The organism is Luteimonas sp. A537 (assembly GCF_054052065.1).
In genome coordinates this window covers 452,003-562,975 of sequence record NZ_JBSVRH010000002.1, presented here as the reverse complement: position 1 = coordinate 562,975, position 110,973 = coordinate 452,003, and the positions used below count along the sequence as shown (strand labels likewise).

At 70.1% G+C, this 110,973-nt stretch carries 103 protein-coding genes, 6 tRNA genes, 1 other RNA gene and 1 pseudogene (2 of these 111 only partly in view); 65 read left to right on the top strand and 46 right to left on the bottom strand.

What is annotated here, in order from left to right:
* The 4 genes from ACW7GZ_RS06560 to ACW7GZ_RS06545 form a co-directional block, all read left to right on the top strand.
* Positions 1–238 carry the 3' portion of an HU family DNA-binding protein gene (locus ACW7GZ_RS06560; protein ID WP_343255444.1) on the top strand. It extends 35 nt beyond the left edge of the window, so 238 of the gene's 273 nt are visible here — the last part of the coding sequence; the start codon falls outside the window, past its left edge; the stop codon is at positions 236–238.
* A gap of 11 nt (positions 239–249) precedes the next feature.
* Positions 250–324 (top strand) — tRNA-Val (locus ACW7GZ_RS06555).
* A gap of 32 nt (positions 325–356) precedes the next feature.
* Positions 357–433 (top strand) — tRNA-Asp (locus ACW7GZ_RS06550).
* A 156-nt stretch (positions 434–589) separates the two neighbouring features.
* Complete coding sequence (locus ACW7GZ_RS06545) at positions 590–2,572, top strand: SurA N-terminal domain-containing protein (RefSeq protein ID WP_457008459.1); 1,983 nt, start codon at positions 590–592, stop codon at positions 2,570–2,572.
* 174 nt (positions 2,573–2,746) lie between these two features.
* Here ACW7GZ_RS06545 and ACW7GZ_RS06540 read toward each other — a convergent pair whose 3' ends face one another.
* The 3 genes from ACW7GZ_RS06540 to gloB are packed head-to-tail and all read right to left on the bottom strand — an operon-like array spanning position 2,747 to position 5,326.
* Positions 2,747–3,556, bottom strand: coding sequence for an enoyl-ACP reductase FabI (locus ACW7GZ_RS06540; protein ID WP_457003086.1), 810 nt, complete (start codon positions 3,554–3,556; stop codon positions 2,747–2,749).
* Between the two features lie 31 nt (positions 3,557–3,587).
* On the bottom strand, positions 3,588–4,559 hold the full coding sequence (locus tag ACW7GZ_RS06535; RefSeq protein WP_457008457.1) for a lytic transglycosylase domain-containing protein: 972 nt from the start codon (positions 4,557–4,559) through the stop codon (positions 3,588–3,590).
* Complete coding sequence (gene gloB, locus ACW7GZ_RS06530; RefSeq protein ID WP_457008455.1) at positions 4,556–5,326, bottom strand: hydroxyacylglutathione hydrolase; 771 nt, start codon at positions 5,324–5,326, stop codon at positions 4,556–4,558. The genes ACW7GZ_RS06535 and gloB overlap by 4 nt, the downstream gene beginning before the upstream one ends.
* Positions 5,327–5,367: 41 nt before the next feature.
* Between gloB and ACW7GZ_RS06525 the strand changes: the two genes are divergently transcribed.
* Genes ACW7GZ_RS06525 through dnaQ form a run of 3 tightly spaced genes read left to right on the top strand, consistent with a single transcriptional unit; the run spans position 5,368 to position 7,249 of the window.
* Positions 5,368–6,018, top strand: a complete 651-nt coding sequence (locus tag ACW7GZ_RS06525) for a hypothetical protein (RefSeq protein ID WP_457008453.1) — start codon at positions 5,368–5,370, stop codon at positions 6,016–6,018.
* Positions 6,015–6,461: a ribonuclease HI gene (rnhA, locus tag ACW7GZ_RS06520; RefSeq protein WP_457003094.1), complete on the top strand. Its 447-nt coding sequence runs from the start codon at positions 6,015–6,017 to the stop codon at positions 6,459–6,461. The genes ACW7GZ_RS06525 and rnhA overlap by 4 nt, the downstream gene beginning before the upstream one ends.
* A 50-nt stretch (positions 6,462–6,511) precedes the next feature.
* The gene (dnaQ, locus tag ACW7GZ_RS06515; protein ID WP_457003096.1) at positions 6,512–7,249 is read left to right on the top strand and encodes a DNA polymerase III subunit epsilon; all 738 of its coding nucleotides are present in this window, start codon (positions 6,512–6,514) and stop codon (positions 7,247–7,249) included.
* A 31-nt stretch (positions 7,250–7,280) separates the two neighbouring features.
* On the opposite strand, the gene ACW7GZ_RS06510 is transcribed toward dnaQ, so the two are convergent.
* Positions 7,281–7,985 carry a PP2C family protein-serine/threonine phosphatase gene (locus tag ACW7GZ_RS06510; protein WP_457003098.1) on the bottom strand — a complete coding sequence of 235 codons (705 nt, stop codon included), beginning with the start codon at positions 7,983–7,985 and terminating at the stop codon, positions 7,281–7,283.
* 179 nt (positions 7,986–8,164) lie between these two features.
* Entirely contained in the window at positions 8,165–8,572 is a 408-nt protein-coding gene (locus tag ACW7GZ_RS06505) for a DUF6165 family protein (RefSeq protein ID WP_457003100.1), read from the bottom strand.
* A gap of 101 nt (positions 8,573–8,673) precedes the next feature.
* Here ACW7GZ_RS06505 and ACW7GZ_RS06500 point away from each other — a divergent pair.
* Positions 8,674–8,764 (top strand) — tRNA-Ser (locus ACW7GZ_RS06500).
* Between the two features lie 87 nt (positions 8,765–8,851).
* Here the strand turns inward: ACW7GZ_RS06500 and ACW7GZ_RS06495 are convergent.
* Positions 8,852–9,910, bottom strand: coding sequence for a glycosyltransferase family 9 protein (locus tag ACW7GZ_RS06495; protein WP_457008451.1), 1,059 nt, complete (start codon positions 9,908–9,910; stop codon positions 8,852–8,854).
* A 19-nt stretch (positions 9,911–9,929) separates the two neighbouring features.
* On the opposite strand from ACW7GZ_RS06495, the gene ACW7GZ_RS06490 reads away from it, so the two are divergent.
* Both ACW7GZ_RS06490 and ACW7GZ_RS06485 read left to right on the top strand, forming a co-directional pair.
* Entirely contained in the window at positions 9,930–10,688 is a 759-nt protein-coding gene (locus ACW7GZ_RS06490; protein ID WP_457003104.1) for a 3-deoxy-D-manno-octulosonic acid kinase, read from the top strand.
* Between the two features lie 2 nt (positions 10,689–10,690).
* A complete protein-coding gene (locus tag ACW7GZ_RS06485; protein WP_457003105.1) occupies positions 10,691–11,449 on the top strand; it encodes an MBL fold metallo-hydrolase in 759 nt (252 codons plus the stop codon).
* 9 nt (positions 11,450–11,458) lie between these two features.
* Here the strand turns inward: ACW7GZ_RS06485 and ffs are convergent.
* An RNA gene (gene ffs / locus ACW7GZ_RS06480) (signal recognition particle sRNA small type) lies at positions 11,459–11,555 on the bottom strand.
* Positions 11,556–11,607: 52 nt separating this feature from the next.
* A tRNA-Ser gene (locus ACW7GZ_RS06475) sits at positions 11,608–11,700 on the bottom strand.
* A 425-nt stretch (positions 11,701–12,125) separates the two neighbouring features.
* On the opposite strand from ACW7GZ_RS06475, the gene dnaX reads away from it, so the two are divergent.
* Genes dnaX through ACW7GZ_RS06455 form a run of 4 tightly spaced genes read left to right on the top strand, consistent with a single transcriptional unit; the run spans position 12,126 to position 15,398 of the window.
* Entirely contained in the window at positions 12,126–14,108 is a 1,983-nt protein-coding gene (gene dnaX / locus ACW7GZ_RS06470; RefSeq protein WP_457008449.1) for a DNA polymerase III subunit gamma/tau, read from the top strand.
* 1 nt (position 14,109) lies between these two features.
* Positions 14,110–14,430 (top strand): YbaB/EbfC family nucleoid-associated protein, encoded by a 321-nt coding sequence (locus tag ACW7GZ_RS06465; RefSeq protein ID WP_343256127.1) that lies wholly within the window; start codon positions 14,110–14,112, stop codon positions 14,428–14,430.
* A 19-nt stretch (positions 14,431–14,449) separates the two neighbouring features.
* Complete coding sequence (recR, locus tag ACW7GZ_RS06460) at positions 14,450–15,046, top strand: recombination mediator RecR (protein WP_457003109.1); 597 nt, start codon at positions 14,450–14,452, stop codon at positions 15,044–15,046.
* Positions 15,047–15,053: 7 nt separating this feature from the next.
* Positions 15,054–15,398 (top strand): histidine triad nucleotide-binding protein, encoded by a 345-nt coding sequence (locus ACW7GZ_RS06455; protein WP_457003111.1) that lies wholly within the window; start codon positions 15,054–15,056, stop codon positions 15,396–15,398.
* A 212-nt stretch (positions 15,399–15,610) separates the two neighbouring features.
* On the opposite strand, the gene ACW7GZ_RS06450 is transcribed toward ACW7GZ_RS06455, so the two are convergent.
* Genes ACW7GZ_RS06450 through ACW7GZ_RS06435 form a run of 4 tightly spaced genes read right to left on the bottom strand, consistent with a single transcriptional unit; the run spans position 15,611 to position 20,002 of the window.
* A complete protein-coding gene (locus tag ACW7GZ_RS06450) occupies positions 15,611–16,093 on the bottom strand; it encodes a Slp family lipoprotein (protein ID WP_457008447.1) in 483 nt (160 codons plus the stop codon).
* A 33-nt stretch (positions 16,094–16,126) separates the two neighbouring features.
* Positions 16,127–18,076, bottom strand: coding sequence for a transglutaminase TgpA family protein (locus ACW7GZ_RS06445; RefSeq protein ID WP_457003115.1), 1,950 nt, complete (start codon positions 18,074–18,076; stop codon positions 16,127–16,129).
* Positions 18,069–19,031, bottom strand: a complete 963-nt coding sequence (locus tag ACW7GZ_RS06440) for a DUF58 domain-containing protein (RefSeq protein ID WP_457003958.1) — start codon at positions 19,029–19,031, stop codon at positions 18,069–18,071. Before ACW7GZ_RS06440 ends, ACW7GZ_RS06445 begins: the two co-directional genes overlap by 8 nt.
* Before the next feature lie 17 nt (positions 19,032–19,048).
* Positions 19,049–20,002, bottom strand: coding sequence for an AAA family ATPase (locus ACW7GZ_RS06435; protein WP_457003116.1), 954 nt, complete (start codon positions 20,000–20,002; stop codon positions 19,049–19,051).
* Between the two features lie 47 nt (positions 20,003–20,049).
* Here ACW7GZ_RS06435 and ACW7GZ_RS06430 point away from each other — a divergent pair, with 47 nt between their 5' ends.
* Positions 20,050–21,897 (top strand): glycosyltransferase family 39 protein, encoded by a 1,848-nt coding sequence (locus ACW7GZ_RS06430; protein ID WP_457003118.1) that lies wholly within the window; start codon positions 20,050–20,052, stop codon positions 21,895–21,897.
* 3 nt (positions 21,898–21,900) lie between these two features.
* Here the strand turns inward: ACW7GZ_RS06430 and ACW7GZ_RS06425 are convergent, their stop codons facing one another.
* Both ACW7GZ_RS06425 and ACW7GZ_RS06420 read right to left on the bottom strand, forming a co-directional pair.
* A complete protein-coding gene (locus ACW7GZ_RS06425) occupies positions 21,901–22,482 on the bottom strand; it encodes a Maf family protein (RefSeq protein WP_457003120.1) in 582 nt (193 codons plus the stop codon).
* Positions 22,479–22,847, bottom strand: a complete 369-nt coding sequence (locus ACW7GZ_RS06420) for a hypothetical protein (RefSeq protein WP_457003122.1) — start codon at positions 22,845–22,847, stop codon at positions 22,479–22,481. The genes ACW7GZ_RS06425 and ACW7GZ_RS06420 overlap by 4 nt, the downstream gene beginning before the upstream one ends.
* Before the next feature lie 143 nt (positions 22,848–22,990).
* On the opposite strand from ACW7GZ_RS06420, the gene ACW7GZ_RS06415 reads away from it, so the two are divergent.
* The 12 genes from ACW7GZ_RS06415 to ACW7GZ_RS06360 all read left to right on the top strand — a co-directional run bounded on the left by ACW7GZ_RS06415 (position 22,991) and on the right by ACW7GZ_RS06360 (position 33,459).
* The gene (locus ACW7GZ_RS06415; RefSeq protein WP_457003123.1) at positions 22,991–23,515 is read left to right on the top strand and encodes a YceD family protein; all 525 of its coding nucleotides are present in this window, start codon (positions 22,991–22,993) and stop codon (positions 23,513–23,515) included.
* Between the two features lie 75 nt (positions 23,516–23,590).
* Complete coding sequence (gene rpmF / locus ACW7GZ_RS06410; protein WP_343255971.1) at positions 23,591–23,785, top strand: 50S ribosomal protein L32; 195 nt, start codon at positions 23,591–23,593, stop codon at positions 23,783–23,785.
* Between the two features lie 115 nt (positions 23,786–23,900).
* Complete coding sequence (locus ACW7GZ_RS06405; protein WP_457003126.1) at positions 23,901–24,893, top strand: beta-ketoacyl-ACP synthase III; 993 nt, start codon at positions 23,901–23,903, stop codon at positions 24,891–24,893.
* 337 nt (positions 24,894–25,230) lie between these two features.
* Positions 25,231–26,175 (top strand): ACP S-malonyltransferase, encoded by a 945-nt coding sequence (fabD, locus tag ACW7GZ_RS06400; protein ID WP_457008445.1) that lies wholly within the window; start codon positions 25,231–25,233, stop codon positions 26,173–26,175.
* A gap of 173 nt (positions 26,176–26,348) precedes the next feature.
* On the top strand, positions 26,349–27,092 hold the full coding sequence (gene fabG, locus ACW7GZ_RS06395; protein ID WP_457003130.1) for a 3-oxoacyl-ACP reductase FabG: 744 nt from the start codon (positions 26,349–26,351) through the stop codon (positions 27,090–27,092).
* 112 nt (positions 27,093–27,204) lie between these two features.
* Positions 27,205–27,444, top strand: a complete 240-nt coding sequence (gene acpP, locus ACW7GZ_RS06390; protein WP_343255975.1) for an acyl carrier protein — start codon at positions 27,205–27,207, stop codon at positions 27,442–27,444.
* Positions 27,445–27,557: 113 nt separating this feature from the next.
* Positions 27,558–28,796 (top strand): beta-ketoacyl-ACP synthase II, encoded by a 1,239-nt coding sequence (gene fabF, locus ACW7GZ_RS06385; RefSeq protein WP_457003132.1) that lies wholly within the window; start codon positions 27,558–27,560, stop codon positions 28,794–28,796.
* Between the two features lie 34 nt (positions 28,797–28,830).
* The gene (locus ACW7GZ_RS06380) at positions 28,831–30,288 is read left to right on the top strand and encodes a chorismate-binding protein (protein ID WP_457003134.1); all 1,458 of its coding nucleotides are present in this window, start codon (positions 28,831–28,833) and stop codon (positions 30,286–30,288) included.
* Positions 30,289–30,363: 75 nt separating this feature from the next.
* A complete protein-coding gene (gene mltG / locus ACW7GZ_RS06375; protein WP_457003136.1) occupies positions 30,364–31,410 on the top strand; it encodes an endolytic transglycosylase MltG in 1,047 nt (348 codons plus the stop codon).
* Positions 31,407–32,063 carry a dTMP kinase gene (gene tmk / locus ACW7GZ_RS06370; protein WP_457008443.1) on the top strand — a complete coding sequence of 219 codons (657 nt, stop codon included), beginning with the start codon at positions 31,407–31,409 and terminating at the stop codon, positions 32,061–32,063. The genes mltG and tmk overlap by 4 nt, the downstream gene beginning before the upstream one ends.
* Entirely contained in the window at positions 32,060–33,103 is a 1,044-nt protein-coding gene (locus ACW7GZ_RS06365; RefSeq protein WP_457003139.1) for a DNA polymerase III subunit delta', read from the top strand. The genes tmk and ACW7GZ_RS06365 overlap by 4 nt, the downstream gene beginning before the upstream one ends.
* Positions 33,100–33,459, top strand: coding sequence for a PilZ domain-containing protein (locus ACW7GZ_RS06360; RefSeq protein WP_457003141.1), 360 nt, complete (start codon positions 33,100–33,102; stop codon positions 33,457–33,459). Before ACW7GZ_RS06365 ends, ACW7GZ_RS06360 begins: the two co-directional genes overlap by 4 nt.
* Positions 33,460–33,544: 85 nt before the next feature.
* Here ACW7GZ_RS06360 and ACW7GZ_RS06355 read toward each other — a convergent pair whose 3' ends face one another.
* Complete coding sequence (locus tag ACW7GZ_RS06355; RefSeq protein ID WP_457008441.1) at positions 33,545–35,599, bottom strand: 3-hydroxyacyl-CoA dehydrogenase NAD-binding domain-containing protein; 2,055 nt, start codon at positions 35,597–35,599, stop codon at positions 33,545–33,547.
* 197 nt (positions 35,600–35,796) lie between these two features.
* Between ACW7GZ_RS06355 and rpoE the strand changes: the two genes are divergently transcribed.
* From rpoE to recO, 9 genes are all read left to right on the top strand, one after another.
* Entirely contained in the window at positions 35,797–36,411 is a 615-nt protein-coding gene (rpoE, locus tag ACW7GZ_RS06350; RefSeq protein WP_457008439.1) for an RNA polymerase sigma factor RpoE, read from the top strand.
* Complete coding sequence (locus ACW7GZ_RS06345) at positions 36,408–37,463, top strand: RseA family anti-sigma factor (protein WP_457008437.1); 1,056 nt, start codon at positions 36,408–36,410, stop codon at positions 37,461–37,463. The genes rpoE and ACW7GZ_RS06345 overlap by 4 nt, the downstream gene beginning before the upstream one ends.
* A complete protein-coding gene (locus ACW7GZ_RS06340; protein WP_457008435.1) occupies positions 37,460–38,977 on the top strand; it encodes a Do family serine endopeptidase in 1,518 nt (505 codons plus the stop codon). Before ACW7GZ_RS06345 ends, ACW7GZ_RS06340 begins: the two co-directional genes overlap by 4 nt.
* Positions 38,978–39,197: 220 nt before the next feature.
* Positions 39,198–40,991, top strand: coding sequence for a translation elongation factor 4 (gene lepA, locus ACW7GZ_RS06335; RefSeq protein WP_457003960.1), 1,794 nt, complete (start codon positions 39,198–39,200; stop codon positions 40,989–40,991).
* Positions 40,992–41,031: 40 nt separating this feature from the next.
* Complete coding sequence (gene lepB, locus ACW7GZ_RS06330) at positions 41,032–41,823, top strand: signal peptidase I (protein ID WP_457008625.1); 792 nt, start codon at positions 41,032–41,034, stop codon at positions 41,821–41,823.
* Between the two features lie 59 nt (positions 41,824–41,882).
* Positions 41,883–42,263, top strand: coding sequence for a DUF4845 domain-containing protein (locus tag ACW7GZ_RS06325; RefSeq protein ID WP_457003150.1), 381 nt, complete (start codon positions 41,883–41,885; stop codon positions 42,261–42,263).
* Positions 42,250–42,930 (top strand): ribonuclease III, encoded by a 681-nt coding sequence (gene rnc, locus ACW7GZ_RS06320; protein WP_457003152.1) that lies wholly within the window; start codon positions 42,250–42,252, stop codon positions 42,928–42,930. Before ACW7GZ_RS06325 ends, rnc begins: the two co-directional genes overlap by 14 nt.
* Positions 42,927–43,850 (top strand): GTPase Era, encoded by a 924-nt coding sequence (gene era, locus ACW7GZ_RS06315; RefSeq protein ID WP_457003154.1) that lies wholly within the window; start codon positions 42,927–42,929, stop codon positions 43,848–43,850. Before rnc ends, era begins: the two co-directional genes overlap by 4 nt.
* 91 nt (positions 43,851–43,941) lie before the next feature.
* Positions 43,942–44,700 (top strand): DNA repair protein RecO, encoded by a 759-nt coding sequence (gene recO / locus ACW7GZ_RS06310; RefSeq protein ID WP_457003156.1) that lies wholly within the window; start codon positions 43,942–43,944, stop codon positions 44,698–44,700.
* On the opposite strand, the gene ACW7GZ_RS06305 is transcribed toward recO, so the two are convergent.
* Positions 44,676–45,407, bottom strand: coding sequence for a response regulator transcription factor (locus tag ACW7GZ_RS06305; protein ID WP_457008433.1), 732 nt, complete (start codon positions 45,405–45,407; stop codon positions 44,676–44,678). The two genes, recO and ACW7GZ_RS06305, sit on opposite strands and share 25 nt — an antisense overlap.
* A 34-nt stretch (positions 45,408–45,441) precedes the next feature.
* Between ACW7GZ_RS06305 and ACW7GZ_RS06300 the strand changes: the two genes are divergently transcribed.
* The 9 genes from ACW7GZ_RS06300 (at position 45,442) to ACW7GZ_RS06260 (ending at position 54,307) form a co-directional block, all read left to right on the top strand.
* Positions 45,442–47,457, top strand: a complete 2,016-nt coding sequence (locus ACW7GZ_RS06300; RefSeq protein WP_457008431.1) for a hypothetical protein — start codon at positions 45,442–45,444, stop codon at positions 47,455–47,457.
* Positions 47,458–47,476: 19 nt separating this feature from the next.
* Positions 47,477–48,190: a YdbL family protein gene (locus ACW7GZ_RS06295; RefSeq protein ID WP_457008429.1), complete on the top strand. Its 714-nt coding sequence runs from the start codon at positions 47,477–47,479 to the stop codon at positions 48,188–48,190.
* Between the two features lie 160 nt (positions 48,191–48,350).
* On the top strand, positions 48,351–49,700 hold the full coding sequence (gene rlmD, locus ACW7GZ_RS06290) for a 23S rRNA (uracil(1939)-C(5))-methyltransferase RlmD (protein WP_457008427.1): 1,350 nt from the start codon (positions 48,351–48,353) through the stop codon (positions 49,698–49,700).
* Between the two features lie 116 nt (positions 49,701–49,816).
* The gene (locus ACW7GZ_RS06285; protein WP_457003166.1) at positions 49,817–50,332 is read left to right on the top strand and encodes a CYTH domain-containing protein; all 516 of its coding nucleotides are present in this window, start codon (positions 49,817–49,819) and stop codon (positions 50,330–50,332) included.
* Positions 50,333–50,343: 11 nt separating this feature from the next.
* The gene (nagZ, locus tag ACW7GZ_RS06280; RefSeq protein WP_457003168.1) at positions 50,344–51,345 is read left to right on the top strand and encodes a beta-N-acetylhexosaminidase; all 1,002 of its coding nucleotides are present in this window, start codon (positions 50,344–50,346) and stop codon (positions 51,343–51,345) included.
* Complete coding sequence (locus ACW7GZ_RS06275) at positions 51,342–51,902, top strand: hypoxanthine-guanine phosphoribosyltransferase (protein WP_457003169.1); 561 nt, start codon at positions 51,342–51,344, stop codon at positions 51,900–51,902. The genes nagZ and ACW7GZ_RS06275 overlap by 4 nt, the downstream gene beginning before the upstream one ends.
* Before the next feature lie 24 nt (positions 51,903–51,926).
* On the top strand, positions 51,927–52,712 hold the full coding sequence (locus ACW7GZ_RS06270; protein ID WP_457003171.1) for an S-methyl-5'-thioinosine phosphorylase: 786 nt from the start codon (positions 51,927–51,929) through the stop codon (positions 52,710–52,712).
* Positions 52,713–52,811: 99 nt separating this feature from the next.
* Positions 52,812–53,018 (top strand): cold-shock protein, encoded by a 207-nt coding sequence (locus ACW7GZ_RS06265; RefSeq protein ID WP_343255997.1) that lies wholly within the window; start codon positions 52,812–52,814, stop codon positions 53,016–53,018.
* A gap of 143 nt (positions 53,019–53,161) precedes the next feature.
* On the top strand, positions 53,162–54,307 hold the full coding sequence (locus ACW7GZ_RS06260) for a glycerophosphodiester phosphodiesterase (RefSeq protein WP_457003174.1): 1,146 nt from the start codon (positions 53,162–53,164) through the stop codon (positions 54,305–54,307).
* Between the two features lie 51 nt (positions 54,308–54,358).
* Here the strand turns inward: ACW7GZ_RS06260 and ACW7GZ_RS06255 are convergent.
* The 3 genes and pseudogenes from ACW7GZ_RS06255 to ACW7GZ_RS06245 form a co-directional block, all read right to left on the bottom strand.
* Positions 54,359–54,823, bottom strand: a pseudogene (locus ACW7GZ_RS06255) (NAD(P)H-binding protein); the annotation flags it as partial.
* A 28-nt stretch (positions 54,824–54,851) separates the two neighbouring features.
* Positions 54,852–55,871: a zinc-dependent alcohol dehydrogenase family protein gene (locus ACW7GZ_RS06250; protein ID WP_457008425.1), complete on the bottom strand. Its 1,020-nt coding sequence runs from the start codon at positions 55,869–55,871 to the stop codon at positions 54,852–54,854.
* 167 nt (positions 55,872–56,038) lie between these two features.
* Positions 56,039–56,596 carry a DUF6630 family protein gene (locus ACW7GZ_RS06245; RefSeq protein WP_457003177.1) on the bottom strand — a complete coding sequence of 186 codons (558 nt, stop codon included), beginning with the start codon at positions 56,594–56,596 and terminating at the stop codon, positions 56,039–56,041.
* Between the two features lie 125 nt (positions 56,597–56,721).
* On the opposite strand from ACW7GZ_RS06245, the gene ACW7GZ_RS06240 reads away from it, so the two are divergent.
* Positions 56,722–58,323: an SDR family NAD(P)-dependent oxidoreductase gene (locus ACW7GZ_RS06240; protein WP_457008424.1), complete on the top strand. Its 1,602-nt coding sequence runs from the start codon at positions 56,722–56,724 to the stop codon at positions 58,321–58,323.
* A 135-nt stretch (positions 58,324–58,458) separates the two neighbouring features.
* Positions 58,459–60,084, top strand: coding sequence for an acyl-CoA dehydrogenase family protein (locus tag ACW7GZ_RS06235; protein ID WP_457008422.1), 1,626 nt, complete (start codon positions 58,459–58,461; stop codon positions 60,082–60,084).
* Positions 60,085–60,308: 224 nt separating this feature from the next.
* Here the strand turns inward: ACW7GZ_RS06235 and ACW7GZ_RS06230 are convergent, their stop codons facing one another.
* Genes ACW7GZ_RS06230 through ACW7GZ_RS06215 form a run of 4 tightly spaced genes read right to left on the bottom strand, consistent with a single transcriptional unit; the run spans position 60,309 to position 64,458 of the window.
* Positions 60,309–62,138: an ABC transporter transmembrane domain-containing protein gene (locus tag ACW7GZ_RS06230; protein WP_457008420.1), complete on the bottom strand. Its 1,830-nt coding sequence runs from the start codon at positions 62,136–62,138 to the stop codon at positions 60,309–60,311.
* Positions 62,139–62,165: 27 nt separating this feature from the next.
* The gene (locus ACW7GZ_RS06225) at positions 62,166–62,750 is read right to left on the bottom strand and encodes an IMPACT family protein (RefSeq protein WP_457008418.1); all 585 of its coding nucleotides are present in this window, start codon (positions 62,748–62,750) and stop codon (positions 62,166–62,168) included.
* Entirely contained in the window at positions 62,747–63,841 is a 1,095-nt protein-coding gene (locus ACW7GZ_RS06220; protein ID WP_457008416.1) for a hypothetical protein, read from the bottom strand. Before ACW7GZ_RS06220 ends, ACW7GZ_RS06225 begins: the two co-directional genes overlap by 4 nt.
* On the bottom strand, positions 63,838–64,458 hold the full coding sequence (locus ACW7GZ_RS06215; RefSeq protein WP_457003188.1) for an RNA polymerase sigma factor: 621 nt from the start codon (positions 64,456–64,458) through the stop codon (positions 63,838–63,840). The genes ACW7GZ_RS06220 and ACW7GZ_RS06215 overlap by 4 nt, the downstream gene beginning before the upstream one ends.
* A gap of 171 nt (positions 64,459–64,629) precedes the next feature.
* Here ACW7GZ_RS06215 and ACW7GZ_RS06210 point away from each other — a divergent pair, with 171 nt between their 5' ends.
* A complete protein-coding gene (locus tag ACW7GZ_RS06210; RefSeq protein ID WP_457003189.1) occupies positions 64,630–67,521 on the top strand; it encodes an EAL domain-containing protein in 2,892 nt (963 codons plus the stop codon).
* Between the two features lie 24 nt (positions 67,522–67,545).
* Here ACW7GZ_RS06210 and ACW7GZ_RS06205 read toward each other — a convergent pair whose 3' ends face one another.
* From ACW7GZ_RS06205 to ACW7GZ_RS06185, 5 genes are all read right to left on the bottom strand, one after another.
* Positions 67,546–69,339: a vWA domain-containing protein gene (locus ACW7GZ_RS06205; RefSeq protein ID WP_457008414.1), complete on the bottom strand. Its 1,794-nt coding sequence runs from the start codon at positions 69,337–69,339 to the stop codon at positions 67,546–67,548.
* Between the two features lie 268 nt (positions 69,340–69,607).
* Positions 69,608–71,212: an aldehyde dehydrogenase family protein gene (locus ACW7GZ_RS06200; protein WP_457003193.1), complete on the bottom strand. Its 1,605-nt coding sequence runs from the start codon at positions 71,210–71,212 to the stop codon at positions 69,608–69,610.
* 35 nt (positions 71,213–71,247) lie between these two features.
* Positions 71,248–72,894, bottom strand: coding sequence for an acetolactate synthase large subunit (locus tag ACW7GZ_RS06195; RefSeq protein ID WP_457003195.1), 1,647 nt, complete (start codon positions 72,892–72,894; stop codon positions 71,248–71,250).
* Between the two features lie 241 nt (positions 72,895–73,135).
* Positions 73,136–74,473 carry an exodeoxyribonuclease VII large subunit gene (gene xseA / locus ACW7GZ_RS06190; RefSeq protein WP_457008623.1) on the bottom strand — a complete coding sequence of 446 codons (1,338 nt, stop codon included), beginning with the start codon at positions 74,471–74,473 and terminating at the stop codon, positions 73,136–73,138.
* Between the two features lie 163 nt (positions 74,474–74,636).
* A complete protein-coding gene (locus ACW7GZ_RS06185; RefSeq protein WP_457008412.1) occupies positions 74,637–74,936 on the bottom strand; it encodes a DUF2218 domain-containing protein in 300 nt (99 codons plus the stop codon).
* A gap of 83 nt (positions 74,937–75,019) precedes the next feature.
* Here ACW7GZ_RS06185 and ispG point away from each other — a divergent pair, with 83 nt between their 5' ends.
* Together ispG and ACW7GZ_RS06175 are read left to right on the top strand one after the other, a co-directional pair.
* A complete protein-coding gene (gene ispG, locus ACW7GZ_RS06180) occupies positions 75,020–76,312 on the top strand; it encodes a flavodoxin-dependent (E)-4-hydroxy-3-methylbut-2-enyl-diphosphate synthase (RefSeq protein ID WP_457008410.1) in 1,293 nt (430 codons plus the stop codon).
* Positions 76,313–76,328: 16 nt separating this feature from the next.
* Complete coding sequence (locus tag ACW7GZ_RS06175) at positions 76,329–76,994, top strand: phosphatase PAP2 family protein (protein ID WP_456965927.1); 666 nt, start codon at positions 76,329–76,331, stop codon at positions 76,992–76,994.
* A 36-nt stretch (positions 76,995–77,030) separates the two neighbouring features.
* On the opposite strand, the gene ACW7GZ_RS06170 is transcribed toward ACW7GZ_RS06175, so the two are convergent.
* On the bottom strand, positions 77,031–77,573 hold the full coding sequence (locus tag ACW7GZ_RS06170) for a hypothetical protein (RefSeq protein ID WP_457008408.1): 543 nt from the start codon (positions 77,571–77,573) through the stop codon (positions 77,031–77,033).
* A gap of 46 nt (positions 77,574–77,619) precedes the next feature.
* Positions 77,620–78,474 carry a diguanylate cyclase gene (locus ACW7GZ_RS06165; protein ID WP_456965929.1) on the bottom strand — a complete coding sequence of 285 codons (855 nt, stop codon included), beginning with the start codon at positions 78,472–78,474 and terminating at the stop codon, positions 77,620–77,622.
* 117 nt (positions 78,475–78,591) lie between these two features.
* Between ACW7GZ_RS06165 and ACW7GZ_RS06160 the strand changes: the two genes are divergently transcribed.
* On the top strand, positions 78,592–81,303 hold the full coding sequence (locus ACW7GZ_RS06160) for a protein kinase domain-containing protein (RefSeq protein ID WP_457008406.1): 2,712 nt from the start codon (positions 78,592–78,594) through the stop codon (positions 81,301–81,303).
* Positions 81,304–81,316: 13 nt separating this feature from the next.
* Here ACW7GZ_RS06160 and ACW7GZ_RS06155 read toward each other — a convergent pair whose 3' ends face one another.
* From ACW7GZ_RS06155 to rnd, 7 genes are all read right to left on the bottom strand, one after another.
* Positions 81,317–82,186, bottom strand: a complete 870-nt coding sequence (locus ACW7GZ_RS06155; protein ID WP_457003966.1) for a DMT family transporter — start codon at positions 82,184–82,186, stop codon at positions 81,317–81,319.
* A gap of 41 nt (positions 82,187–82,227) precedes the next feature.
* Positions 82,228–83,337, bottom strand: a complete 1,110-nt coding sequence (gene murB / locus ACW7GZ_RS06150; RefSeq protein WP_457008404.1) for a UDP-N-acetylmuramate dehydrogenase — start codon at positions 83,335–83,337, stop codon at positions 82,228–82,230.
* On the bottom strand, positions 83,334–84,392 hold the full coding sequence (locus ACW7GZ_RS06145; protein WP_457008402.1) for a quinone-dependent dihydroorotate dehydrogenase: 1,059 nt from the start codon (positions 84,390–84,392) through the stop codon (positions 83,334–83,336). Before ACW7GZ_RS06145 ends, murB begins: the two co-directional genes overlap by 4 nt.
* Positions 84,393–84,399: 7 nt before the next feature.
* Positions 84,400–85,935, bottom strand: coding sequence for an L-piperidine-6-carboxylate dehydrogenase (gene amaB, locus ACW7GZ_RS06140; protein ID WP_457003206.1), 1,536 nt, complete (start codon positions 85,933–85,935; stop codon positions 84,400–84,402).
* A gap of 25 nt (positions 85,936–85,960) precedes the next feature.
* Positions 85,961–86,037, bottom strand: a tRNA-Arg gene (locus tag ACW7GZ_RS06135).
* 706 nt (positions 86,038–86,743) lie between these two features.
* A tRNA-Ala gene (locus ACW7GZ_RS06130) sits at positions 86,744–86,819 on the bottom strand.
* Between the two features lie 15 nt (positions 86,820–86,834).
* Positions 86,835–87,953 (bottom strand): ribonuclease D, encoded by a 1,119-nt coding sequence (gene rnd / locus ACW7GZ_RS06125; protein ID WP_457003208.1) that lies wholly within the window; start codon positions 87,951–87,953, stop codon positions 86,835–86,837.
* Positions 87,954–88,122: 169 nt separating this feature from the next.
* Here rnd and ACW7GZ_RS06120 point away from each other — a divergent pair, with 169 nt between their 5' ends.
* Both ACW7GZ_RS06120 and ACW7GZ_RS06115 read left to right on the top strand, forming a co-directional pair.
* Positions 88,123–89,934, top strand: a complete 1,812-nt coding sequence (locus ACW7GZ_RS06120; protein ID WP_457003968.1) for an SUMF1/EgtB/PvdO family nonheme iron enzyme — start codon at positions 88,123–88,125, stop codon at positions 89,932–89,934.
* Positions 89,935–89,954: 20 nt separating this feature from the next.
* Positions 89,955–90,872, top strand: coding sequence for a M48 family metallopeptidase (locus ACW7GZ_RS06115; RefSeq protein ID WP_457003210.1), 918 nt, complete (start codon positions 89,955–89,957; stop codon positions 90,870–90,872).
* Between the two features lie 94 nt (positions 90,873–90,966).
* Here the strand turns inward: ACW7GZ_RS06115 and phaR are convergent, their stop codons facing one another.
* The 3 genes from phaR to gluQRS all read right to left on the bottom strand — a co-directional run bounded on the left by phaR (position 90,967) and on the right by gluQRS (position 93,278).
* Complete coding sequence (gene phaR / locus ACW7GZ_RS06110; protein ID WP_457008400.1) at positions 90,967–91,452, bottom strand: polyhydroxyalkanoate synthesis repressor PhaR; 486 nt, start codon at positions 91,450–91,452, stop codon at positions 90,967–90,969.
* An 86-nt stretch (positions 91,453–91,538) separates the two neighbouring features.
* Positions 91,539–92,279, bottom strand: coding sequence for an acetoacetyl-CoA reductase (gene phbB / locus ACW7GZ_RS06105; RefSeq protein WP_457003213.1), 741 nt, complete (start codon positions 92,277–92,279; stop codon positions 91,539–91,541).
* A 48-nt stretch (positions 92,280–92,327) separates the two neighbouring features.
* Complete coding sequence (gene gluQRS, locus ACW7GZ_RS06100; RefSeq protein ID WP_457008398.1) at positions 92,328–93,278, bottom strand: tRNA glutamyl-Q(34) synthetase GluQRS; 951 nt, start codon at positions 93,276–93,278, stop codon at positions 92,328–92,330.
* Between the two features lie 87 nt (positions 93,279–93,365).
* Between gluQRS and htpX the strand changes: the two genes are divergently transcribed.
* Positions 93,366–94,274: a protease HtpX gene (gene htpX / locus ACW7GZ_RS06095; protein ID WP_457003217.1), complete on the top strand. Its 909-nt coding sequence runs from the start codon at positions 93,366–93,368 to the stop codon at positions 94,272–94,274.
* Between the two features lie 39 nt (positions 94,275–94,313).
* Here the strand turns inward: htpX and ACW7GZ_RS06090 are convergent, their stop codons facing one another.
* Together ACW7GZ_RS06090 and epmB are read right to left on the bottom strand one after the other, a co-directional pair.
* Positions 94,314–96,395: an EAL domain-containing protein gene (locus ACW7GZ_RS06090; RefSeq protein WP_457003218.1), complete on the bottom strand. Its 2,082-nt coding sequence runs from the start codon at positions 96,393–96,395 to the stop codon at positions 94,314–94,316.
* Between the two features lie 101 nt (positions 96,396–96,496).
* Positions 96,497–97,501: an EF-P beta-lysylation protein EpmB gene (epmB, locus tag ACW7GZ_RS06085; protein ID WP_457008396.1), complete on the bottom strand. Its 1,005-nt coding sequence runs from the start codon at positions 97,499–97,501 to the stop codon at positions 96,497–96,499.
* Positions 97,502–97,561: 60 nt separating this feature from the next.
* Between epmB and efp the strand changes: the two genes are divergently transcribed.
* From efp to ACW7GZ_RS06040, 9 genes are all read left to right on the top strand, one after another.
* Positions 97,562–98,128 (top strand): elongation factor P, encoded by a 567-nt coding sequence (efp, locus tag ACW7GZ_RS06080; RefSeq protein WP_457003222.1) that lies wholly within the window; start codon positions 97,562–97,564, stop codon positions 98,126–98,128.
* Between the two features lie 136 nt (positions 98,129–98,264).
* Entirely contained in the window at positions 98,265–98,981 is a 717-nt protein-coding gene (locus ACW7GZ_RS06075) for a PA3715 family protein (protein ID WP_457008394.1), read from the top strand.
* Positions 98,978–100,324, top strand: coding sequence for a TRZ/ATZ family hydrolase (locus ACW7GZ_RS06070; protein ID WP_457008392.1), 1,347 nt, complete (start codon positions 98,978–98,980; stop codon positions 100,322–100,324). The genes ACW7GZ_RS06075 and ACW7GZ_RS06070 overlap by 4 nt, the downstream gene beginning before the upstream one ends.
* 44 nt (positions 100,325–100,368) lie before the next feature.
* The gene (ubiG, locus tag ACW7GZ_RS06065) at positions 100,369–101,094 is read left to right on the top strand and encodes a bifunctional 2-polyprenyl-6-hydroxyphenol methylase/3-demethylubiquinol 3-O-methyltransferase UbiG (protein ID WP_457008390.1); all 726 of its coding nucleotides are present in this window, start codon (positions 100,369–100,371) and stop codon (positions 101,092–101,094) included.
* Positions 101,091–101,771 (top strand): phosphoglycolate phosphatase, encoded by a 681-nt coding sequence (gene gph / locus ACW7GZ_RS06060; RefSeq protein ID WP_457003230.1) that lies wholly within the window; start codon positions 101,091–101,093, stop codon positions 101,769–101,771. Before ubiG ends, gph begins: the two co-directional genes overlap by 4 nt.
* A complete protein-coding gene (locus ACW7GZ_RS06055) occupies positions 101,768–102,490 on the top strand; it encodes a phytoene/squalene synthase family protein (RefSeq protein WP_457008388.1) in 723 nt (240 codons plus the stop codon). Before gph ends, ACW7GZ_RS06055 begins: the two co-directional genes overlap by 4 nt.
* 99 nt (positions 102,491–102,589) lie before the next feature.
* The gene (gene folE2, locus ACW7GZ_RS06050; protein ID WP_457008386.1) at positions 102,590–103,513 is read left to right on the top strand and encodes a GTP cyclohydrolase FolE2; all 924 of its coding nucleotides are present in this window, start codon (positions 102,590–102,592) and stop codon (positions 103,511–103,513) included.
* Positions 103,514–103,578: 65 nt separating this feature from the next.
* A complete protein-coding gene (locus tag ACW7GZ_RS06045) occupies positions 103,579–105,273 on the top strand; it encodes a diguanylate cyclase (protein ID WP_457008384.1) in 1,695 nt (564 codons plus the stop codon).
* The gene (locus tag ACW7GZ_RS06040; protein WP_457003237.1) at positions 105,270–106,178 is read left to right on the top strand and encodes a hypothetical protein; all 909 of its coding nucleotides are present in this window, start codon (positions 105,270–105,272) and stop codon (positions 106,176–106,178) included. The genes ACW7GZ_RS06045 and ACW7GZ_RS06040 overlap by 4 nt, the downstream gene beginning before the upstream one ends.
* 31 nt (positions 106,179–106,209) lie before the next feature.
* Here the strand turns inward: ACW7GZ_RS06040 and ACW7GZ_RS06035 are convergent, their stop codons facing one another.
* The 3 genes from ACW7GZ_RS06035 to yidD are packed head-to-tail and all read right to left on the bottom strand — an operon-like array spanning position 106,210 to position 108,631.
* On the bottom strand, positions 106,210–107,007 hold the full coding sequence (locus ACW7GZ_RS06035; protein ID WP_457003970.1) for a M23 family metallopeptidase: 798 nt from the start codon (positions 107,005–107,007) through the stop codon (positions 106,210–106,212).
* Between the two features lie 56 nt (positions 107,008–107,063).
* Positions 107,064–108,410: a dihydroorotase gene (locus ACW7GZ_RS06030; protein ID WP_457003239.1), complete on the bottom strand. Its 1,347-nt coding sequence runs from the start codon at positions 108,408–108,410 to the stop codon at positions 107,064–107,066.
* Entirely contained in the window at positions 108,407–108,631 is a 225-nt protein-coding gene (gene yidD / locus ACW7GZ_RS06025) for a membrane protein insertion efficiency factor YidD (RefSeq protein ID WP_457008382.1), read from the bottom strand. Before yidD ends, ACW7GZ_RS06030 begins: the two co-directional genes overlap by 4 nt.
* 281 nt (positions 108,632–108,912) lie before the next feature.
* Here yidD and dksA point away from each other — a divergent pair, with 281 nt between their 5' ends.
* Both dksA and ACW7GZ_RS06015 read left to right on the top strand, forming a co-directional pair.
* Entirely contained in the window at positions 108,913–110,061 is a 1,149-nt protein-coding gene (gene dksA, locus ACW7GZ_RS06020; protein WP_457008380.1) for an RNA polymerase-binding protein DksA, read from the top strand.
* A 192-nt stretch (positions 110,062–110,253) separates the two neighbouring features.
* Positions 110,254–110,775: a hypothetical protein gene (locus tag ACW7GZ_RS06015; protein WP_457003244.1), complete on the top strand. Its 522-nt coding sequence runs from the start codon at positions 110,254–110,256 to the stop codon at positions 110,773–110,775.
* Between the two features lie 81 nt (positions 110,776–110,856).
* Here ACW7GZ_RS06015 and ACW7GZ_RS06010 read toward each other — a convergent pair whose 3' ends face one another.
* Positions 110,857–110,973, bottom strand: the 3' end of a protein-coding gene (locus tag ACW7GZ_RS06010) for a SufE family protein (RefSeq protein WP_457003246.1). The gene runs 327 nt beyond the window's last position; 117 of the gene's 444 nt are visible here — the last part of the coding sequence; its start codon lies off the right edge, out of view; the stop codon is at positions 110,857–110,859.

The window sequence follows — 110,973 nt, the reverse complement described above, 5'->3', positions numbered from 1 at the left end:
CGAGGCCAACCTGTCCAAGGCCGATGCCGCGCGTGCTGTCGACGCCGTGCTGTCCTCGGTGGGCGAGGCCCTGAAGCAGGGTGACACCGTTGCCCTGATCGGCTTTGGCACCTTCCAGGTCAAGGATCGCGCCGCCCGTACCGGCCGCAATCCGCGCACGGGCGAAGAGATCGCGATCGCCGCGTCGAAAAATCCGGTCTTCAAGGCTGGCAAGGCGCTGAAGGATGCTGTAAACTAAGCGACCCGCTTGGGTGCTTAGCTCAGCGGTAGAGCGTCTCCTTTACACGGAGAGGGTCGGGGGTTCGATCCCCTCAGCACCCACCAGGGTCTGACGTTCGCAACAGGTTCGACAACGCGGAGTGGTAGTTCAGTTGGTTAGAATGCTGGCCTGTCACGCCGGAGGTCGCGGGTTCGAGTCCCGTCCACTCCGCCAGTCACACCAGGAAGGCGCCCGCAAGGGCGCCTTTCTTTTTTCCGACGACGCGGGACCTGCAGTTGCCGGCGCTTCAAGGTCGTCCGGCCCCGCGGAGCCGCTGCGGCAAGCCATGCGCTAAACTGCGCGGCTACGTCCAACGCGCGACCCCCCGACATGCTGCAAGCACTTCGAGAAAAAACCTCCGGCTGGATCGCTCTCGTGATCGTGATGCTGCTCGCGATCCCGTTCGCGTTCTTCGGCATGGAGCAATACCTGTTCCAGAACTCCGCGAACTACGCGGCGAAGGTCGAGGCACCGCCGTCCTGGTGGCGTTCGGCGCCGGATATCTGGCCCGTGCGCAAGGCGTTCTGGGTGTCGCGCGAGGTTTCGCCGGACGAGTTCCGCAACGAATTCGAGGCCGCGCGCCAGCAGGCGCGCGCCACCGGGGGCGAAGCCTACGATGCGCGCGCCTTCGAGCAGATGGACAACAAGCTGCGCGTCCTCGACCAGCTGGTCGACCGCACCGTGCTGGCGCTGGCAGCGCAAAACGCAGGGGTCGCGGTCGGCAATGCCCGCGTCGCCGAAGTCGTGTCGACGATGCCCGAGTTCCAGGTGGAAGGCCGCTTCGATCCGCAGCGCTACCAGATGCTGCTGCAGGCGCGCGTGCCCGCGCAGACGCCGCGCCAGCATCAGGAAGAGATCCGGGAGCGCCTGCAGATGGTGCTGCTGCCTGGTGGAGTCGCCAGCACGGCTTTCGCGAGCCCGGGGCAGGTCGAGCGCACGATGCAGCTGCTCGGCCAACAGCGCGATGTCGCCATGGCCGTGATTCCGGCACCTGCGCCGGACACCGGTGCGATCGGCGCCACCGACATCCAGGCCTGGTATGACGGCCACCGCGACGAGTACCGTGCGCCGGAAGAAGTCTCGATCGAATACGTCGAGATCATCGCCGACACCGTGCCCGAGCCCGAGCCGGCCGACGAGGCCACGCTGCGGTCGCGCTACGAACTCGAGAAGGGGCGCTTCGTCGAGCCCGAACAGCGCCTTGTGTCGCACATCCTGGTGCGCGTGCCCGAGGGCGCCGACGCTGCGGCGCGCGACGCCGCCCAGGCGGAGGCGAACGATATCGCCGCCAAGGCGCGGACCGAAGGCGCCGACTTCGCCGCCATCGCGCGCGCGGAGTCCGATGACGAGGGCTCGAAGGGCGCAGGCGGCGACCTCGGCTGGCTCGAGCGTGGAATCATGGGCGAGAGTTTCGACAATGCCGTGCATGCGGCCGCGCCGGGCGTCGCCACCGAGCCGGTGCTGACCGACTTCGGCTGGCACGTGCTGCTGGTGCGCGAGGTGCGTGAAGGCAAGGAAGTGCCGTTCGAGGTCGCGCGTGTCGAGCTCGCCGCGGCGCAGGCCATCTCCGACCGGGAGCGTGCGTTCAACGACCTGATCGGCCGTCTGGTGGACCAGGTCTATCGCAACCCGAGCTCGCTGGCCCCGGCCGCGCGGGAGGCCGGCCTGCCGGTGCTCAAGGCCGGGCCGTTCGTCCGCGGCGGCGGCGAAGGCATCGCCGCCGATCCGGCCGTGCAGCGGGCTGCATTCTCCGAAGCCCTGGTCCAGGACGGCACCGTCAGCGATCCGATCGAACTCGGCACCAGCCACAGCGTGCTGATCCGGGTGACCGGGCACGAGCCCGAGCGCGAGCGTGCGCTGGCCGAGGTTCGGGACCAGGTGGTGGCGGCCATCCGCGCCGATCGCGCGCGCCTGGCCGTGCTTGCCCAGGCCGATGCCGCAGTGGCCGAAGTCACGGCAGGCAAGGCGCTGGCCGAAGTCGCCGAGGCCAAGGGCTGGCAGCATCTGGCGCTGCCGGACATGCGTCGCGGCATGCCGATGCCGTCGGCCGAGGCCAACAAGGCCATCTTTGCCGCTCCGCAGCCGGTCGAAGGCGGGGTGTCCGCTGGGCGGGTGCTGCAGGACGATGGCAGCATCGTGGTCTATGCGGTCAACAAGGTCGTGCCCGGCGATGCCGGATCAGCCGCCAATGCCGAGGAGCGCGCGATGATCGCGACCCAGCTCACGCGCCTGGCTGGCGATGAAGACGCCATGGCGCTGCTGCGTGCCCTGCGCGAAGGGGTGCGGGTGACCACGGTCGAGGCGCGCCTCTAGGGAGCACCTGGATGATCGTCGGGTAGAGGCCATGGCCGCGATCGGGGCGCTGGCATCGCGGCTGTAGCCGCTGCCACGGAGTCCCGCCATCGCCCGTCCACGAAAAAGCCCGGCAATGCCGGGCTTTTTCCATTGCGCCTTGCGTCCGGCCTTGCCGTCGCGCTGGCGGATCGCTCAGCTGGCGTCCGTCGCGGGCTCTTCCAGGCCGGTCATGCTGACGATGTTGTAGCCGGCGTCGACATAGGTCACTTCGCCGGTGATGCCGGCGGCCAGGTCCGAACACAGGAACGCCGCCACGTTGCCGACATCATCGATGCTCACCGTGCGCCGCAGCGGCGCATGTGACTCGACGTGGCCGAGGATCTTGCGGAAGCCACCAATGCCCGCCGCCGCCAGGGTCTTGATGGGGCCGGCCGAGATCGCGTTGACGCGCGTGCCTTCGGGCCCGAGGTTGTAGGCCAGGTAGCGCATCGTGGCTTCCAGGCTGGCCTTGGCCACGCCCATCACGTTATAGCTGGGCAGGGTGCGCACGGCGCCCAGGTAGCTCAGCGTCAGCACCGCGCCGTTGCGGCCCTTCATCAGCGGGCGCGCGCCCTTGGCCAGCGCCGCCAGCGAATAGGCGGAGATGTCCTGCGCCACCGAAAAGGCGTCGCGGGTCAGGCCATCCAGGAACTGGCCGGCGATCGCTTCGCGCGGGGCGAAGGCGATGGCGTGGATGAGGATGTCGAAACCGTCGTCCCAGTGCTTGCCAAGGTCGGCGAACAGGGCCTCGATCTGCGCGTCGTCGCTGACGTCGAGCGGGAACACGGGCCCGCCGCCCAGGCGCGAGGCTACGTCCTCGACCCGCGACTTGAGCTTTTCGTTCTGATAGGTGAAAGCCAGTTCCGCGCCTTCGCGGTGCATCGCCTCGGCGATGCCGTTGGCGATGGAGCGCTGGCTGGCGATGCCGGTGATCAACGCGCGCTTGCCTTGCAGGAATCCCATGGTGGTGTTCGACTCGATGGACGGGAGCTGGCTAGTTTGCCATGGGCGCCGCCGCCGGGGTCGCCGCGGCGCCGGTCGCGGGCACGAGGATCTGGCGGCCGGCGGGCCGTGCACCCGCCTGCGCCGGATTGAGGCGACGGAGACGGGCGGCGTCCAGGCCGTTGCGCCGCGCGTAGCCGTCCAGTCCCCCGGGCTCGCCCGCCAGGTCGATCGCGACCAGCCGCGGCACCGGCCGCTCCAGGGATTCACGCCACGCCTGGTCGGCACCTGCTTCGACCATCAGGCACGACAGCGCGTGCAGCTTGCGCACGTATGCACGGGTGATTCCGGAGAGACTGTCCAGGGCCTGGGGTTCGGCGGCGGCGGCGCGCTGGTCATGGCGCCGCAGCGCGCCGAGCACGCGGTATTCGCCGGCGTTGAAGGCCATCACTGCCAGTCGCCAGTCGCCGGCGAACATGCCGTGCAGGGTCTTGAGGTAGCGGACCGCCGCGCGGGTGGCGTCGACCGGCGAGAGGCGGCCGTCGTAGCCGCCGCGGATCGGGATGCCGTGGTTGCGCGCAGTGACCGCGATGAATTGCCACAGGCCGGCTGGGCCGCTGCTGCTGCGTGTGCCGGGGCGGTAGCCGCTTTCGACGAACGGGATCAGCGCGTATTCGGTGGGCAGGTGCGCGCTGCGCAATGCGTCGACCACGTAGCCGAACAGCGGCAGGACCTCGTCTTCGGCAGATGCCAGCTGCCCGGGCACGTGCGCGAAGTGCGCGCGCCAGCGCGGGCTGGCGTCGTCGCAGCCGGGCTGCGCCAGGCCATCGACGAAGCGCTGGTAGATGCCTGCGCCATTCGCCATCCGGTCCTGCCCGGCGGGCGCGAGTGCCGGCGAGGCGGGCTCAGCCGCGAGCATGTCCCCGGCTGGTGGCGCGATCTCGTTGCTTCCCCCGGCGGCATGCGCCGGCCCCGCAGCGAATGCCAGCAGCAGCGCCAGCGTCGCGCCTGCGCCGACCGTCATGCGCGGAACCCGTCCTTCCAGCGCCGCATTGCGGCGAACGTGTCGACGCGCGACAGGCTGTCGGTGCCGGACCATGCGGCCACCGACGCGCGCACGCCGGGCGCGTCCACGCGCAGGAACGGATTGCAGGCGCGCTCATCGGCCAGCGTGGATGGAAGCGTGGGCAGGGAGTTTTCGCGCATGGCGGTCACCTCTTCGCTGCGGCGGGCGAGCGCCGGATTGTCAGGGTCGACCACGCGCGCAAAGGCGGCATTCGACTGCGTGTACTCGTGCCCGCAGCACACCAGGGTGTCTCCGGGCAGGGCCGCCAGCCGCTCCAGGGAGGCCAGCATCCGCGCCGGCGTATCTTCGAACATGCGACCGCAGCCGAGACTGAACAGCGTGTCGCCACAAAACAAGAGGCCGTGGCCGTGGAATGCGATGTGGCTCACGGTATGGCCCGGTACGGCGATCACGTCGAAGGCGTAGCCGGCAGCTTCGACCCTTGCGCCGCCGTCGACCCGCCGGGTAGCGACCGGGATCCGGCGGTCGGCGGGCGCGAGCACCTCAAGGTCCGGCCAGTGCGCAACAAGCGCGCCGACGCCGCCGATATGGTCGTCGTGGTGGTGCGTGAGCAACACGGCGTCGGGGCGCCAGCCACCGGCCGCGGCGGCGGCCAGCACCGGTGCGGCGTCGCCCGGATCGACCAGCAGCGTGCCGCGGCCGTCGCCGGCCGGCAGCATCCAGATGTAGTTGTCGGCGAATGCCGGGAGCGCAACCGGTTGCATGGGCAGGGACGTGGCGGGGCAGGGCGTCTAGAATGGCGACCATGCCCCTCCGTTCCCGCCCCGGTCAACCCGACGCAGTCCAGGCCTGGTTCGCATCCAGCGAGGGCGCAGCGCTGCTCGCCAGCGAACACGATGTGATCGAAGACGCCCTTGCGGAGCGACCGGCGCAGCCTTGGCTGTGGCTGGCGCCGTTGCCGCAGCCCCGCCTCGCCGATGGTCGCGGCCTGGCCCTGTACTCGCGCGGCAGCCGGTTCGCCGGCGACGTGACCTGCGGGCTGCCGCTGCCGCTGCCCAGCGAGACCTGCGGCACCGTGGTACTGCAGCACGTGGTGGTGTCCGATGCGCGCGGCGTCGCACTGCTGGACGAAGTCGTGCGCCTGCTGGTGCCCGGAGGGCGCGTGCTGCTGTTCGGGCTCAACCCGCTTTCGCCCTACCGCTGGCGCTGGCGCGGGCAGGGGCTGCGCGCGGTCGAGCCGCTGTCCTGCCGCCGGATGCTGCGCAGGGCGGGGCTTGAGCCCGATGTCGTCTCCGAAGGGCTGGGTCCGCGCTGGGAGCCCGAGGTCAATGCGCGCCGCCAGCGTGGCGTGGGTTTGCGCGCGGCCTACCTGGTGCGTGCGGACCGGCGCAGCCTGCCGATGACGCCGGTACGCCCGCGCCGCCTGCTGGTGCCGCAAGGGGCCGCCACGGCATGAAGGCGGTCGAAGTGCATACCGACGGGGCCTGTCTCGGCAACCCCGGTCCCGGCGGCTGGGCCGCACTGCTGCGCTACGGCGCACAGGAGCGCGAACTGGTCGGTGGCGAGCTGCTTTCGACCAACAACCGCATGGAACTGATGGCGGCCATCGTTGCCCTGGAAACGCTGACCGAAGCCTGCAAGGTGACCCTGCACACCGACTCGCAATACGTCCGCCAGGGCATCACCCAGTGGATGGCCAACTGGGTCCGCCGGGGCTGGAAGACCTCCGGTGGCGACCCGGTCAAGAACCGCGACCTCTGGGAGCGCCTGCACGCCGCCGCTGGCCGCCACACCATTGACTGGCGCTGGGTGAAGGGCCACTCCGGCGACCCCGGCAACGAGCGCGTCGATGACCTGGCGCGCAACGAGGCCATCCGGTTCAAGGCCGCCGCGCGCTGAGCGCACCGTCCGGTCCATCCATCCCTCCAAGCCAGGCCCGACCCCCGCATATGCGCCAGATCGTCCTCGACACCGAAACCACCGGCCTGGAATGGCGCAAGGGCAACCGCGTCGTCGAGATCGGTTGCGTCGAGCTGGTCGAACGACGCCCCACCGGCCGCACCTGGCAGCGCTACATCCATCCCGAGCGCGAGTTCGAGCCAGGCGCGCAGGAGGTCACCGGCCTTACGCTGGACTTCCTTGCCGACAAGCCGAAGTTCGCCGCGATCGCCGACGAGTTCCTGGAATTCATCGACGGCGCCGAGCTGGTGATCCACAACGCCGCCTTCGACGTCGGCTTCCTCGACTACGAGTTGTCGCTCCTGGATGGTGGCGGCCGCGGCCGGATCGCCGAGCGCGCCGCCGTGCTCGACTCGCTGGAGCTGGCGCGCCAGCGCTTCCCGGGGCAGCGGAATTCGCTCGACGCGCTCTGCCGCCGGCTGGGCGTGGACAACACGCACCGCCAGCTGCACGGCGCGCTGCTCGACGCCCAGCTGCTGGTCGAGGTCTACCTCGCGCTGACCTCGGGCCAGACCGAGCTGGGCCTGGCCGGTCCGTCGCTGACCGAAGCCGAAGCGCTCGCCGTCCACCTGCCGCGCGCCGTGGCCCTGGCGCCGCGACCGCTGGTGGTGGTGGACGCCGCCGACATGGAGGCGCACCGCACGCGCGTGGACGCGATCAGGGCGCGCGCGGGGCAGGCGCTGTGGGAAGCGGTGGGCGAGGGCGCCGGAGTCGCCGAGCCGGCCTGATCGCCGGCTGCGGCAGGGCGGGGCGTTGCCGTCAGTGGCGGCGCACCAGCAGCACGGTGACGTTGTCGGAACCGCCGCCATCCAGCGCCGCGGCGACCAGTCCATCCACGCACTCCTGCGCGCTGCATTCGCCGTGGGCCAGCACGCGGGCGATGTCCTTGTCGTCGACTTCTTCGGTCAGCCCGTCGCTGCACAGCAGCAGCTGCATGCCGGGCGCGAGCTCGCCGGACATGGTCTCGACGTTGAGCGTCTGCGGATCGGTCACGCCCAGCGCCTGGGTCACGACGTTGCGGTGCGGATGGCTGCGCGCCTGGTCGATGCTGATCGCACCCTGGGTGATCAGCTCCTGCACGTAGCTGTGGTCCTGGGACAGCTGGGCCAACTTGCCGTCGCGCCACAGGTAGACGCGACTGTCGCCCACCCAGGCCACCTCGAAACGATTGCCGTTGATCCGCGCCGCGACCACGGTGGTGCCCATGGGCAGGGCGTCCTGGCGCTTGCGCGAGGCGCCGATGATCTCTTCGTCGGCGATGCGGATGGCCTGCGCCAGCGACGTGCCCTGGCGCGTCTCGCGCACGATCGCTTCGCGCGCCAGCGCGCTGGCGACCTCGCCGTACTCATGGCCGCCCATGCCGTCGGCAACCAGCCACAGCCCGAGGTCGCTGTCGCCGTAATAGGTGTCTTCGTTCAGCTCGCGCCGCAAGCCGACATGGGTGAGGTGGCCGAATTCGATCATGCGAGGGCCGCGGCGGTTCCCGGAGAGGCTGAATGGGATAACGGCGACGGCCGGTCGGAGAGGTCAGCAGGCATGCAATTGCGGCGAATGTTGATGTGACGGAATGATGGCATACGTGCCTGTGAGCGGCGCGCGTATGGCGCCGCTCCGGCAGAGAGACACAGCGTCCGGTTGCGGCATCAGCCCACCGGGTCGGCACCATAGTCCTGGTAGGACTTCTCTTCGACATAGCTCGAGCCGAGCGCGAGGTTGATCTCCTTCTTGATCCGCGCGCGCTCGTCGTTCTGCACGTAGACGCTGCGCGCCAGGCGCACGAACTCCTCGTCGAAGGCCTGCGCTTTCTCCTTCAGCCGGACGTCGTCCTCGATCACCCACAGCCGCTCGTTGACGGCCTTGAGATCGGCGCGCAGGCGGACGATGTCCGTGCCGGCCACGGGATGCGCCATCCAGGTCTTCTCCAGCGCCGAGAGCTCGTTGCGGACGTTGGCCAGCTTGGCGGCGTCGGTCATGCGCTCGGACTTGATCTGCAGGATGGCGATCTTGTCGAGCAGCTCGCCGAAGGACACGGGGACGGTGATCTCGGACATCGCTTCAACCGGGCACGGGGGCCGGCCAGTGTAGCGCCTCGTCTTGTCGGCCCTGCCGGCGACCCGTATCATTGCGCCCCCGGCCCCTGTGGCCGGGCACCGGAGAGGTGGCAGAGCGGTTGAATGTACCTGACTCGAAATCAGGCAGGCGTTTATAGCGCCTCGGGGGTTCGAATCCCCCCCTCTCCGCCATATTGAGTTGCAAGTGATTGAAGCAAAAAGGCCACTCTTCGGGGTGGCCTTTTTGTTGGGCGCAACAACGCCCCACCTGTCACGTCATTACTTCGGATAATCGCCGCGGTAGCGCTCGAAGGCCGCGATCGCGTCGTCCACGCTGATCAGGTCCATCACCCCGTCTCGCTCGATCTTCGTCCCCCAGCGCAGCGCCGTGGCCGGCTTGCCGAGGAAGCGCCGCGCCGCATCGTCATACCTGTCCACGCAATAGCGGCGGTCCGACCAGGGCCCGCTGCGGGAAGGATCGGTCGCCGCATGCAGGCCCAGGACCTTCGTGCCCATGGCGTTGGCGATGTGGGTCGGGCCGGAATCGGGCGTCATCACAAGGTCGGCGCGCTCCAGCAGCGCCGGAAGCTGCTTGAGGGTGTCCTTGCCGACGAGGTCCAGCAGCGGGACGCCGGCATTGGCGATGATGGCGTCGGCAGTGGCGCGTTCCAGCTCGCTGCGGCCGCCGCAGAGCACCACCCGCCAGCCCTGGGCCACGGCGTGCGCGGCCACGGCCGCGTTGCGCCCGGCGCTCCAGTTGCGCAGCACGTGGCTGGAACAGGGCGAGACCACCAGTGTCGGCCGGCCGTCCTCGGGCCACTGCGCCTGCGCCCAGGCGCGGGCGTCGTCGGGCACCGGCAGGGCCCATTCGACGCGGTCCTGGCGCAGGCCGAGCGGGCGCGCGAACGCGCCAAGCACGTCCAGCACGTGCGGGCCCGCATCGGCCGGGATGCGTTCGTTCACGAACATCCCGTGCAGCTCCTTCGAGCGCGCGCGGTCATAGCCGATCCGTCGCCGCGCCCGCACCGCCCGCGACAGCAGGTTGGCGCGCAGCGCGAGCTGCATCAGCAGCAGCGCATCGAATTCGCGGCCGGCCAGCTCGCGGCGCAGCGTGCGCATGCCCTCGCGCCCGGTCTTCTTGTCGTAGACCACGAACTCCACGCCCGGCAGGCCTTCCAGCAGCCGCTGCTCGCCCTTGCCGATGATCCAGGTCAGCGCGACGTCGGGCCAGGCCCGCTGCAGCGTGTGCACCAGGGGCAGGACATGGGTCACGTCGCCCAGCGCCGACAGGCGCAGCAGGCAAATCGAACGCGGTGGAGCGGTATCAGGCTGCGACAAGCTTGTTAGACTCGGAAGGATGGCAATTTTCGACGCCGCAGAGAGCCTGACGCCGTTCCGCGCCGGACCCGAGGGCGGGTTCGGCTCGATTCTGTTCGACCAGACGCAGTTGCGGCAAGCGGATCCGCGCTGGTTCGATCCCGAGGCCTGGGGGCCGCGTGCCATCGCGGTGTCGGGCAGCGGCCGCGGCGGAGCCTGGTTCATCGAGGACACCAGCAACGGACCCTGCGTGCTGCGCCACTACCTGCGCGGCGGACTCGTTGCCGGCTTCAACCGTGATCGCCACCTGTGGCGCGGCGTCGACCGCGTCCGCAGCTTCGCCGAGTTCCGGCTGCTGCGCGAACTGCGCAAGCGCGGCCTGCCGGTGCCGGAGCCGATCGCGGCTTCGTACGTGCGCAACGGCGCCACCTATCGCGCGGCGATCCTGATGCAGCGCCTGCTGGACGTGCGTTCGCTGGCGGACTGGGCGGGCGGCGATCCGGCAACGACGCCCTGGGAGGAGACCGGTCGCCTGCTGGCGCGCTTCCACCGCGAAGGCTTCGACCACGCCGACCTCAACGCCCACAACATCCTCTATGACGCCACCGGCCAGGGCTGGCTCATCGACCTGGACCGCGGCCGCATGCACATCCCGGCGACCGGCTGGCGCATGGGCAACCTGGCGCGGCTGGAGCGCTCGCTGATCAAGCTCCGCGGCGCGCGCAGCGAGGCCGAGGTCCGCGAGGACTTCGCGCGCCTGCGCCGCAGCTACGACAAGCGCTGGGAACGGGGCACCTGAGCATGGCCTGGACACTGAGGTTCCAGGGCGTGGGCAGCGCTTCGGCGGTGGCCCTGGGCTCGCCGATGGCGACCATCGAACGCGATGGCGCGCCGTGGCTCGCCATCGACTGCGGCGCCGAAGGCCTGACCAGCTACCTTGCGCACTACGGGGCACCGCCGCCGGCGCTGTTCGTCACCCACGTGCACCTGGATCATGTCGCCGGCTTCGAGCGCCTGTTCGTGGCCAATTATTTCGATCCCGCGCGCCGTGGGCGCACGCCGCTGTACGTGCCGGTGGACGTGCTTCCGCTGCTGCACCGGCGCGTCGCCGACTACCCCAACGCGCTGGCCGAAGGTGGTGCCAACTTCTGGGACGCGTTCAGGGTGGTCCCGGTGGGCGATGCCTTCTGGCACGACGGCGTGCGCCTGGAAGTATTCGAATCCCGCCACCACTGGCCGCGCACCGCCTTCGGACTGCGCCTGCGTGGCAGCCTGGTATGGAGCGGCGACACGCGGCCGATCCCCGGGGTGCTGGCCGCGGTCGCCAGCGCCGGCGAACTCATCGCCCATGACTGCGGTCTGCTCGGCAATCCCTCGCACAGCGGCATCGACGACCTGGAGCGCGAGTACGCACCCGGGCTCCTGGAGCGTTGCGTGCTTTATCACTACGCAAGCGAGGCCGACGGTGATGCCATCCGCGCTCGCGGCCATCGCGTGGCGCGCCCTGGCGAGGCGATCGCGCTGGCCGATCCGGTGCCGCATCCGGCGTTGGCGCCCTGAATGGAGGCGGCCCCGCCAACTTGCCTCGGCACCCGCGTCGATCAATACCGTTGCTGCCTTCCGGCCCTGGCGGAGTTTTCGATCTAGCGTCGCGAGGGGCCGACGGGGCCACCATGGAAACCTGCGAACGCGGCCGATGCGCGGCGCGCGCTTGGAACTGGCGGAGAGAGGGGGATTCGAACCCCCGAAGCGCGGTTTAGACGCTTACACACTTTCCAGGCGTGCTCCTTCAACCACTCGGACACCTCTCCGCACCTGCCCTTGCGTCTTGCCTGCCTTGGCGCGGCCGCACGGGACCCGCAATTCTAGCCTTCCTCGGGTTGTGACGACAAGGAACATCGGCGGGTTGGTGGAGTTCGGGATCGGCGTGGCAGGGACGTGGCATGGCCCGCCGTACGGCGGGTTGGTGGGTACTCCGTGGGTGTCCCGCTGCGCGGGCCTTTATGCCCACTGCGCACCCCCCAACCCGCCTCGCAGCGCCTTCCCGCGGCCCGGAAAGATCAAAAGCGCGACGCCCCTGCCTTTCCCACCACCCCGCCGCGCCGGTGGCAGCGGAGGGTGGGCAGGTACTCCGCCGGCAATAAGGAGCAGCTCCACCGCGACGCCGGCGGAGTACCTGCCCATCCTCCGCCTCCTCGACCATCGACCGCCTCCGCTCGCATGGCAGAATGGCGCCATGTCCTACCTCGTCCTCGCCCGCAAGTGGCGCCCGAAGCGTTTCGCCGAACTCGTGGGCCAGGAGCACGTGGTCCGCGCCCTGGTCAACGCGCTCGATTCCGGCCGCGTCCACCACGCCTTCCTGTTCACCGGTACCCGGGGCGTGGGCAAGACCACGATTGCGCGCATCTTCGCCAAGAGCCTCAACTGCGAGCGTGGCGCCTCCAGCGACCCCTGCGGCGAGTGCGAGACCTGCCAGGCGATCGACGCCGGCCGCTACATCGACCTGCTGGAGATCGACGCCGCGTCGAACACCGGCGTCGACAACATCCGCGACCTGATCGAAAACGCGCAGTACATGCCCTCGCGCGGGCGCTACAAGGTGTACCTGATCGACGAGGTGCACATGCTCTCCAAGCCGGCGTTCAACGCGCTCTTGAAGACGCTCGAGGAGCCGCCGGAGCACGTCAAGTTCCTGTTCGCGACCACCGATCCGCAGAAGCTGCTGGTGACGGTGCTGTCGCGCTGCCTGCAGTTCAACCTCAAGCGCCTGGACGAGGAGCAGATCGGCGGGCAGATCACGAAGATCCTTGCCGCCGAAGGCATCGGCGCCGAGCCCGGCGCGGTGCGCCAGATGGCGAAGGCGGCCGATGGCAGCCTGCGAGACGGCCTGTCGCTGCTCGACCAGGCCATCGCCTACTGCGGCGCCGGCGAAGGCGTTGCGCTGACCGACCAGGCCGTGGCGACCATGCTCGGTTCGGTCGACCGCACCCAGGTGGCAGGGCTGCTCGCGTCGCTTGCCGACGATGATGGTGCGGCGCTGATGGCAACGATCGAGGTGTTGGCCGGCTTCTCGCCCGACTGGGCGGGCGTGCTCGACGCGATGGCCGAGGCCCTGCATCGCATCCAGGTCAGGCAGCTGGTGCCGGGGAGCGTGGGCGAGGCCGACGGTGTCGACCTCGGCGCGCTGGCCTCGACGCTGCGCCCGGAGCTGGTGCAGCTCTGGTACCAGATGGCGGTCGGTGGCCGCCGCGACATCAACCTCGCGCCGAGTGCGCGCGTGGGCTTTGAAATGAGCCTGCTGCGCATGCTGGCGTTCCGGCCCGGCGAAGGCGGCGCAGCCTCTGGCGGTGGCGCGGGTGGCCAGGCCGCGGCGCCAGGCACCGGGCGCTCGGCCGCGGCTGCGGCGCGCGCGGCGCTGCAGGGGGCTGCCGCGGTGCCGGCCGTCAGTGCCGCCAGGGCGACACCGGAAGTGGCGCCGGTGGCACCCGCAGCGGCACCGACATCGGCACCGACATCCGCATCGACGCCTGCATCGACCACGCCGACCCTCGCTCCGGCTCCGGCTCCGGCTCCGGCTCTGGCTCCGGCTCCGGCTCCGGCTCCGGCTCCGGCTCCGGCTCCGGCTCCGCGGCCGGCTAAGGCGCCGGTGCCTGTTGACGCACCGCCGTGGCCCGAAGCGCCGCCCGTGCGCGCCGCATCGTCGGCTCGGCCTTCGACGTCGCCATCGGTGGCTCCGTCCGTGGCGCCAGCCGCCGCTCCGACAGTGCTGCCTCCGGCCACTCCGGCGGCTGCGCCACGTACAAGCGCGTCGCCGGCCGCGATCGACGCTGCGTCCTGGCCCGACTTCGTCGCCGGCCTCGGACTTCGCGGCCCGGCGCGCGAACTTGCGGCCAGCTCCGCCTTCGTGGCCGTGGGCGACGGCGTGCTGCGCCTGTCGCTGCCCGAGGCCGACGACCACCTTCGCGCGCCGCTCCTGGTGCAGCAGCTCGCCAATGCCTTGGCTCCCACCTGGGGCGCTGCGCCGCAGATCCGCTTCGAGTCCGGCGCTGCCACCACCGGCGAAACCCTGCACGCGCGCAACGAACGCGCGCGCGACGAGCGCCAGGGCGCCGCGGAATCGACCTTCCTCAATGATCCGGACGTGCAGCGCCTGATGGAGCGCCAGGGCGCACGCGTGGTCCCGGACTCCATCCGTCCCATACAAGAACAGGAGCACTGACATGCGCGGGAACATCGCACAGCTGATGCAGCAGGCACAGAAGATGCAGGAGAACCTGCAGAAGGCGCAGGCCGAACTGGCCAACATCGAAGTCACCGGCAGCGCCGGTGGCGGCATGGTCACGGTCACGCTGACCGGCCGCAAGGAGTGCCGGAAGGTGCGCATCGATCCCAGCGTGCTGGCCGATCCGGAGATGGCCGAGGACCTGGTGGCCGCCGCGTTCAACGACGCCAGCAACAAGGTGGACAGCGAATCGCAGGCGAAGATGGGTGCCGCCACCGCCGGCATGCCGCTGCCCCCCGGCATGCAGATGCCGTTCTGAACCGGCACGCCGCCACATCGTGAGCGTGCCCCTGCTCGAGCAGCTGGTCGAGGCCTTCCGCGTGTTGCCCGGCGTGGGCCAGAAGACCGCGCAGCGCATGGCCTACCACGTGCTTGAACGCGGGCGCGACGGTGGCAAGCGCTTGGCCGAAGTATTGGGCGAAGCGGTGGAGAAGATCGGCCACTGCGAGCGCTGCCGCGACTTCAGCGAGACGCCGCTGTGCGCGACTTGCGCCAGCGCGTCGCGCGATGCCCAGCTGCTGTGCGCGGTGGAATCGCCCGCCGACCGCCTGGCGATCGAACAGGCGACGGGTTATCGCGGCCTGTACTTCGTGCTCCAGGGCCGGCTGAGTCCGCTCGACGGAATTGGCCCGCGCGAACTCGGCCTGCACGTGCTTGGTGAACGCCTGGCCGAAGGCGAGGTGCAGGAGCTGATCATCGCCACCAACCCCACCGTCGAGGGCGAGGCCACCGCGCACTACCTGGCGCAGCTCGCGCGCAAGCACGGTGTGCGCCCCAGCCGCCCCGCGCACGGCCTGCCGCTGGGCGGCGAACTCGAGTACGTCGACCGCGGCACGCTGTCCCACGCCTTCGGCAGCCGCGGCGAGATGGCCTAGGAGCCCCATGACCATTTTCCACAAGATCATCAAGCGCGAGATTCCCGCCGACATCGTCTACGAAGACGAACACCTCATCGCCTTCCGCGACATCGCGCCGCAGGCGCCGGTGCACGTGCTGTTCGTGCCCAAGGTCGACGTCGCCACGCTCAACGACCTGCAGGCCGACCAGGCCGCGGTCGTAGGCCGGCTGGCGCTGGCCGCGGCGGCGTATGCCAAGCAGGAGGGGTTCGACGGGGACGGCTATCGCATCGTCATGAACTGCAACGAAGACGGCGGGCAGACCGTGTTCCAGATCCACCTGCACCTGCTGGCCGGCGCGCCCCTCGGCCGTTTCGGTACGCCCGAATAGGGTTCTTCTCCCGATTGCCGGGGTTCGGTTGATTGCTCCGGGAGGAGGCGCGCTGCCCGCCGTGGATGCAGGGGGATGCCCAGCCGGATTATGCGCGTCCTGCTCCCAGATCCGGCCGCCGGCCATCCATGGCCGGCTCTGGGCATCCCCCCTGGATCCACGGCGTGGCCGTACCTCTCTCCCTCAGTCGGGATAGAAGCCCCGAATAAGCCCTACCAGTAACCCCACCACGGCCACGGCGCAGGACGCGTGACCAGGTTGCGCGGCCGCTCGGGCCAGAGGTAGACCACGTTGGCATCCACCAGCGGGAAGCGGTAGCTGTAACCGCCGATGTCGCGGCTCTCGTGCCCGGCCAAGCGCCCGGTGAACGTCACCTCGCGGTTGCGTTCGAACACCGCCGGGTCGTAGAAGCCGGAGCGGCAGGCGATGAAGCGGCCGCCGGTGTCGTCGTCGGCCCAGTACGGACGGCCGTAGTGGTCAAGGCGGGTCGAGACCATTTCAAAGCAGGTGCTGTCGGCGCGCGGCTCGACCTGGACGATGCGTCCGCCCCAACGCACCAGGCTGCCGCTGGCGTCGGATTCGGCCGCCACCCGCGGCGTGAGCGGGGCGTACTCGCCCTGCAGCGGCTTGGGCTGCGAGGCACATGCGGCCAGCAGCGCCGCGGAAGCCAGTGCGAGAAGGATGTGGTTGCGCATGGATGTCTCCGGAATGTCGGCGTGCGCCGGGCGTCAGGGGCGGTGCGCGCGCAGGTCGCGCAACAGGGCGCGGTGCTCGCCCTCCTGCCCGGGAGCGTAGCGCCAATTGTCGAAACGCGTGCCGAGGGTGAGGAGTGCGGCGGACTGCGGGCGGGTCGCCACCACGCGCGCCGCCCAGGCATTCGCGGTCTCATGCCGGTGCCGTCCCAGGCCCATCCGCGCGTAGCGCGCGGCCAGTCGGTGCCAGGCGCGCAGGACCGGGTCGCGTTCGCGTTCGCCGCGCGCCACCAGCCAGAGCATCGCCGCCAGCGCCAGCCCCGCCATCAGCGCGAACAGCAGCGCCAGCTGGCCGCCGCCAAGGTCGCGTCCGCCAAACGCGTGCAGGATGCGCTGCTGGCGATCGGCGTCGAAGCCGAGCACCAGGTCGTTCCAGCCGCGCCGCATCCAGTCGCCCACGCCCAGCATCGGGCCCAGCGCCTGCAGGCCGCCGGGGCTGCGCGAGGCGCGGTCGGCGATGGTGTCGTAGATGCGTTCGGGCGCGACGGCCGCGGTCGGGTCGACGCGCACCCAGCCGCGCCCGGGCAGCCAGGCTTCGACCCAGGCGTGGGCATCGGAGTTGCGCACGATCCAGTAGCCGCCCACGGGATTGCGGTAGCCGCCGACATAGCCGGTCACCACCCGCGCCGGGATGCCGGACGCGCGCATCAGCACCACGAAGGCCTGGCTGAAGTGCTCGCAGAAGCCCTCCTTCTGCTCGAAGAGGAATTCATCGACGGCATGGCGGCCGGGCAGGGGCGTGCCCAGGGTGTAGCCGAACTCGGCGCGGATCCATGACAACGCACGGTCGACGATGGCCGCGTCGGCGGCGGCGCCTTCGCCGGCATCCAGGCGCCACTGCCGGGCCAGGGCAAGCGTGCGCGGATTGAAGCCCTCGGGCAGCCGCAGCGCGGCGCTGCGCAGGAGTTGCCGGAGCTCGGGTTCGAACGTGGTGGGCGCGGCCGATGTCATCCGCCAGCGCGTCACCGAGGTCAGCGGCCGGCGCGTGGTCAGCGTGTGGTCGTACGCGCGCTGCGCGCCGTCGGGCGTCGCCACCGGAAGCTCCAGCGCGACCAGCATCCGGCGCTCCGTGGGCTCGACGTCGACCTGGTAGCTGTAGCGCGTCGCGCCGTGCTCGATGGCGGCCGGAGGCAGCGCGCTGAACCAGCGCGAGGCCGTCCACTCGCGGCCGTCGTAGTTCCACAGCACCGGGCCGCGCCAGTACATCTCCGAGGTCGGCGGCGTGGCGCCGTCGAAGGTGACGCGCAGCGCGGGGCTGTCGTCGACCAGCATGTCGATCCACTCGCCGGGCGACATGCTGTCCGACAGCCCGGTGCGGGTGATCGCACGCTCCGGCACGCCCCACAGCGGCGTGGCCATGCGCGGGAACAGCCAGAAGGCGGCCAGCGCCAGCGGCAGGCCGATGGCGACCATCGCGCCGACACGTCGCAGGCGTTCGCGCGGCGGCATGCCGGCGTCATCCCCGCTCTCGAACTCGGCCAGGCGCAGCATGGACGCAAGCGCCAGCAGCGCGGCGCCGAGCCCGAGCAACAGGCTCAGCGGCCCCTGGTCGAGGAGGAAGGTCGCGAACGGCGCGAACAGGGCGAAGCCGAGCAGGCTGCGCGCATCGCGCAGGGTCACCAGCTCCATCGGCTTGAGCGCGAGCATGGCGGCCAGAAGTGCGCAGCCGGTATCGCGGCCGAAGTGGAAGCCGGAGTTGGCAAGCACAAGGGCGACCAGCGCCACCGACAGCACCAGGCGCAGCACGGCAGGCAGCCGGCGGCGCCAGGACAGCGCGCCGACCGCGGCGGCGACCGCGGCCAGTCCGGCGGCGAGCGGCCCCGGCAGCTGCAGCAGCAGCGGCAGCAGGCACGCGCCTGCCGCGGCCAGGGTCCAGGCCCGCGCCTGCGGATCCAGCGTCGGACTGCGGCGGCGCGCCTCAGCCACGGCGGCCACCGGATTCCACGGCCAACGCGGGCATCAGTGCCAGTGCGCGCAGGCAGGCATGCCGGTGCACGGCGCCGCGGCCCGGACCGATCGCCTGCTGCGGCAGCTGCAGCCGGTAGCGACGGCCTTCGCGTTCGGCCTGGTCCACCCAGCGTGCCAGGCGGTGGATGCGGTCCTCGTACGCAAGCGGCACCAGCGACCAGTCCAGCACCACGTCCGCGCCTTGCGCCTGCTCGTACTCGCGCACCAGCAGCGAGCCGCGTCGCGCCGAGGGCTTCCAGGCGATCGCCCGCCGCGAATCGCCGCGGCGGTAGGCACGCAGGTGGTGCACGTCGTCACCCGACGGATGCAGCCGCGCCTGCGGCGCATCACCGGCACCGTGCGGCAGCGGCGGCCCGTCGGCTTCCGGGCGCGGATAGACCAGCAGCGGTTCGGCTGGCCAGGCATGGCCCCAGGCGCGGGCGATGCCGAGCGGCCGCGTCGTCGATATCGTGATGCGCTCCGGATGCAGCCAGCCCCGGCGCTGCGTGGGCAGCACCAGGCGCGCCTCGCCGGCGCCGTCGACCAGCGAGCTGGTGGCTTCGACGTCGCCCACGCGCAGGCGCAGGCCGCGCCGCGGGCGTGCTGTGTCGGCACGCAGGTGCACGCGCAGCGTGATCGGCGCGCCGGCCGGCACGGGCTCGGCATCGACCGCGACCACGCGCAGCCCGGACAGCTGCAGGTGCGCTGCAAACAGGCTGGCATTGCCGGCGCCGGCCAGCAGCAGGGCCAGCAGCAGGGCCGGGTTGTTGTTGTAGTTCAGGGCCCCGAGCAGCATCACCGCCAGCAGCGTGGCGAAGAAGGCGCCGAAGGCGGTCGGCAGGACGTAGATGCGGCGGCGGTTGAAGATGACCGGCAAGGGTTCGGGCCGCCGCGGCCGCGCGAGCGATCCAAGGCGTGCGCGCAGGCTGGCCAGGCGCCCGCCCGCCACGCTCAGTCGACCGCGACGGCGTGCAGGATCGCCTGCGCCAGCGCGGCCTCGTCGCCGGCGTCGGCGTCGGCCACCAGTCGATGCGCGGCCACAGCGGCGAACAGTGCCTGGATGTCGTCGGGCAGGACGTGTCCACGCCCGAGCAGCAGCGCGTGCGCGCGTGCCGCACGCAGCAGGGCGATGCCGGCGCGCGGCGACAGCCCCACGCGGACCCCGGCGTGGTGGCGGCTGCGTTCAAGCAGCGCCTGAACGTAGCGGACCAGGGCGTCACTGGCGTGCACCGAAAGCACCGCCTCGCGCAGGCGCAGCACATCATCGCCGCCGAGCATCGGCATGGCCTGGGCAATCAGGTGGCGCCGGTCGCTGCCGGCCAGCAGCGCGCGCTCGGCCTCGGCGTCCGGGTAGCCCAACTGCAGGCGGAGCAGGAAGCGGTCCAGCTGCGAGTCCGGCAGGGGATAGGTGCCGGCGAGGTCGACCGGGTTCTGGGTGGCGATCACGAAGAACGGGTCGGGCAGCAGGTGCGTGCTGCCGTCGACGGTGACCTGGTGCTCGGCCATGGCTTCGAGCAGGGCGCTCTGCGTACGCGGTGGCGCGCGGTTGATCTCATCGGCCAGCAGCACGTGCGCGAACACCGGCCCGGGATGGAAGGTGAAGCTCGCGGCCTGCGCGTCGTACACCGACACGCCGACGATGTCCGAGGGCAGCAGGTCGGAGGTGAACTGCACCCGCTGGAAGCCGAGGCCCAGCGTTGCCGCCAGCGCATGCGCCAGCGTGGTCTTGCCGAGGCCGGGCAGGTCCTCGATCAACAGGTGGCCATCGGAGAGCAGGGCGGTGAAGGCGAAGCGGACTGCCTGCGCCTTGCCCAGTACCAGTGAGTTCACCTGCGCTTCGGCATGATGCAGGGACTTGCGCAGGGCGTCGGGTAGCATGTCCTGTTTTGCGGACTGGGCAGTCATGCCGGGCTCCGTAAGAGTCCACCGAAGTGTAACGAGGTCGCTGCCGGATGCGGGAAAAGATCGACGCACGTGCGACCTTCGTCGCCCTCTGGTGTGCGCTGCTGCTGCTCAAGGCGGTGGTGGCTGCACGCCTGCCGCTGTTCGTGGACGAGGCTTTCTATTGGCAGGAGAGCCGGCACCTGGCGTGGGCCTACTCGGACCTGCCGGGGCTGACCGCGTGGCTGATCCGCATCGGGACCGCGGTGTTCGGCGAAGGCACGCTGGCGCTGCGCATGCCATTCCTGCTGCTGGCATCGCTGGTGCCCTGGCTGGTGGTGCGGATCACCGCGCGAGAGTTCGGTGAGAGGCAGGGTTGGGTGGCCGGTATCGCCGCGCTGCTGCTTCCACTGTCGGGCACCCTGGGCCTGATGGCGCTGCCGGACGCGGCGATGGTCGTGGCCACGCTGCTGTGCCTGGATGCAGGCACGCGCCTGCTGCGCGAGGTCGGGTACGGCGCCGCGCTGCAGCTGGCCGTCGGCCTGGCGATCGGAGCGCTGAGCCACTACCGCTTCGCGGCGGTGATCGGCGTCGGCGTGATGGCGCTGTTTGCACTGCCGCAGGGCCGCCAGGCGCTGCGCGACCCGCGCCTGTGGATCGCGATTGCCTTCGGCGCGGCGGCCTGGACACCGCTCCTGGCCTGGAACTTCGAGAACGCCGAGGCCGGCCTGCGTTTCCAGCTGGTCGATCGCCACCCGTGGGCCTGGCATCCGGAAGGCACCTGGTTCATCGCCATCCAGACGCTGTTGGCAACGCCGCTGCTGTTCGCGGCGCTGCTGTGGGCGGGCTGGCGCGGCGCACGCGCGCCCAGCGAGCCCGTGCGCTTCATCGCGCTGTCGGGCGGCCTGGTCGTGCTCGGCTTCTTCGTGCTCGGCTTTTTCGCCGATACCGAGCGGGTGAGCTTCCACTGGCCGCTGCCTGGCCTGGTGGCGCTGCTGCCGCTGCTGCCGGCGCTGCTCGTGCGATGGCCGCGCTGGTTGCGCGTGCTGACATGGGCCACCGCGGGCGTAGGCCTGGCCGCGGTGCTGGGCTACCACGCACTGGTCTCGGTGCCGGAGCTGCGCGCGCGGACCGCTTCGCTGAAATGGTATCCGTCCAACTTCGCCGGATGGGACGTGCTTGCCGATGCCGTGCGCGAGCTGCGCGAAGACATGCCGGAAGGCACGCGGCTCGTGGCGGACAACTTCAAGATCGGCGCCGAACTCGGCTTTGCGCTCGGCGATGCTTCGATCGAGGTGCTGGAGCATCCGGCCAACCGCCAGCATGGGCGCGCGCCGCAGCTGCGCCTGTGGGGCCTGGAGGCGGCCGGCGCGACCGACCCCGGCGGGCCCGTACTGCTGGTGATCGCGGCCAGCGAGGTCGAATACAAGCACCTGCTGCTGCGCTACCACGCACTGTGCGGGCGCTTCGGCGCGTTGCCGCCGCCACGCGTGCTCAACGTCGACCACGGGCGCACGCGCTTCCTGCTGTTTGCGATCGAAGAGCGCGCCGCGGACGCGGCCTGCACGCTTCCAGCCATGGCCTGGATCGACACGCCCGCCGCCAATGCGCGGGTCGGCACTGCGTTCGATGTCGGCGGCTGGGCGTTCAAGGATGGCGTCGGCATCGAGCGGGTCGAGGTACTGCTCGACGGCACCCTGGTGGCGGAGGCCGATTACGGCATCGAGAGTCCGGGCGTGGCGACGTATTGGGGCATCTCGACCGATGCCGGCCACCCCGAAGTCGGCTTCTCCGCCCGCGTCGAGCTGCCGGCCGGCAGCGCCGGCGAGCATTGGCTGGGCCTGCGGCTCCATGGCCGGGACGGCAGCGTCGAGGACTGGTCGGAGCAGCGCATCATCGTGGATGCGGCCGCGCGCTGAACCTCAGGGCAGGACCAGGCCCGACTCGCGCAGCAGGCGCACGGTGTCCAGCAGCGACAGGCCGACCAGAGCCGTCGGGTCGCGGGTTTCGATGGCTTCGAACAGGGTGATGCCCAGGCCTTCGGACTTGAAGCTGCCGGCGCAGTCGAAGGGCTGCTCGCAGTCGACGTAGCGCTCGATCTCGCCGCGGCCAAGCTGGCGGAACCGCACCAGCGTGGTGTCGAGCGCTGTGGCCATCGTGCCGCTGCCGACGACTGCCACGGCGGTGCGGAAGGCTACTGCGCGTCCCGACATCGCCTGCAGCTGCGCGATCGCCGCCTCGCGGCTGCCGGGCTTGCCCAGGGCAACGCCGTCGAAGTCCGCGACCTGGTCCGAACCGATCACGCGCGCGCCGGGATGCAGCGTGGCCACGGCCCGGGCCTTGGCTTCGGCCAGGCGCAGGGCCAGTGCGGACGGGGTCTCGCCCGCAAGTGGCGCTTCGTCGACTTCGGGGCGGGCGGTGTCGAACGGCAGCCGCAGCCTGGCAAGCAGCTCGCGGCGGTAGGGCGAGGTCGAGGCCAGCACCAGATTGGCGTCGCTGCTCACGGCTGCGGCGCCCTGGCGCGCTCGATGTGCAGGAGCTGCTGGTCGATGCGCGCACGCGCGTCGTCGATCGAGGTGCGGACGGCATCGAGCTGGCTGGGCGAAGCCGCGGAACCATGCTGCTGCAGCCACAGGCGCTGGCGCAGCATTTCCTGCAGAGCCGCGCGCACCGGATCGTCGCCTTCGCCCGCCACGGCCTCGATTTCACCGCGTGCGGTGCGCAACCTCGTCTCCAGGGCATCGGCGGCATCCAGGACTCCGGCCATCGCCCGCCGGTGCCGGCCCTGGCCGGCGCGACGGCGCAGCAACAGCCCGGCCACCAGGGCGACCAGCGCCAGGAACGCGCTCCACAGCAGTGTTGGCGTCAAGTCGGGGACCTCGCGTGCGGGGCCGCAGTCTGCCGGGGAACCGGAGCCGGTGGCAAACTGTCGCCGCGCGGGCCGCGGCATGGAATTCCCGGGCGGGGCCGGGTTTGACACGGGCGGGTCCGAGGCCTAACATTTTGCGGCTTATGTCCGTAGACGTGCCCGAGGTAGTGGACGCTTGGCGCATGGTTGCGGCCCGGCGGGAGTTCGTGGGCCGCCTGCCGCTGTCCGCGCTCCCGCGCCTGCGCGAGGCGCTGGCAGACGACGAGGGCGAGGTGGCGTACACCGTCTCCTTCGACCGCGACTCGCTGCAGGTGCCCTATGTCGAGCTGGGTATCGAAGCACGCCTGCCGCTGCTGTGCCAACGCACGCTGCAGCGCTTCGTGTTCCCGGTGTCGCTGGTGCAGCGGCTGGGGCTGCTGCGATCGGGGGATGATGAAGGCGAGGCCGCCGAAGCCGCGCTGCCACCAGGGTATGAAGCCCTGGTCGTGGCCGACGACGGCGCCATCCGCCCCATCGACCTCGTCGAGGATGAGCTGATCCTGGCGGTGCCGGTGGTACCGGTGTCGCCCGGGTCGGAAAGCGTCGAACGCGACTGGCCGGTCGCCGCCGACGAAGAGGCGCAGATCAACCCGTTTGCGGCGTTGTCGGCGCTGAAGAAAAAAGATTGATCAAGCTGATCCGATCGACCCTGGTCCGATCAGCCCTGGTTCCTGATTGACTATTCCTGCTGCTGGAGCACTCCCATGGCTGTACAGAAATCCCGTGTTTCCCCCTCGCGCCGCGGCATGCGCCGCGCCCATGACGCGCTGAGCGCCAAGCAGCTGGCGACCGACCCGGTGTCGGGCGAGACCCACCTGCGCCACCACATGACCGCCGACGGCTTCTACCGCGGCCGCCAGGTGATCGTGCCCAAGACCCGCGTGGCCGAAGAAGACTGATCCTCAGCGCGCCCGCTTCCATCGCGGGCGATGCCCTGGCCGTGGCGCCCCCGTGCGCCACGCAGCCGTCGGCGCCATGCGTGGCGCCCAGCAACACGCGAGGTCCGTCTTCGTAATGAGTGAGTCCGCCGCACCGCGCACGTACGCGCGCATTGCAGGGACCGGCAGCTACCTGCCGGCCAAGGTCCTGACCAACGACGACCTCGCGAAGTTCGTCGACACCTCGGACGAATGGATCGCGGCGCGCACCGGCATCCGCCAGCGCCACATCGCCGCCGAGGGCGAGACCACGGGTGACCTGGCTTTCCATGCCGCAGTGCGCGCGCTGGAAGCAGCGGGCATCGAGGCCTCCGAGGTCGAGCTGATCATCGTCGGCACGACCACGCCCGACCTGATCTTCCCGTCCACCGCCTGCCTGGTGCAGGCGCGCCTGGGCGTGGCCGGCTGCCCGGCGTTCGACGTCAACGCCGCCTGTTCGGGCTTCATCTTCGCGCTCAGCGTGGCCGAGAAATTCATCATTTCGGGCTCGGTCAAGACCGCGCTGGTGATCGGCTCGGAAACCTTGACCCGCATGGTCGACTGGGGCGACCGCACCACCAGCGTGCTGTTCGGCGACGGTGCCGGCGCGGTGGTGCTCAAGGCCGATACCGAGACCGGCATCCTCAGCACCCATCTGCACGCCGACGGCGCCAAGAAGGAACTGCTGTGGAACCCGGTCGGGGTCTCGGTCGGGTTCAAGGAAAACGAGAAGAACGCCGGCGTGCGCATCCAGATGGCCGGCAGCGATGTCTTCAAGCACGCCGTCAAGGCGCTCGACAGCATCGTCGAGGAGACGCTCGAGGCCAACGGCATCGACCGCAGCGAGATCGACTGGCTGATCCCGCACCAGGCGAACCTGCGCATCATCGAAGCCACGGCCAAGCGCCTCGACCTGCCGATGGACCGCGTGATCGTTACCGTCGACAAGCACGGCAACACCTCGTCGGGCTCGGTGCCGCTGGCGCTCGACGAAGCGGTGCGCTCGGGCAAGGTCGAACGCGGCCAGCTGCTGCTGCTCGAAGCCTTCGGCGGCGGCTTCACCTGGGGCTCGGCGCTGCTGCGCTACTGAGCAACTGCACGCTGCATGGCGAAAGGGCCGCGGGAAACCGCGGCCCTTTTGCGTTTCCCGGGGATTCTGGAAGAGCTTTTTTGCCACGGATACACGCGGATAAAGCGAGAGCATCGAGTGGCCGCGCTGCACTCCTGATTTTGCTCTATCCGTGTAAATCCGCGTAAATCCGTGGCAGAAAGCTTTTGTTCGACCTTTCCCGGCTGCGTTGAGGGTCATCGGGGAGCGGGCAGGATGGGTCGCTGTCGCTCGGCGGCCAAGCTCAATACGGGCGGGTACAGACGGAGCGGGTGGTTCGGGCTTATCATCGCCCGGCTTTTTTGATCTGGACCATCACTTGACCGCTTCGCAGCTCGCATTCGTTTTCCCAGGCCAGGGCTCGCAGTCGTCGGGCATGCTTGCCGACCTCGCCGCGCGCGGAGAGGTGGTGCGAAATACCTTCGCCGAAGCGTCCGAAGGTGCAGGGGTCGATCTCTGGGCGCTGTCGCAGGATGTCGACGACGCGCAGCTCAACAGCACCGAGTTCACCCAGCCGGCGCTGCTGGCGGCGGGCGTGGCCGTGTGGCGCGCCTGGCAGGCCGCGGGCGGGCCGGCGCCGTCGCTGCTGGCCGGCCACAGCCTGGGCGAGTATTCGGCGCTGGTCGCGGCCGGTGCGCTGCCGCTGGCGGATGCCGCACGCCTGGTGCGCCTGCGCGGCCAGCTGATGCAGGCCGCGTCCCCGGCCGGTACGGGCGCCATGGCCGCCGTCATCGGCGCCGAGGACGCCCTCGTTCGTGAGACCTGCACCGAGGCGTCGGGTGACGAGGTAGTGGTGCCCGCCAATTTCAATTCGCCGGGCCAGGTGGTGATCGGCGGCCATGCGGCTGCGGTCGACCGTGCGCTGGAACTGCTTGCCGCCAAGGGCGTGCGCAAGACGGTGAAGCTCGCCGTCAGCGTGCCCTCGCACACGCCGCTGATGCGCGAGGCCGCCAACCGCCTGTCCGAGGCGATGGCAGGGCTGGCGTGGAGCGAGCCTTCGCTGCCGGTGGTGCAGAACGTCGACGCCGAAGTCCACGACGGCGTGCAGGCCATCCGCGACGCCCTGGTGCGCCAGCTCTACCTCCCCGTGCAGTGGACCGGTTGCGTGCAGGCCCTCGCCACCCGTGGCGCCACCCGCATCGGCGAATGCGGCCCCGGCAAGGTCCTCACCGGCCTGGCCCGCCGCATCGACAAGTCCCTCGAAGCCCGCGCCCTTGGTACCGTCGCAGACTTCGACGCCGCCGTGGCGGAATGGAAAAGCTGATTCTTGCCACGGATTTACGCGGATAAGGGCGGATCTACGCGGATAGGGCAAGTGCAGATGAAAAGGCACAAGCGAGGTTCCGCTGCGGCCCATTCCTGTTTTATTCGTGTAAATCCGTGAACAATCCGCGTAAATCCGCGGCAAAAGCTCTTACTGATACAGGCAGAAGCAGAATGACCCAGGAACTGAAAGGCGAGATCGTGCTGGTGACCGGCGCAAGCCGTGGCATCGGGGCGGCGATCGCGGACGAACTGGCTGCGCGTGGCGCGACGGTCGTCGGCACCGCCACCAGCGAGGGCGGGGCGAAGGCGATCGGTGAGCGGCTCGCCGCGCAGGGCGGCCATGGCCGCGTGCTTGACGTCACCACGCCTGGTGCGATCGAGGCCCTGGTCGATTCGATCGCGAAGGACATCGGCCCGATCTCGATCCTGGTCAACAACGCCGGCATCACCCGCGACAACCTGCTGATGCGCATGAAAGATGAAGACTGGCAGGCTGTCATCGACACCAACCTGAGCAGCGTCTTCCGCAGCTCGAAGGCAGTGATGCGAGGCATGATGAAGGCGCGCAAGGGCCGCATCGTCAACATTGCTTCGGTGATCGGCGTGATGGGCAACGCCGGCCAGGCCAACTACGCCGCCGCCAAGGCCGGCATCATCGCCTTCTCGAAGTCGCTGGCGAAGGAGATCGGCAGCCGCGGGGTGACCGTGAACGTGGTCGCCCCGGGCTTCATCAGCACCGACATGACCCGCGACCTGCCCGAGGACGCCAAGGCCGCGATGGCGGCGCAGATCGCACTGGGCCGCCTCGGCGAGCCCGCCGACATCGCCCGCGCCGTCGCCTTCCTGGCCGGCCCGGACGCCGGCTACATCACCGGCGAAACCCTGCACGTCAACGGCGGCATGTACATGCCGTGACGGAAGCGGCCGCCAGGTCCCTGAACGGAAAGGGGCCGAACCGGCCGGTACCACCTCCACCCGAATCCCTTACACTACCCACCGCAACAGCCTCCACCGGAGCCGGATACCTATGAGCAGCATCGAAGAGCGCGTCAAGAAGATCGTCGTCGAACAACTGGGCGTCAAGGAAGACGAGGTCAGCGCCAGCGCCTCCTTCGTCGACGACCTGGGTGCGGATTCCCTCGACACCGTCGAGCTGGTGATGGCGCTCGAAGAAGAGTTCGAGTGCGAGATCCCCGACGAAGAAGCCGAAAAGATCACTTCGGTGCAGCAGGCGATCGACTACGTCAAGACGCACGTCAAGGCCTGACTCGCCAGGCGGCGCAGCGCGCCGCACCGAGTAAAAAACCCGGGGCCGCTCATGCGGCCTCGGGCGTTTCCGGCGCGCCGCGCGGCGGCGTGCACAACCGTCCAGGAGTCCACATGTCCAAGCGTCGCGTCGTCATCTCCGGCCTCGGCATCCTGTCGCCGCTTGGCAATGACCTGGCCTCGTCATGGCAGGGCATCGTGGACGGCCGTTCGGGCATCGGCCCGATCACCAATTTCGACGCCTCGGCCTTCGCCACCCGCATCTCGGGTGAGGTGAAGGGCTTCGATCCCACGCTGTGGATCGCGCCGAAGGACGTCAAGAAGATGGACCCCTTCGTCCACTACGGCGTGGCAGCGGCGATGATGGCCCTGGCCGACGCCGGCCTGGACGTCGCGGCGGATGATCCCGAGCGCATCGGCGTCGCCATCGGCGCCGGCATCGGTGGCCTGAAGGGCATCGAGGAAACCACGGTCAAGTTCCACGAGGGCGGCCCGCGCAAGATCTCGCCGTTCTACGTGCCCAGCACGATCATCAACATGATCGCCGGCCAGGTGTCGATGATGACCGGCGCCAAGGGCCCGAACATCGCCGCGGTCACCGCCTGCACCACGGCCACCCACAACATCGGCCTGGCGATGCGCATGATCCAGTACGGCGACGCCGACGCGATGATCGCCGGTGGCGCCGAGTTCGCCACCACGCCGACCTCGCTCGGCGGGTTCTGCGCGATGAAGGCACTGTCGACCCGCAACGACGACCCGCAGCGCGCCTCGCGTCCCTGGGACGAGGGCCGCGACGGCTTCGTCATGGGCGATGGCGCCGGCGTGCTGGTAATCGAGGAGTACGAGCGCGCGAAGGCGCGTGGCGCGCGCATCTACGCCGAGCTCGCCGGCTTCGGCATGAGCGGCGACGCGTACCACATGACCGCGCCCAGCGAGAACGGCGAGGGCGGCGCGCGCTGCATGGTGGCCGCGATCCGCGACGCCGGCATCGACCCGTCCGCGGTCGGCTACATCAACGCCCACGGCACCTCCACCCCGGCCGGCGACCTGGCTGAAACCATGGGCATCAAGAGCGTGCTCGGCGAGCATGCGCGCAAGGTCATGGTCAGCTCGACCAAGTCGATGACCGGCCACCTGCTGGGCGCGGCCGGTGGCGTCGAAGCGGTGTTTTCGGCGATGGCGCTGCACACCGGCGTGATCCCGCCGACCATCAACCTCGACAATCCTTCCGAAGGCTGCGACCTCGACTACGTGCCGCACACCGCGCGCGAGCAGCAGGTCGACGTGGCGATGTCGAACTCGTTCGGCTTCGGCGGCACCAACGGCAGCCTGGTCTTCCGCCGCATCTGAGCACGGTGCCGCCGCAGGGCGGCGGAACCCGCATATGACCCACGTCCGCGAGCTGGCGCCCGGCCTGGACCTGCTCGCGCTGCAGCAGCGTGCGTCCGCGCGCTATCCACTGCTGCTTGAATCGGTGGCCTCGGGCACTGCGCTCGGGCGCTGGGACATGCTGCTCATCGCTGACGGTGCACGCATCACGCTCGACCGCGACGGCATCACACGGCGCAGCGACTGCTTGCCTGCTGAGGGCGCGTCCGCGGGCGATGACTTCCTGCGTACCCTCGACGCCGACTGGGGCGCCTTGCGCCGGCCGCGCGCGCCTTCGCCGTGGCCCTTCCAGGGCGGTTGGGCGCTGCTGTTGGGCTATGAGCTTGGCGCGCAGGTGGAGCCGGTGCTGCGCCTGCCGCCCGCCCCGGGTGTGCTGCCCGTGGCCGTGGCCTGCCGCTGCCCGGCTGCGGTGCTGCGCGACCGCACCAGCGGCGAAACGGTGGTGCTGGCGGAAGAGGGCACCGAGGCGTTGTTGGAGCAGGTGCTGGCGGATATCGCAGCGATCCCTGTCGCGACATTTCCGGGTCCGGTATCGTCTGCTGCCTTCGTATCGACGGAGCCGATGGCGACATCACGGCCGTACGTGAAGCCAATGGCCGCCTCGATCGCCGCGCCGCACTGGCCGACGCTGCTCGATTGTCGCGAAGACCCGGACGGCGACTACCTCGCCGCCGTCGCCCGCGCGCTCGAGTACATCCGCGCCGGCGACGTGTTCCAGGTCAACCTGTCGCGGGCCTGGGAAGCGCGCTTCGATGCACCGGTCGCACCCGCCGCGCTGTACGAACGCCTGCGCCGCGCCAACCCGGCCCCGTTCGCCGGCCTGTTCGATCTCGGCGATGACGGCGCGGTGGTCAGCGCCTCGCCCGAACGCCTGGTCTCGGTGCGCGGCGACCTGGTCGAGACCCGGCCCATCGCCGGCACCCGGCCGCGCCTGCCCGGTGACGACGACATCGAGCGTATCCGCGAGATGGTCGGCCATGCCAAGGAGCGCGCCGAGCACGTGATGCTGGTCGACCTGGAGCGCAACGACCTCGGCCGCGTCAGCCGCGCCGGCAGCGTCGAGGTCGACGAGCTGATGGTGGTGGAAAGCTATGCGCACGTGCACCACATCGTGAGCAACGTGCGTGGCCGCCTGCGCGCCGATGCGACGCCGGGCGAGGTGCTGCGCGCGGTGTTCCCCGGCGGCACGATCACCGGCGCGCCGAAGGTGCGCTGCATGGAGATCATTGCCGGGCTGGAAGGCGTCGGCCGCGGCGCGTACACCGGCGCCATGGGCTGGCTCGACCGCAGCGGCGACATGGACCTCAACATCCTGATCCGCAGCGCCGAGGTCGGCGGCGACGTGCTGCGCTTCCGCACCGGCGCCGGGATCGTGGCCGATTCCGATCCCGCGCACGAACTCGACGAGACCCGCGCCAAGGCCCGCGGCATGCTGCAGGCCATCGGTGCCTGACCGGCGCCGCGGCGGGCACGGTATCCTTCGACGCATGCATCCCGACCACCATCGCCAGATCGGCGGGCGCGCGCCATGAAGGCGTTCAAGCGCATCGTCCTCGTCCTGTTCCTGCTCTCGGCCGTCGTCGCCGGCGCGGCCGGCTACCAGGCCTGGACCAGCTACCAGCGCTTCGCGACCGGGCCGCTGCCGGGCGTCGAGGCCGGCGACAACCTGATGGTCGAGCGCGGCGACACGCTGCGCAGGGTGGTCGCGCGCCTGCGCGGGCAGGGCATCGACGCCGGCCGCGACCTTGAGTGGCGCCTGCTGGCGCGCCAGCTCGGCACCGGCGGCCACATCCAGGTGGGCGAGTACGCGCTCGAGCCGGGCATCACCGCCACGCAGCTGCTGGCGCACATGCGCGACGGCAAGGTGGTGCACCACCGCTTCACCATCGTGGAGGGCTGGACCATCCGCGAGCTGCGCGCCGCGCTGGCCCGCGCCACGCCCCTGGTGCAGACCCTGCACGAGGTCGACGACGCCGCGCTGATGACGATGCTGGGCCGCGAGGGCGTGCATCCCGAAGGCCGCTTCCTGCCGGAAACCTATGCCTATGACCGCGGCGACAGCGACATCGACCTGCTGCGCCGCGCCGCCGCCGACCTCGATGCCGCGCTGGACGCCGCCTGGCAGGCGCGCGCCGACGACCTGCCGATCGACACCCCCGAGGAGGCGCTGGTGCTGGCCTCGATCGTGGAGAAGGAAACCGGCATCGCCGAAGAGCGGCCCATGATCGCCGGCGTGTTCACCCGCCGCCTTCGCATCGGCATGCGCATGCAGACCGACCCGACGGTGATCTACGGCATGGGCAGTGGCTACGACGGCAACATCCGCCGCCGCGATCTGCTCACCGACACGCCGTACAACACCTATACCCGCGACGGCCTGCCGCCGACGCCGATCGCCATGGTCGGCGCCGCCGCGCTGCGCGCGGCCACGCAGCCGGAGGAGACCGACGCGCTGTACTTCGTCGCCATCGGCGACGGCAGCGGCCGGCACGTATTCTCGCCCTCGCTCGAGGCGCACAACGCCGCCGTGCGCCAGTACGTGCGCCGCTACCGCGAACAGCACGGGCCGCGATGAGTCGGCTGTCGATGAGCGTGCTGCCCATGCATCCGCGCCTGGTGTCGCTGGAAGGCGGCGAGGGCGCCGGCAAGACCACGGTGCTGGCCGCGCTGCGCGAGGCGCTCGCGGCCGACGGTGGCGAAGTGGTGGTCACCCGCGAGCCCGGCGGCACGCCGCTGGCGGAGAAAATCCGCGAGTTGCTGCTGCATCCCGGCGACGAAGCGGTGGCGGCCGAAACCGAGCTGCTGCTGATGTTCGCCGCGCGCGCGCAGCACGTGCGCGCCATCGTGCAGCCAGCGCTCGAGCGCGGTGCCTGGGTGCTGTGCGACCGCTTCACCGATTCCAGCTACGCCTACCAGGGCGGCGGTCGTGGCCTGGACGCAGGCTTCATCGCCGGGCTCGAACGCCGCGTGGTCGGAATCCGCCCCGGACTGACGCTGCTGCTCGATATCGACGTGGCCCAGGGCCGTGCGCGCATCCGCAGCCGTGACCCGCAGCCCGATCGCATCGAACGCGAGCGCGATGCGTTCTTCGAGCGTGTGCGCGCGACCTTCCTCGCGCGCGCGGCGGCCGAGCCCGCGCGCTTCCGCGTGGTCGACGCGTCACGCCCGGTGGACGAGGTCGTGGCGGCGGCGCTGGCCGCGCTGCGCGCATCGCGGATTGGGCCATGAGTTTCGACGCCCCACTCGCGCCCTGGCAGCAGCGCGCGTACGACCATGCCGCCGCCGCGCTTGATGGCGGGCGCATGGGGCACGCGCTGCTGTTCACCGGACCGGCGATGCTGGGCAAGCGTGCGGTGGCCGAACGCCTCGCCGGGCGCGTCCTGTGCCAGGCCGGCGATGGCGCGGCGCGGCCCTGCGGCCAGTGCCGCCCCTGCGTGCTGTACCGCTCGCGCTCGCAGAAGGATCCGCTGGAGCAGCGTCCCGACGGCTCGCTGTCGCAGCCCTGGGGCCACCCCGGGCACCCTGATGCGATCTTCGTCGGCCACGCCTGGCGCCACACGCCGTCGCCGCCGCGGCAGATGGCGGTGATCCCGGTCGACCAGGTGCGCGAACTCTCCGCGCGCTTGGCCACCACGCCGCAGTACGGCAGCGCGAAGGTCGCGATCATCGATCCCGCCGACGACATGAACGATGCCGCCGCCAACGCCCTGCTCAAGACGCTGGAAGAGCCGGTGCCCGGGCGCTACCTGTGGCTCTTGAGCGCGAACCCCGCGCGCCTGCCGGCGACCATCCGCAGCCGCTGCCAGCGCCTCGAGTTCCGCCTGCCGCCGGCCGACGAGGCCGCGGTCTGGCTGCAGTCCCAGGGCCATGCGCCGGCGTCGGCCATCGAGGCGCTTGCCGCGGCGCGGGGCCATCCCGGGCTGGCCGACGCCTGGCTGCGTGACGGTGGCATGGCGCTGCGCCGCGAGGTTGCCACGGACCTGGCCAAGGTCGCATCCAACGCGGCTTCGCCGCTGGAGGTCGCCAAGGCCTGGACCACGGACGAACTGGCGATGCAGCGCCTGCTGCACGCCGCCGACCTGTCCCGCGACCACGCCGCCGGCTTGACCGACCCCGCCGGAATCCGGAAGCTGGCCGCCTGGTTCGACGCCGCGAATCGCACCCGCGAACTGCTGCGCAGCACGGTCCGCGCCGATCTCGCGGTGGTGGAACTGCTGCTCGCATGGCGCGACGCGGCGGGCGACAAGGCAAGGGGAGTCACGCGATGAGTGCAACCGGTGGCGGCGCGCGGCAGGGCATCCTGTCCCTGGCGGTCAAGGACAAGGCCCAGCTGTACGCGGCCTACATGCCGTATCTCAAGCACGGCGGCATCTTCGTGCCGACCACGCGCCGCTATTTCATCGGCGACGAAGTCTTCGTGCTGCTGACCCTGCCCGAATCCAGCGAGCGCCTGCCGGCTGCCGGCAAGGTGGTCTGGGTGACCCCGCCCGGCGCCCAGGGCAACCGCACCGCCGGCATCGGCGTGCAGTTCGCCGACACCACCGAGGGCGAGAACGTGAAGGGCAAGATCGAAACCCTGCTGGCGGGCAGCCTCACCGCCGAAAAGCCCACGCACACCATGTAGGAGCAGCCAGAGCTGCGACCGCCGGGTCTTGCCTGGGCGTGGGTCGCAGCTATAGCTGCTCCTACATGAGCGGTTGGGCTTTCTGTCAGCGCCTCAACGCCGGCGAATCCCAGCCCGGCCGCGGGGCGAACCGGTTGCCGTGCGTTGCCTGCAGCGCCTTGAGCCGCAGCAGCAGGGCATCCGCCCCCGATTCGCGCACGTACTGGATCGGGCCGCCGCGGAACGGCGCGAACCCGGTGCCGAAGATCACGCCCGCATCCAGCAGGTCGCCGTCGGCCACCACGCCTTCGTGCAGCGCCGCCACCGCTTCGTTGACCAGCGGCAGGATCAGGCGATCCTCGAGGTCCGCCGGCACCTTGTAATCCTTCGGCACGTCCGGCTTCTTCGCCTTGCCGTCCGCCCAGGTGTACAGGCCCTGGCCGTCCTTCTTGCCGCGCTTGCCCATCTCGGGCGGCGTCGCCAGCGATGCCGGGATCGGCAGGCCGAGGAAGGGCGCGAGCTCCGCGCCGACACCGGCGGCCACGTCCAGGCCCACGGTGTCGATCAGTTCAATCGGACCCATCGGCATGCCGAACTTCACCGCCGCCCTGTCGATCACCGCGCCCGGGATGCCTTCCGAATACGCGGTCGCGGCCTCGAGCATGTACGGGAACAGCAGGCGGTTGACCAGGAAGCCCGGCGTGCCGGCCACCGGTACCGGCAGCTTGTCGATCGCCTTGCAGAACGCGGCCAGGCGGCGCTCGGTGTCGGCGTCCATCGCGTCGTGGCGCACGATCTCCACCAGCGGCATCAGTGCCACCGGATTGAAGTAGTGCAGGCCGGCGAACTGCGCCGGGCGCGCGAGACCGGTGCGCAGTTCGTCCAGCGGGATCGAAGAGGTGTTGGTGGTGAGCAGGGCGTCGGCCTTGAGTTTCGGTTCCACGCCCGCGTACAGCGAACGCTTGGCCTCCGGCTGTTCGATGATCGCCTCGATCACCAGATCCGCGCCGGCCACGCCGTCGCCTGCCAGATCCGACTTCAGTCGCGCCGCAACCTCCGGCCGCTTCGCATCGACCTTGACCTTCCTCGCGAACAGCTCCTGCGCACGCGCCAGCGCCTTGTCGATATAGCCCTGCTCGCGATCCTGCAGCGTGACATCGAAGCCCTTCAGCGCCGCCCACGCCGCGATGTCGCCGCCCATCACCCCTGCGCCGATCACGTGCACGCGCTGGATGCCGCTGTCCTTTCCGCCCAGGGCCTTCAGCCGCTCCTGCAGGAAGAACACACGCGTCAGGTTGCGCGCGGTCGGCGTGCCCGCCAGTTTCACCACCGATTTGCGCTCAGCGGCCAAGCGGTTCTGGATGTCCCCGCCCGTGCGCCGCCAGGTCTCGATCAGCGCGTAAGGCGCGGGGTAGTGCTCCTTGCGGGCCTTGCGTGCGACCTGCTTGACCAGCATCGGCGCCATCACCTGGCGCACCGGCCCGAGGTTGGTCAGCCAGCCCGTGAAGCGCTGTTTGAAGGGGCGCATCACGCCCTTGAGCGCGAGCCCGGCGGCGGCGTCCACCAGCTGCGCCGGCTCCACCACCTCGTCGACCAGGCCGATGGTCTTCGCCGCCGACGCCGGCAGCGTGCGTCCGGTCAGCATCATGTCCATCGCAGCCGGCGTGCCCACCAGGCGGGGCAGGCGCACGCTGCCGCCCCAGCCGGGATAGATGCCGAGCTTCACTTCGGGCAGGCCGATGCGCGTGGAGGGATCGTTGCTGGCCACGCGGTAGCGGCAGGCCAGCGCGATCTCGGTGCCGCCGCCCATGCAGAAGCCGTGGATCGCGGCGACGGTGGGGCAGGGCAGTTCGGCCAGGCGCTGGAACGCCTGCTGGCCGCGGCGGATGGAATCGCCGATGGTGCCCTTGGCATCGAACTCGGCGAACTCGCGGATGTCGGCGCCGGCGATGAAGCCCTTCGCCTTCCCCGAACGCAGCACCAGTGCTTTTGGCGGATCGAGTGCCAGCCGCTCGAGCAGGGCGTCGAGCTCGACCAGGACGTCCTGGGCAAAGGTGTTTACCGACTCGCCTTGGCGGTCGAACGTGAGCAGGACAACGCCGTCTGCGCGCTGCTCCACCTGCCAGTGGCTGAAGCGCAGACCATCGAGGCCAGGAATCATGCGGAACCATCCGTGCGGGTACGGGGGAATTGCCTATGATCCAGAGTCTGTTTCACCGGCGTCAAATGGCCCGCTTCGGCGTATCGGGCTTGCACGCGGCTGAACGCGACCCCAGATGATCCTGCAGCAGGGAACTTTTGCCCTGCGTGAAGGTCATATCCGGTCCCCAGGGCCGGTCCCGAGGAGAGCACCGGCCGATGGCTGAAATCGACAACACGCAGCTCGACCAGGATCTTGTCCGCCGCGTCCAGCAGGGCGACATGGCAGCGTTCGACCTGCTGGTGCGCAAGTACCAGCATCGCGTGGCCGCGGTGGTGGGGCGCTACGTGCGCGACTGGAGCGAATGCCAGGACATCGCCCAGGAGACCTTCATCCGCGCCTACCGCGCGATCGGCAGCTTTCGCGGCGACGCGCAGTTCTATACGTGGCTGCACCGGATCGCGGTCAACACGGCCAAGAACCACCTGGTCGCGCACAGCCGCCGTCCGCCGACCGATGACATCGAGGTTGGCGACGCCGAGCACTTCGACTCCGCAACCGCGCTGCGCGACAACGACACGCCGGAACGCGAGCTGATGCGCCAGCAGATGGAACAAACGGTGCTTCGCGCGGTCCAAGCACTGCCCGAGGAATTGCGCACGGCGATCACCTTGCGCGAAGTCGAGGGCCTGAGCTACGAGGAGATCGCCTCGCGCATGGACTGTCCGATCGGCACCGTCCGCTCGCGGATCTTCCGCGCCCGCGAAGCGATCGACATCGAGCTCGAACCACTGATGGATACCGGATCCGCGCCCGCACGCGCGGCGCGATGAGCACACTGATGACCAACGACTACGACAACATCGATTTTGAACCGGCGCCGCCGGACAAGCTCTATGCCCACAATCGCCGGCAGCTGTCGGCGATGCTCGACGGCGAGCTTTCACCGGACCAGGCGCGCTTCATGCTGCGCCGCCTCCAGCACGACGGCGAGCTGGCCGCGTGCTGGGAGCGCTGGCAGGTCAGCGGCGACGTACTGCGCGGCCGCGGCCATGCCCTGCTGCCGGCGGACTTCTCCAAGCGGGTGGCGGCTGCCATCGCCGGCCCTGCGGCCGCGGCCGCAGCGCCAGCCGGGAACGCGCGGCCACGACCGCAGCGCCTGCTGCGCTGGGGCGGCGGCGCGCTGGCCGCTTCGGTTGCGCTGGTGGCCTTGTTCATGGCCCGGCAGATGCCCGACGCCCAGGCGCCGGAGCTCGCCACGGCCTCCAGTACTTCGCTGTCCGCGCCGGTCCTTGTCGAAAGCGCTGCTGCAGCGGCTCCGCTTGCGCAGACCGCGGAGACCGATGGCGTCGGTATAGATCCCGCGTCGCCCGCATCCGCGACGGATGCCCCATCGGATCTGCTGGCCGCCGCCGCACCGCTGGCAATCGCCGTGGCCGAGGTCCCCCGTCGCGCCGGTGACCGCAGCAGCACGCGCAGCCAGGCACAGCGCGCCGCGGTGCGCCGCTCGCAGGCCGCGGTCGACGCCCCGGCCCGGGCGGTGGCGACAGCACCACGGCTGCCCGTGGCGCCGCTGCTACCCGCGCTCGAGGTCTCGGTCCCGCAGGCAGCGCGGCCGGCCGCCATTGATGCCGGACTGCCGATCCTGGCCGCAGTGCCTTCGCCCGCTGCGGATGGCGAGGCCCTGTTTGGCGCACCGCCGGCCGCGGCCACGCGCCCCTGGCCACGTGCCACGCTGTCCGGCCTGTCGGCCACGCGGCCGTTCGCGGCCGGCTACGGACTGCAGCAGGCCGACAGTTTCGCGCCGTTCCAGCCGCGGCTGGAAACGCCACGCGAGGCAGGCGTACAACTTCCCGATCACCAAGCCGAGGCCGATCCCCGATGAAAACCCCCGTCTTTGCCCTGGCCCTGGTCGCGCTGACCGCCGCCGGTACCGCCGCGGTCGTGATTCCGGCCGCCACCGCGCAGTCACAGGACCAGGCTCCGGCTCCGGCGGCGGTGTCCGCGCCGCCATCGGCCCCGCTGGTCACCGGACTGCCGGACTTCACCCGTCTGGTCGACCGCGTGGCGCCGGCAGTGGTCAACATCGAGGTCACCATCGACGGCCGCGGCAACCGCCAGGCGCAGGCGATGCCGGATGACATGCCCGAGTTCTTCCGTCGCTTCTTCGGTCCCGGCACGCCGTTCCCGGGCGCGCCGCAGGATCCGGGTGCCGGTCGCGGCGGCATGTCGATGGGCAGCGGCTTCCTGATCTCCGGCGACGGCTATGTGATCACCAACCACCACGTGGTTGCCGGCGCGAGCGATGTCCGGGTGACGCTGCCCGACCGTCGCGGGTTCAACGCCGAGGTGATCGGCAGCGACGAGCAGTCCGACGTGGCGGTGCTGAAGATCGATGCCAGGAACCTGCCCTTCCTGCGCGCCGGCGACGCCAACAGCGTCAAGCCCGGGCAATGGGCGGTCGCGATCGGCTCGCCGTTCGGCTTCGACCAGTCGGTCACCGCCGGCATCGTCAGCGCCGTCGGGCGTGCCAACCGCTATTCCAACCAGCGCTACGTGCCTTTCATCCAGACCGACGTCGCGATCAACCGCGGCAATTCCGGTGGCCCGCTGCTCAACACCAGCGGCGAAGTGATCGGCATCAACTCGCAGATCTTCTCCAATTCCGGCGGCTACATGGGCGTCAGCTTCGCGATCCCGATCGACGTGGTGATGAACGTGGCCGAGCAGCTCAAGGACACCGGCCAGGTGCGTCGCGGCCAGATGGGCGTGCAGGTGCAGGAGATCGGGCCCGACGACGCCAAGGGCCTCGACCTGCCCGACATCCGCGGCGCGCTGGTCGCCGACGTGATCCAGGGTGGCGCGGCCGAGAAGGCCGGCATCGAGCGCGGCGATGTGATCCGCGAGGTCGACGGTGTCAGCGTCAACCAGTCCAGCGACGTGCCGCCGATGATTGGCGGCAAGGCACCGGGCAGCAAGGTCCGGGTCAAGATCTGGCGCGAAGGGCGCACCCGCGACATCACCGTGACCCTGGGCGAGCTTGACGAAGGCATCGCGGGTGCGGGTTCCCGCCCGGCGGCGCGACCGCCGGCGGCGCAGCAGAGCAATCCGCTGGGCCTCGTCGGCAGCGAGCTGAACGCGGAACAGCGCCGCCGCCTGGACCTCAAGCCGGACGAGGGCGTGGCCGTGGCACGCGTCGAAGGACTGGCCGCGCGCAGCGCCGGCATCCAGCCGGGCGACGTGATCCTGCAGGTGGGCCGCGTGAACGTGGCCACCCCGGCCGCGCTCGACCGCGAGCTGGGCAAGGTCAAGACTGGAGAAACGGTCATGTTGCTGGTCCGCAACCGCAGCGGCGGGACGCAGTTCATCGCAGTGACGCCCCGCGAGAGCGCGAAGTAGGGGCCGCCACGACCCCTGGGGAGCGGCCATGGCCGCGATGCCACGACCCCTGTGGGAGCGGCCATGGCCGCGATGCTTTTCGCCGCCATGGTCGCAAAGCATCGCCGCTATAGCGGCTCCTGCAGGGGCCGCGGCGGCTCGCGGCGGCTGTGCGACAATATCCCGTTCGACGATCCGGCCCGACGCGGCCACCAGACTGCCGCCCATGCCCCCCGAATCAATGCGGAACATCCGCAACTTCTCCATCATCGCGCACGTCGACCACGGCAAGTCGACGCTGGCCGACCGCATCATCCAGCTGTGCGGCGGATTGACCGCGCGCGAGATGGAATCGCAGGTCCTCGACAACAACCCGATCGAGCGCGAACGCGGCATCACCATCAAGGCGCAGTCGGTGTCGGTGCCGTACACGGCGCGCAACGGCGAGACCTACCACCTCAACTTCATCGACACCCCCGGCCACGTCGACTTCAGCTATGAAGTCAGCCGCTCGCTGGCGGCCTGCGAGGGCGCGCTGCTGGTGGTGGATGCGGCCCAGGGCGTCGAGGCGCAGTCGGTCGCCAACTGCTACACCGCGGTCGAGCAGGGGCTGGAAGTCATCCCGGTGCTCAACAAGATCGACCTGCCCACCGCCGACATCGAGCGCGCCAAGGCCGAGATCGAAGCCGTGATCGGCATCGACGCCACCGACGCGGTCGCGGTCAGCGCCAAGACCGGGCTCAACGTGGAAGAGGTGCTGGAGGCCATCGTGCACCGCATCCCGCCGCCGCAGCCGCGCGACACCGACAAGCTGCAGGCGCTGATCATCGACTCGTGGTTCGACAACTACCTGGGCGTGGTTTCGCTGGTGCGCGTGATGCAGGGCGAAATCAAGGCCGGCGCCAAGATGCTGGTCATGTCCACCGGCCGCACCCACCAGGTCGACAAGGTCGGCGTGTTCACGCCGAAGCGCAAGGAAACCGCGGCCCTGCGCGCGGGCGAAGTGGGCTGGATCAATGCGTCCATCAAGGACGTGCACGGCGCGCCGGTGGGCGACACGCTCACCCTCGCCGGCGATCCCGCGCCGCATCCGCTGCCGGGCTTCCAGGAAATGCAGCCGCGCGTGTTTTCCGGTCTGTTCCCGGTGGATGCCGACGACTACCCGGACCTGCGCGAGGCGCTTGAAAAGCTGCGCCTCAACGACGCCGCGCTGCGCTTCGAACCGGAAAGTTCCGAGGCCATGGGCTTCGGTTTCCGCTGCGGCTTCCTCGGCATGCTGCACATGGAGATCGTGCAGGAGCGCCTTGAGCGCGAGTACGACCTCAACCTGATCAGCACCGCGCCGACGGTGGTCTACGAAGTGTTGATGACCGACGGCGAAGTCATGACGCTCGACAACCCGGCCAAGCTGCCGCCGTCGAACAAGATCGAAGAAGTGCGCGAGCCGATCATCCGCGCCAACATCCTCACGCCGCCGGATTACGTCGGCAACGTGATCACCCTCTGCGAAGAGAAGCGCGGCAGCCAGATCGGCATCAACTACCTCGGCAGCCAGGTGCAGATCAGCTACGAGCTGCCGATGGCGGAAGTGGTGCTGGACTTCTTCGACCGCCTGAAGTCGGTCAGCCGCGGCTACGCCTCGCTGGACTACCACTTCGTGCGCTTCGACGCCGGTCCCTTCGTGCGCGTGGACACGCTGATCAACGGCGACAAGGTCGACGCATTGTCGATCATCGTCCACCGCAGCCACGCCGACCGCCGCGGCCGCGACCTGACCGACCGCATGAAGGACCTGATCCCGCGGCAGCAGTTCGACGTCGCGATCCAGGCCGCCATCGGCTCGCAGATCATCGCCCGCAGCTCGGTCAAGGCGCTGCGCAAGAACGTGCTGGCCAAGTGCTACGGTGGCGATATCAGCCGCAAGAAGAAGCTCCTGGAAAAGCAGAAGGAAGGCAAGAAGCGCATGAAGCAGGTCGGGCGCGTCGAGATTCCGCAGGAAGCCTTCCTCGCGGTGCTCCAGGTGGACAACAAGTGATGGCGGCCAACGGGCGTGCCACGGGCGAGGTACGCGCATGATGAAGTGGTTCGAACTCGGGCTGGTCACCCTGACCTTCGCCTCCGGCATCATCTGGCTGCTGGACCGGCTGTTCTTCGCCAAGGCGCGCAAGGCGCGTGCAGGCCTGCTGGACGAGGACAGGGAGCCGGTCGTCGTCGACTACGCGCGCGCCTTCTTCCCGATCCTGCTGGTGGTGCTGGTGCTGCGCAGCTTCATCGCCGAGCCCTTCCGGATCCCGTCCAGTTCGATGATGCCGACGCTGCTGATCGGCGACTTCATCCTGGTCAACAAGTTCGCCTACGGCCTGCGCCTGCCGGTCAACAACAGGAAGGTGATCGAGATCGGCCTGCCCGAGCGTGGCGACGTGGTCGTGTTCCGGCCGCCCGCGCACCCGGACCAGGACTGGATCAAGCGCGTGGTCGGCTTGCCGGGCGACCGGATCGCCTACAGCGACAACGTGCTGTACGTGAACGGCGAGCCGGCGGCCTACCAGCCGGTCGGCGACTACGTCGGCAAGGGCCGCGGCGAGGAGATGACCGGCGCGACGCTCCTGGCCGAAGACCTGGGCACCGGTCCGCACGAAGTGCTCGAGATCGAAAGCCCGCTGTTCGCCAGCCACGGCGTGGGCGAATGGACCGTGCCCGCGGGCGAGTATTTCGTGATGGGCGACAATCGTGATAGAAGCGACGACAGCCGCTTCTGGGGCACGTTGCCGGAGGCGCAGCTGCGCGGCAAGGCGTTCCTGGTGTGGATGAACTTCGATAGCGCCGCCGGCGGCGTCGACTTCAAGCGCATCGGCACGCGCCTGTGACCACGGCCGCACCGGCCGGCGCGACAACCAACGCATCGCGGACCAAGGGGAGAGGGGAAATGAGGAATTCACAACGCGGCATCACCCTGCTCGGATTCATCATCGTGCTGGCGGTCGTGGGCCTGTTCGCCTACGTCGGCATGAAGCTGTTCCCGATGTATTCGGAGTACTACAGCGTGCGCTCGGCGATGAAGGGGCTGGCCAACGAACCGGGCATCGCCAACACCGAGCCGCGCAAGATCCAGGACCTGTTCTTCCGTCGGCTGTACATCAGCTACTCGGAGAACGTGAAGCCCGAGCACGTCAAGCTCAAGCGCGTGGGCGCCGGCTGGCAGATGGACGTCAAGTACGAGGTCCGCAAGGAACTCATCGGCAACCTCGACGTCGTCGGCAAGTTCGAGTCCACGCAGATGCTGACCCGGGCCGGTGCGGTCGATTGATGCCCCTGCGCGCATCGCGGGACACGTGTTCCGCGATCCCGCGCTCCTGGCGCAGGCGCTGACCCACCGCAGCGCCGGCGCACCGCATAACGAACGCCTGGAGTTCCTCGGCGACGCCCTGGTCGGGCTGATCGTGGCCGAGGCGCTGTACCTGCGCTGGCCCAAGGCCGACGAAGGCGCGATGACCCGCGCCCGCGCCGAGATGGTGCGCGAATCGTCGCTGGCGCGGATCGCGCGCGCGCTTGAGCTCGGCGCGCGCATCACGCTGGGGCCTGGCGAGATGAAGTCCGGCGGGCATCGCCGCGACTCGATCCTTTCCGACGCGCTTGAAGCAGTGGTCGGCGCGATCTTCCTCGACGCCGGCTTCGAAGCCTGCTGCGCCGCCGTGCTGCCCTGGTTCGAACCCGAGATCGACGGCCTCCCGGCCGGCGGCATCGGCAAGGATCCCAAGACCCGGCTGCAGGAGTGGCTGCAGGCGCGGCAACGTCCGTTGCCGACCTACGAACTGCTGTCGGAAGGTGGCGAAGAGCACGCGCGGATCTTCCTGGTCCGCTGCCAGCTCAGCGATCCCGCGACCGACGCCGAAGGCAGCGGCAGCTCCCGCCGCGCGGCGGAACAGGAGGCCGCGTCCGCGGTGCTCGCCCAACTGGAACCAGTGAAACCATGAACACCCAAGCCCCCAGCCGCAGCGGCGCGATCGCCATCGTCGGCCGGCCCAACGTCGGCAAGTCGACCCTGGTCAACGCGCTGGTGGGCGTCAAGGTCAGCATCGTCTCCAACCGCCCGCAGACCACGCGCCATCGGCTGCTGGGCATCGCCACCTTCCCCGGCGGCCAGCTGCAGCTGGTCGATACCCCCGGCATCCATCGCGGCGAACGCAGGCAATCGGCCACCGCGATGCACCGGATGATGAACCGCGCCGCGCGCGGTGCAGTCGAAGGCGTGGACGCGGCCGTGCTGGTGGTCGAGGCCGGACGCTGGGACGATGAGGACGGACTCGCCTACGAGGCCCTGCGCGAGGCGAAGGTGCCGGTGGTGCTGGTGGTCAACCAGGTCGACCGGATCAAGGACAAGGCCAGCCTGCTGCCCTACCTGCAGCAGGCCACCGAGGGCCGCGAATTCGCCGGAGTGCACCCGGTGTCCGCGCTCAAACGCACCGGCCTGGACGCGCTGGTGGCCGAGCTGCTGGCGCTGGTGCCCGAAGGCGAGCCGGCCTACGACGAGGACGCCATCACCGACAAGAGCCAGCGCTTCCTGGCCGGCGAGCTGCTGCGCGAGCAGCTGATGCGCCAGCTTGGCGCCGAGCTTCCGTATTCGACCACGGTCGAGATCGAATCCTTCACCGAAGAGACCTCGAAGTCCGGCCCGTTGCTGCGCATCGGTGCCGTGATCTGGGTGGAGCGCGACGGCCAGAAGGCGATCGTGATCGGCAAGGGCGGCCAGCGCCTGCGCGAGATCGGCACCAAGGCGCGGCTGTCGATGGAGCGCCTGTTCGACTGCAAGGTTTTCCTCGAGACCTTCGTCCGCGTCCGCGCCGGCTGGTCCGACGACGAAGCCGCCCTGCGCACCCTCGGCTACGGCGACTAGGTGTGATCTCTCAGTAGGAGCAGCTATAGCTGCTCCCACAAAGGCCGGCACGAGGAGCGTTCGCGGCCATGGCCGCTCCTACAATGGCGGGATGCGAATCCTTGGCGAACCCGCCTATGTCCTCCACGCCCGGGCCTGGCGCGAGACCAGCCTGCTGCTCGAGGTCCTGTGTGCCGAACACGGGCGCATCGGCCTGGTCGCGCGCGGCGTGCGCGGGCCGAAGCGGCAGGCGCTGCGCGCGGCGCTGCAGCCGATGCAGCACATCCGTTTCGACGCCGTTCTCCGCGGTGAACTCGCGCAACTGACCACGGCCGAGGCGCTGGACGCCGCTCCGCGGCTGCAGGGCGACGCGATGCTGTCGGGCTTCTACGCCAACGAACTGATCCTGCGCCTGGCCCCGCGCCAGGATCCCCAGCCCGAGCTCTACGCCACCTATGGCGAACTACGCGCGCGCCTGGGCGCCGGTGAACCCTTGGCCTGGACCCTGCGCCGATTCGAACGCGACCTGCTGGACGCGCTCGGCGTCGGCGTTGACTACGCGCACGAAGGGGACGGCAGCCCGGTGGACCCGGCCGCGCGGTACCGGCTGGACGCGGAACAGGGACCGCTGCGCGTGCATGGCGATCGCGGCGGTGGCGATCGCGCGCGCACCGCCACCGGACGCGCATTGCTGGCGCTGGCCGCGGACAGCGTGCCGCCGGCGGAGGACCTGGGCGGCCTGCGCCGGGTGATGCGCGAAGTGCTGCAGTCGCATCTTGGCGGTCGGCCGCTGGCCTCGTGGCAACTGCTGGGCGACCTGGGCCGGATGACCGCGACGCCCGTGCGTCAGGGCCGCGGTGAGAGTTCCTGAGCCGCGGCGTCGAAGTGCGCGCGCGCTCCTGCCGATGTCGGGGCGCATTGGAGTGCGATCACCGCCTGCTCCAGCCGCGCCGCGCCCACGAATCCGCAGCTCGCGCGCAGGCGGTGCAGGGCGTCCTGCATCGTCGCCTGGTCGCCGGACTGCCCCGCGGCCATGACCAGGCGATGGGCGGCCGGCAGTTCGGCCAGGAACAACTGGCGCAGGGCATCGACATGCGCACGTTCGCCGTTGAGCGCGCGCAGCGCTGCGGCGTCGTCCCATGCCGATTCCGCCGACCGATGCGCAGCCGCGGCTTCCGCAACCCCCGGCCCGGGCTCGGCGATGCGCAACGGCGTCCGTCCAGCCAGGGTTCCGGCAATCGCGGCCCGCAGCGCGGCCGCGGCCAAGGGCTTCACCAGCACCGCATCGAAGCCGGCCTGGTGCAGATACCGGTGGACGTCGTCTTCGCGCGCGGCAGTGTGTGCGATCGCGGGCGTGACCAGGCCCAGCGCCCGCAGGTCGGCCAGCAGGCTGGCTCCATCGCCGTCGGGCAGGTGGGCGTCCACCAGCCAGAGCGCGTAGGCGATGTTGCTGGCCTGGGCGCGGGCGGCCGCGCGGGTTCCCACGATATCCACGCTGGCGGGCAGCGCTTCGGTGGCGGCCGCCAGGAAGGCGGCGGTGGTGTGGTCGTCCTCGACCAGCAGGATGCGGGGCTTCATCAACGCGTACGCTCCTGTCGCTAACCTGACAGCCATGTCAGCGTGGATCTTACCCCTGCTTGGATTGTTCGCGCTGCTGCACGCCGGCGGCGCCGATGCGCGCACGCTGACCGCGCGCGTGGCCGAGGTGTCGACGCCGGTCGCGACCCTGCACGATGTGGAGGTGCGGCTGGACTGGCCGGCGGGGGCGGACAGCGGCGACCTGCGCATCAGCGCCGGGCGCGCCGAGGCCCTGGATCTCGGCTATCGCTTCCACGCGCTGTCCTGGCGCTGCCCGCTGCGCCGCGATGGCGACGAAGGCTGGCGCTGCGAGGGCGAAGTCCGCCAGGGACAGGGTGCACCGCTGCGGCTGGCGCTGGCACTGCCGCATGGCGACATCCAGGCCGCGCTCTCCGGTGCCGACGGCACGCGCCTGGCACTGCTGCGCACGGAGGCGGAGCCGGACCTCTTCGCCATCGACCTTGCGCGCGTCCCGGTGGCCTGGGCGCAGGCGCTGGCGGCGCAGGCCTGGAGCGAGGTCCAGCTTGGCGAGGGCCGCGTGGACGGGAACCTGCAGGTGCGCGTTCCCGACGCCGGACCGCTGCGACTGCAGGGTCGGCTGGCGCTTGCCGACGCAGCCTTCGACAGCACCGACGGCCGCGTTGCCGGTGCCGGCCTTGCCGCGGGCCTGGACTTCGACTGGTTGGCGCTGGATGACGGCCCGCTGCTGGCGCTCGACGGTGAACTGCGCGGCGGCGAGCTGCTGCTGGGCGACGGCTATTTCGTGCTCCCCGACGCGCCGTTGCCGCTGCACTTGGGGGCGCAGCGTGCGCTTGACGGCTGGGCGCTGACGGAATTTTCGGCCAGTGACCCGGGCGTGCTCGAGGTCGGCGGCAGCGCATTCCTGGGCGAATCCGGCCTGCGCGATCTTGCGCTGTCGCTGCGCAGCGCCGACGTTTCGCTGCTGCCGGAGCGCTATCTCTCGGGATGGCTTGGCGTGGCGGGCCTCGGCGGGCTGACGATGTACGGGGCGCTGGACATCGACCTGGCGCTGCGCGACGGCGTGCTGTCGAGCTTCGACCTGCGGCCACGTGCACTCGACCTTGCCGCGCCCGGCGACCGCTTCCGCTTCGAAGGCCTTGATGGCCGCGTCCACCTGGTATCCGAGGGCAGCGCGCAGAGCGACCTGCAGTGGCGAAGCGGCGCGCTCGGCGCGATCGCGCTTGGCGCGGCGCGGCTGCCGTGGCGGAGCAGCGGCGGCGAACTGCACCTGCGCGAGGCCACGGACATCCCGCTGCTCGACGGGCGGCTCTCGGCGTCGGCGCTGCACCTGCGCCCGCCCGGCCAGCGCGGGCCGCTGCTGATCGAGGGCGCGCTCACGGTGGAGGCGCTGGACATGGCGCGGCTGATGCCGGCCCTTGGCCTGCCGGCCTTCCCGGGCACGCTGTCCGGAAGCATCCCCGGCGTGCGCTACGTCGGCGAGCGCCTGGATTTCGACGGCGGCCTGGTCATGCACGCGTTCGATGGCGAAGTGCGGGTGTCGTCGCTGGCGATGGAGCGGCCCTTCGGCGTCGCGCCCACGCTGCTGGCCGACATCGGCTTCGACGGCCTGGACCTGCGGGCGCTGACCGGCGTGTTCGAGGTCGGCGGCATCAGCGGGCGGCTGCACGGCCACGTCGAAGGCCTGCGCCTGGTCGACTGGGAACCGGTGGCCTTCGATGCCGAGCTGCACACCGAACCGCGCCGCGGCGTTCGCCAGCGGATCAGCCAGCGCGCGGTGCAGGACATCTCCAGCGTCGGCGACGCCTCGTTCACCGCCAGCCTGCAGGGCCAGCTGCTGGCGCTGTTCGACGACTTCGGCTACCGCCGGATCGGCCTGTCGTGCCGACTGGTGAACGGCGTCTGCACGATGGCCGGATTGCAGCCGCGTGGCAGCGGGTTTGTTATCGTCGAAGGGTCCGGGCTGCCGCGGCTGGACATCGTTGGTTTCAACCGGCGCGTCGACTGGGACACCCTGGTCGAACGCCTGGCCGCCGCAGGTTCCGGCGAGGTCTCGCCGGTGTTCGATTGACCCGTCCCAGGAGGACTGCATGCGTTCGTACACTCTGCCAATCGCCGCCGCGCTGGTGCTCACCGCCTGCGTCACCATCAACGTGTATTTCCCCGCGGCCGAGGCGCGCGAAGCCGCGCGCGAGTTCGTCGAGAAGGTGATCGGGGACGGGGACGAGGGCGCGGCCCAGGCGCCGGGTGTTCCGGAGGGTGACGCTCCGGCGAGCGACAGCCCTGCGACTGATGTTCCAGAACGCGATGTTCCCGGGAATGACGTCCCAGGGCATGACGTCCCCGGAAATGGCCAGGCAGGCGCCGTGGCGCAGCTTCCGGACGCGAAATCGCGCCGCCTGGACTTCGATCCGTGGATCCTGCTCGGCATCGCACCGGCGCACGCGCAGACGCCGGACATCAGCATCCGCACGCCGGCGATCCAGGCGATCCAGCAGCGGATGGAGTCGCGCTTCACATCGACCCTGCGCCCGCACTTCGACAGTGGCGCGCTGGGCTTCGGCAGCGACGGCCTGCTGGTGGTGCGCGATGCCGCGAAGCTGCCGCTGAAAGACCGCGTGGCGGTGAACGCCGCGGTGGCCGACGACAACCGCGACCGCAACGCCGTCTATCGCGAGATCGCCGTCGCCAACGGCCATCCGGAGTGGGAGTCGCAGATCCGCGACGTGTTCGCGAAGCAGTGGGTGGCGAGCGCGCGCTCTGGCTGGTGGTACCAGCAGGGCGGCGCCTGGCGCCAGAAATAATCCCCCCTTTTTTTGTGGGAGCGGCTATAGCCGCGATCATCCTTCAACCGAACCATGCCCTTGATCGCGGCTATAGCCGCTCCCACAACAGCGGTCGCGGCTACAGCGGCTCCTGCAGGGTCAGAATGGGGGTTCGATAGATTGTTCCGGGTATTTTTCATTGGCACGCATTGACAGGACTCCGTTCGAGGCCGAAATCCTCGAACTTGGCGCCGACGGCCGCGGCATTGCCCGTCGACCGGAAGGACATCCGCACGCTGGCAAGTCCGTGCATATCGCCGGCACGCTCGCCGGCGAACGGGTAATGGCGGTGCAGACCCGTCGCGCACGGCGGTTCGACGAAGCCGAAGTCGTGGAAGTGCTGCTGGCCGCGCCCGAACGCGTGGAGCCGCAATGCCCGCACTTCGGCACCTGCGGCGCGTGCAGCCTGCAGCACATGGCCGGGGACCAGCAGATCACCACCAAGGCGCGGATGCTGGCCGCGGACTTCGAGCACATCGGGCAGGTGCGGCCGGAGGCAACGCTGCCGCCGCTCACCGCGAGCCCCTGGGGCTATCGCCGGAAGGGGCGGTTCTCGGTGCGGCGCGTGGAGAAGAAGGACAGGACCCTGGTCGGCTTCCGCGAGCGCGATGCGCGCTTCGTTGCGGAGTTGAGCGAATGCCACACCCTGGTTCCGCAGCTTGGCAGCCGTCTCGGGGCGCTCGCAGCCCTGGTCGACGGCATGGACGCGCGCAGCGCGATCCCGCAGATCGAGTTCGCAGCCGGCGACGACGCCACCGCGCTGGTGTTCCGCCATCTTGAACCGCTCGGCGAGCGCGACCGCGCGGCGCTGGTGGCGTTCGCGCAGGAACACGATCTTGCCGTGTACCTGCAGCCGGGCGGGCTCGAGACCGTTGCGCCGCTGTGGCCCGAAAGCCCGAGGCTGGCGTTCCGTCTCGCCCGCTGGGACGTCGAGCTGGAGTTCCAGCCGCTGGACTTCATCCAGGTCAACGCCGCGCTCAACGAATCGATGATCGCGCACGCGCTTGAGCTGCTCGACGTGCAGCCCGGGGAGCGCGTGCTCGACCTGTTCTGCGGCCTGGGCAACTTCAGCCTGCCGCTGGGGCGGGTCGCGGACGAAGTGGTGGGCGTGGAAGGCGATGCCGGGCTGGTGGAGCGCGCGCGCGCGAATGCGGCGCGCAACGGCATGGCGCACGTGCATTTCCACATGGCCGACCTGACCACCGACCTGCGCGAGCAGCCCTGGATGAAGGCCGGCTTCGACAGGCTGCTGCTCGACCCGGCCCGCGCCGGCGCGCTGGAAGTGCTGCAGCAGCTGCCGCTGGAGGGCCTGAAGCGCATCGTCTACGTCAGCTGCCATCCCGGCTCGCTCGCGCGCGATGCCGGCTACCTCGTCAACGAGCGCGGCTGGCACCTGCGCGCCGCAGGGGTGATGGACATGTTCCCCCACACCGCCCACGTCGAATCCATCGCCGTCTTCGACCCGCCAGCTCACGCCCACCCCCTGTAGGAGCAGCTATAGCTGCGACCAGCCTCACCTTCACCTGTGGGAGCGGCTATAGCCGCGATAAGCTGTCTGGCCGGGATCGCAGCTATAGCTGCTCCTACAGAGGGTCGTGAGGGTTCATGGGTATCGAGATAGAGCGGAAATTCATGGTGACCGGCGAAGGCTGGCGCGACGCGGCGCACGCCGTGGTGCCGATGGCGCAGGGCTACCTCAACGACCAGTCGTCGATGGACGAAGGGCGGCAGCGCGCTTCGGTGCGCGTGCGGCTGGAGGGCGATGGGGCGTTCCTCAACATCAAGTCGCGCGAGCTCGGGCACACCCGGCAGGAGTTCGAATACCCGCTGCCCGTGACCGAAGCCCGCGAGCTCCTCGCGCTGTGCGTCGGCGGTCTGGTCGAGAAGCGCCGCCACCTGGTGCGCCATGGGGATCATCTGTGGGAAGTCGACGAGTTCCTCGGCGACAACGCCGGCCTGGTGGTCGCCGAGATCGAGCTCGAAAGCGCCGCGGAAACCTTCGAACACCCCGCCTGGCTGGGCGTCGAGGCCACCGACTGCCCCCGCTACTACAATCTGGCCCTGGCCGCGCGGCCGTACTCGCTGTGGAGCGATGCGGAACGCGCGGGACCGGCCGCCTGAGGAGAACCACCATGCTTGTCATCGGCATCGCCGGTACCGAACTCAACGCGCAGGAACGCGACTGGCTGCAGCACGATGCCTGCGCCGGCGTGATCCTGTTCACCCGCAACTTCGCCTCGCGCGCCCAAGTGGCCGAGCTGTCGCAGGCCATCCGCGAGGCCGCGCCGCGTCCGCAACTCATCAGCGTCGACCAGGAGGGCGGCCGCGTGCAGCGCTTCCGCGAGGGTTACAGCGCGCTGCCGCCGCTGGAGACCTTCGGCCGCGACTACGCCTGTGATGCCGAAGGCGCCCTGCAGCGCGCCCGCGAACACGCCTGGCTGATGGCCAGCGAAGTCCGCGCATCGGGCGTCGACCTCAGCTTCGCCCCGGTGGTCGACCTGGGCCGCGGCAACCTCGCCATCGGCGACCGTGCGTTTTCCGACGATCCGCAGGTGGTCGCCGCCTTCACCCGCGCCTACGTCGAAGGCATGCACGAGGCCGGCATGGCGGCCACGCTCAAGCACTTCCCCGGCCACGGCTCGGTGCGCGAAGACACGCATTTCGACGACGCCGTCGACGACCGCCCGCTGGACGTGATCCGCGCCCATGATCTGGTGCCCTTCGTCGCCGGCATCGACGCCGGTGCCGACGCGGTGATGCTCGCGCACGTGGTCTACCCGCAGGTGGCGCCGGAGCCCGCCGGCTACTCGCCGCTGTGGATCAACGGCATCCTGCGCAAGGAAATGGGCTTTCGCGGCGTGGTCTTCTCCGACGACATCGGCATGGCCGCGGCGCACGGCGTGGGCGGCATCAAGGCGCGCGTCGATGCGCACCTGGACGCCGGCTGCGACGTGGTCCTGGTCTGCCACCCGGAACTGGTGGAGGAATCGCTGGCCGCGGTCGAAGGCCGCAGCCTCAACACCATGGCCCTGGCCGGGCTGGTCGGCCGCGGCGCGCTGGGCTGGGACGGCCTGCTGGCCGACGCGCGCCATGGCGCCGCATCCGCGCGCCAGGGCGGCGGGGTGGCGGCATGAACGCGCCGAGGCTGGCCGAGGTCATGGTCGATGCCGACCTGATCCATGACCGCGACGTGCTCGAGGACGCGATCGAGGGCATGGCCGATGCCATCAAAGCCGAGTACGCCGATGACGAGCGCCCGCCTTTGTTCGTGACGATCATGAACGGCGGCATGCCATTCGCGACGCAGCTGGCGTTTGCCTTGGGCGAGCGCGGCCTGGACCTCGAATTCGACTACCTGCACGCCACCCGCTACCGCGGCGGCACCAGCGGCTCGCGCCTGGCCTGGCTGCACCGCCCGGCAACGCCGATGCGCGGCCGCCGCGTGATCCTGGTCGACGACATCCTCGACGAAGGCCACACCCTGAAGGCCGTCACCCGCTGGTGCGAAGACGAAGGCGCCGCCGATATCCGGGTCGCGGTGCTCGCCACCAAGGTCCACGACCGCTGCGTGGACGGCGTCTGCGCCGACTGGGCGGGCGTCGACGTGCCCGATCGCTACGTCTTCGGCTACGGCATGGACTACAACGAACAGGGCCGCAACCTGCCCGCCATCTACGCGCTGGCCGACTGAGCGCGCGCCACGCAGGAAACGGACATGTCGCCCGAAACCAATACGCCAAAGCTCGCCGATGAGCTGATCGCCCTGGCGGTGATCGGCGGCACCGGGCTGTACCGGCTCGCCGGCCTCGAAGACGTCCAAACGCAGCAGCCGCCCACCCGCTACGGCGCGCTGTCGGGTCCGGTGCGGATCGGCCGGATCGCAGGCAGGCAGGTCGCCTTCCTGGCCCGCCACGGTGAGGGCCATTCGGTGCCCCCACACCTGGTCAACTACCGCGCCAACCTCTCCGCGCTGCACGCGCTGGGCGCGCGCCGGGTGCTCGCGCTCAACACCGTGGGCGGCATCACCGATGCCTTCGGCCCGCGCGTGCTCGCCTGTCCCGACCAGCTCATCGACTACACCTGGGGCCGCATCTCGACCTTCTGCGAGGAGCCGGGCACCGAGGTGCTGCACGTGGACATGGGCGATCCCTATACGCCCTCGCTGCGTCGCGACGTCCTGGCGGCTGCCGCACGTGCCGCTGTCGCGGTGGTCGATGGCGGTTGCTACGGCGCCACCCAGGGGCCGCGCCTGGAGACCCGCGCCGAGATCGCGCGCATGCGACGCGACGGCTGCGACCTGGTCGGCATGACCGGCATGCCCGAGGCCGGGCTGGCGCGCGAACTCGGCCTGGACTACGCCTGCCTCGCCATCGTTGCCAACTGGGCGGCGGGCGCGGGGCCGCAGGTGGACGAGGTGATCACGCTCGACGACGTGCTTGCGAACGTGGCCGCGGCATCGTCCGGGCTGCCCGCGCTGGTCGAGGCGCTGCTCGCCGGCTGATTTGCACGGCGGCGCCGGGCTTTGCATACTCGGCTCGCGTGTGCCCGGTCCCTTGCAGGTCGGCGCGCGCAATCGTATCCAGACGAGGTAGAACGAGTCATGCAATACGGCACAGTGAAGTGGTTCAACGACGCCAAGGGTTTCGGCTTCATCGCTCCCGAAGACGGCAGCTCCGACGTGTTCGTGCACTATTCGGCGATTTCTTCCGAAGGCTTCCGCAGCCTGCAGGAAGGCCAGCGCGTCAGCTATGAAGTCACCCAGGGTCCGAAGGGCGCACAGGCGGCAGGGGTGGCGCCTGTCGCATAAGCGACATCGCAACAATATTTTCCTGTTCCAGGGCCCCGGAGTGTTTCCGGGGCCCTTTTCTTTCCGGGCCATTGCCCCGGGTCATGCGAAGGTCAAACCCCGCTGCGATGATGCCGGTCTGCCTCCGTCCGCTGGAGTTCCGCATGCTGCACTGGATTTCGCTCGCCCTCGCCATGGCCATCGCTCCCGCGCCCGCCGCCGAAACCGGCAACAACCCGGAAGCCGCCGCCGCCATCGCAGCGCCGCATGACGGCAAGGCGGTGGTGATCGCGCACCGCGGCGCCAGCGCCGTGCTGCCCGAGCACACCCTGGCTGCCTACCTGCGCGCGATCGAAGACGGCGCCGACTACATCGAGCCCGACCTCGTCTCCACTCGCGACGGCGTGCTGGTGGCACGGCACGAGAACGAGATCGGCGGCACCACCGATGTCGCCGCGCACCCGGCCTTTGCCGACCGCAAGGCCACGCGCACGGTCGATGGCCACGAGATCGAAGGCTGGTTTGTCGAAGACTTCAGCTTCGACGAGCTGCGCACCCTGCGCGCCCGCGAGCGCATCCCGCAGCTGCGCAGCACCGCCGCTGACGGCCTGCACCCGGTGCCATCCTTCGACGAGATCATCGAACTGGTCGCGCACGAATCCGCGGCGCGCGGGCGGGTGATCGGCCTGATCCCGGAGATCAAGCACCCCAGCCACTTCAGCGCGCTCGGCCTGGCGATGGAAAGCCGCGTGCTCGCGGCGCTGGTTGCGCATCCCTACACCCGCAGTGCGCCGGTGGTGATCCAGTCCTTTGAAGTCGGCAACCTGCGCGCGCTGCGCACGCAGCTCGGCGAGGGCAGGGCGAACATCCGCCTGGCGCAACTGCTCGGTGCGCCGGACGCTCTGCCGGCCGACGTCCCCGCCGGCGGCCAGACCTATGCCGACTTGGCAACGCCCGCCGGCCTGCGTGACGTAGCAACCTACGCCGACGTACTCGGCCCGCACCTGCAGTACGTGGTGCCGGTGGACGCCGACGGCCGCCTGGCCAAGGCGACCACGCTGGTCGCCGACGCGCACGCCGCGGGGCTGCAGGTCATGCCGTACACGTTCCGCCCCGAGAATCATTTCCTGCCGCGCAGCCTGTGGGAGGGCGACGACCCGCGCAGCCGCAGCGAGGAGGGTGCCATCGCGCATATCCGCGCGCTGCTTGAAGCCGGCATCGATGGCTTCTTTACCGATGATGTCCGCGTTGGGCGCATTGCGGTGGACGAGGCGTCCGACGCACGCGGCCTCAACAAGCAGGTGCGCTGAACTACCCTGACCCCCGAGATGCTCACGCGATAGTGTCGGACTCGCCATGGATCAGCCTTGATCCATCACCTCGGCGAGCGGGGTATCTCCGTCGTAGAAATCCACGGTCTGGCGGCTGGCAGCGCCGGTCTTGATGACGTGTGCAATCGCTTCGGCGACATTGGCCCGCGAGGTGACGCGTTTGTCTTCCGGCCAGTCCGCGCCTGCCATTACCGCTCGCAGGATTTTCCCTGTTGCCGGTTCCAGCGTGAGCAGGCCGGGCCCGAGGATGGTGTAGTCCAACCCGGTCTCGCGCAGCTTCGCATCCGCATCATGCTTGGCTTTGGCATAGGAGTAGAACGGGTCCGTCGGGTCGAGCTGGTTGACGTGCATGTTGGCGCCGGCATAGGACACCATGACGAAGCGGGTGACGCCGGCCTGCTCCGCCGCTTGCATGGCGCGGGTCGCGGCTTGGTAGTCGACGGCATGCGTGCGCTGCGGGCTCCCACCGCCGGCGCCCGCCGAGAACACAACGGCGCTGGCACCGGATTTGTTTTGTGCTGCTCTAGGCCTTCGCCACCTCGATCACCACTTTCCCGAAATGCGTGCCGGACTCCAGGTGGCGGTACGCCTCCTTCGCCTCGGCGAACGGGAACACGCGATCGACCACCGGCTTGATGCCGTTCGCGGCCACGAGACGGGCCGTCTGTTCCAGCATGGCGCGGCTGCCGACGTAAATGCCGACCATGCGCTTGGCGGTGGTCGCCAAAGTGAACGGGTTGAGCTCGCCGCCGAAACCGCTGACGCCGCCGATGATGGCGATGGTGCCGCCCACGGCGGTGGATGCGACTGAACGGGTGACGGTGCCCTGGCCGCCCACTTCCAGCACCACGTCGACTCCCTTGCCGCCAGTGTGGCGCAGCACCTCGTCCTGCCACTCGGGGTTCGTGCGGTAGTTGATCGCCACGTCCGCACCCAGGGCACGGGCGCGCGCCAGTTTTTCATCGCTGGACGAGGTGATGATCACCTGCAGGCCCGCGGCCTTTGCCAGCTGCAGGCCCAGGATCGAAACACCACCGGTGCCCAGCAGGAGCACGGTATCGCCGGGGCGGAGATCGGATGATTCGAAGATGGCGTTCCATGCGGTGACGCCTGCGCAGGGGAGGGTGGAGGCCTCGAAGTAGTCCAGCGCGTCCGGGAACTGCACCAGGGAGTCTTCATGCAGGGTGACTTCCTCGGCGAGCATGCCGTCGATGTCGCCACCGAGTGCGCTCCGGAATTTGTTTTGATCCGGCGCATCTTCAAGCCAATGAGGAAAGAAGGATGCCGCCACCCGGTCACCCGGCTTGACCCGGCTGACCATCGAGCCGACCGCGATGACATCGCCGGCGCCGTCGGAACAGGGGATGACAGGGTCATCGACCTTGACCGGATACACACCGTTGGCGACCATCAGGTCGCGATAGTTCAGCGACACGGCACGCACCCTGACGCGCACTTCGTGGGCTCCAAGCGGCCGCTCGATAATGTCTTCCAGCCGCAGTCCGTCGATCTTCCCGCCATGCGGGATCCGGTAAGCCTTCATGTTCGCGTCCTCTTATCGCCCATCATCGGTCCATTGGCCATTGTGGCCCCGGAGGTCGCGAAGTCCCGGCTTTTGGGCGAATCCGGCCTGGAACTGTGTGTCGCGGCTGCGCGCGCACGCGCCTGGCGGAAGACCTGGCCGAAGGCTCCCCGGGTCAGTCGGCCGCGTCAGGCCAATCCACCCGGCCGCAGCTCGATTCCCAGCGCCGGCGCAATCACGCGCATCGCCTCGTCATCCCGACTCAGCGCAATCCACCCCGCCGTGGTCTCGGTGCCCGTCTCCCACACCCACAGCGTGTAGCCATAGGCGCGCAGCGCGTCGTAGGCCACGTGCACCAGATCGGGGATTCTGGCGTCGTCCAGGAACTCGGCATCGGTCGGATCCTCCACGCCCCAGTCCAGCTCGAGGTTCCAGCGGGCGACCAGTTCGTTGATGCTTTCCACCAACGCGGCGGCATCGTCGTCGTGGACCTGGAAACCGGACTTCCAGTCGATGATGTCCTTCAGCACCCAGGCCGGCTCGTACTCGTCCTCGCCGGCGTCGGCGGTGGTGTCCTGGTAGGCGCTGAACTGCTGCAGGGCGGTTTCTTCGTCGCCCGGGTTGATGAGCAGCAGCAGCTGCCAGACCAGCGCTTCGCTGCCGGCGTCCTCGTCGATCTCCAGGTCCGGGTCGAAGCCGCCGGCGTAGTTGTCGTCGGGGTCGAACTCACTGTCGGGGGCGTGCATGGGGTGCGGCCAGGGGGCGGGGCGCACAGGATAAGCCCGGCGCGGTGACGGCGGTAACGGCGTTGGCCGCCCGGTGGCGCAAGCCCGCGCTGTCGTTTGCGCCGCCCAGCCCGCAAACTATGCGCATGACCACGAACCCACCGGGCGCTCCTGGCGCCCGCCCGCAGCTGCCCGCTGAATCCATCGAAGCGCGGCTGAAGCTTGCCACCGACACCCTTGAAACCGTCGCCGCGGACCATGCGCTGCTCGACGCGCTGGACGATGCCACCCGCGAGCGCCTGCACCGCGCGGTCGCAGCACTTGGCGCGCCGGTGGATGCCGTCGCGCGCCGCCAGCGCCGCAAGCAACAGAAGCGCAGCCGCGTGCAGGCCAAAAACGAGCGCGACGATGCGATCCTCGACGCCACCGGCATCCGCACCCTGCGCCGCCAGCCGGTGTTCACCACGCCCAACTATTTCCCGCCGGCGGACTTCACCCCGCGCGACCTCGACGCCGACGTGCCCGCGCACCACGAGACCCTGGAGCCGCAGCACTGCTACGTGTGCAAGCAGAAGTACTCGCGCATCCACCACTTCTACGACCAGCTGTGCCCGGAGTGCGCGGACTTCAACTTCGCCAAGCGCACCGAGCTCACCGACCTGACCGGCAGGGTGGCGCTGCTGACCGGCGGCCGGGTCAAGATCGGCTACCAGGCCGGGCTGAAGCTGCTGCGCTGCGGCGCGCGGCTGATCGTGACCACGCGCTTCCCGCGCGACTCCGCGGCGCGTTACGCCGAGGAGCCGGACTTCGCCGAATGGCACGATCGCCTGGAAATCTTCGGGCTCGACCTGCGGCATACGCCGAGCGTGGAGGCGTTCTGCAGCGAGCTGCTGGCCACCCACGACCGCCTCGACTTCATCATCAACAACGCCTGCCAGACCGTGCGCCGCCCACCGGGTTTCTACACGCACATGATGGCCGCCGAGACCGCGGCGCTGCACGACGCGCCGGAGCACCTGCGCAGGCTGCTGGGCCGCTATGAAGGCCTGCGCGCGGACGCGTTGCTGCCGGACGGCGCGGCCACCGCGCTTGCCGGCCGCGAGCCGCGGCACGAGGCCGCCGCCGGCCTGACCCGCGCCGCGGAGCTGTCGCAGGTGCCGCTGCTGGCCGAAGAGCTGCTGGGCCAGTCGCACCTGTTCCCCGAAGGCCGCCTGGACCAGGACCTGCAGCAGGTCGACCTGCGCGGGCGCAACTCCTGGCGCCTGCAGATGGACGAGGTGCCCTCGGTGGAGCTGCTGGAAGTGCAGCTGGTCAACGCGATCGCGCCCTTCCTGATCAACGCGCGCCTGAAGCCGCTGATGCTGCGCACGCCGGACGGCTCGCCGCCCGCGCCCGACCGCCACATCGTCAACGTGTCGGCGGTGGAGGGGCAGTTCTACCGCAACTTCAAGACCACCCGGCACCCGCACACCAACATGGCCAAGGCCGCGCTCAACATGATGACGCGCACCTCGGCCGCCGATTACCACGGCGACGGGATCCACATGAACTCGGTCGACACCGGCTGGGTGACCGACGAGGACCCGGTGGAGATCGCCGCGCGCAAGACCATCGAAGAGCGCTTCCACCCGCCGCTCGACATCGTCGACGGCGCCGCGCGCATCGTCGACCCGATCATCGCCGGCCTCAACACCGGCGAGCACGTCTGGGGCCAGTTCCTGAAGGACTACCGCCCGACCGACTGGTAGCGCCGCAGCGTCGCAGACCATGCCCGGTTTTTGTGGGAGCGGCTATAGCCGCGATCCAAGCCGGTAGAAGCATCGCGGCTATAGCCGCTTCCACAGGGTGCTAACGTTCGCGATGGACCCGCCGGGAGCTGTGCGATGAAGCCATTCCAGACGCACAAGGTCGTCAATCAGCCGCCGCCGTTCACGTCGCGCGACCTTTGGCATGACGATGTCGCGCTGCGCGAGGCGCTGGCCCGCGAAGGTGGCCAGGCGTTCGCCAATGAGGTTGCGACCTACGGCGCGCTCGCCGGCGGCGAGCTGCTGGCGCTTTCGCACGACGCACATCGCGACCGCCCACGACTGCTCACGCACGACGCCACCGGGCACCGCATCGACCGCGTCGAATTCCACCCCTCCTACCACCGCGTGATGGAGACCGCGATCGCGCACGGCGTCGCCGGGCTGTCGTGGGCGCGGCCGGAACCCGGCGCACACGTCGCGCGCGCGGCGCTGGCCTACCTGCACTACCAGGCCGAACCCGGCAGCAGCTGTCCGCTGACCATGACCCACGCCGCGATGCCCGTGCTGCGCCAGGCGCCCGCGCTGCGCGAGTGGGCCGACAAGGTCGCCGCCTGCCGCTACGACGTGCGCGACGTGGCGATCGGCGACAAGCCAGGCGTCACGCTCGGCATGGGCATGACCGAAAAGCAGGGCGGCAGCGACGTGCGTGCCAACGCGACCATCGCCACGCCCAGCGGTGAGGGCGGCGATGCCTACACCCTGGTCGGCCACAAATGGTTCATGTCGGCGCCGATGTCCGACGGCTTCCTGGTGCTGGCGCAGGCGCCCGGCGGCCTGACCTGCCTGCTGATGCCGCGCAGGCTGCCCGACGGCAAACGCAACGCCTTCACCCTGATGCGCCTGAAGGACAAGCTCGGCGACTGGTCGAATGCCTCCAGCGAAGTCGAGTTCCAGGATGCGCTGGCGTGGCGTGTCGGCGACGAGGGCCGCGGCGTGGCGACCATCCTGCAGATGGTGATGCTGACGCGGCTGGACTGCATGTTGGGCTCCGCCGGCTGCATGCGCATGGCGCTGGCGCAGGCGGTCCACCACACACGCCACCGCAGCGCCTTCGGGCGGCCGCTGTCGGCGCAGCCGCTGATGCGCAACGTGCTGGCCGACATCGCGATCGAGACCGAAGCCGCGCTGGCGCTGTCAATGCGCGTGGCGCGCGCGGTCGACGCCGCGGAACGCGATCCTGCCGAAGCCGCGTTCGCACGCATCGCCACCGCCATCGGTAAGTACTGGATCTGCCGCCGTACGCCCGCGGTGGTGAACGAGGCGCAGGAGTGCCTGGGCGGCGCCGGCTACATCGAGGAGTCGCTCCTGCCGCGGCTGTACCGGCAGGCGCCGCTGAACTCCATCTGGGAAGGCAGCGGCAACATCCAGTGCCTGGACGTGCTGCGCGCGCTGAAGCGCGAGCCGGCGGCCGCGAACGCGCTGCGCGCCGAGATCGAAGCCGCGCGCGGAATGCATCCTGCGCTAGATGCCGTGGCCGCAACGCTTGAAGACCTGCTCGGCGCCGCGGATGAGGCGGGATCAAGGATGCTGGTCGAACGCCTGGCGCTGGCGCTGCAGGCCTCGGTGCTGCTGCGCGCCGGTAGCCCGGTGGCTGAAGATTTCTGCCGCAGCCGCCTGGGATGCGAGCATGGTCTGGCGTTGGGAACGCTGCCGGTCGGGGTTGGCCATGGCGAGGTCATTGCGCGGGCGTTACCTGGTTGAAAAGCCTTTTTTGCCACGGATTTACGCGGATCAGAGCGGATTTACGCGGATAGAGCGGAAAAATCGATGGCAGAGGTGAAGCGGCCGGGAAGATTCGGCTGTTGCAGGAGCAGCCACAGCTGCGACGTCGTTGTACGGATCGCGGCTATAGCCGCTCCCACAGGGTGCGGGATGCCGTTGTGCGGATCGCAGCTATAGCTGCTCCTGCAGATGGGTTTGCCGGCCTATGGCGCAGAGGCGGGCGCGGCGTCGAGGAACTGCAGGCGCGCAAGTTCGGCATACAGCCCACCCTGCGCCAGCAGTTCGGAGTGCGTGCCCTCGGCGACGATGCGGCCGTGGTCCATCACCACGATTCGGTCGGCGCGCAGCACGGTGGCCAGGCGGTGGGCGACCACGATCGTGGTGCGACCTTCCATCAGGCGCTCGAGTGCGTGCTGCACCGCGCGCTCGCTTTGCGCGTCGAGCGCGGAGGTGGCCTCGTCCAGCAGCAGTACCGGTGCGTCGCGCAGCAGGGCGCGGGCGATGGCCACGCGCTGCTGCTGGCCGCCGGACAGGCGGGCGCCACGCTCGCCCAGCTCGGAGGCATAGCCTTCGGGCAGCTCGGCGATGAACTCGTGCGCTTCGGCGGCGCGCGCGGCCGCTTCGACCTCGGCGTCGGTCGCATCCAGGCGGCCGTAGCGGATGTTGTCAGCGGCGCTGGCGGCGAAGATCGTCGGCCGCTGCGGCACCAGGGCCATGGCCTCGCGCAGGGCGGTGGGTTCGAGTTCGCGCAGGTCAATGCCATCGAGCGAGACGCTGCCCGACTGTGGATCGCGGAAGCGTTGCAGCAGCGAGAACACGGTGCTCTTGCCGGCGCCTGAGGGGCCGACCAGGGCCACGGTTTCGCCAGGCGCGACTTCAAGCGTGAAGCCTTCCAACGCCGCTGCGTCGGGTCGGGTGGGGTAGTGGAATACGACGTCGCGCATCGCCACCGCGCCGCGCACCGGCTGCGGCAGCGTCTTCGGCGCGGCAGGTGCCACCACGGCGGCCTCTTCATCCAGCAGTTCGCCGATCCGGCCCATGCCGCCGGCCGCCTTCTGCAGCTCGTTCCAGACTTCGGCAAGCGCGCCCACCGAGCCCGCGCCGAACATCGCGTACAGCACGAACTGCCCCAGCGTGCCCGCGCTCATGCGGCCGTCGGCGACGTCGTGAGCGCCCAGCCACAGCACCAGGGTGATGGCGCCGAAAATCACCGAGATCGCGACCGCGGTCACCAGCGCCTGCACGCCGATGCGCTTGCGCGCCACCGCCACCGCGGTCGCCACGGCCGTGCCGAAGCGGCCGCGCTCATGGTTTTCACGGGCATGCGACTGCACGGTGTCGACGGCGCCCAGGGTCTCGGTGGCCAGGGCGTTGGCGTCGGCCACGCGGTCCTGGCTCTGGCGCGAGATCTTCTGCAGGCGGCGCCCGCCGAGCACCAGCGGCAGCACCGCCAGCGGGATCCCGACCAGCGTCCAGGCTGCCAGCCGGGGGCTGGTCACCATCAGCATGGCCACGCTGCCGAGCACCATCACCACGCTGCGCAGGGCCACCGACATGCTGGTCGCGACCACGCCGCGCAGCAGCTCGGTATCGGCGGTCAGGCGCGAGACCAGCTCGCCGGTGCGGCTGCGTTCGTAGAAGGACTGGTCCAGGCCCATGAGGTGGCTGAACAGCTGCGTGCGCAGGTCGGCGACCACGCGCTCGCCGAGCAGGGAGACGAAGAAGAAGCGCGCCGCGGTGGCGATGGCCAGCGCCAGCGTCACCAGGAACAGCAGCACGAACGCGGCATCGATGCCGGCACCGCTGGCGAAGCCGTCGTCGATCATGCGCCGCACCGCCAGCGGCAGGCTCAGGGTCGCGGTGCTGGATGCCAGCAGGGCGAGCAGCCATGCCGCCAGCAGGGCCCTGTGTCGGCCGAGGAACGGCCACAGCGGCCGCAGGGTCGACAGCGGGACCCTGGTCTTGCCGGTGGAATCGTCTTCGCGCGCGCCTTGCGCAGGGGGCGGTGTGGGAGTGTTCGCGAACTGGGCCATCCGGCCATTGTCGCCGATGCCCCGGGCCTATGGGTCGCTTACGCGTGCGCGATCGCGCGTGGCGTCGCGCAGGTGGCCGACCAGGTCCGCCAGGCGGCTGGCCGGCAGGCGCAGGCGGAAGTGGACGCCGTCGACGGCGAAGTCCTCGCTCAGCTTTTCTGCATCGAATGCAGGCAGCGCGGCGTGTACCGCAGCGAGGTCGGCGAAGGGGCAGGTGACCTCGACTTCGGCCATCTCCACCACTTCGCGCCGCTCGGCGGTGCGCAGGCATTCGGCCGCGGTGCCTCCGTAGGCGCGCACCAGGCCGCCTGCGCCGAGCTTGATGCCGCCGTACCAGCGCGTGACCACCACCACCACGCCATCGAGGCCCTGGCCGTCGATCGCGGCCAGGATCGGGCGGCCGGCGGTACCGGCGGGTTCGCCGTCGTCGCTGGAGCGGTAGGCGCTGCCAAGGCGCCAGGCCCAGCAGTTGTGGGTGGCGTCGGGCACCGAAATCGCGGCGATGAAGGCCGCGGCGGCGTCGACATCCTCCACCGGCATCGCGTTGGCCAGGAAGCGGCTGTGCTTGATCACGAGTTCGTGCGCGGCGGCCGCGGCCAGCGTGGTGCTCATTCTTCCAGCAGGGAGCGCAGCCCCTCGGGCAGCGGGGCGTCGGGGTGGCGGCGGCGGAACTCGGCGAAGCTTTCGCGTGCCTCGTAATAGCGTTCGGCGGCGACCAGCTCGCGGATCCGGGCCAGCCAGGCTTCGCGCACGGCGGGTGAGTCCACCGAGGCCGGTGGCGTGTCGTCCAGCGGCTGGTCGAACCAGTCCTCGACGTGGTCGTGGTCTTCAGCCATGTCCGCGGACTGCGTGGCGGCGGCTTCCGGCCGGGCTGCGGAATCGGCCGGGGGTGGCAGCACGAGCATCGACGCGGGTCGTTGCGGCGAGGGGGCTGGTGGGGCCGGGGGCGCAGGCGGTGCGGGCGGCGGAGCGGCTGCCGGCGTGTCCATGGGCGAGGGTGCGTCGAAGACCACGGGTGGCGCTTCGCGGCGTTCTACCCGTGCTTTCAGCGCTTCCGATGCGGCGTCGGGGCGCGATGATGCCGCTGCGCGGCGCGCCTGTCCTGCGGCGGCGGCATCGCGGGCATCGACCGCGGCCGATGTCGTTTCAATTCGGGAAGGAACGGCAGGGCGTGGAGCGGCGGATGGTTCGAGTGGAGGCGCAGCCGGTTCCGAGGCCGGCATCGCCTCGCTGGCCGCATCCTGCGCGGCCGTGCGCGCTCGTGCAGCCTCCGCCGGTGATGGGGCGGCTTCCGGCACGGAACGGATCGACGCTGCGGGCGCTTCGGTTTCAACCGTCATTACGGGCGGCTCCAGCGATGACCTCATCTGCCACGCCACGCCGACCGCGATCACCAGGGTCGCGGCCAGCGCGCCACCGCGCAGCCAGGCGGGACTGCGCCGCCGGCGGTGATGCCCGGCGCCTGACGTCGACGTCGTTGCCGTTGCCGTTGCTGTCGCGGCCGTCGTTCCCGATCGCACCGTTTCGGCCGCCACGTCCGCTGCCTGCGCAGTCATCCTATCGCCTGCAGCCTCGCGCGCAGCCGCCAGGATGGTCGCGTCCAGCCCTGCCGACGGACCTCGCGTCGACGCCGTCTGCGCCAGCGCATCGGCCAGCTCGCGCTCGGTCGGCTGCAGCGGGTCGGGGCCGGTCGGGCGCGTCATCGTCCTTCCTCCTGCGCGGTGGCAGCGGCCGGCGGGGCCAGGGCCGCGCGCAGCTTGTCCATGGCGTAGCGCAGGCGCGACTTCACCGTTTCACGGCCAACGCCGGTGATCTCGCCGATTTCCTCAAGGCTGAGCTCCTGCTCCAGGCGCAGCAGCACCACCTCGCGCTGCTCGTCGGGCAGGGTGTCGAGGGCCTGCTGCAGCTCACGGCGGCGCTCGAAGGCATCCATCTGAAGCTCCGGGCTGTCCGGGTCTTCGACCCGCAGCGTGCGCTCCTCGGCGTCGACGGGCGCCGGCGGGCGATACTGCCGGGCGCGCCAATGGTCGGCCACCAGGTTGCGTGCGATCCGGTACAGCCAGGATGCGAACGCGGTCTCCGGGCGCCAGTCGCGGCCGGCTGCCACCACCCGCTGCCAGGTGTCCTGGAAGACCTCGTCGGCCAGGCCGGGGTCGCGCAGCTGGCGCCGCAGGAAGCGGTACAGGCGCTCACGGTGGCGCGCATACAGGGTTTCGAACGCGCCGATGTCGCCCTGCGCCCAGGCCAGCATCAGCGCATCGTCGTCGGCCGCGTCGCTGGCATCGACGTGGCCATGTCCCCGTGAGGCGTCCATCGGCATGAGGTTAAGCCCTGGGCGACATCGCGGGAAGTCCGTGCGCGGGCCGGGTCCAGCGGGCATGATGGCAGCCGTGCCCGCGGGGGGTGGGCTCGCGGTCTTGCCGTCGCTCGGCGCATACGCCGTTTTCCTCATGGTGCTTGACTGGAGAAGAGGGCGTCGCAGGTGCAGGTCATGCTGGACATAGCGCTCACATCGCCGCCGCGCGAGGTCGACTTGGCCGCGCTTGCGGGCATGCTTGCGCAATCGCTGCCCACCGGCTCCGGCGTGGTCGTGTGCTGGGACGACGAGCGGCTGGGGCAGGGTTCCTCGGAGGTCGAGGGCGTGCCGGGCCAGCTCAGGGCCCATGCGGCCGCCCTCATGGCCGGCAAGCCCGCCGTGGGCGGGTCCAGGGGCGCGATGATCGATGAATGCTGGAACGAAGGCGAGGCGCGCGTCGCCATTGCCGCACGCCTGCCGGAGCCGCTGACGCCGTCCTCGCGCGATGCCTGGCGCGCGCTGGCGCGGCGCCTGGTCTCGGCCACCATCGCCTCGGCCCAGGCCGAGGCCCGGATCGAGTCCCTGCGCAAGTCGGAACGGCTGCAGCAGAGCCTGTACGAGATCGCCGACCTCGCCGGATCGGGCCTTGAGATGGCCGAGGTGCTCAAGCGCATCCACGGCATCGTTGGCGGCCTGATGTCGGCCGCGAATTTCTACATCGTCCTGTATGACGATGTGCGCGACACCATGCGTTTCCTGTACTTCGCCGACAGGCTGGATCCCTGGCTTGCCGATGCCAGCATCGAGACGCCGATCGCGACGATGCCCAACAGCCTGACCGTGGCCCTGCTGCGCCACGGACATCCGCTGCGTGGGGCCACGGAGCGGATCCGCAAGCAGCTGGCCGTCGATCTCGACCTGGCCCACGGCCCGGATGCCGCGGACTGGCTGGGCGTGCCGATGCGCCGCGAGGGCCGGGTCAGCGGGGCGATCGTGGTCCAGAGCTACGACCAGCCGGACTGCTACACCGACGAAGACCGCGCGCTGCTCGAGTTCGTGGCCCAGCACATCCTGACCGCGCTGGACCGCAAGCACGCCCAGGCCGAGCTGGAGCGCCGGGTGGATGCGCGCACGCGCGAACTGCAGCAGGCCAACCAGGTGCTGCAGGCGGAAATCATCGAACGCCAGCGCGCCGAGCGCCTGCAGCGCGCGCTGTTCCGGATCAGCGAACTGTCGTTCACCGCCGAAAGCATGGAAGGCTTCTATGGCGACCTGCACGCGGTGGTCGGCGAGCTGCTGTATGCGCGCAACTTCTACATCGCGATGGTGTCGGGCGATGGTGGCCGGATCGAGTTCCCGTACTCGGTGGACGAGCGCGACATCGTGCGCCGGCCGCGGCGGATGATCCACGGGCTGAGCGAATACGTGATCAACAGCGGGCGTGCGTTGCTCGCCGATCGCGAAGTGATCATGCGGCTGGAGTCCTCCGGCGAGCTCCGCCACCACGGCACGCTGGCGCACTGCTGGCTCGGCGTGCCGCTGCTGCGCGACGGCATCGCGGTGGGCGTGATCGCGGTGCAGAGCTATTCGCAGGACATCGCCTTCACGGTGCAGGACCAGAAGCTCTTGACCTTCGTCGCCCACCACATCGGCGGCGCGCTGGCGCGCAAGCGTTCGCAGGACCACCTCAAGGCGGCCCACGCCGAACTCGAGCACCGGGTCGATGCGCGCACGCGCGAGCTGGAGGACACCAACCGCGAGCTGCGCGCGCAGGTCTCCGAGCGCATGCGCGCCGAAGAGCGCCTGATCCACCAGGCACGACACGACCACCTCACCGGGCTGCCCAACCGCATCCACCTGCTCGACCGGCTCGACGCTGCCATCGCCGAAACCCGCACGCAGGCGCGCGGGCCGTTCGCGGTGCTGTTCCTCGACCTCGACCGCTTCAAGCTGGTCAACGACAGCGTCGGCCACGCGGCCGGTGACGAGATGCTGGTCGAAGCGGGGCGTCGGATCGCGCGGATGCTGCGCGAGGACGACGTGGTCGCGCGCCTTGGCGGCGACGAGTTCGCGGTCATGCTCGCCCACGCCGGCGACGAATCGGTGGCGGAGGCCGTGGCGGCGCGGATCCTCGCCGAGCTGGGCCGCCCGATGTGGGTCGCCGGCCGCGAACTGTTCCCCTCGGCCTCGGTGGGCATCGCCATGTGGCAGCCGCGCTACCACCACGGCGAGGACCTGCTGCGCGACGCCGACGCCGCGATGTACCGCGCCAAGGCCCGCGGGCGCGACCGCAGCGAATTGTTCGACGAAGAGATGCGCGCCGAGGCCACGCGCCTGCTGGACCTCGAGGCCGACCTCAGGCGCGCGATCCTTGCCGATGACTTCGAGCCCTGGTTCCAGCCGATCATCGATCTTGATACCGGCCAGGTGGTTGGCCACGAAGCGCTGCTGCGCTGGAACCACGAGCTGCGTGGCCCGCTGCCGCCGGGGGAGTTCATCGGCGTGGGCGAGGACAGCGGCCTGATCGAGCAGGTCGACTGGCTGGTGTACCGGCGCGCGTTCGCGTGGATGGCGCAGCACCGCGAGGGCTATGTGTCGATCAACGTGTCGCCGCGGCACTTCCACTCCGACAACTTCGCCGAGCGCCTGCTGCAGATGCTCGAGGACAGCGGCGCGGAACCGGCGCGGCTGCGCATCGAGATCACCGAGGTGGCGCTGCTGGACGACGCCCCGCGCGCGCTGCGCATGCTCGAGACGTTGCGCGCACGCGGCATCCTTGCGCTGCTCGACGACTTCGGCACCGGCTTCTCGGCACTGTCCTACCTGCACCGGTTCCCGATCCACGCGTTGAAGATCGACCAGAGCTTCGTCGCCGGCCTGGACGATGCCATGCATCCCGAAAGCCTGGCACTGGTGCGCGCGATCCTGGCCCTGGCCGGCACGCTCGGTATCGACACCATCGGCGAAGGCGTGGAGACCGAAGGGCAGGCGGCGGTCCTGCGCCAGCTCGGCTGCACCATGGGCCAGGGCTTCCTGTTCGGGCAACCGAAGCCCGCGGCCGCCGCCGGGAGCCGCGGCGCGGCCTGAGCGGCGGCGGGGCGCGGGCATCGATCAGCCGCCGGTGTGACCGTGGGTGTCGCGGCCCTCGTCGCGGCCGCCGTCATCGCGGCCATGTTCGCGATCACTGTCGCCGCGGGTGACCGCGCGCCCGGCCTCGACCAGTTCGGCGAATTCCGCGCGCAGGCCCCAGCGGTCGTCGCCACGGCTGCCGCGTGCGCTGGCCGAGATCGCGTCCCAGTCCCAGACGCCGAGGTTGTGGCCGCCGCGCAGGGCATCGGCGAAGGCGGCGACGGTGGCGGCGAAGCGCAGTGAAGGGCCGGCCTGGGCACGGATGTCCTCGCGGCGCAGGGGCACTTCGATCAGGCGGCTGGTGTCGCTGTCGGGCTGCTTGTAGCGCAGGCGCAGGTGGGCCAGTTCGCTAGTACGGGCCTTGGCCTGCGAATCGCTTGCGCCGTAGCGCAGCGGCGGCAGGCGTTCGGCGCCGGAGCCGGCAAGCGCGATCTCGTACAGCGCGGTCACCTCGTGTCCGGCGCCGATGTCGCCTGCGTCAACGCGGTCGTTGGCGAAGTCCTCTTCGCGCAGCATGCGGTTTGCGTAGCCGACCAGCCGATATTCGGCGACGACGGCCGGGTTGAACTCGACCTGCACCTTGACGTCGCGGGCGATGGTCAGGAGCGTCGAGGACATCTCTTCCACCAGCACCTTGCGCGCCTCCAGCAGGGTGTCGATGTAGGCGTGGTTGCCGTCGCCGGCATCGGCCAGGCGCTCGGCCATGGCGTCGTTGTAGTTGCCGGTGCCGAAGCCGAGCGTGGTCAGGGCGATGCCGGACGTGCGCTGGTCGGCGACCAGGGCCTCGAGCGAGCCGCGTTCGATGGTGCCGACGTTGAAGTCGCCGTCGGTGGCCAGGATCACGCGGTTGGCGCCGCCTTCGACATAGCCCTGGCGCGCCATGGCGTAGGCCAGCGTGATGCCGGCGCCGCCGTTGGTGCTACCGCCGGCCTGCAGGCGCTCGAGCGCGGCCAGGATCTCGCCCTTGCGGTCGCCCGGGGTTGGCGGCAGCACCAGGCCGGCGGAACCCGCATAGGCCACGATCGAGACCTTGTCCTGCGCGCGCAACTGGTCGGTGAGCGCCGCGAACGCCTGGCGCAGCAGCGGCAGCTTGTCGGGCGAATGCATCGAGCCCGAGGTGTCGACCAGGAACACCAGGTTGGCCGGTGGCAGTTCGGCTTTGGACACGTCATAGCCCTTGATGCCGACCATCAGCAGGTGCCGCGCCGGATCCCAGGGCGCGGGCGCGATTTCGGTGGTGACGCGGAACGGCACCTCGCGCGTGGCGGGTGCCGGATGGCCATGGCTGAAGTAGTTGATGAACTCCTCCGCGCGCACCGAATCCGGCGGCGGGCGCACGCCCATGCGCAGCATGCGGCGCACGTTGCTGTAGCTGCCGGTATCGACGTCGACGGAGAAGGTCGATACCGGATGCTCGGAGGCGCGGCGCACGGGGTTGTCCTCGACCTCGGCGTATTCCTCGGTGTTGGCGGGTTCGGCCGGCCAGGGGCGCGGCGGGGGCATCACCTGGTGACCGGGGTGGAACGGTGAGGCGGCGTGGAGCTTTCGCACCTGTGCGCCGGCGGCGCGATCCGCCTGCACGGACATGGCGGTGGTTTCAAGGGCCATCGTGGTGGATGGCGCGGGCGGTGCGGGCGGTGGCGCGTGCATCGGCGCGTGCGGCGTGGACGGATCCGGCGCGCGGGCGTCGAGGGTGTCGACGGTGTGCTGCGAGGTCTGGCAGGCGGCGAGCAGCAGGCTGGCCGCGAGCGTGGCGGTGAAGGCGAGGCGGTTCATGGGCGGGACTCCGTCGTTGGGCAGGAGCGACAACGCGCCGCGGCGCGGATCGGGGTTCCCGCGGTTCCACGTCTCGCCCCTACCTGTAGGAGCAGCTATAGCTGCGGCCGCTCTTCCACGGCGCTTGCCGCTAAACAGCAATCGCGGCTATAGCCGCTCCCACAACGGCTTGGATGGTCTCGGCTATGGCCTTTTCTTCCACCACGACCGGTACGGTCGCAGCTGTAGCTGCTCCTGCAAATCGGGGCGGTCGCAGCTGTAGCTGCTCTTACAACGGCGCGGGGTGGTCGCGGATGACGAGCAGGCGCGGTTCGGTCATGTCCTCGATGGCGCTCTTCACGCCTTCGCGGCCGAGGCCGGAGTCGCGCACGCCGCCGTAGGGCATGTTGTCGACGCGGAAGCTCGGCACGTCGCCCACCACCACGCCGCCAACGTCCAGCCGGTCCCAGGCGCGCATCGCGTGCGCGAGGCTGGCAGTGAACACGCCGGCCTGCAGGCCGAAATCACTGTCGTTGGCGCGCGCCAGGGCGTCGTCGAAATCGTCGAACGATTCCATGCATGCCACCGGCCCGAACGCCTCCTTGCGGTACAGGTCGGCATCGCGCGGCACGCCTTCCAGCAATGCCGCCGGATGCATGTTGCCCTCGCGCCCGCCGCCGGCGACCAGCTTCGCGCCGGCCTTGCGCGCGTCGCGGATCCACTGCTCGACGCGCGTTGCCGCGGCCTCGTCGATCATCGGGCCGACGAAGGTCCGCTCGTTGCGCGGGTCGCCGGTGCGCAGCTTCGCGACCGCAGCCTTGAGCTTGCGGCGCAAGGCGGGATAGACGTCGGCATGGGCGATGATGCGCTGCACGCTGATGCAGCTCTGGCCCGACTGGTAATAGGCGCCGGAGACCAGACGCTCGACCACATGGTCGAGATCGACGCCGGGGTCGGCGTCGACGATGCAGGCGGCGTTGCCGCCGAGCTCCAGGGTCACTTTCTTCTTGCCCGCGCGCGCCTTCAGCTCCCAGCCGACCAGGCCACCGGTGAAGCTCAGCAGGGCGATGCGCTCGTCCTCCACCAGCTGCGCCGCGTCGTCGTTGCTGCAGGGCAGGACCGAGAACGCGCCCTTGGGCAGGTCAGTCTCGGCCAGCACCTCGGCGATGATCAGTGCGCCGATCGGGGTTTTCGCCGCCGGCTTGAGCACGAAGGGACAGCCGGCCGCGATCGCCGGCGCGACCTTGTGCGCGACCAGGTTGAGCGGGAAGTTGAACGGCGTGATGAAGCTGCATGCACCGATCGGCACGCGTTTGACCATGCCGCGGTAGCCGCGGGTGCGCTCGGACAGCTGCAGCTCAAGCACCTCGCCGCCGATGCGCGTGGCTTCGCCGGCGGCTATGCGGAAGGTGTCGACCAGGCGCTCGACCTCGCCGCGGGCGTCGCTGATCGGCTTGCCGGCCTCGATGCACAGCGCCAGCGCAAGCTCTTCCGCACGTTCGCCGAACCGGCGGACGCAGTGTTCGAGCACGTCGCGGCGCGCATCGGGCGGGAACGCGGCCATCGCCGGGCGCGCCTTGTGCGCTGCCACGATCGCCTTGCGCACGGCGCCGGCATCGGCGAATGCGACCCGCGTGGCGACCTTGCCGCTGTACTTGTCCAGCACGTCCAGGTCGGTGTTGGCCGCGACCGGCCGGTTGGCCAGGTAATAGGGGTAGCTGGCGGCAAGTCCGTCACGCTTGCCGGATGTGCCCGATGTGCCGGACTTGCCGGGCGTGGCAGTACCGCCGGCTTTGCCAGCCTTGCCGGACTTGTTGGTCTTGCCGGTCTTTCCCGAAGTGCCGGTTGTCCCGGCTGCCGGGCTTCCTGCATTCGTCTTCTTCTGCCTGGGCATGGTTGCTGTCCTCCTCGAATCCTTGTGCCGGTCGCTCACTCCACCGCTGCGCTGAGCCGCGGGATCTCCTCGTTCAACAGCCAGTCGTCGTCGCTGTAATCGATCGGCACGTCGATCAGGTCGATGCCGGGGCTTGCCAGCGCCTTCCGCAGCAGCGGCAGGAATTCATCGGCCGATGCGGGGCGGTGGCCGCGCGCGCCGTAGCTCTCCGCGTATTTCACGAAATCCGGATTGCCGAGGTCCATGCCGAAGTTCGGATAGTCCTCGTGCGCCTGCTTCCACTTGATCATGCCGTAGGCGTCGTCGCGCAGCACCAGCACCACCAGGTCCAGGCCAAGGCGGACCGCGGTCTCCATCTCCTGCGAGTTCATCATGAAGCCGCCGTCGCCACACACCGCCACCACCTTGCGCCCGGGATGCACGATGGCCGCGGCGATCGCCGAAGGCAGGCCGGCGCCCATCGTTGCCAGCGCGTTGTCCAGCAGCAGGGTGTTCGGCCGTCGGCAGCGGTGGTTGCGCGCGAACCAGAGCTTGTAGAGGCCGTTGTCGAGGCAGGTGATGTCGTCGGGACCGAGCGCCTGCGCCAGGTCGGCGACGATGCGCTGGCTGATCATGGGGAAGCGCCCGTCGTCACTGCGCTCCTGCAGCTGCTCGCACAGCGCCGCGCGCACGCGATCGAAGAAGGCGAAATCCCAGTGGGCCTGCGGCTCGACGGCCTCGGACAGGCGCCAGACCGCATCGGCGATGTCGCCGACCACCTCGACCTGCGGGAAGTACACGGCATCGACCGCGGCGCCGTCGTAGTTGACGTGGATCACCGTGCGCCGGCCCTCGCGCATGAAAAACGGCGGCTTCTCGATGACGTCGTGGCCGATGTTGACGATGCAGTCGGCGGCGTCGATCGCGCGGTGCACATAGTCGTGGTCGGACAGCGCCGCGGTGCCGATCCACAGCGGGTCGGTTTCATCCAGCACGCCCTTGCCCATCTGGGTGCTGAAGAATGGGATGCCGAGCCGGTCGACGAAGGTGCGCAGCGCGCGCGCGGTGGTCTTGCGGTTGGCGCCGGCGCCGATCATCAGCAGTGGATGGCGGGCGGCGCGGATCGCTTCGGCGGCGTGGGCGATCGCCTTGTGCTCGGCCACCGGCCGGCGCGAGTACGACTTCGCGATCGGTACCGCATCGGTCGGGTCCCCGGCAACGTCCTGCGGCAGCTCCAGGTGGGTGGCGCCGGGGCGCTCTTCCTCCGCGCGCCGGAAGGCTTCGCGCACGCGTGCCGGGATGCTGTCGGCGGACACCAGCTGGCGCGTGTACTTGGTCAGCGGGCGCAGGGTGCCGACCATGTCGATGATCTGGAAATGGCCCTGGCGGCTGCTGCGGATCGGTTTCTGGCCAGTGATCATCAGCATCGGCATCGCACCCAGCTGGGCGTAGGCCGCCGCGGTGACCAGGTTGGTGGCCCCGGGTCCGAGCGTGCTCAGGCAGACGCCGGCGCGGCCGGTGAGCCGGCCGCAGGTCGCGGCCATGAAGCCCGCGGCCTGCTCGTGGCGGGTCAGCACCAGGCGGATGCCCGAAGTGCGCAGTGACTCGAGCAGGTCGAGGTTCTCCTCGCCCGGAATGCCGAACACATACTCCACGCCTTCGGCCTGGAGCGCGGCGACGAACAGATCAGACGCCTTGGCCATGGGGGTGCTGCCTCCTTCGACTGCCATCGGTGCAGGCAGTATGGAAGCCGAGACGTTAGCAACAGGCGAGCATGCACCCCGCCCGCCACCTGACGACCATCGCCAACAGCTGCAGCCATCGCCATCGACAGTAGGAGCAGCTATAGCTGCGATCGCTCTACGACGATGGATACCGCCACGCAGCGATCGCGGCTATAGCCGCTCCCACAACAGCGGGCCGTGGTCGCTCGCGCGGCAGGAGTCAGGCGTCGCCGGGCTCCACCCGCAGGCGCAGCTGGCCGTCGCCCACGCGCGCGGACAGGTGGTCGCCGGGCGCGGCGTCGCGCATGCCGCGGACCACTCGGCCATCCTCGTGCTGGAGGATGGCGTAGCCGCGCGCCACGGTGGCCAGCGGGCTGACGGCTTCCAGCGAGCGCGCGATGCCGCGCAATCGCAGCGCGTCGTTCTGCAGCCTGCGCGCGACGGCAGCTTGCGGGCGCGGTGCAAGCATGGCCAGGCGCTCGCGGAGCATGGCGAGCCGACGATCGGGCCGCGTTGCACGCAGCACGGCGTCGGCGTGGCGCAGCCGCGCGCGCAGCCCCGCCTCGTGCGTCTGCCAGGCCGCGTGCAGCCGGCGCAGCGCCTGTTGCTGGCGTTCGCCCAGCGCCTGCAGCCGCGCCTGCGGCCGCAGCGCCTGCAGCCGCAGCGAAGCGCGATCGGCACGCTGCATCCGGTCGCGCATGCGCTGCAAATGCAGTGCCTCGAGGCGCTGGTGCAGCCCGCGCACGCGGGTGCCGACGTCGACTGCGTTGGGCACCAGCAGCTCCGCCGCCACCGAGGGCGTGGGCGCGCGCAGGTCGGCGGCGAAGTCGGCCAGGGTGAAGTCGGTCTCATGCCCGATGGCCGACACCACCGGCACCGGCGACGCCGCGATCGCGCGCGCCAGGGCTTCGTCGTTGAACGCCCACAGGTCCTCCAGCGAGCCGCCGCCGCGGGCCAGCACCAGCACGTCGTAGCGACCGCTGGCCCCGGCGCGATCGAGCATGGCGCGGACCTGCGCCGCCGCCGCATCGCCCTGCACCGGCACCGGAAGCACCTCGACCTCGACCAGCGGGAATCGCCGCGCCAGCACGCTCAGGACGTCGCGCACCGCCGCGCCCGACGGTGACGTGATGATGCCAAGCCGCCGCGGATACGCCGGCAGCAGGCGCTTGCGGGCGTCATCGAACAGGCCCTCGGCCTGCAGCCTCGCCTTCAGTTCGTCGAATGCCCGGCGCAGCGCGCCCTCTCCGGCCTCCTCCAGCGAGTCCAGGATCAGCTGGTAGTCGCCGCGTGCTTCGTACAGGGTCAGGCGCCCGCGGGCCAGCACTTTCAGTCCGTCGCGCGGCTGGAACTTCAGCCACTGGCTCTTGGGCTTGAACAGGGCGCAGCGCACCTGCGCGCGGGCGTCCTTGAGGGTGAAGTACATGTGCCCGGAGGCCGGGCGCGAGACGTTGCCGAGCTCGCCTTCCACCAGCACCACCGGAAACGCGTCTTCCAGCAGGCTGCGCGCCAGCGCGTTGAGCTGGCTGGGATTTAGGACGTTGTCGTTGGGCGGCATCGGCATGCGCTCAGGATACCGGGGCGCGGGCGCAGGGTCCGCAGGGTCCGCAGGGTCCGCAGGGTCCGCAGGGTCCGCGGAACGGCGAATTGGTGGGTACTCCGTGAACAGGTCAGCTGGGCGGCCCCTGAATGTTCACTACGCACCACCCTCCGCCCCCGCCTCAGCCGCGGTCGCTGTCCAGCTGCCAAGTGATCTCGAGGGTCTCATCGCGCGCCATGCGCTCGAGATGGGAAGCGACGACCTCCTGGAACTGCGCCAGCTTTGCCGCGTCGGGTGCCGTGACCCGGGCCTTGAGGGTGTCCGCAGTGGCGGCGAGATCGGTGCTGGTGCCGGCGTCGAACACCACGCGCGCGCTGGTTTCGTCGAATTCGACCTCGAGCTTGTGGGCCCAATGGGTGCACAGGCGCTTGATCAGGCGGCTGCCGTCGGCGGTGGCGATGTGGGCGGTGGAAGAGGGCATGGAGGTTCCTCGGGTGGGCGTGGTCATGAACTGGGGACGACCGGAAACCGAACAACCGCCGCGCCAGGGACTAAAATGGAACGATGAACGCCATCCCCAGCACCGCACACACCGGTACATCCCAGAGCCTCCAGGAATGGGCGTTCGGCCCCTCGCCGCGCCGCGCCACGCGCCAGGTGCTGGTCGGCCGGATCACCGTGGGCGGCGATGCGCCGGTCGTGGTGCAGTCGATGACCAATACCGACACCGCCGACGTCGCTTCGACCGTGAAGCAGGTGGCCGAACTCTGGCGCGCCGGTTCGGAGCTGGTGCGGGTGACGGTGAACAACCCCGAATCGGCGGCGGCGGTGCCGCGCATCGTCGACAAGCTGGCGATGATGGGCATCGAAGTGCCGATCATCGGCGACTTCCACTACAACGGGCACCAGTTGCTCGGCGGCGAGCCCGCCTGCGCCGAGGCGCTGGCCAAGTACCGCATCAATCCGGGCAACGTGGGTTTCGGAAGGAAGAAGGACCTGCAGTTCGCGCAGCTGATCGAGTTCGCGATGCGGTATGGCAAGCCGGTGCGCATCGGTGCCAACTGGGGCTCGCTGGACCAGTCGCTGGCGACCGCGCTGATGGACGAAAACGCCGCGCTGGCGGAGCCGCGCGACGCCGGCCGCGTGCTCCGCGAGGCGCTGATCCGTTCGGCGATCGATTCCGCGGAGCGTGCGGTGGAGCTTGGCCTGCCGCGCGAGCGGATCATCCTCTCGGCCAAGGTCAGCGGCGTGCAGGAGCTGGTGGCGGTGTATCGCGACCTGGCGATGCGCAGCGATTTCGCCCTGCACCTCGGGCTCACCGAGGCCGGCATCGGCAGCAAGGGCATCGTCGCGTCCAGCGCGGCGCTGGCGGTGCTGATGCAGGAAGGCATCGGCGACACCATCCGCATCTCGCTCACGCCCGATCCGGGCGCGTCGCGCACCCAGGAAGTGATCGTGGCCCAGGAGCTGCTGCAGACCATGGGCCTGCGCGCGTTCACGCCGATGGTCACCGCCTGCCCGGGCTGTGGCCGCACCACGTCCGAGTTCTTCCAGGAGCTGGCCAAGGTGGTGCAGGAGCACGTGCGCGCGAAGATGCCGGAGTGGAAGATCACGCGGCCGGGCGCCGAGCATATGACGCTGGCGGTGATGGGCTGCATCGTCAACGGCCCGGGCGAGTCGCGCCATGCCGACATCGGCATCTCGCTGCCGGGCACGGGCGAGGCACCGGCGGCGCCGGTGTTCATCGATGGCCAGAAGGCCGTGACCCTGCGCGGTGACAACATCGCCGCCGAATTCGTAGGCCTCATCGACACCTACGTCGACCAGCGGTATGGCCGGGCCGCGCACGCCGGCTGAGGCCGTCGGGAACCTGATGTCGGAAGCCCGCTTCGGCGCCGGCTTCCTGCAGCGCCACGGTTGGCGCCTGGTACTGGTGTTCGCCGGCCTGCTGCTGCCGCTCTGGGGATTCGCCGAACTGGCCGACGAGGTGCTGGAGGGCGAACCGTTCGCCTTCGACGAGCCGATCCTGCTGTTCGCGCACGGACTGGCGCGCGAAGGGTTCGATCGCGTGTTCCTGCTGGCTTCGAAGCTGGGCTACGAGTGGGGCGTGGTCCCCGTGGACATCCTGCTGGTGCTGGGCCTGGCCTTGGCCGGGCGGCGTCGTGACGGCCTGTTCGCGGGCGTCTCCCTGGCGGGCTCCGGCCTGCTGAATGTCGCCGCCAAGCAGGCCTTCGCGCGCGACCGCCCCACGCTGTGGGAATCGATCGCGCCCGAGCACAACTTCAGCTTTCCCAGTGGCCACGCCATGGGCTCGATGACGCTGGCGATGGTGCTGGTGCTGCTGTGCTGGCAGACGCGTTGGCGCTGGCCGGTGCTGGCCGCGATGTTGGTCTTCGTGCCACTGGTCGGGTTCTCGCGGGTCTATCTGGGCGTGCACTACCCGTCGGATATCCTCGCGGGATGGGCCGCGGCGATGGCATGGACGGCTGCGGCGTGGGTGCTGGTCTGCCACCGCTGGCGACGCCCCCCGCGGGAGTAGCCGGCATGCCGCGGCGGCGTGCCGGCCCGCTGGCCGCTACTCGCCCACCGGCTCCGGATAGACGTCGCTGATCCAGCCGATTTCCACGCCCTGCGGCAGCGAGCAGTTGAGGTTCGGGAATTCGAAGCCGTCCGGGAACTCGGGGGCGCTCCAGTTCAGGACAGCCTCGCCCCCTGGGGCGATCGTGGCCGATTTCGGGAAGTACGTGGGCGTGAGCCGGTTCAGCAGGCCGTTGACGAGCGTGCAGTTCACGGTTGCCGCCGCAGCGCCGCGGTTGACGAAGATAGCGGTCACCGAGGTGCGCTCGTAATTGAACATGTTGTTGGCTTCCAGCGAGCACCCGACGAATGCACCCGTCGTGCCTTCGTTCGCGATGGCAAGCGGCCGCTTGCGCAGCGCGCCTTCGAAGCTTGGCAGGGAGCCTTGGCAGACATTGACGGCTGCGCGGATCTGGTAGCGCGTGATGTCGGCGGCGAGTGCGTCGCCGGTGCTGGCGAGGAGCAGAGCGGCGGAGAACAGGGTGGTGACAGAAGCAAGCTGCATGAATCCGATTCCTTGTGGCTGACGGGTCAGGAACATAAACGTGCAAGCCCTGCCGCGCAGGACATTCACGCCCGCGGCGAACTCAGGCGCTCACGCGCGTCCGGTTGCGGCCCTCGGCCTTGGCGCGGTACAGCGCAGCGTCGGCCGCGGCCATCAGGCTGGCGCGCGTGGCGCGTGCCGCCGACACCGTGGCGATGCCGATGCTCACCGTGACCTGCCGCGGGTCGCCGCCCGGGGAAAACCGGGTCGCGGCCACGGCCAGGCGCAGGCGCTCGGCGAATGCCTCCGCGGCCGCGGTATCGCTTTCGCACAGGAGCACTGCGAACTCCTCGCCGCCGATGCGCCCGGCGATATCGCCGTCGCGCACATGGGCACGCACCACCGCGGCCAGCCGGCGCAGCACCTCGTCGCCCTCGATATGGCCGTAGTGGTCGTTCACCGGCTTGAACAGGTCGACGTCGATGATGCACAGCGCCAGCAGGCGGCCATGGCGCACCGATCGCGCGATTTCCTTGTCGGCCAGCTCGCAGAAGTGGCGGCGGTTGAACAGCTCGCTGAGGGCATCGTGCGTGGCGAGCTGGTAGATCTCTTCGTGGTAGCGGGCTTCGACGCTGGTCTGGCTGATGAACTTGAGGATGCTCTCGCCGACGGTGACGTGGTCGCCGTCGACCAGCCCGCACTCGTCGATGCGCTGGTCGTTGACCTGCACCGGGTTGGTCGCACCGAGGTCGCGGATGCGATATGCGTCGCCTTCGCGCCACACCCGGCAGTGCTCCCGGGACACGCTCTTGTGGCTGATGGAGAGGTCGGCGTCGTGGGAGCGACCGATGAGCACCGGCGCATCCTCCACGTCGACGCGCCGGCCCAGGCCTTCGCCATGGATGACCACCAGGCACGCCGTGCGCGGCGCAGGCCGCGTGGGCCCTGCGCTGATCATGGTGCGTTGCGTGGTCTCGTCCGCCATCGACGGCGTCCCCTCTCGTGAGCGCGCAAGTGTAGCCGCCCGCACGCAGGCGGGCACCCGCGGTAGCATGGGCAGAAGGGGGAAAACAGCATGATCCAGGGCGTTGACGAGGATCCGGACCGCACCGAACTGCTGGCCACGCGCGCCTCCGGCGCCGTCGTGGTCGACGCCGCGGCCTTGCCGCCGGGCGCCCGCATCGGGCGATACCGGGTGGTGGAGCTGCTCGGTCGCGGCGGCATGGGCGAGGTGTACCGCGCGGAGCAGCTGGAGCCGGTGCGCCGCACGGTGGCGCTCAAGCTGATGCGCGGCCGGCGGCTCGAGGCGCGGCACCTGGCGTATTTCGAGGTCGAGCGGCAGATGTTGGCGCAGATGCGCCACCCCGCGATCGCGCAGGTCTTCGACGCCGACACCACGCCCGACGGCCAGCCCTATTTCGCGATGGAGTTCATCGCCGGAAGTGCGCTCACCGATTACTGCGAAGCAAAGCAGCTGCCGCTCGCGGAGCGCTTGCGCCTGCTGGTCGGCATCTGCGAAGGCGTGCAGCACGCGCACCAGAAGGGCGTGGTGCATCGCGACCTGAAGCCGGCCAACCTGCTGGTGGACGAGGTCGACGGCCGGCCCATGCCGAAGATCATCGATTTCGGCATCGCCACCGCGGCGGCGGGCGCCGGGGTCGCGGGCCGGGAAGTCGCGGGCACGCCGGACTACATGAGCCCCGAGCAGGCGGCCGGCGACCAGGCACGCGTGGACACGCGCAGCGACGTCTACTCGCTGGGCGTGGTGCTGTTCGAACTCTTGACCGGCCAGCGCCCGACGCTTGCCGGCGAAACCGTGGCCGGCACCGCGCACACGCAGCGCCTGCCTTCGCATCAGCTCGCGACGCTACCTCCGGTCGAAGGCAAGCGCCTGGCGCGCGGGCAGGGCGTGAGCGTGCCGCGGATGCGCCGCCTGCTCCGCCATGAGCTGGACTGGGTGGTCGCGCGCGCGATGGCGCATGACCGCGGCGACCGCTACGCGTCGGCCTCGGCCCTGGCCGACGATCTCCGCCGCTTCCTCGATGGCCGTGCGCTGGCCGCGGTGCCGGCCTCGCGCCGCTACGTGGCCGGGAAATTCATCCGCAGGCATCGCGCGGGCATTGCGGCGGCCTCGGTGGCCGCGGTGGCGCTCGTCGCCGGCCTGGCGATGTCGGTGCACGGCCTGGTGCAGGCGCGTACGCAGCGCGCCATCGCCGAAGAGCGGAGCGCGCAGCTGGAAACCGTGGCCGCGTTCCAGCAGTCCATGCTCGAGGACGTCGACATCGAGGCCATGGGCGGTGCGCTGGCCGCCGGGCTGCGCGAGCAGCTGGAACGCGCCGGGCCCGATGCAGCCACGGCGCTGGACGCGGTGCTGTTCCATGCCGATACCACCGACATCGCGCGGGGCCTGGTTGACGGCAACATCCTGGCCCGCGCCGAGGACGCCATCGCGCGTGATTTCGCCGGACAGCCGCTGCTCGAAGCCGACCTGACCGAATCGGTCGCCGGGGTGCGCAAGGCCCTGGGCCTGGAGGCGGCGGCGGCGCGCAGCTACGCCCGGGCCGCGGCGATCCGCGCGCGTGAACTCGGTCCGGGCGCGCCGGCCACCCTGGCTGCCCGCCGCGAACAGGCGGAGTCGCTGCGGGCGTCAGGCGAGTTCGAGGCTGCGCGCACGGTCATCGACGACGCGCTGGCACTGGCGGCGATGCTGCCGGCCGGTGATCCGCTCCGGCTGAAAATCGAGCAGACCGATGCGGACGTCCTGGCTTCGATGGGCGATCGCCCAGGGGCCCGGAGTCGGCTGGAAGCGCTGCACGTTCGCGCAGTCGCCGCACTCGGGGCCGAGGCGCCCGAGTCCACCTCGATCCTGGGCGGACTCGCGGTGCTGCAGGCACGGATGGGCGACCCACAGTCCGGACTGGCATCGATGGAGCAGTTGCTGGCGATCCATGAGCGCGTGTCCGGACCCGAAGCGCCGCAGACGGCCAACGCCCTCCACAACATCGCCCCGATGCGCATGATGACCGGGGACCCCGAAGGCGCGATCGAACTGCAACGCCGGGTCGTCGAACTGCGCACGCGGCAGCTCGGCGCGGAACATGCCACGACCCTTGGCGCGCGAGAGAACCTGGTCGCGTTCCTCGCCGACGCGGGGGAGTTCGAGGCGTCGCTCAGGCTGGGCGAGGAGGTGATCGCGGCGCTGGAGCGCGCGCATGGTCCCGGCCATCGGGCCACGCTGCGCGCCAAGGTCAACCGGTCGACCGCACTCGCGCGCATCGGTGATCACGAGGGCGCGCTCGCCCTGCAGGCGGAGGTGCTGGACGCGCGGACGCGGCTGTATGGGGCAGGGCATCCGGACACGGTCTTCATCGCGATCAACCGGGCGGGCACGCTGCTGCAGTCGGGTCGACCGGAGGAATCGTTGGCGACCGTCGCACCCCTGGCGCCACTGGCGCGGGAAGTCCTGGGTGCCCGCCATCCCCAGGCGCAGGCGGCGCTGCAGATCCTGGGTGAAGCCCAGGCGGAGACCGGCAGCCACGCGGCGGCCGCGACGACGTTCGCGCGGCTGCTGGCCGACCGGCGCGAGTCGCTCGGTGGCGACCACCACGTGACGATCGGGACCGCGGCGCAGCTGGCCGACGCACTGGATGCCGTCGGGCGCGTCGACGAGGCCGCGGCGGTGCGCAGGGAACTGGTCGCGCCGCTGCTGGCCGCCGACCCCGAGGGACTGTCGCCGCCGCTGCGCAAGCTGGCCGAGGACTTGGCCGACCCCGGGCGCCGCGGCTGACTACGCGGCGACGCTATTCCGCCGGCTTCGCAGCCTCGGCCGGCGCCGTGGTCGCCGCGCGCCGCCCGAGCTGCACCTCGCGGTGCGCGATATAGGCGTTGGCGACGAGGATGATGCCGGCGCCGAGCAGGGTCCAGCGCGTGGGTTCCTCGCCGAACAGCAGCCACGCGGCCAGCGCCACCAGCGGCAGCTGGACGAAGCTGATCGGCTGCAGCGCCGAGACCTCGCCGATCTTCAGCGCGCGCGTCCACAGCAACTGGCCACCGGTACCGAACGCGCCCAGCAGGAGCAGCCACAGCCAGGTGATGCCCTGCGGCCACTGCCAGGCGAACAGCGCCGGCACCAGCGACATCGGCACCCAGAACACGTAGGTGTAGAAGACGATGGTGTCGGCCGCATCCACGCGCGAGAGCTGCTTGATCTGGATTGCGACCAGGGCCCCGAGCAGGGCGCCGGAGAGGGCCACCAGGGTGCCGAGGCTGAAGTCGGTGCTGCCCGGGCGCACGATCACCAGCACGCCGACCAGGCCGATCAGCACCGCCGACCAGCGCCGCATGCGCACGACTTCGCCAAGGATGAACACCGCCGCCACCGTCGCGAACAGCGGCGTGGCGTAGGACAGCGCAATCGCCTGCGCCATCGGCAGGTGGCCCAGCGCCCAGAAGCCGCAGAGCATCGAGCCGACGCCGATCGCGCAGCGCAGCACGTAGCGGGGTAGCTGGGTGGTGCGCGGCAGCTGCCAGCGGCCATGGAACAGGAAGGGCAGCAGGAACAGCAGGCCGAAGAAATTGCGGAAGAACGCGACCTGGTACGTCGAAAGATCGGCCGAGGCGAGGCGGATGGTGACCGCCATCGCTGCGAAGAAGCTGGTGCTGCCCAGCATCAGCAGCGCGGCGCGTGCCTGCGGGTTCGGCGCCGCCGCGCTCACCAGCTGGCGCCGATGATGCGCGGCTCCGGCTCAAGCGCCACGCCGAAACGCGCCTGCACCGAATCGGCGATGCGTCGCGCCAGCGCAAGCAGGTCCGCGCCGCTGGCGTCACCATGGTTGACCAGCACCAGGGCGTGGCCGGGCGCGACGCCGGCGTCGCCATCGCGATGGCCCTTCCAGCCGGTGGCGTCGATCAGCCAGGCGGCCGACAGCTTGCGCAGGCCGGGCGCACCGGCCTCGAAGCAGGGTAGTCCTGGATGTTCGGAGAGCAGGGCGTCCGCCTGCGCCGAGGGCACGATCGGGTTCTTGAAGAAGCTGCCGGCATTGCCGAGCAGTGCCGGGTCTGGAAGCTTGCGCCGGCGGATCCGGCAGACGGCGTCGGAGACCTGCGTCGGCGTGGGCGCATCGATGCCCATCGCTTCCAGCTCGGCGCCCAGGCCCGCGTAGCCGAGCTCCAGCCGCGGCGTGCGCGAGAGCATGAATTCCACCGCGGTCACCACCCAGCGCCCGGGCTCGCGCTTGAAGCGGCTGTCGCGATAGGCGAAGCCGCAGTCGGCCGCGGCCAGGCGCACGGCGGCGTCGCGTTCGCGGTCCCAGACCTCGACGGCGTGCACGCGGCGGTCGAGCTCGACGCCGTAGGCACCGATGTTCTGGATCGGCGCGGCACCGACCGTGCCCGGGATCAGCGAGAGGTTCTCGAGTCCGGACAGTCCCAGCGCCAGGGTGTGGAGCACGAAGTCGTGCCAGCCGCAGCCGGCTTCGGCGCGCACGATGACGGTGTCGCCATCGCCATCGCCATCGCCATCGCCATCGCCGTCATCATCGATGTCATGCCCGTCGTGCCCGTCGTGCGTGATCGCATCGCCGGTGAGCGCCAGCGCGACGCCGCCGAAGTCGCCCGCGAACAGCAGGTTGCTGCCGCCGCCGAACACCAGCAGTCCATCGTCCACCCGGGGGTCGGCAAGGACGCCGGACAGGGCATCGGCATCGGCCACCTCGACCAGCCAGGCCGCGCGCGCGGGCACGCGGAAGCTGGTGCGCGCGGTGAGGTCGGCGTCGCGCGTCCAGCGCACCGCGGGGTCTGCGTCGATGGCGGCGGCACTCACAGGTTCGGGAGGTTGCCGCGGCTCGGCGCTTCCTTGCGCCGGCGGATGGCTTCGACGCACTCGCCGACCAGCGCCGGGCCGCGGTAGACAAGGCCGGTATAGAGCTGCACCAGTGATGCACCGGCGGCGGTCTTCTTTGCCGCGTCGGCGCCGGAAAGGATGCCGCCAACACCGATCAGCGGGATGCCCTCCGGCAGGCGCGTGCGCAGCATGCGCAGCACCGCGGTGGACTTGTTCATCAGCGGCTCGCCCGACAGCCCGCCGGACTCGTGAGCGTGCGCATGGTCCTGCACTGCGATGCGCGACACCGTGGTGTTGGTGGCGATCACGCCGTCCACGCCCAGGTCGCCGAGCACGCGCGCGGCGGCGTCGATGTCCTCGTCGCTGAGATCGGGCGCGACCTTGACCAGCATCGGCACGCGGCGGCCGTGGCGCGATGCCAGCCGCTCCTGCGCTTCGCGCAGTTCGCCCACCAGGTGGCGCAGTGACTGCTCTTCCTGCAATTCACGCAGGCCGGCGGTGTTGGGCGAGGAAATGTTGACCGTGACGTAGTCGGCCAGCGGATACACCCGCTCGAGGCAGTGCAGGTAGTCGACGTGCGCCGACGCGTTGGGCGTGTCCTTGTTCTTGCCGATGTTGATGCCCAGCAGGCCCTGGTTGCGGCGGCGCGCGCGGCCGACGTTGCGCACAAGGGCGTCGACGCCATCGTTGTTGAAGCCCAGCCGGTTGATGATGGCCCGGTGTTTCGGCAGGCGGAACATGCGCGGCTTCTGGTTGCCCGGCTGCGGCCGCGGCGTGACCGTGCCGACTTCGACGAATCCGAAGCCGAGCCCCAGCAGTGCATCGATGTGCTCGCCGTTCTTGTCCAGCCCGGCGGCGAGGCCGACCGGGTTGGGGAAGCTCAGGCCGAAGGCCTTGGTCGGGAACGCGCGTGGCACGCCCCCCAGCAGGCGCTGCACCCGCATGCGGTGCAGCGCGTCGAGCGAAGACAGGCCAAGGCCGTGCGCGCGCTCCGCGTCGAGTGCGAAGAGGAAGGGACGCGCAAGGCCGTACATGCTGTCCTCAGAGGTCGAACTTGATGCCCTGGGCCAGCGGCAGCGCGTCGGAGTAGTTGATGGTGTTGGTCTGGCGGCGCATGTACGCGCGCCACGCATCCGAGCCCGACTCGCGACCGCCGCCGGTGTCCTTCTCGCCGCCGAACGCGCCGCCGATCTCGGCGCCGGAGGTGCCAATGTTGACGTTGGCGATGCCGCAGTCCGAGCCCGCCGCCGACAGGAAGGCCTCGGCGCGCTTGAGGTTGGTGGTGAAGATCGCCGACGACAGGCCCTGCGGCACGTCGTTCTGCATGGCGATGGCGTCCTCGAGCTCCGAGTACTTCATCACGTACAGGATCGGCGCGAAGGTCTCGGTCTGCACCACCTCGGCGTCGTGGGCCAGGCCGGTGACGATGGCCGGACGCACGAAGAAGCCCTTGCGGTCGGTGAACGCGGTGCCGCCGCTCTCGACCGTGCCGCCGGCGGCCTTGGCCTGTTCGATCGCCGCCAGGAATGCATCGACCGCCGACTGGCTGTTGAGCGGGCCCATCAGGTTTGCAGGGTCGGTCGGATCGCCGATCTTTGTCTCGACCTGGGCGTAGCCGGCCTTCAGCTTCGCCAGTACGTCATCAAAGATCGACTCGTGGATGAAGGCGCGGCGGGTGCTCGTGCAGCGCTGGCCGGCGGTGCCGACCGCGCCGAACACGATCGCCGGGATCGCAAGCTTCAGGTCCGCGGTCTCGTCGACGATCATCGCGTTGTTGCCGCCGAGCTCGAGCAGCGAACGACCGAGGCGGCGCGCGACGCGCTCGCCGACCTGGCGGCCGACCTTGGTCGAGCCGGTGAAGCTGATCAGCGCCACGCGACGGTCGTCGACCATGCGCTCGGCAAGCGCGTTGTCGGTGTCGTTGAACAGGAAGAACAGGTCCGGGAAGCCGCCTTCGCGCAGCGCCTCGTTGCAGATCCGGATCGAGGCGATCGCCGACAGCGGGGTCTTGCCCGAGGGCTTCCAGATCGAGATGTCGCCGCAGGCGGCCGCGATCAGCGCGTTCCAGGCCCAGACCGCGACCGGGAAGTTGAAGGCCGAGATGATCCCGACGATGCCCAGCGGCTGCCACTGCTCGTACATGCGGTGGCCGGGGCGCTCGGAGTGCATGGTCAGGCCGTAGAGCTGGCGCGAGAGGCCGACGGCGAAGTCGCCGATGTCGATCATCTCCTGGACCTCGCCGTCGCCTTCCGGCTTGGACTTGCCCATCTCAAGCGCGACCAGCGAGCCCAGCATGTCCTTGTTGGCGCGCAGCGCGTTCGCGCACAGGCGGACGGCTTCGCCGCGCAGCGGCGCGGGCGTGGTGCGCCAGGTCTTGAACGCGCGCTGGGCGCGCTCGACGATGACTTCGTAGTCCTCGGCCGAGGTGGCGTGCACCTGTGCCAGCACTTCGCCATCGGTCGGGTTCACGGGCTCCAGCACGCCGGCATCGCGGGTCTTGGACCACTCGCCATTGCCGAGGTAGGTGCCGGATTCGGTGGCGGAAAGGCCGAGGGCGGTGAGGACGGGATGGGGCATGGGGAAAACTCCTTGAGGCGAAATGTGGTGCCCCCGGCGCGATTCGAACGCACGACCTTCCCCTTAGGAGGGGGACGCTCTATCCAGCTGAGCTACGGAGGCAGCAGCCGGCAATTCTCGCACGGTGCCTCCGGGACGGGCAAAGAATGCGGGTGCGCGTGAGTGCCCTCCGGGAGGGAGCGCGCTGCCCGCCGTGGAGGCAGGGGGGATGCCCAGCCGGATTATTCGCGTCCTGCTCCCAGATCCGGCCGCCGGCCATCCATGGCCGGCTCTGGGCATCCCCCCTGCATCCACGGCGGGCTCGAACCTTTTGCGCGGTCGTGGACGGAGGCAACGTCGACGCCGACGTCGCAACTGGGCGGATCGCCCCGGATCAAGCGGCACAGCCACGCCACGGCTTCGTCCACGAGCGCGAGCGCGCCCGCTCCTGATCTCCGCCCCGAAGCCAAGAAGCTCCACGGCCCGTCCCGTGCACAGGGGGTGTGCGTACAGCCGGCCATGGATGGCCGGCGGCCGGCAGTGGGAGCAGGACGCGGAGACTGCCGGGGGAGCACACCCCCTGTGTGCGGGACGGGCAGCGCGGACTACAACGGAGAAATGCGCGGGACGTGCAGCGCGGACCCCAGCGGAGAAGCTCCCGGCCCCAGCTGTCACGTCAGCACCCCGGAGCCTCGAGAAGAACCAGCCACTCAGCCGGGCCGGCCATACGCCTCTCCCTTAGTCGGGAGAAGAGCCACAAAAAAGGCTGGAGCGGTTTCCCGTCCAGCCTTTTTGCGTGGATATCACTGCGGCGAGTGACACGTCTGATTGGTGGAGCGGAGGGGGATCGAACCCCTGACCTTCGCGATGCGAACGCGACGCTCTCCCAGCTGAGCTACCGCCCCATCAGGCGGACCATTCTACGCGTGCGCGTCCCCGGTCGGCAATTCCCCCGCGTCAGCGGCGAGCAGCGGCGCAAGCACCGGTTCAAGCTGGGCGCGTCGCCAGCGGCCCAGCGTGGTCCAGTCGTGGTCGTCGAGCAGGGCCTCGAGGCGGCGGCGGGAGGCCAGCACGCCGTCGGGCAGGCCGAGCTCGGCGCTGCGTGCGGCGACCGCGTCCTGCAGGCGGCGCACGGCGCGCTTGTCGCGCTCTTCGGTGCGGATGGGCGGGGCGTCGGCCTCGTCGGCCAGCGGGGTCAACAGGGCGGTCCAGACCTCGGCCAGAAGCTTGCGCGGGGCCTTGGGGTGGCGGTCGAACAGGGTCTTCAGCACGGCCTGGTCGGTCGGCTCGCTGCGCGCGATGGCCGTGGCCAGGTCGTTGTCGAGCACCCAACTGCGTGGCCGGTCGTGTTCACGCGCCCAGGCGTCGCGCCAGCGCAGCAGGCGCAACAGGCGGTGCTGGCCGGCCTGGTTGAAGTACTGGGCGGCGCGGATCGGCAGGTGCGGCCAGCGCTCCAGGCTCTCGTCGCGGGCGTTGGCGACCATGCGCTCGCAGTCTTCGCGCAGCCAGGCCTCGCGGCCCAGGGCTTCAAGCCGGGCCTGCAGGTGGTCGTGGAGCTGGAACAGGTGGCGCACGTCGTCGGCGGCATAGGCGAGCTGGGCGTCGGACAGCGGCCGGCGCGTCCAGTCGGAGCGGGTCTCGCCCTTGCCCAGCGCCACGCCGGTTATGTCGGCCACAAGGCGCTGGTAGCCGGCGCCCGCCGCGATGCCGGCGATTGCCGCGGCCACCTGGGTGTCGAACAGTGTTTCGGGCACCGCCTTGCAGGCGTGCAGGAAAGCGATCAGGTCCTCGCTGGCGCTGTGCATCACCTTGGTGATGCCGGTGTCGAGCAGGATGCCTCGCAGCGCATCGGGCATGCCGGGCGCCTGCATGTCGAGCAGCAGGATCTCGTCGTGCACGGCCATCTGCGCCAGCGCCAGGTGTGGCCACCAGGTGCGTTCGCGGATGAATTCGGTGTCCAGGCCGATGCGGGACGGGCGGGTCTCGAAGCGGGCGAGCAGTGCGGCGGGGTCGCTGACCCAGGTGAAGTCGTGTTCCATCGGCGCCAGCCTACCGGCCGCCGTGCATCCCCGGCAATCGTCGGCCGGCGGACCACCCGGCTGCGCGACGCGCCCTGCTTGCCGTAATCTGGCGGCCGTGACTACCCAACAGACGCTTTCCACGCACGCCGCCTGGTCGCGCCGGGCCGGTATCGCCGCCGCGCTTGCGATGCTGCTGACCGCCGGCTGCGCGCGCGACGAGGCCCAGGCTCCCGATGCACCGGAGGCCGCCATCGCCAGCCGCGGCGATGGCAGCGTCACCATCAGCGGCGATGACCGCCTGGCCGAAAGCCTGACCTGGCACGCGCCACGGGTGGACCTGGGCGACGACGAGACGGCGCTGCCCGACGCCCTGGAGCGCGCCGACCAGGCGCTGGAGGCCGACAACCTTGATACGGGGCCGGAGTCCGCGATTCCCCTGTACCAGGCGGTGCTTGCACGCGACCCCGACAGCGCGGAAGCCGCTGCAGGCCTTGAGCGCGCGCTTGAGGGCTTGCTCGCGCAGGGTGTCGCTGCCCTGGACAACGCGGGCGACGACGATGCCGCGCTGCGCCGTGCGCGGGAGGTCGCGGCGGTGGCACGCAGCCTGCGTCCGGCCGATGGGAAGGTGCGCGCGTACCTCGCCGGGGTGGATCGCGCCGAACAGCTGGCCGAGATCAATCGCGCCGCCGGTGACGAGCTCCGCGCCGGACGCCTGGGTGAGTCGGGCGGCGGTGCCCTGGCCCTGGTGCGCAAGGCGTTGGCGCTTGATGAAGCCCAGCCGCGCGCGCTGCAGGTCCGGGCAGCGGTGGAAAGCGCCCTGATCCGGCGCGCCGAGGAAGCCGCGTCCAAGGGCGACTTCGAGGGCGCCGGGACCTGGCTTGGCCACGCCGGCGCGGTGCGCGAAGACGCCACCACGGTGGCCGATGCCCGCGCCCGCATCGGCATCGAGCGCCGGGCCTGGATCCTGCGCCTGCGCGACGAGGGCATCGCGGCGCTGCCGCAGGCCGATGGCATCGAGCGCGCGCGCGCGCTGCTGGCGCGCATGCTGGTGCTGGCCGAGCCCGGCAACGCCGCGGTCGCCGAACTTCGCGAGCGCATCGACCTGGCCGTCCATTACGGCAACCATCGTCCCGGGCAGCGCTTCACCGACGCCGCCGCGGGCGGCCGCGGGCCGCAGATGGTGGTGGTGCCGCACGGTGGCTTCAGCATGGGCGCGGCGGACGACGACGGCGACGCCGACGACAACGAGCGGCCGCGGCGCTACCTCCGCTTCGATCGTGGCTTCGCGCTCTCGCTCAACGAAGTCAGCGTCGGCGAGTTCCGCCGCTTCGTCGACGCCACCGGCTACCGCACGCGCGCCGAGCGCCGCGGCTTCTCGATGGCATATGACGAACGCAGCGGCAACTTCGTGCGCCGCAGCGGCGTCGACTGGCGCTCGGACTTCGCGGGTTCACCGGCCGCGGCCGACCTGCCGGTGGTCCACGTCGGCGGGCGCGACGCCCAGGCCTACGCCGACTGGCTGGCCGAGGTCAGTGGCCAGCGCTACCGGCTGCCCAGCGAGGCCGAGTTCGAGTACGCGCTGCGTGCCGGTGGCGAAGGCCGTTACCCCTGGGGTGACGATGCCCCGCCTGCGCGCGCCGGCAACTTGACCGGCAGCAAGGACAGGTCACCCGGCGGCCGCGGCTGGAGCAACGCCTTCAAGGACTATGGCGACGACCACTGGGGGCCGGCGCCGGTGGGCACTTTCACGCCGAATGCATTCGGCGTGCACGATCTTGAGGGCAATGTCAGCGAATGGGTCGCCGACTGCTGGCACGACAGCTACCGTCGCGCACCGGTTTCCGGCTCCGCCTGGGTCAACCCGGGCTGCCGCATGCAGGTGGTGCGGGGCGGTGCCTGGGCCAGCTCGCCGCCGCAGACGCGCAGCTCCTGGCGCGCGCCATCGCCGGTCGACAACACCAACGCGCGCGTCGGCTTCCGGGTTGCGCGCGACATCTGAAAACAAGGCAGGGGCGACACATGCGACAGAATCCTTTGGGGCGTCGGCAACAGCAGCAGGCGGCGCGACCGCGGAAGCGGGGCTTCAACCCCAGGATCCTGGTCCTCGTCGCGTTCATCGGCTACGGCGCCTACTACTATTTCTCCAACCAGACCCTTGACCCGGTGACCGGCGAGAAGGTCCTGATCGATCGCTCGCTGTCGGTCGAGGACGAGAAGGCGCTGGGCCTGCAGGCCTTCGAGGAGATCCTGTCGCAGGAGCGGCCGGTCGATCCCGACACCCCGATCGCCCGCGAGGTGCAGGAGATCGCGCGCCGGCTGATCGCCAAGGTGCCCGAGATCGAGGCCGCGCTGGCGGCGGAGAACGGCCAGCAGCCGACCGGCTTTTCGTCGACTTTTGAATGGGATGTCCAGGTCATCCAGTCCGAGCAGGCCAACGCCTTCTGCCTGCCGGGCGGCAAGATGGCGGTCTACACCGGCCTGGTGCCGGTGGCGCAGAACGAGGACGCGATGGCGGTGGTGATGGGCCACGAGATCGCCCACGCGCTGCTGCGCCACGGCGCTCAGCGCATGGCGCAGCAGAAGCTGTCGCAGGTCGGGCAGATGGCCGGCGCGATGAGCGGCATGGATCCGCAGCAGCAGCAGATGGTGATGGCCGCGATGGGCTACGGCTACCTGCTGCCCTATGCGCGCAAGCACGAGACCGAGGCCGACTACGTGGGCCTGATGCTGGCGGCCGCGGCCTGCTACGACCCGCAGGAATCGGTGCCGCTGTGGGAGCGCATGAGCGCGGCAAGCGGCGGCCAGGCACCGCCTGAATTCCAGTCGACGCATCCCAACCCGGGCACGCGGATCGAGAACCTGCAATCACTGATGCCCAAGGCCATGGAGTACCGCCAGCGCTTCTGCGCCGACGCGGCAACGGCGCCTCGCGGCTGACCCACAGGGGCTTTTTTAGGAGCGGCTATAGCCGCGATCGCCCGAAGCGTGCCGTTGCAGGAGCAGCTATAGCTGCTCCATCCGGGGCGGAGGATTATTTGCGCTTGGTGCCGGTGGCCGGTTCGCGCGGCTTTTCAGCAGGCTTGGCGCCGGCAGCCATGGTGCGCTGGAACTCCTGCCACATGGCCATGTTGCGTTCGGTGATGCCGCTCATCATCGACCAGGGGGTCTGGCCGAGCATGCCGCCCATCTGCTGGCGGAACTGCTGCTGCTGCTCGAGGAAGGTCTGCATCGAGCGCTCCAGGTAGGAGCCCATGAAGCCCTGCAGTGAATCGCCATAGAAGCGGATGATCTGGCTCAGGAGTTCGGTCGACAGGATCGGCTGGCCGTCCTGCTCCTGCTCGGAAATGATCTGCAACAGCACCTGGCGGGTGAGGTCGTCGCCGCTCTTGGCGTCGCGGACCTCGAAATCCTCGCCGTCGACGATCAGCTGGCGCACGTCCTCGATGGTGATGTAGCTCGAGATCTCGGTGTCGTACAGGCGGCGATTGGGATACTTCTTGATGACGCGCATGGCCATGCTGCGGTGCTCGATTTTCCTGACTCACCGCAGCATGACGCAGTGCAACAGCGCTTGCAACCGGCCTGCGCGAGGCTTCGCGCAGGCTACCAGCCCATGTATTGGCCACCGTTCGCGGCGAGGTTGGCGCCGGTGATCCAGGCAGCTTCATCGGGCAGGAAAAAGGCCACCGCGTAGGCGATTTCGTCCGGCATGCCCAAGCGGCCCGTCGGGATCTGGGCGACGATCTTCTCGCGCACCGCCTCAGGCACCGCCATCACCATGTCGGTACCGATGTAGCCGGGCGAGACGGTATTGACGGTGATGCCGAGCTTCGCGTTTTCCTGCGCCAGCGAGATGGTGAAGCCGTGCATGCCGGCCTTGGCCGCAGCGTAGTTGGCTTGGCCGTACTGGCCCTTCTGGCCGTTGATCGAGCTGATCTGCACGATGCGGCCCCACTTGCGTTCGCGCATGCCTTCGATCACCGGGCGGGTGACGTTGTAGCAGGCGTTGAGGTTGGTGGTGATGACGTCTGTCCACTGCTCGGGCGCCATCTTGTGGAAGGTGGAGTCGCGGGTGATGCCGGCGTTGTTGACCAGGATCTCGATCGGCCCCAATGCCTCCTCCGCCTTGCGCACCATGGCTTCGGCATCCTCGGCCGAAGACACGTCGCCTTGGACGAGGGTGAATTCAAAGCCCTCGTCGCGCATCGCCTTTTCCCAAGCGCGCGCCTTCTCCTCGTTGCGGTAATTGGTCGCGACCCTGTGGCCGGCCTTTGCCAGGCGCTTGCAGATGGCAGTGCCGATGCCGCCGGTTCCCCCGGTAACCAACGCAACCCGTGACGTCATGTCATCGCTCCCGATGCCAGGCGCGGCGTGCGCCCGCTGCGTTCGATTCTATGCGCGCGGCATTGCAGTGGCATTGTGCAGTGCGGTGGCAGGAACGGGCCCGGGCGGGATGCGGGTCGGATCGAAGCCGTGCACTGCGGCCTGGAGCGTCGCCGCAAGCGTGGCGGAAGCGGGCAGCCTGCGCGGATCCTGGCCGAGTACATTCCATGCGGTGCGCAGCGCGGGCAGCGGGTCGGCGTCGTCCACCGGAAGCGATGCCCGCGACTTCGACAACTTGCGGCCGTCCCCGTCGAGGACAAGCGGCAGGTGCAGGTAGCGTGGCCGCGGCAGGCCAAGCGCACGCTGCAGGAACAGCTGGCGCGGCGTCGAGTCGAGCAGGTCGGCCCCGCGCACCACGTCGGTGATGCCCTGCGCGGCATCGTCCACGACCACGGCGAGCTGGTAGGCCCACCAGCCGTCGGCGCGGCGCAGCACGAAGTCGCCGGCTTCGCGCGCCACATCCTGTGCCACGTGGCCGTGGACAGCGTCGTCGAAGGCCGCGTGGCTGCCGTCAGGCACGCGCAGGCGCATGGCGGGGTCCGGGCGGCGCGCACCGGCGCGGCAGGCGCGATGGATGCCGCCCGACAGGGCGACGTCGCTGCGGCTGCAGTGGCACTGGAAGGCCCGGTCCCCGTCCAGCAGGCGGTCGAGCGCGGCGGCGTACAGCCCGCTGCGTTCGGACTGGCGGACCACCGGTCCGTCATGGTCGAGGCCGAAGGCCGCCAGGGTGCGCAACTGCGCCCGGGCGGCGCCCGGCACCTCGCGGCCCTGGTCGACGTCCTCGATCCGGATCCACCATTCGCCGCCGGTGCTGCGCGCGGCCAGCCAGCTGCCGAAGGCGACCAGCAGCGAGCCGAAATGCAGGGGCCCGGTGGGCGAGGGCGCGAATCGGCCGCGCACCGGGGACGGGGTGGCGGGCGGCGGCTGGAAACTGTCCGGAGGGGCTGGTCTGGTCGTCATGGCGGGCTCTGCGCCGTCATCTTGAATTCAATGATGGCCGGTCACACTTCATGGCATTGCACCACGAACCTTGCAGGAACCGTTCCCATGCTCAAGCGCGTCGTCCTTTTCCTCGCCACCAACATGGCGGTGCTGGCCCTGCTCAGCATCATCATGTCGGTGTTCGGTATCAACCCGCAGTCGATGGGCGGCCTGCTGGTGATGGCGGCCCTGTTCGGCTTCGGCGGCTCGCTGATCTCACTGCTGTCGTCCAAGTGGGTGGCCAAGCGCGCGGCCGGCCTGCATGTCATCACCCAGCCGAACAGCGACGTCGAGCGCTGGCTGGTCGACACCGTCGCCCGCCAGGCCCAGGCGGCCGGGATCGGCATGCCCGAGGTCGCGATCTACGATGCGCCGGAGATCAATGCCTTCGCCACCGGTGCCAACCGCAACAACGCCCTGGTGGCGGTGTCCACCGGCCTGCTGCGCTCGATGGACCAGGACGAGGCAGAGGCGGTGCTGGCGCACGAGGTCAGCCACGTCGCCAACGGTGACATGGTCACCATGGCGCTGCTGCAGGGCGTGCTCAACACCTTCGTGATCGTGCTTGCGCGCCTGGTCGGCCGGGTGATCGACGGCTACCTGAGCGGTGGCCGTGACAACGGCGGTGGCGGGCTGGCGTACTTCGCCATCGTATTCGCGCTCGACATGGTCTTCGGCCTGTTCGCGAGCATGATCGCGATGTGGTTCTCGCGCCATCGCGAGTTCCGCGCCGATGCCGGTGGCGCCGCGCTGGCGGGGCGGGAAAAGATGATCGCCGCGCTGAAGCGCCTGTCGCTCAACCAGGGCCAGAACACCCTGCCCAAGCAGGTCGCGGCCTTCGGCATCAGCGGTGCGATGGGCCACGGCCTGCGCCGGCTGATGCTCAGCCACCCGCCGCTGGAAGAGCGCATCCGCGCGCTCGAGGCCGGCAGCGTGGACGGCGAGGCCGCTCTGCGCCAGGGCCTGCTGGCCTGATGGCATCGGTGGCACCGCGCGTGCGGTGCCACCCGGGCCTTACTCGAAGTCGTAGCCCATGTCCGGCCCCGACGGGGCCAGGAAGTTGCCGGAGACGTAGTCCACGCCGGTGCCGAACAGCACCGACATCGTCGCCGCGTCGCCGACGAAGTCGGCCATGGTCTGGATGCCGAGTTCACGCGCCTTGGCGGCAATCTCGCGTACCCGGCCCTGGTTGTCGGCATTTGCCGGCAGCTCTTCGATGAAGCCGGGATCGATCTTGAGCATGTTCGGCTTCAGGTGCGCGAGCAGCTGGAACGAGTCCAGGCCGGCGCCGAAGTTCTCCAGCGCGATGCGGCAGTCCAGCCGCGCGGCCGCGGCCGCGAATTCCTGCGCGGCCTTGAGGTGGGTGAACACCTTGGCCTCGGCGAGTTCGATCACCAGGTATTCGCCGGGTACGCCGTGCGCCAGCAGCTGCTCGCCGATGTAGCGCGGCAGGCTGTCGTCGGCCAGCGAGGCCTGGCTGACCTTGACCAGCAGGGTGGTGGGCTTGTTGGCGCGGATGCGCTCGCCGATCACCGCGATCGCGCGGCCGACCACGTAGCGGTCGATCTCCCAGAGCAGGCCGTGCTCCTCGGCGATCTGCAGGAAGCTCAGCGGCTTGATCAGCTCGCCGTCGGCACCCTGCAGGCGCAGGAAGGCCTCGTACACGGCGCCGGTATCGCCCTGCAGGCTGATCACCGGCTGGTAGTGCAGGACGAAGCCCTCGTGGTCGAGCGCGTCGCGCAGGCGCGAAACCCAGGCCTGGATGTGCTCCTCCTCGGCGCGATCCACCGCGCTCGGGTCGAAGAGCTCGAAGCGGTTGCCGCCCGTGGCGCTGGCCGAGGCCATGGCCTCGGTGGCCTTGGCGAGGACCTGGCTGACGCTGGCGATCTTCTCGCCGATCTGGACCGCGCCGATGCTGGCGGTGATCACGCTCGAGCGCGAACCGATCTCGAACAGGTCGGCGGAGAACGCCTCCAGCACCTTGCGCGCCGCGGCCTCGGTGCCGGCGTGGTCGCTGTTGGGCACCAGCAGAGCCAGGGTGTGTTCGCCGAAGCGGGCGGCCACCGCGTCCAGGCCCTCGGCCACGCCGCCGAGGCGGGTGGCTGCCGCGGCCAGCAGGTCGTCGGCCGAGTCCAGGCCGATGTCGGCCAGCAGGTGTTGGTAGTGGTCCGGTTCGACCAGCAGCAGTCCGTGCTGCGCGCGGCCCTGGGCAGCGGCGTCCACCGCGTTTTCGAGCGCGAGCAGGAACGTGGCACGGTTGTACAGGCCGGTGGCCTGGTCGCGCTGGCGCAGCTCTTCGATCTCCTGCGCCAGCTCCGGATCGAGCTCCTGGCGGCGGATCACCACCTGCACGCAGGGTTCGCCCTCGTACTGCGCCTGGGCGAATTCCATCGCCGCCGGGAACGCATTGCCGTCGATGTCCCGTGCCTGCAGCTCGTGGCGCGGCGGCGGCGCCTCGCCCTGGCCCAGGCCTTTCAGCAGCTGGCGGAATGCCTCCACGTCCTGCGGGGCGACCATGTCCAGCAGCGACATGCCTTCGATGTCCTCGAAATCCGCGTAGCCGAACATCTCCAGATAGGCCTGGTTGGCGCGGATGTGCATGCCCTCGTGGACATAGGCGATGGGATCGCGCGAAGAGTCGATCAGCGCGTCGCAGCGGCGCTCGGTCTCGCGCAGGCGTGCCTCCAGCCGGCGCTGTGCGCGCCGCGCCTCCAGATCGGCCCAGGCGTCGCGGAGCACGGCCAGCAGCAGCGCGGACGGTTCGCGCAGCGCCAGCGCGCGTGCACCATCGCTCTTGGCCTGGATGTAGCTGTCCCTGTCGATCGCATCGGCCAGCGCCACCACCGGCACGTCCTTGCCGGTGGCCGCCACCTGCTGCACGACCGCGGCGAGCGACAGCATGCGCGAGTCCTGCTGGGCGACGACCAGGTCCAGCGCCTGCGCGCCGACCAGGCTGGCGAACTCGTCCGCCGACGACGGGCGCAGCGGGCGCACGGCGATGCCCGCGTTGCGCAGGGTGCTGACGATGGCTTCGGCCGACTCGGGACTGTCGTCGACGATCATCAGTCGCAGCGCGGTGTCCTGGCTTTTCGACATGGGGTTCTCCGTGGAAGCCGCGTTATGCCATGCGCCGGCTCGCGGCGTCCACGGCGGGGGCATGGCAACAGGGCGCAGGTCGCGGTTGATGGCGACCGCGGTCACAGCGCGCGCTTGGACGCATCGCCGGCGACCTCGCGTACCAGGCGCGGGACAAGATAGCCCGGCAGGCGGGCCATCAGGGCCGCGTGCAGGTCGAGGGCGCGGGCGTCGTCGACCTCGAAGTGGGCGGTGCCGGCGACGCGGTCCAACTGATGCAGGTAGTAGGGCAGCACGCCGGCCTCGAAGCCGCGCTCGCAGAGCCCGGCCAGGGCGTCGACCGAGTCGTTGACCCCGGCCAGCAGCACCGCCTGGTTGAGGAGGCTGGCCCCGGTGCCGCGCAGCGCGGCCATGGCGGCATCCACCGTGGCGTCGAATTCATTGCCGTGGTTGGCGTGGACCACCACCGCCACCGGCCAGGGCAATCCGCGCAGCCAGGCCAGCAGTTCGTCGTCCACGCGCTCGGGCAACACCACCGGCAGCCGGCTGTGGATGCGCAGGCGGCGGACGTGGGGCACCGCGCGCAGCAGGTCGGTGAGGTCGGCCAGTTTGCGGGTCGCCAGCGACAGCGGATCGCCGCCGGACAGGATCACTTCGGTGATGCCGGGATCGGCCGCGATCGCCGCCACGGCGTCGGCCCAGCCGCCGGCGGCCGCGGTTTCTTCGGCATAGGGAAAGTGGCGGCGGAAACAGTAACGGCAGTTGATGGCGCAGCTGCCGGTGGCGACCAGCAGGGCGCGACCGTTGTACTTGTGGATGACGCCGCGGGCGGTCTTCGCGGCGGCGTCGCCGACCGCGTCCAGGCCGAAGCCGGGCACGCTGCGCAGCTCGTCCACGCGCGGCAGCACCTGGCGCAGCAGGGGGTCGTCGGGGTCTCCATGGCGCATGCGGGCGACGAAGCCGCGCGGCACCCGCAGGGCGAAGGCGGCCATCGCCGCCTCCGGTACCGCCGCCGCCTCCGCATCCAGCCCGAGCAGGCCCAGCAGCTCGCGCGGGTCGCGCACCGAGGCGCGCCACGCCTGCTGCCAGCCGGGTGGCTGCATGGAAAGGGGGGCTGCGGGTATCATTTCCCACATAGTCTAGCCGCTCGCGCGGCCGACCCCGCCGAACACTTCGCAGGAGCACGCATGGCCAGCCATGGCATGAACGACGTCAAGAACGGAATGAAGATCCTCGTCCACGGGGAACCCGCGATCATCACCGACACCGAGTACGTCAAGCCGGGCAAGGGCCAGGCGTTCACCCGCGTGAAATACCGCCTGATCAAGTCGGGCCGGGTGCAGGAAGTGACCATGAAGGCGACCGACTCGATGGAAGCGGCCGACGTGGTTGATACCGACATGCGCTACCTGTACGCCGACGGCGAGTACTGGCACTTCATGGACCCGGAGAGCTTCGAGCAGGTCCAGGCCGACAAGGCCGGCATGGCCGGCGCGGAGAAGTGGCTCAAGGGCGAGGAAGATTGCGTGGTCACGCTCTGGAACGGCAGCCCGATCCAGGTCACGCCGCCGAACTTCGTCGAGCTGAAGATCACCGAGACCGACCCTGGCGTGCGCGGCGACACCTCTGGCGGCGGCGGCAAGCCGGCGACGCTTGAGACCGGCGCCGTGGTTCGCGTGCCGCTGTTCGTCAACCAGGACGAGCTGGTCAAGGTCGACACGCGCTCTGGCGAATACGTCGGCCGGGTCAAGTAAAACCGTGACGGCCGGGCCTGGTCCGACACGGCGTATCCGGAGCAGCACCGCCTGGGTCCTGGCCGCCGCGCTTGCGGCCGCCTGGGTCCCTGCGCTGGCCGCGCCCGGCGCTTGCCCGGACGGCGTCGTCGAGTCGATGCGGACGTCCGATGCCTTCGGCGAACCCTTCGCGTCGGAGTACCTGATGAACATCGTGGCGGAGGCCTGCAAGGCCTGGCCGTACGATCCGGGCCGCCTGCTGGTGGCGGCGGCCTATTCGACCGACGAGAGTTTTTCCGGAAACAGGGAGCTGCAGATCCGGGTGGCGGTGCTGGATGCGCAGGACCTCCGCTTCCTGGCCGGCCACGCCTGGAAGGAATCGGAAGATGCCGGCTTCAAGCTTCTCGACCACGCCCTGACCCTGGATACCGCCCGCTACGACCTGGCCCCTGGCGTCCGTGCCTTCGGCGTCATCGTCGGGAACGCGGCCGCGGGGCGCGGCTGCCCCGACTACCGCTACGACCGCGAACTGCGGCTGTTCGTGGTGGATGGCGGCCGGCTGCGGCCGGTGCTGCGTCAACACCTCGATGCATGGATGCGGGTGGAGGGCGAGCCCTGTGCCCCCTCGATGGCGCCGCTGGTCACCGACCAGGCCGACATCATGCTGGCGATGGGCGAACAGCTGCATGCCGGCTACCGGGACATCCGCCTGTCCGCGCGGATCAGCCGGGCGTCGAGCGGATCCGACGCGACCGCGCTGCGCACCGAACGCGGCATGCTGCGATATGACGGCCGGCAGTACCGGCTCCTTGGTGAGGACGACGCGTTCTGGTCCGGCCCTCCCGGCCTTCGCGAATGGAGAGATATCCCGTGAATTCCACTGCCCCTGAAGCCTGCGACCTGCTGGTCGAGGCCGGATACGTCGTCCCGGTCGAACCGCACGGCGTGGTCCTCGAGGACCATGCGGTGGCCGTGCACGGAGGCACCATCGTCGCCGTGTTGCCACGGGCCGAAGCGCGCGCGCGCTTCGCGCCGGCCGAGGTGGTGTCGCGTCCCGACGGGGTGCTGGTGCCGGGCTTCGTCAACGCCCACACCCACAACCCGATGACGCTGATGCGCGGCATCGCCGACGACCTGCCGCTCAAGACCTGGCTGCAGCAGCACATCTGGCCGATCGAGGCCGCGGTGATGGCGCCGGACTTCGTCGCCGACGGCGTCACGCTTGCGATCGCCGAGATGCTGCGCGGCGGCACCACCTGCTGCAACGAGAACTACTTCTTCCCCGACGTGCAGGCCGCGGTGTACAAGCGCCACGGCTTCCGCGCCCGCGTGGGCCTGCCGGTGATCGACTTCCCGACCGCCTGGGCCTCGGGTGACGACGAATACTTCGACAAGGCCGGCGTGGTCCACGATCAGTGGCGCGGCGACCCGCTGATCGCCATGTCCTTCGTGCCGCACGCGCCATACACGGTCAACGACGCCAACTTCGAGCGCGTGCGCATGCTCGCCGACCAGCTCGACATCCCGGTGCACCTGCACCTGCACGAGACCGCGCAGGAGGTCGAGCAGTCGATCAAGGATTACGGCCAGCGCCCGCTCGCGCGCCTGGATCGCCTGGGCCTGGTCAACGACCGCCTGATCGCGGTGCACATGACCCAGCTGACCGAGGCCGAGATCCACCTCTGCGCCGAGCGCGGCGTGAGCGTGGTGCATTGCCCGGAGTCCAACCTCAAGCTCGCGTCCGGCTTCTGCCCGGCCTGCGCGCTGGAGCGGGCCGGGGTCAACCTCGCCATCGGCACCGACGGCTGCGCCAGCAACAACGACCTCGACATGGTTGGCGAAACGCGCACGGCGGCCCAGCTTGCGAAGGCGGTGGCGCAGGACGCCGCGGCGTTCGATGCCTTCACCGCGCTGCGTGCAGCGACCTTTGGCGGCGCGAAGGCGATGGGCTTCGACCATCTGGTCGGTTCGCTGGAGCCGGGCAAGCAGGCCGACATGGCCTGCTTCGACTTCAGCGACCTCGAGACCCAGCCGCTGCACCATGTGGTGTCGCAGCTGGTCTATGCCGCCGGGCGCCACCAGGTCTCCGACGTCTGGATCGGTGGCGTCACCAAGCTGCGCGAGCGCGAGCTGGTCGACATCGACACCGCCGCCGTGGTCGCCAACGCCCGCCAGTGGCGTACGCGCATGGCCGGCATCCGCACCGGCGCCGGCTGAGCCGCGCCGGCGCGAACCACCCCGATCATCCAGAGCACGTCGCCATGACCGCCTCGCCCCAGGGCACGCAGAACTTCCGCCAGTCCGAACTCGACAAATTCGCCGAGCTCGCCAACCGCTGGTGGGATCCCGAAGGCCCGCAGAAGCCGCTGCACGCGCTCAACCCGGTGCGCCTGGGCTATGTGGCCGCGCGCAGCCCGCTGGCCGGTGCCAGGGTGCTCGACGTCGGCTGCGGCGCGGGCCTGCTGAGCGAGGCCATGGCGCGCGACGGCGCCGAAGTCACCGCGCTGGACCTCGCGCCGGACCTGATCAAGGTCGCGCGGCTGCATGCGCTGGAGTCGGGCGTATCGGTCGATTACCGGGTGCAGGCGGTGGAGGCGCTGGCCGCCGAGGCCGCCGACAGCTTCGATGCAGTGACCTGCATGGAGATGCTTGAACACGTCCCGGACCCGGGCGCGATCATCGAAGCCTGTGCGCGGCTGCTGAAGCCGGGCGGCCGGCTGTTCGTCTCAACCCTCAACCGCACCCCGGCGGCGTTCGCGCTGGCGATCGTCGGTGCCGAGTACGTGGCCCGCCTGCTGCCGCGCGGCACCCACCAGTACCGCGACTTCATCCGGCCTTCCGAACTCGGTGCCTGGCTGCGCGCAGCGGGGCTGGAGCTCGAGGACGTCCGCGGCATCGCCTACGAACCCTGGGCCAACCGCGCGCGGCTGTCGTCGCGGACCGACGTCAACTACCTGGCCGCGGCGCGCAAGCCGGACGCGGCATGAGCGGCATCGCCGCCCGCACCCGCTTCCCGCGCTGCGTGCTGTTCGATCTCGACGGCACGTTGCTCGACAGCGCGCCGGACATGGCCGCGACGGTGAACCGCATGCGCACGGCGCGCGGTGCGCCGTCGATGCCGCTGGCCGACCTGCGGCCGCACGTCTCCAAGGGTGCACGCGCGATGAGCGCGGCGGCCTTTCCGGAGCTCGCCGGCGAAGTGCCGCCCGACATGATCAAGGAGTTCCTGGCCGTCTACGGCGAAGAACTCGGCCGCCACGGCGCGGCCTTCGACGGCATCGAAGCGATGCTGGCCGCGCTGGAGGCCGACGGCGCGCGCTGGGGCATCGTCACCAACAAGCCCGAGTACCTCGCGCGCGGCCTGATGCCGGCATTGGGCTGGGAAACGCGCAGCGGCGTGCTGATCGGTGGAGACACCCTTGCCGAGCGCAAGCCGCATCCGCTGCCGCTGCTGCACGCCGCCGAAGCGATGGGTTTCGCAGTGGCCGACTGCGTCTACGTCGGCGATGACGAGCGCGACATCCTCGCCGCGCGCGCCGCTGGCATGCGTTCGCTGGTCGCGCTCTGGGGCTACCGCCTGCAGCACGACGATCCGCTCGCCTGGCAGGCCGATGCGATGGCGGAAACACCAGCGGACCTGCTTGATCCGGACATCTGGCCGTGAGCATCGACGTCGACATCCGCGACGAGGCGGCGAGCTTCGTCGACAAGTGGCGCGCGCGCTGGCCGGAGTGGTCGGTGGCGATGGCCTTCGTGGCGAAGGACCGGCAGCCGCTGGCCGAAGCCTGGTTCACCCTGCTGCAGGAGCTCATCGACGCGGCCTGGGGCGGCGGCGATCCGACGCCGGGACTGGCCAAGCTCGCCTGGTGGCAGGAGGAGCTGGGCGGCTGGGCGAAGGGTGCGCGACGCCATCCGCTGGGCGCGCTGCTGCAGCCACGTTCCGCGCCCTGGCTGCAGCTGGGCCGGGCGCTGCCGGACCTGCGCGCGCTGCGTGGAGGCGATGGCGTCGATGACATCGTGGGTCCCGGCGCCGCGGCCGTTGGAGCGGACCCGGCGCAGGGCAGCGATGCCGGGAACGCCGGCCATGCGTTCGCCGCCGCCGTCGCAGACTGCGAAGCGGTGCTGTTCGATGGTCGCGCCTCCGACGTCGAGGCCGCCGCTGTTGTATTGCGCAGCCTGTTGGCCGAACGAAGCCTGATGCGCGGCGCGCCAATGGATCCGATAGCCACGGCTGATCCATCGTCCCCCGCGCCGCGTCCGGGATGCAGGGCGCGTGGCGTGCAGGCAGCCCTGGTGGAGGCGCGGCTTGCGCGTCCCGGCGCGGCGCTGCCGCCGCTGCGCGTGCTGCTCGCGGCCTGGCGCGGCGCGCGCAGGGCCGGCTGAATCGCGGCCAGGATCAACGCCTGCGACATGCAGCGTTTCGCCGGTCCGGCACCGGTGCGCGGTTAGAATTGCGGACCGTTCTCATTTGCAGGGTTCCGCGTGACTTCTTCCAGCCCGTCCCCGGCGTTGCCCGACGTCGCCTACGATCGTGCCGCCGCGGCCCGTCCGCTCGACTGGGTCGGCATGCGCCGCGTCGCGCTGCCGCTGTGCGTGGCCGGCGAGGGCGGGCAACCGCAGCAGGTGCCGGCCTGGGCCGACATCGGCGTGGACCTGGCCAGCGCCGAAACCCGCGGCATCCACATGTCGCGCCTGTACCTGTTGCTGCAGGACCGGCTTCCGGTGGAGCCGCTGACCGCATCCTCGCTGCGCGCACTGCTGCGCGACTGCATCGATTCGCAGGCGGGCGTTGCCACCACCGCGCGCCTGGGCCTGCGCTGGGAGCAGCTGCTGAAGCGCCGCGCGCTGGCCAGTGACAACGCCGGCTGGAAGTCCTATCCGGTGGAGGTCGACGCCAGCCTGTCGCCTTCGGGCGCGGAGATCGTGCTCGCCTTTGGCGTCGAATATTCCAGCACCTGCCCGGCCTCGGCTGCGCTGTCGCGCCGCGCCAATGCCGACGTCTTCGAAACCGATTTCGCCGATGACCAGGCACCGTCCAAGGTCGACGTGCACGCATGGCTCGGCTCCGGCCGCGGCATGGCCGCCACGCCGCACGCCCAGCGCAGCCGCGCCGATGTGCGTGTGACCCTGCGCGACGACGTCGACGCGCTGCCGCTGCTGGAACTGGTCGACGCCATCGAGGCCGCGCTCGGCACCCCGGTGCAGACGGCGGTGAAGCGCGAGGACGAACAGGCTTTCGCCCGCGCCAATGCGGAAAACCTCATGTTCTGCGAGGACGCGGCCCGCCGCGTCGCCGCTGTCGTTTCGACCAGTCCGCGCGTCGCCCGCTTCGACGTGACCGTGTCGCATTTCGAGAGCCTGCATGCCCATGACGCCGTTGCGCGGGTGACGGGTGTGGTGGGATAGGCGAAGGCTTTTTTGCCACGGCTGAAGAGCTCTTCTGCAGCCGCGGCCCGGGGTAGGATTGCGCCATGGGGAGGATCCGGGGAGTCAAACGCCAGTCCTGGTCGTGCAGCGTCTGGCTGTGCATCGCATTGCTGTGCGCGTGGACGGGCGCCGCGGCCAATCCCGTGATCGTGCTGCAACCGCTGCCCGGCGAACATGACTCCAGCGAGGTTCTGTCCGGCGCCCTGAATGACCGCCTCGGCCCGCCGGTGGCACCCGTTATCAGGGCGTCCAGGGGCGAGGTGAGCTGGTGGCGGCTCACGACTCGCGAACCGCTGGGCACCGACGGCCAGCCGAAGCTGATGCTGCGCGCGCCCTACCTCAACCAGGTGCAGGCGTGGGCGCCCGGCGGCGACCAGCCCGCGCGCCATGCGCTGTACGGCAGGCACGCGGACCCCAGCCACTCGCCCCGCGCCCTCGTCGTGGACCTGCCGCAGGGCATCCCGGCGGGGCAGGCGGTGTGGCTGCGGATCTCCACCGCATCCTCGCTGCAGATGCCGGTTTCGATCGAACCGCTCGATGTCGTGCATCGCGACGACCTGTTCCATGCCAGCTGGCGGGCGTCCGTACTGTCGGTGCTGCTGGTCCTTGCCCTGCTGGCCTTCGCGTTCCGCTTCGGAACCGGTGATCCAAGCTTTGCCTGGTTCGGTGCGATGCTTTGTTTCGCGGTGCTGTACATGGTCTCGCTGAGCGGCGATTTCCGCTTGCTGCCGGGTGCCGATGCGCTTTTCGGAAGTACGAATCGTGTCAACCGCGTCGCCGGAGGGCTCGGCATCGTCTGCAGCAACCTCTTCCAGCGCGCATATCTCGACCTTCGCGGCAAGCTGCCACGCCTGGACCGGATGCTGTGGGCGACCACCGCCATGGCGGCGGTAGCAGGTATCGGCAGCATCTTTGGCGACGCAGTGTGGCTGGGGCGCCTCGGCAACGTTGGACTGATCCTGTCCGCAACCGTGCTGCTGTCGGGGAGCACGGTGCTGGCGCTGCGCGGCGATCGTCCCGGGCGCGTGGTGATGGCGTCCTGGCTGCCGCTGATGCTGTTCACCACATTGATGGCGAGCGAGATGATGGGGCTGTGGGCGGGTCCGACGTGGCTGCCCCAAGGCCTGGCCGGCGCCTTTGCCCTCGCCGGGCTGCTGCTGACCATCGGTCTGGCGGACAAGTTGCTCGAGCTCCGCCGTGACCGCGACCAGGCCAGTGCGCTGGCACGCGCGGACGAACTTACTGGCCTGCTCAACCGCACCGGCATCGAGGTCGAGCTGCGCCGGGCGATCCAGGGGGCGATGGAAAAGGACGAGCCGGTGAGCATCGCCTTCCTCGACATCGACAATTTCAAGACGATCAACGACGTGCACGGGCACGGCATCGGCGACCAGGGCCTGCGCATCGTCTCCAAGCGCGTGCGCAACCAGCTGCGCCTGGGGGATGTCATTGGCCGCTATGGCGGCGATGAGTTCCTGGCGGTGTTGCCAGGCGCCGGCCTCGGCGAGGCACTGGACGTGGCCGGGCGCATGCTTGCATCAGTCAACGGCCGCCCGCTGCTGATCGACATGCTGCGGCTGGACGGCAGCCTGAGCATCGGCGTGGCGGAATACGTGGCCGGCGAATCCGCCGAGGCGCTGGTCGAGCGCGCCGACGCCGCGCTGTACGTCAGCAAGCAGGGCGGGCGCAACCGCGTCTCGAGTGCAGGGGACGGCCAGCCGGCCACGGCCACATCATGACCAGCAAGACAACCGGAGACAGCATGGACACGATCGCGATTGACAGCCTGCAGGAAGGCGACATCCTGTTGATGATGGGTGATGGGCCGTTGTCGGACCTGATCGCCTGGGCCAGCGACGGCACGTACAGCCATGCGGCGATGGTCGTGGACCAGGGCGAATTGATCGAGGCCTCGCTGTCCGGGGTGCGGCGCTATCCGCTTGCGAAGCGCCTGGGCGAGGTCGACCACTACCATTGGATCGACGCCTTCCGCGCCCATGATGACCAGGGCCGTCCTTTCGATTCCGGCGAGCGCCGCCTGGTTCGCGAACACGCGCAGGCCCTGCTGGGTGCCCCGTACCCGGTCGATCAGCTGGCGCTGTTCGGCGCGATCATGGCGCTGCGCGGGAAGTGGCCCGTCCACCCCTGGGCACGCCAACTCGTGCGCCTGGCGCTGGACCACGCCGTCCCGTCCGAATCCCCGGCGATGCTCTGCAGCGAAGTCGTCTATCGCAGCTGGGCCGAGTGCGCGGTGGAGCCGCGCGGCCGGCTGGCGCCGCGGATCATCGAGGGCGAACGCGGCAGGGCGCCGTTCCCCGAAATCGACTGGAAAAGGCTGATCGACGAGATGGGCCCGCTGCTGGGCACAGGCACCGCGGAAGCGGTTGCCCGCGGTACCGGCCCGGGATTCCGCAGCGCCGAAGCCCTGTTCGAAGAGGGCGAAGATATTTCCGACGAGGCCCTGGACCAGGCAAGCCGGCGGGTCCTCTCGCAGCTGCAGCCGGACAACCACGGCCTGATGCGCAGCGCAGGCGCTGGCGCCAGCCTGGCCCACGCTCCGAACCCGCGCCTGGTCTCTCCGCAGGACCTTGCGAACTCGCCCGGTGCGGGGCTTCTGGGCCGCTTGATGCAACGCCCTGGTTGAGAGCCCGCGGAAAAGCAGATTGTCCTAGCTTTCAAGGCCTCTCCAGCACCAGCAACGGATCCACCCGCACGTTGAACCAGTTCATCCCCCAGTGCAGGTGCGGTCCCGTGGCGCGGCCGGTAGCGCCGACGGCGGCGAAGGCCTGGCCCTGCTCGACGCGGTCGCCCACGGTGACGTCGATGCGTGAAAGGTGCAGGAAGTTGGAGCTCACGCCGTGGCCGTGGTCGATCACCACGGTGCCGCCGGTCAGGTAGAGGCCCGGGTCGGCGAAGGTGACGATGCCGGCGGCCGGGGCCTTCACCGGGGTGCCGGTGGGGGCGGCGATGTCCATGCCGGAATGGCCGGCGCCTGGCTTGCCGTTGTAGATCCGGCCGCTGCCGAAGCGGCCGCTGATGCGGCCCTCGACCGGACGGGTGAAGCGCTGGGCAAAGTCGGGGCGGTCGTCGTCGCGGGTGCGTGCGGCGGTCACCTTGGCCTGCTCGCGGCGGATGCGCTCGGCGATCGCCGGTGGCGGGTCGACGGTCTTTGGCGGCACCCCGTTGACGCGTTCCATCGGCCAGTCGCGCGGGTCGACGAGGATGCTGGCCTCCGTGCGGCTGCCGTCGGGGCGGGTCACCGCCACCCGCAGCGGGCCGCTGGCGTCGCGACCGACGCCGAACACCACGGTGCCGTAGCCGGTGCTGCGCAGGGTGCGGCCGTCGTACTCGACGCGGCTTCCCGGCGGCACCTTGCCCAGGACCAGAGCGCCCTGCTGCACGCGTTCGGGAAACGCCACGCGCAGGTCCGCCGCCGTGTCGGCCGCGGCCACCGCAGGCACCGCCTGGGCCATGGCCAGCGCCCAGGGCAGGGAGGACAGCAGGCCGACGAACAGCGCTGCGGTCACCTTCATCGCGCGAATTCCAGCCGGCGGCCGTTCGGCGCACCGACCAGCCGGGCGCCATCCCAGGCCAGTTCGCCGTTGACCCAGGTCGAGGCGATGCGCGAGCGGAAGGTCGTGCCCTCGAAGGGCGACCAGCCGCACTTGGACAGCACGTCTTCGCGCTTCACGGTGAACGGCACGTCCTCCACCAGCACCAGGTCGGCGTGGTAGCCCTCGCGCAGGAAGCCGCGCTCGGCGACGTCGAACAGCTGCGCCGGGGCGTGGGCGAACTTCTGCACCACGCGCGCGGCGTCGAAATGGCCCTCGTGCACGCATTCAAGCGCCGCCACCAGGGCGTATTGCACCAGCGGCAGGCCGCTGGGCGCGCGCGTATACGGCGCCTGCTTCTCTTCCCAGGTGTGCGGGGCATGGTCGGTGGCGAGCACGTCGATGACGTCGTCGGCCAGGGCGCGCAGCAGCGCTTCGCGGTCGCTGGCGTCCTTGATCGCCGGGTTGCATTTGATCTGGTGGCCCAGGCGCGCGTAGTCGGCGCGGTCGAAGCGCAGGAAGTGGATGCAGGTCTCGGCGGTGATGCGCTTGCGCAGCCGGCCGTCGGCGTCGACCAGCGGGCCGGCCTCGAACAGCGCCAGCTCGTCGGCGGTGGAGATGTGCAGCACGTGCAGCCGGGTGTCGTGGCGGCGCGCCAGCTCCAGCGCCAGGCGCGTGGACTTGATGCAGGCCTCGCGCGAGCGGATGTCGGGATGGCAGGCGGCGGGAATGTCGTCGCCGTACTTCTCCCGGTAGCGCGCCTGCTCGGCGTCGATCATCGGGGTGTCTTCGCAGTGGGTGATGATCGGCACCGGGGTGTCGCGGAAGATGCCGTCGAGGGTCTCCGGATCGTCCACCAGCATGTTGCCGGTGGAGGCGCCCATGAACACCTTCAGCCCCGGCGTGGCCCGCGGGTCGATGGCGCGCACGGCCTCCAGGTTGTCGTTGCTGGCGCCCATGTAGAAACCATGGTTGGCGTGGGCGCGGCCGGCGGCGCGCTGGTATTTGTTCTCCAGCGCCGCGGCATCAAGGGTCGGGGGGCTGGTGTTGGGCATGTCCATGAAGCTGGTCAGGCCGCCGGCCACGGCCGCCGCGGACTCGGTGGCCATGTCGGCCTTGTATTCCATGCCCGGTTCGCGGAAATGCACCTGGTCGTCGATCATGCCCGGCAGCAGCCGGCGCCCCTCGGCATCGACCATGGTTTCGCCGGCGCGCGGCGCCAGGCTGCCGATGGCGTCGATGCGGCCGTCGCGGATGCGCAGGTCGGCATCGAATTCGCGGCCTTCATTGACCAGGCGCGCATTGAGGATGAGGGTGTCGGTCATGGCGGGTTTCCGTCGTCGCGCGGCGGGACCGGGTCCATGCCGCCGGGGTTGAGGGGGTGGCAGCGCCCGACGCGCTTCGCGGCCAGCCAGCTTCCACGCAGGGCGCCGTGCAGCGCAATGGCCTGCATGGCGTATTCCGAGCAGGTCGGCAGGAAACGGCAGCGCGGACCGAGCAGCGGGCTGAGCCAGCGTTTATAGCCGCGCAGCAGCGCGATGAGCATGCGGTCGATCAAGGGGGCGCCGGATAAAAGTGGGGTGCGCGGCGCGCCGCGGTTGCCGCTGCAGTCAGGGCAGGGTATAACAGCCCGCTTTCCCGTCCAAGCGCCGGGAGTGTGGCGCCGGCCACGAGCGCGTCCTCAAAAACGCTACCGGTGGCCGGACACGTCAGTCGTCGCCGCGATGCGGCCACGTACCGCTGGATGCCCCACTTCCGCTGCATTGGCCGGTGGCCGGCCGCGTGGAGCGGACCGGCAACCCACTTCTACAAGAAGGATCGCCGAACGTGGCAGTGAAGAAGACCGTCAAGAAGGCCGCGAAGGCCGTCAAGCCCACAGCGAAGAATGGCGCTTCGAAGCAGGCCGCTTCAAAGAAGGCCGCGCCGAAGAAGGTCGCGCCGAAGAAGGCGGCCCCGAAGAAGGCGGCCCCGAAGAAGGCTGCGCCGACGAAGGCCGCCCCGAAGAAGGCCGCCCCGAAGAAGGCCCTCGCGGCAGCGCCGGCCAAGGGCGCCGCGAAGAAGGCGCCGGCGAAGGCCGCGGTGAAGAAGGCGCCGGTGAAGGCCGCGGTGAAGAAGATCGCGAAGCCTGCGGCAAAGAAGGCGGCAGTGAATAAAACGTCGGTTGAAAAGACCCCAGTGAAGAAGGTGGCTGTGAAAAAAGTTCCGGTGAAGAAGGTCGTGGAAAAGAAGGCCGCGGCCAGCAAGCCCGCCCCGGTGGCGAAAAAGGCCGTCGTGAAGAAGGCTGTCGTGAAGAAGGCGGTGGCGAAGAAGGCCGCTCCGCCGGTGAAGAAGGCGGCTGCGACGAAGGTCGCCGCCAGCGCGCCGGTCGCGAAGAAGGCCGCGCCCGCGGCCCGGAAGGCGACCGCCAAGCCTTCGACCAAGGTCGGCCAGGTGCCACCGGCACGCAAGATCCCGGCACGTCCGGCGGGTAAGGTGGCGGTCGCCGTGACCAACAGGCCCGCCACCACTCCGGCGCCGAAGACCCGCTACAAGACCATTCCCCACAAGATCGACGAGGCCACCGGCCGTCCGATCCTTCCGGCGGGCTACAAGCCCGGCCCGGACGAGGAATACATGAGCGCGCTGCAGCTCGAGTACTTCCGCCAGCGCCTGGCGGACTGGCGCGCCGACCTCGTGGACGAGTCCAAGCAGACCATCGAGAACCTCAAGGACGAAGTGCGCGACGTTGGCGACGACGCGGAGCGTGCCACGCGCGAAACCGAGAATTCCCTGGAGCTGCGTACCCGCGATCGCTACCGCAAGCTGATCGGCAAGATCGACAGCACGCTCAAACGCGTGGATTCGGGTGATTACGGCTTCAGCGTCGACTCCGGCGAAGAAATCGGCCTGGATCGCCTCGAGGCCCGCTTGACCGCCGAGCGCACCATCGACGAGCAGGAGCGCTGGGAGCACCTGCAGAAGCAGATCGGCGACTGAGGCTGCTGCGTCATCGAGTCCCACGGAAAACCCCGCGCAGGCGGGGTTTTTCTTTGGCCCTTCTCCCGGCTGGGAGAGAAGCGTGTCCCGCGCGCAAATGTCCTGAAACAGGTTGCAGCGTCGTCTATGTCAGGCGGGGCAACGGTCCATTCCCGCGGGTTGTCCCGGGGGCAGTCGATCAGGATGCCACGCATGAAGTTCTCCAGCACCTGTTGTTTCGCAGCGATGCTGTCGGTGGGCGTTTGCGCGTCCGCGATGCCAGCACAGGCCGACGCGGCGACGGTGGAGCGCGCCTACGTACACAACGGCGGTAGTGCCTGCACAGGTGCGCTGCCCACTTACGAAGGCGCACTTCGCAAACGTCCGAAAGCCATTGCCAACGAGGGAGCAAGCATCGCCTTCGTCACCTGCTCCGCCGTGTGGGACGACGCAAACCCCTCCAACCCATTCAAGGTGGCGGCAAGCGTGACCAATCGCGGCACTGCAGCGGCCACCCTGTCGTGCACGTTCGTCAATGGGAACGAGTTCTACGGCTCGGTCTCCACTCCGGCCACGATCAGCGTGCCGGCCGGTGGATTCAGCGTGATCGGTTGGGATCCGGTGCTGCCGGCAACCCAGTTCCCGTTCAGTGCCGCAAGCATCAGCTGTGCGCTGAGGCCTGGCATGGAAATCAACTACTTCGGCCAGCAAGTCCACCAAGAAGTCGGTCTCTAGGCAATCGCGTACCGTGTCAGTGGGCCGGCGCGCCCGGCGTCGCCCCGTGGGTGGGGGCGACGGAACCCGGCCCGCTTCCGCTTACGCCTGTGCGCGCTGCGCCGCGTCGCGGATGAAGGCGAGCAGGGCGGCCAGGCCGTTGCTGCGGGTCGGCGACAGGTGCTTGGCCAGGCCGATGTCGGCGATGTAGGACGGGTC

Bases quoted from the DNA above. Each gene is read 5' to 3' on its own strand.
- ACW7GZ_RS06545 (WP_457008459.1), top strand. From the start codon at position 590: ATGCTGCAAGCACTTCGAGAAAAAACCTCCGGCTGGATCGCTCTCGTG.
- ACW7GZ_RS06540 (WP_457003086.1), bottom strand. From the start codon at position 3,556: ATGGGATTCCTGCAAGGCAAGCGCGCGTTGATCACCGGCATCGCCAGC.
- ACW7GZ_RS06535 (WP_457008457.1), bottom strand. From the start codon at position 4,559: ATGACGGTCGGCGCAGGCGCGACGCTGGCGCTGCTGCTGGCATTCGCT.
- gloB (WP_457008455.1), bottom strand. From the start codon at position 5,326: ATGCAACCGGTTGCGCTCCCGGCATTCGCCGACAACTACATCTGGATG.
- ACW7GZ_RS06525 (WP_457008453.1), top strand. From the start codon at position 5,368: ATGCCCCTCCGTTCCCGCCCCGGTCAACCCGACGCAGTCCAGGCCTGG.
- rnhA (WP_457003094.1), top strand. From the start codon at position 6,015: ATGAAGGCGGTCGAAGTGCATACCGACGGGGCCTGTCTCGGCAACCCC.
- dnaQ (WP_457003096.1), top strand. From the start codon at position 6,512: ATGCGCCAGATCGTCCTCGACACCGAAACCACCGGCCTGGAATGGCGC.
- ACW7GZ_RS06510 (WP_457003098.1), bottom strand. From the start codon at position 7,985: ATGATCGAATTCGGCCACCTCACCCATGTCGGCTTGCGGCGCGAGCTG.
- ACW7GZ_RS06505 (WP_457003100.1), bottom strand. From the start codon at position 8,572: ATGTCCGAGATCACCGTCCCCGTGTCCTTCGGCGAGCTGCTCGACAAG.
- ACW7GZ_RS06490 (WP_457003104.1), top strand. From the start codon at position 9,930: ATGGCAATTTTCGACGCCGCAGAGAGCCTGACGCCGTTCCGCGCCGGA.
- ACW7GZ_RS06485 (WP_457003105.1), top strand. From the start codon at position 10,691: ATGGCCTGGACACTGAGGTTCCAGGGCGTGGGCAGCGCTTCGGCGGTG.
- dnaX (WP_457008449.1), top strand. From the start codon at position 12,126: ATGTCCTACCTCGTCCTCGCCCGCAAGTGGCGCCCGAAGCGTTTCGCC.
- ACW7GZ_RS06465 (WP_343256127.1), top strand. From the start codon at position 14,110: ATGCGCGGGAACATCGCACAGCTGATGCAGCAGGCACAGAAGATGCAG.
- ACW7GZ_RS06455 (WP_457003111.1), top strand. From the start codon at position 15,054: ATGACCATTTTCCACAAGATCATCAAGCGCGAGATTCCCGCCGACATC.
- ACW7GZ_RS06450 (WP_457008447.1), bottom strand. From the start codon at position 16,093: ATGCGCAACCACATCCTTCTCGCACTGGCTTCCGCGGCGCTGCTGGCC.
- ACW7GZ_RS06435 (WP_457003116.1), bottom strand. From the start codon at position 20,002: ATGACTGCCCAGTCCGCAAAACAGGACATGCTACCCGACGCCCTGCGC.
- ACW7GZ_RS06430 (WP_457003118.1), top strand. From the start codon at position 20,050: ATGCGGGAAAAGATCGACGCACGTGCGACCTTCGTCGCCCTCTGGTGT.
- ACW7GZ_RS06415 (WP_457003123.1), top strand. From the start codon at position 22,991: ATGTCCGTAGACGTGCCCGAGGTAGTGGACGCTTGGCGCATGGTTGCG.
- rpmF (WP_343255971.1), top strand. From the start codon at position 23,591: ATGGCTGTACAGAAATCCCGTGTTTCCCCCTCGCGCCGCGGCATGCGC.
- ACW7GZ_RS06405 (WP_457003126.1), top strand. From the start codon at position 23,901: ATGAGTGAGTCCGCCGCACCGCGCACGTACGCGCGCATTGCAGGGACC.
- fabG (WP_457003130.1), top strand. From the start codon at position 26,349: ATGACCCAGGAACTGAAAGGCGAGATCGTGCTGGTGACCGGCGCAAGC.
- acpP (WP_343255975.1), top strand. From the start codon at position 27,205: ATGAGCAGCATCGAAGAGCGCGTCAAGAAGATCGTCGTCGAACAACTG.
- fabF (WP_457003132.1), top strand. From the start codon at position 27,558: ATGTCCAAGCGTCGCGTCGTCATCTCCGGCCTCGGCATCCTGTCGCCG.
- ACW7GZ_RS06380 (WP_457003134.1), top strand. From the start codon at position 28,831: ATGACCCACGTCCGCGAGCTGGCGCCCGGCCTGGACCTGCTCGCGCTG.
- mltG (WP_457003136.1), top strand. From the start codon at position 30,364: ATGAAGGCGTTCAAGCGCATCGTCCTCGTCCTGTTCCTGCTCTCGGCC.
- tmk (WP_457008443.1), top strand. From the start codon at position 31,407: ATGAGTCGGCTGTCGATGAGCGTGCTGCCCATGCATCCGCGCCTGGTG.
- ACW7GZ_RS06365 (WP_457003139.1), top strand. From the start codon at position 32,060: ATGAGTTTCGACGCCCCACTCGCGCCCTGGCAGCAGCGCGCGTACGAC.
- ACW7GZ_RS06360 (WP_457003141.1), top strand. From the start codon at position 33,100: ATGAGTGCAACCGGTGGCGGCGCGCGGCAGGGCATCCTGTCCCTGGCG.
- ACW7GZ_RS06355 (WP_457008441.1), bottom strand. From the start codon at position 35,599: ATGATTCCTGGCCTCGATGGTCTGCGCTTCAGCCACTGGCAGGTGGAG.
- rpoE (WP_457008439.1), top strand. From the start codon at position 35,797: ATGGCTGAAATCGACAACACGCAGCTCGACCAGGATCTTGTCCGCCGC.
- ACW7GZ_RS06345 (WP_457008437.1), top strand. From the start codon at position 36,408: ATGAGCACACTGATGACCAACGACTACGACAACATCGATTTTGAACCG.
- ACW7GZ_RS06340 (WP_457008435.1), top strand. From the start codon at position 37,460: ATGAAAACCCCCGTCTTTGCCCTGGCCCTGGTCGCGCTGACCGCCGCC.
- lepA (WP_457003960.1), top strand. From the start codon at position 39,198: ATGCGGAACATCCGCAACTTCTCCATCATCGCGCACGTCGACCACGGC.
- lepB (WP_457008625.1), top strand. From the start codon at position 41,032: ATGAAGTGGTTCGAACTCGGGCTGGTCACCCTGACCTTCGCCTCCGGC.
- ACW7GZ_RS06325 (WP_457003150.1), top strand. From the start codon at position 41,883: ATGAGGAATTCACAACGCGGCATCACCCTGCTCGGATTCATCATCGTG.
- era (WP_457003154.1), top strand. From the start codon at position 42,927: ATGAACACCCAAGCCCCCAGCCGCAGCGGCGCGATCGCCATCGTCGGC.
- recO (WP_457003156.1), top strand. From the start codon at position 43,942: ATGCGAATCCTTGGCGAACCCGCCTATGTCCTCCACGCCCGGGCCTGG.
- ACW7GZ_RS06305 (WP_457008433.1), bottom strand. From the start codon at position 45,407: ATGAAGCCCCGCATCCTGCTGGTCGAGGACGACCACACCACCGCCGCC.
- ACW7GZ_RS06300 (WP_457008431.1), top strand. From the start codon at position 45,442: ATGTCAGCGTGGATCTTACCCCTGCTTGGATTGTTCGCGCTGCTGCAC.
- ACW7GZ_RS06295 (WP_457008429.1), top strand. From the start codon at position 47,477: ATGCGTTCGTACACTCTGCCAATCGCCGCCGCGCTGGTGCTCACCGCC.
- ACW7GZ_RS06285 (WP_457003166.1), top strand. From the start codon at position 49,817: ATGGGTATCGAGATAGAGCGGAAATTCATGGTGACCGGCGAAGGCTGG.
- nagZ (WP_457003168.1), top strand. From the start codon at position 50,344: ATGCTTGTCATCGGCATCGCCGGTACCGAACTCAACGCGCAGGAACGC.
- ACW7GZ_RS06275 (WP_457003169.1), top strand. From the start codon at position 51,342: ATGAACGCGCCGAGGCTGGCCGAGGTCATGGTCGATGCCGACCTGATC.
- ACW7GZ_RS06270 (WP_457003171.1), top strand. From the start codon at position 51,927: ATGTCGCCCGAAACCAATACGCCAAAGCTCGCCGATGAGCTGATCGCC.
- ACW7GZ_RS06265 (WP_343255997.1), top strand. From the start codon at position 52,812: ATGCAATACGGCACAGTGAAGTGGTTCAACGACGCCAAGGGTTTCGGC.
- ACW7GZ_RS06260 (WP_457003174.1), top strand. From the start codon at position 53,162: ATGCTGCACTGGATTTCGCTCGCCCTCGCCATGGCCATCGCTCCCGCG.
- ACW7GZ_RS06250 (WP_457008425.1), bottom strand. From the start codon at position 55,871: ATGAAGGCTTACCGGATCCCGCATGGCGGGAAGATCGACGGACTGCGG.
- ACW7GZ_RS06245 (WP_457003177.1), bottom strand. From the start codon at position 56,596: ATGCACGCCCCCGACAGTGAGTTCGACCCCGACGACAACTACGCCGGC.
- ACW7GZ_RS06240 (WP_457008424.1), top strand. From the start codon at position 56,722: ATGACCACGAACCCACCGGGCGCTCCTGGCGCCCGCCCGCAGCTGCCC.
- ACW7GZ_RS06235 (WP_457008422.1), top strand. From the start codon at position 58,459: ATGAAGCCATTCCAGACGCACAAGGTCGTCAATCAGCCGCCGCCGTTC.
- ACW7GZ_RS06230 (WP_457008420.1), bottom strand. From the start codon at position 62,138: ATGGCCCAGTTCGCGAACACTCCCACACCGCCCCCTGCGCAAGGCGCG.
- ACW7GZ_RS06225 (WP_457008418.1), bottom strand. From the start codon at position 62,750: ATGAGCACCACGCTGGCCGCGGCCGCCGCGCACGAACTCGTGATCAAG.
- ACW7GZ_RS06220 (WP_457008416.1), bottom strand. From the start codon at position 63,841: ATGACGCGCCCGACCGGCCCCGACCCGCTGCAGCCGACCGAGCGCGAG.
- ACW7GZ_RS06215 (WP_457003188.1), bottom strand. From the start codon at position 64,458: ATGCCGATGGACGCCTCACGGGGACATGGCCACGTCGATGCCAGCGAC.
- ACW7GZ_RS06210 (WP_457003189.1), top strand. From the start codon at position 64,630: ATGCTGGACATAGCGCTCACATCGCCGCCGCGCGAGGTCGACTTGGCC.
- ACW7GZ_RS06205 (WP_457008414.1), bottom strand. From the start codon at position 69,339: ATGAACCGCCTCGCCTTCACCGCCACGCTCGCGGCCAGCCTGCTGCTC.
- ACW7GZ_RS06200 (WP_457003193.1), bottom strand. From the start codon at position 71,212: ATGCCCAGGCAGAAGAAGACGAATGCAGGAAGCCCGGCAGCCGGGACA.
- ACW7GZ_RS06195 (WP_457003195.1), bottom strand. From the start codon at position 72,894: ATGGCCAAGGCGTCTGATCTGTTCGTCGCCGCGCTCCAGGCCGAAGGC.
- xseA (WP_457008623.1), bottom strand. From the start codon at position 74,473: ATGCCGCCCAACGACAACGTCCTAAATCCCAGCCAGCTCAACGCGCTG.
- ACW7GZ_RS06185 (WP_457008412.1), bottom strand. From the start codon at position 74,936: ATGCCCTCTTCCACCGCCCACATCGCCACCGCCGACGGCAGCCGCCTG.
- ispG (WP_457008410.1), top strand. From the start codon at position 75,020: ATGAACGCCATCCCCAGCACCGCACACACCGGTACATCCCAGAGCCTC.
- ACW7GZ_RS06175 (WP_456965927.1), top strand. From the start codon at position 76,329: ATGTCGGAAGCCCGCTTCGGCGCCGGCTTCCTGCAGCGCCACGGTTGG.
- ACW7GZ_RS06170 (WP_457008408.1), bottom strand. From the start codon at position 77,573: ATGTTCCTGACCCGTCAGCCACAAGGAATCGGATTCATGCAGCTTGCT.
- ACW7GZ_RS06165 (WP_456965929.1), bottom strand. From the start codon at position 78,474: ATGATCAGCGCAGGGCCCACGCGGCCTGCGCCGCGCACGGCGTGCCTG.
- ACW7GZ_RS06160 (WP_457008406.1), top strand. From the start codon at position 78,592: ATGATCCAGGGCGTTGACGAGGATCCGGACCGCACCGAACTGCTGGCC.
- ACW7GZ_RS06155 (WP_457003966.1), bottom strand. From the start codon at position 82,186: ATGCTGGGCAGCACCAGCTTCTTCGCAGCGATGGCGGTCACCATCCGC.
- ACW7GZ_RS06145 (WP_457008402.1), bottom strand. From the start codon at position 84,392: ATGTACGGCCTTGCGCGTCCCTTCCTCTTCGCACTCGACGCGGAGCGC.
- amaB (WP_457003206.1), bottom strand. From the start codon at position 85,935: ATGCCCCATCCCGTCCTCACCGCCCTCGGCCTTTCCGCCACCGAATCC.
- rnd (WP_457003208.1), bottom strand. From the start codon at position 87,953: ATGGAACACGACTTCACCTGGGTCAGCGACCCCGCCGCACTGCTCGCC.
- ACW7GZ_RS06120 (WP_457003968.1), top strand. From the start codon at position 88,123: ATGCTGCTGACCGCCGGCTGCGCGCGCGACGAGGCCCAGGCTCCCGAT.
- ACW7GZ_RS06115 (WP_457003210.1), top strand. From the start codon at position 89,955: ATGCGACAGAATCCTTTGGGGCGTCGGCAACAGCAGCAGGCGGCGCGA.
- phaR (WP_457008400.1), bottom strand. From the start codon at position 91,452: ATGGCCATGCGCGTCATCAAGAAGTATCCCAATCGCCGCCTGTACGAC.
- phbB (WP_457003213.1), bottom strand. From the start codon at position 92,279: ATGACGTCACGGGTTGCGTTGGTTACCGGGGGAACCGGCGGCATCGGC.
- gluQRS (WP_457008398.1), bottom strand. From the start codon at position 93,278: ATGACGACCAGACCAGCCCCTCCGGACAGTTTCCAGCCGCCGCCCGCC.
- htpX (WP_457003217.1), top strand. From the start codon at position 93,366: ATGCTCAAGCGCGTCGTCCTTTTCCTCGCCACCAACATGGCGGTGCTG.
- ACW7GZ_RS06090 (WP_457003218.1), bottom strand. From the start codon at position 96,395: ATGTCGAAAAGCCAGGACACCGCGCTGCGACTGATGATCGTCGACGAC.
- epmB (WP_457008396.1), bottom strand. From the start codon at position 97,501: ATGATACCCGCAGCCCCCCTTTCCATGCAGCCACCCGGCTGGCAGCAG.
- efp (WP_457003222.1), top strand. From the start codon at position 97,562: ATGGCCAGCCATGGCATGAACGACGTCAAGAACGGAATGAAGATCCTC.
- ACW7GZ_RS06075 (WP_457008394.1), top strand. From the start codon at position 98,265: ATGCGGACGTCCGATGCCTTCGGCGAACCCTTCGCGTCGGAGTACCTG.
- ubiG (WP_457008390.1), top strand. From the start codon at position 100,369: ATGACCGCCTCGCCCCAGGGCACGCAGAACTTCCGCCAGTCCGAACTC.
- gph (WP_457003230.1), top strand. From the start codon at position 101,091: ATGAGCGGCATCGCCGCCCGCACCCGCTTCCCGCGCTGCGTGCTGTTC.
- ACW7GZ_RS06045 (WP_457008384.1), top strand. From the start codon at position 103,579: ATGGGGAGGATCCGGGGAGTCAAACGCCAGTCCTGGTCGTGCAGCGTC.
- ACW7GZ_RS06040 (WP_457003237.1), top strand. From the start codon at position 105,270: ATGACCAGCAAGACAACCGGAGACAGCATGGACACGATCGCGATTGAC.
- ACW7GZ_RS06035 (WP_457003970.1), bottom strand. From the start codon at position 107,007: ATGGCCCAGGCGGTGCCTGCGGTGGCCGCGGCCGACACGGCGGCGGAC.
- ACW7GZ_RS06030 (WP_457003239.1), bottom strand. From the start codon at position 108,410: ATGACCGACACCCTCATCCTCAATGCGCGCCTGGTCAATGAAGGCCGC.
- yidD (WP_457008382.1), bottom strand. From the start codon at position 108,631: ATGCTCATCGCGCTGCTGCGCGGCTATAAACGCTGGCTCAGCCCGCTG.
- ACW7GZ_RS06015 (WP_457003244.1), top strand. From the start codon at position 110,254: ATGAAGTTCTCCAGCACCTGTTGTTTCGCAGCGATGCTGTCGGTGGGC.